Below are 115,343 nucleotides of genomic sequence, written 5' to 3'. Positions count from 1 at the left end.
CTACAATATGTTTTTTGTTCATGAAATTATTTTTAAGCAAAGATCAGCGATGGCATTTAAAATATCACTTGACAAATGAAAAGAAATTACAATTTATGAATATCTCTTCTGATCCGGCTCAGGGAGCTGTCTTTAATTCCAAGGTAAGAAGCAATCACTTTCAAAGGGACATGCTGAAAAATATCAGGGTCTTTCTTCATTAGGTTAAAATATCTTGTGGAAGCCTTCTGGCTCGCCATTTCGATCAACCTGTCATGAATATTATAATAATTAAGGACAAAAAGAAGCCTGCTGAATTCTCTGAACTCAGGAATGTTATGGAAATTATGCTGTACATTTTCCAATCCTGTTTCCCAGAAAACACAATCGGTTACAGTCTGATATATTTCTTTGGTAGGCTGCTGCCTGAAAAAAGACAGAAAATCATTTACAAAGCAGGGAGCTGTATAAATATTCGTTGTGATCTCTTCATTATCTTCATTCAATAAATAAGACCTTACATAGCCTTTTTCCAGAAAATAGGTTTTGGTACTGATCGCATCTTTATCCAACAAAACAGTATTCGCTTTTAAATCAAAATGACTGAATTTTTCAGTAATTTTTTCAACCACCTCAGCTTTGATACTGAATAAGGAATGAAAGTAGGTATTAAGTAATGATTTGTCCATTAAAATGTCCTCATAAATATACTTTGAGCCATCTAAAGTAGCGATAATTCGTGAAAGTCTGGATAATCAGATGCTTTAAAACCACTCCGTCAAAAATTCTTTGAATTTTCGCCACCCCTCCAATGGAGGGGAATTTTTCTCATCATTAGAAATGGTACTTCTAAAAACCGTTGAGACTTATATGACTTATGTTATTTCAACTTTACTGCTTTTGTTGCGATGAAAGTAGGAAGGTACTTATCAATTAAAAAGCGTGGATTAGGCTGCATTTCTTCTGTGAAATCTGAAATCATAAAACCTGCTTTCAATTGTCCTCCGATAAGGTCTGAAAGGGTATGTCCAAAAACCAGAGCTTCATTATTTTCCAGTTTTCTGTTGATCTGATCCTGATTCAAATCTGTTATATCTGCATAAGGAAGTGTATATTTCGGTCTGATAATCCCCTCTTTTATATCCTGAGGATTTCGGTCTGCTACAAATACAACAGGATTAAAAAAACTGGCCAACAGCATTCCTCCTTTTTTCAAAACCCTATAGGCTTCTTTCCAAACAGGATTTACATCTTCCACATAATGATTGGATATCGGATGAAATACAATATCAAACGTTTCATTTTCAAATGAACTTAAATCTCTCATATCACCCTGAACTGTTTTCAGAGACAGTCCATCACGTTCTGCTACCTTTTCATCCTGTCTCAGCTGTTCCCCGGAAATATCAAAAACGACAACAGAAGCTCCTGCTGCTGCCAATACCGGAGCCTGCTGTCCTCCTGCCGATGCCAGACACAGGATATTCTTTCCTTTCACATCTCCCAACCATTCTTTATTCAATGGTTTGGGAGTCAGGTGAACATCCCATTTTCCTTCTTTTGCGTCATTAATCAATTCTGAGCTTACCGCTTTTGACCATTCGTTCTGTGCTAATGCCTGTTTGTTCCAGGCCGACTCATTATGGTGTAAAAAATCTATTTCTTGCTCCTTCATATTTTTTATTTTCTGGTCATTTAATTGTCAATTTACAAAAATATTGTATTCAGAAGCCATTCAACTGGTACAGATTTTCTAAAATGTACTGGTCCAGTTTAGCCCTCAAGGATCATCATGAATTTTATTGGGCTTTGCAGTTTATCACAAATTTTGTAATTTTCTTAATTAAAGCAGCTATACAGGCAACAATTATGGATAATGATTTCACTTACAATTTCATCGAACCTGACAAAGAGATCGCAGATTTTGTTGAAAATCTGGGAACTTTTCAGAACCTTTCGGATGAAGCTAAAGAAGTCGTAATTATTCCTGACGGAAGAATTGATTTATTTTTCTCACAATCGGCTTCAGAACCTTTCCATATTACCCTTCTCGGACTGGAAACCTATCCTGAACAAAGATATATTGCTCCTTATACCACAGCTTTTATTGTCAGTTTCAAACCTCTTGCTGTGGAATATATTTTAAATACTTCCATTGCTGATTTATTGAATATCGGAAAAGAGCTTTCTCCTGATTTCTGGAATTTTAAAGCTGACGATATAAAGGATTTTAATCATTGCTGTACGAAAGCCACTCAAAAAATACAAGCGTTGCTACCTCAAAAAACAGATGAAAGAAAAATCAAACTTTTTGAGTTGGTGTATGCTTCAAAAGGGGAAATGAGCGTACAGGAGCTTTCAGAAAAAACAGGCTGGAGCAGCAGACAGATTAACCGGTACTTTACCAAACAACTTGGTTTGTCATTAAAAGCCTACTCTACTATTTTGCGTTTCAGAGCATCATTGGAACATATTGCTCAGGGAAGACTTTTCCCGGAACTCAATTATACCGATCAGAATCATTTCATCAAAGAAGTAAAGAAATTTTCAGGAGTCGCTCCTAAAGAATTATCCAAAAATAAAAACGACCGATTTGTACTATTATCTGTATTGAAAGGAAAATAAATTTGCATTGTAAAATTTAAATAAACAATGCTGATAGACAATAAATCAATAGCAATCGTTGGTGGTGGTCCGGCAGGACTTACACTGGCAAGACTTTTACAATTGAAAGGTGCAGATGTAAAAGTATATGAAAGAGATTTTAATAAAAATGCCCGTGTACAGGGCTCTCCTCTTGATATGCATGAAGATTCAGGGCTGGCTGCCATACGCAAGGCAGAACTTCTGGAAGAGTTTAAAAAGACTTTCCGTCCGGGTGCAGACAGAACATTGATCATGAATGAAAAGGCCGAAATATTTTTTAACGACTATGAAACAAAGCCTGAAGAAGATTTCGGACATGAACATTTTCGCCCTGAAATAGATCGTGGTCCATTAAGAAATATGCTGCTGGAATCCCTATTTCCTGAAACTGTTGTCTGGGACAGTCATTTTCTCTCTATGGAGCGGCAGAATGGAGGCTGGCTGCTGCATTTCAAAAATGGAAATTCTGTGTACGCTGATCTTGTCATTGCTTCAGATGGTGCCAATTCTAAAATCCGCCCTTATCTTACTGATAATAAACCTGTTTATTCTGGGATCATTATGCTGGAAGGAAATATTTCAAAAGAAAATGCCCCTCAGATTGATGCTTTAATCAAAGGGGGGAAAATAATGGCATTCGGAAATTCTCAAAATATTTTACTGGGACAAAAAGGCAATGGAGATCTCGGATTTTATGCAAGCTTTAAAGCTGATGAAAACTGGCCTGCCATTAGCGGTCTTGATTTTTCTGATAATACACAGATGCTAAAATGGTTCAAAACAGAATACTCGGAATGGTCTCCTATCTGGGAAGAATTGTTTGAAAATGCTGTAACTCCTTTTATTCCACGTTTGATTTACTCTATGCCTTTAGATCAAACATGGGAAAGTCAACCTAATTTGACACTGATAGGTGATGCGGCGCACGTAATGCCACCATTTGCTGGAGAAGGTGCTAATATGGCGATGCTGGACGCCCTTGAACTGAGTGAATATTTAACGGATAATCATTATAATACTTTACAGGAAGCTATTTCCGGTTACGAACAGACAATGCGAACAAGAGCTGCTATTGCCACACAAGAATCCCTTGAGAACGGAGAACGAATGCATTCTGAAACCTCATTAGCCACTATGCTTGATTTTTTTAATAGCCATTTGGATTAATTATCATCAAAAATCAAAAGGCTGCCTTCTGTTGAAGACAGCCTTTTTTCCCTCTTGAAATAATTCTTTTTCTCTCCGCTTTTAGATCCTGATACGGAGATTCATTCGTGCTGTTTATTTTTTGATTAATTTGGTGTTGTAAGTGTTTTTCTCATCTTTTATGGTGATCACATACATTCCTTTTACAAGAGAAGCTACATTAATTTTTCCATCAATCTTACCTTCCTGAACAAGTCTTCCATCCGCACTGTAAATTTTGTAATCACCTTTACCTTTAAGGTTTTTCACTTCTACAAATGTATCTGCAGGGTTAGGATAAATTGAGACGTCTGATGATTTTGTATCTACGGTTTCTCTTACGGCAAGGTTAGCATTTTCAGAAATTTTCACTGAAAAATCTCTGAAAGATCCTACAGAAACAATTCCACCTCCATTTACAGGTACAGTAGGGCTTCCACAAGGTCCGCTGGCTGCGTTAAAGAAAGTACTTGCCACTCTCATTCTCAACAACTTATCACCAGAATAAGCGGTATCAGGTACTGTAAATGTTACACTTCCATCACGAAGATAAGCCTGAGCAGCGGCGACGTAGAAAGGAAGAGCCCCACTGGTAACTACTTTTTCTGAACTTTCGAAAACTCCGTTTCTGTTGTAGTCTATCCAGATTTCAAGCCAGTCATTATAATTTCCTCCAGCAAGGTTTCTAAAGCTGGCAGTATACTGAGTTCCTTTTGTTAAGTTAACCACTTTGGCAGCATCTTCACTAAAGTCAAGATAGGTTTTATAAACATCAAGGCCAGTATATACATAGGCAAGATTAGACAGGGTCAATCTTACAAGGCCACTATTAAAGTTTCCACCATTTCCTCCTGTAGTCATTAAACAATAATCTATGCCTGTTCTCAACCCTTTGGTTTTAAAAGCATAATTAGTTGAGAATGCCCCTGGAACACTATTTACAACAGCTGCTACCTGTACTTCATAATTGGTTTCATCTTCCAGATTCGACAACAACACAGAATTGGCTGTACTTGCTATATTCGACCAGCTTGCTGTACCCACTTTTCTGTAATTGACAGAGTAAGTAGCTCCTGGTACTTTATTCCATGATATTCTTGCCGTTGTTTTTAAAACTTCCGTATCTATAGCAGAAACTCCTGTTGGAGCATTAACAGTAGATGTAGGAGCAGCTCCTACTGTTACAGCCGGAGATACCGCATAGAAAATATTACCTAGTGCTGATATTCTTAATTTAACAGCACCGGTTACATTAGCCGGCATTTGTACAGCATAACTTCCTGTATTTGGAGTAGAAGCTACCAGATCCGTCCATGTAGTTCCGTTATTGGTTGTATAGTCTATTTTTACAGCAGCAACATTATAGGGAGCGTTATTGGTGTTTGCAGCATCCCATGTGATGGTATTGGATGCATCATTGTATAAAACGGATGTTGTTGTAAGACCACTGAATTTGAAAGGTCCGTCAGAACCCACTGTTATTACTGTCTCAGCAGTAGACGTCATTGGTCTCAATGCATTCTGATCTCTTACTGTTACTGCGTAATTCAATGTTCTTGGGATGTAGGAAACGGTTTCCCATACTTGTTTGTCTGTCAAAACACCATTTAATACAGTTTCCAGTTTAGGGAAATATCTTCTGCTGTTAGCTGTTCCAGGTAAAGATCTGGCTATTGCACCTTCTGCATTATAGCCCCAGCCACTGTCTCCTGAAATAGTATTCCTGTCTCCTACACTGTTGTACTGTTCCCATGTATAATTGACAAGATCACCTTCTGCGTCTGCTGCTACAGCATCCAGATAATAGGCTGTCCCTTTAGGAATGGAATAATTAGCAAGCGGTGTAATCACCGGAGCAGTATTGTTGATGATATCAGTAGCAACTCCGCATCCTATTTTAGATTCCAGATTATTTAATACCTGGGAGATCGATTTATAATGGAAATATCCATCCATATTTGCCTGAATATTATCTTGTGTAATACCGGGATACCCCATGATTGTTGTTCCTCCCCAAGGTTCTACATTAGCTCCTGAAGCTTCAGTTCTCATTGAGAACGTGTGGTTTGCACCCAACTGATGCCCCATCTCGTGCGCTGCCATTAAATCAAATACCTCTCCTATGGGATCAGGACTCATTGAGAAAGCAGATCCTTTTGCCAAAGAAGTATTTGTGGCAGGATTGGTACAAACAATTCCTATTCCTCCTGCATTTCCATTTCTGCTTTGTCCTGCATTGCGATGAAATACATGCCCGATATCATAGTTGGCATTTCCTACATCTGCTGTAAGTTTCTGTTGTAATTGTAAATTCAGTGACGGATCGGTTGAAACAGCCTGAGGTGTATAAAAATCAGTAGCAGGATCAGTATAAATAATTCCCGGAAGGTCCAGAACATTAAAATGAGCTCCGAAATCTCTCTCAAAAACTCCATTGATCCTCGTCATGGTATTATTAATAGCAGCTACTGCTCCAGCTACTGTTCCCCCGTGAAATTGTGTATACTCACCGGTGACAGCCATAGCCATTCTGAAAGTTCTATATTTGGTATTCGTGGGTCTGTTGGTAATTCCTACATTGGAAAGCATTTTTTTTCCATTTTCCACCAGCTTACCAATATCTTTAAGATCATGGTCTGTATCACATTCAAACCCATGCATATCTCCTTTTTCCTTGGTTTTATAAAACACTCCATAAGTCTGTTTATCAGCACTTATCGGTTCTATAAACTGGAATATACCATCTTTAATGATCATAGATTGCATATCATTGGGAGATGTACTGAATCTTACATACTTAGATGGATCATCTACGCCCACTCCTACATATGATCCAAGCTGATATCTTTCGGCCAGTGATACATCCATCACAGGATTGCTGTAAACAGCAAATTTTTCAATCTTTCCTTCTACAGTAGGTAAAGAAATAATAACCGGTCTTGTACTTTTCCCGGTCTCTTCAGCATTTCTCAGCATTTCTCGAAGAGATTTCAGATCCACTCTATAAGAATGTTGTACTGCTACTCCTTCTCTTATCTGTGAAGTTTTCTGAGAGACAGACTCCCATCTCTGAGCATTGAAAACCGTAAAACAAGATGCTAATGCACAAACGAATAAAGTTCTTTTTTTCATAGATTTATTTACAATTACTTTGGTTGTATGATTATAGGTTGCTTATTTCTTATCAAAAGATCATTATTGGAGTCTGATTAACATTACTTAAACATTATCATAAATTCAACAAAACAAAATCAATGATGAGAAATTCACAACAAATCACTTCACAAAACTTGCATATTCTAAATAAAAAACAAAAATAAATGATACTACACGTATACAGCAGCAACGACAATTAATTAATTATCAACCACTTACATTTAAAACCCAATTTTGTCTTGAATAGCTCTGTTTTTTATGAGTAAGTAGTATTAAAAATATCAACCTCAAAACGGATGAAAAACAATACTGAAAATCAGATAAAAAAGATGAATTAAAAAGAAGGATAATCAAAAACGTAGTCAAAAAAGGGAGACATCCCAAGAACTCTTGCTCTTTTTCAAAAATAAGTCAAAAAATTGACACAAAACTACAATGACTTAAATATCAGGTATTTAAAAACTCAAACACACCATGTAGTACCCGTGTAGTATAGTCTTTTTTCTTGTTTCCATTAAAAATTTTCATATTTGACCACTCTGAGACCACTAAAAAAACCGAGTGGTGAAAAGAGAATATTTCGAGTACTGTCTGACCTGATAAATCAGACAGTTTTTTTTTGGATTATTATAAGGTATCAAAGAAATGATAAATATCTGTTTCGCCCGGAATATTCAACTTTTTTCTGATCCTGTATTTTTTCTGCTGAATACTCCTATGCTGAACCATCGTATAATTTGCTATTTCTTTAGAAGTAAAATGAAGTTTAAGCATTGCACAAAAAATCAGCTCAGAATTTTCAAGATTTGGATTAATGGTTAAAAGCTGAGCGATGAACTCAGGATAAGTTTCTTTAAAACGATCCAGAAATTCAGGGTCATTCTTTTTACCGAGCTCTATAACTTCTTCCTGCTTATTATCATTCATTCTTATTTTCAGATTCTCAGCTTCTATAGCAAGAACTTTTTTCCGTTTTCCTAAAGCAAGAATAATTCTCCAGGCATATAATCCCAGCAGACAAAGACCAATAAACGACAGAGAAACAATCCAATAGATTTTACTTTTATGATGATTAGCATCCTGCTGGGCAACTGTAATAAACGATTCCATATCCTGATTGATAGTTGCCAGTAAAGAGGTATTGGTCCGGTAAAAAGCATCTGTATAGGCTTCCAAATAAAAATAGGCCTTTTCTTTATCACCAGTCCGTTCATATAACATTCTGAGATCATTATAGATATACTTACCATAATAAGCATAGACACGTTTTGTTTTATCATTGATTTTCAATGCTTTATTCAGCGCCTGTTCTGCCTTATCATATTCTTTATAATATAGAAAATATTCCCCCATGATGGTATTAGCATAAAGAGCTATTCCGTCCTCTTTACCTCTCATATTGGCTTTGTTGTAAGCCGTCGTTATATATTTATAGGCAGAATCCTTGTTTCTCCGTATATAAACATAATCACTGATAGCACAATCTGTAAGACCTGTACCATCCAGTTTTTTTGCTTTATGGAAATATTCAAGGGCCTTTCCATAGTCTTTTTTTTGAACAAGATAAATAGCCTGTCTGAAATAAATACTGAAAAGCAGATCGTTTTTAAGTTCTGACGGATCACTTTTCTTTATAAAGTTCATGGCTTCATTATTGTATTGAAAAGCTTTATCAAGCCTTCGAAGCTCTATATTGAAACGGCCATAGACGTTATAAAACCTGGCTTTGTGTATGTTGTCCTCCGAATCATTCAGAATCTCTTTTGCATTATCAAAGAGAATTTGTGACTTTTGAAAATTTTCAAGCGATATATTAAGTTCTGCCAGATTGATATAGCAGAGCGCCTTCCCATCTGCATAATTCATTTCATCGGCCTTTTTGTAATATCTTTTATTAAGATTAATCAATGAATCATATGCTCCGGCAATTCTGAACTTTTCATTCTGTTTCAGCAAAGCGGTGTCAAATTTCTTTTCAGCCTCTTTCTTTGAATGAGAATGGCACGAAACTAAAACAAAAAGTAAAACAGAAAGAAAAATACGCATCATGTGTTTCTCTAATTAAGCTAAATTCCTATATAAATTTATGATTTAACAATGATCTTCTTAAGATAACGATTTTGTATAATTATAAAATTTTCAATGGTTATTTCGGATGTGATCAACACTAAAATCTCTTCATAAAACAGAATCCTCCTGCTTTTATTGTGATATAATGCTTTATTCTGCTAAGTTTTCAAAAAAATCATAAATATCTGTTTCCCCTGGAATATTCAGTCTTTTTCTGATCCTGTATTTCTTTTGTTGAACAGATTTATGCTGTACAAAAGTATAATCTGCAATCTCTTTGGATGAAAAACGTAATTTCAGCATTGCACAGAAAGCCAGCTCTGAATTTTCAAGATCCGGATTAATCTCCAGAAGCGACTTAATAAATTCAGGGTAGTATTCTTTAAATTTCAACAAGAAAGAAGAATCATTCCTTTTAGCCAATTCAATCACTTCCTGTCGCTGCTTTGTCTGGACATGGTTTTTCAATGTATCGGTTTGTTCTTTTAAAGTATTTTTCTTCTTTTGTAACCTATTAATTATTTTCCGCACATATACCCCTGAAACGGTAAGTACTGTGATAGACAACGCGATAAACAAAGGAAGATCATTTTTATGCCAGTCTGATTCCTGCTTCATTTCTGAAATAAAATCTTCGGTAGCTTTATTCATAACGGCAAATCGTTCTGCATCAAACCTTCCCTCCTCTTCCATATATTTCTTCAGATAAAAATAAGCCTTACCTCCGTCATTTTTTTTCTTGTATAATTCTGCAAGTGCTTTGTAAACTTCTTTTATATGGGATGAATAGGTTCGTCTTGTCTTAATGTTGATCTCCAGGGCTTTTTTAAGGGCTTTTTCAGCCTGTCCACTATTATCAATTTCATTATAGTAATATCCCATTGTATAATAAACCCAAAGAGATTCCACATCCGTTGTTTTCTGGCTGATCATTTTTTCATCTGCTCTGGCAATGTATATACCCGCAGAATCAGGCTTATGGGTAAATAAATAATATTGTGCTACCATACAATTGGTATACGCCGAATTTTCCAGCATATTTGCTTTGGTAAAACATTTCAAAGAAGTTCCAAACCATCCTTTCCAAGCATAGTAAATTCCTTTGTTTACATAAAGTCTAGGCAGAAGTTTTTGGGTGAGTTTCGTTTTTTTTGCCTGTTTTAAATAATAAAATGCTTTGTTATTACATTCTATCGCCTTATCATTGAGTTTAAGGTGAGAATAATATAGGCTGTAATCATCATAGAAGACTGCTTTATGATAAGTATTTTCAGAATTGACCAGGTCTTTTTCGGCTTTATTGAAAAAAAATCGGGCCTTTTCATAATTTCCGGCGGAAACATTTACTCCTGCCATATTCAGATAGCAGAGTCCTTTTCCTCCTGTATATCGCATTTTGGCAGCTTTCTTCAGATATTCTTTATTAAGTTTGACAAAAGCTTCATATTCACCGGACAGCTGAAGTTCTGAACTTTCAGTCAATAGAGATATATCAAAGTTTTCTCTATCTGTATTTTGAGGTTCACTATGACATGAAAATATAACCAAAAATATTCCCATGCAGATTGTAAAGGCTATTATTTTCTTTATACCTTCTGAGTTTGTCTTTATATTTTTAAAGATGATTAAGTCAATTTTTCCCATCACCACTTTTCCCTATATATCTACATATCTACCTATTCACTTATTTACAAATAAGTTGATAATTTTCTACCGTTATTTAAATATTATTCCCCAATGAGTGTTATAAATATACATAATTTATCATGTTCCTTATGAAATAAACGAGTTATTTCGCAAAAATGTAACATTCAAATAAAGTAATGTAATATTCCCCCTTTAAACAAACACTTTTCAAAATTTACAGACTGCACTGATATGCTTTTCTGATCAAAAAAGGTATGTTTTGTTTATAATAAGACTATCTGAAATGAAAATTGTTACAAATAGATGAGATCGTTTTAAAATTTTAATCCATTATTTAAAATGCAGGCTGTATAAAAATGATCTTAATATTGTATATTTAAATGAAAAACCTGATTAGCATGAATATTATTAGCTATCGAAAACTTCTTTCCGAAGAAAGTAAAGCATACCGAGCAATCCGTCTGGAAAGTCTGGAGCAGTTCCCGGAATCATTTGGAGCCAACTATCATGAAGCTCTGAAAATTGAAAAATTTCAAATAGAAAGCGATATTGAAGAACAGAGTTTTGGAAGATTTGTATTGGGTGCCTACGCAGATGATCTGCTTATAGGCATATGTACTTTTGTTAAAAGTGACGAAAACACCGGTACTATTTACCAAATGTATGTAAAAAAGGAATTTCAAGGAAAGAATATAGGTCAGGGATTGATTGAAGCTGTTATTCATGAAGCAGGCAGACGATTTAATGATATTGAAATTTTTTTAGAAGTTGCACCGGGAAATGATAAAGCTTACAATTTATACAGAAAGACCGGATTTTTGGAAGTAGAAAACACTTCTGCCCACGATATCAGCAATTGTATTATGATGAAATATATACCTGAATAAAAATTGAATACCCCTCAACAAAATCCTGATGTAGAAACCTAGTACTGCATAGTTAAATATTATAATGGAATCAGGCTATTTACTAAATTTAACAACGAAAAAAGGATACAGCTATCTACCATACAATGTATCATTAATTTTTTAAGTTAAATTAAAACATGAAAACGGAAAATTTTGAAACAATATGTGATGATGGTGTAAAGCTTAAAGGTGTACTTCTTATTCCGGATCATCCAAAAGCAGTGATTCAGTTTAACTGTGGCACCGGAACAAAAAAAGAATTCTATTTGTCTTTCCTCTCCTATCTTGCTGAAAATGATTTTCTGTGCTGTCTTTGGGATTACAGAGGAAGCGGAGATTCTTTTTCCGGAAATCTGAAAACCTGTGAGTTTACCTTTTCAGATTATGGAGTAAAGGATATGCCTGCCATCAAAGATTTTTTAAATAAAAAGTTTCCCGATCTTCCGTTTATGATTGTAGGGCACAGTGCCGGTGGGCAGCAAATCGGATTTATGAAAAACCTGGACAATGTAAAGGGAATGATCAATTTTGCTGTATCTGCAGGCTATTATATGAACATGCCGTTCTCATACAGAATGAAGGCCTATTTTTATTTTTATATGTTTGCTCCCATAAGTGTTCTGATGACAGGATATGTAAAAGCCAAAACCTTTGGATTAATGGAAAACCTGCCCAAAAATGTAGTATATGAGTGGCGAAACTGGCTTGAAAAGAAAGATTATTTTTTCGATGCTCAATTTTACGGCACCACTGTCCCTATAGGGCATTTCAAGAATTATACATTCCCCATTCATCTATTCTGGACTACTGATGATACCATTTCAAGCCAGAAAAACACCGAAACATATTGGCAGCACATTGACAGTAAAGAAGATATCACTTTCACAAAACTGATTCCTTCGGAATTAGGATTAAAAAAAATTGACCACTTTGGTTTTTTCAAAAAAAATATGAAAGACAGGCTTTGGATACATGTCGTAGAGAAACTCAATCATTTTATTTAAACATGTAATTCTGAATGTATTCATCTCAACTTGTATTGATATCACAAAATTAAAATCTCAGTATAAAGAAAAACGGACAAACCATTATAAAATAGTTTGTCCGTTTATTGTGACCCGGCTGGGATTCGAACCCAGGACCCATACATTAAAAGTGTATTGCTCTACCAGCTGAGCTACCGAGTCGGCCACTTACTTTTTTAAGTAAATCCCTTTGTTTAAGGGACTGCAAAGATAGAAACTTTTTCTTTATTTACAATACTTTCGCAAAATTTCAAGAACTGAATTTCGTTAACTTTTACAAAATCAGAGACAAAAATTTTACTGCTTCTGCCACAGATATAAATTTTAAATTTCAAATCTTCTACAACGGATCAAAAATAGACTATCAATAAAAAAGGATTATTCTATTGAACAATCCTTTTTATCATAAAAACCAGAGACCCTGTTAAAGCTACTTTCTTTCCTAAAATTCTTATAAATTTTCTTTGAAAAAAGGAACAACTTTTTCCAATGCCTGTCTTACCGGCTCAGGCTGGTCGTAAAGATCATAATGGGAAAAGCCTTTTATAACCAATAATTCTTTTTTCTTAGCTGCAGCACGGCGAATAATTTCGTATCCGTCTCTATATGCTCCGAATCCTCCCGGTTTATCTCCTACCACTACCAGAATGGGTTGTGTTAATAAGGTTTCAGCAAGATAAAATGCATCCCAGCCAATTCCTATGCCTAAGCGTGAATATACAGCACTTGTGGCTCCTCCAACAGTCTGCCCTCTTGAAGTTTTATAATAATCCGTAGCCTCCAGTACATCTATATCTTCAATCCCCGCAGCTTTACCCGCTTCTACACTTTCAGGCAGCATATTGATAGTCAACAAATCACCTCCTTTGGCTTCAGAACTTCTTTGTGCAGCTATCTGGTCCAGGACTTCCATAGGGCTTCCGCCTGCAAAACCGTCACGTAAAAGACGTCCGAAGTTTACTCCGGTAATGGAAACTACTGCTTTAATACGGCGTTCAGTCATAGCAATATTCAAAGAATACGCACCTCCTCCACAAACTCCCAATATCCCGATTTTTTCAGCATCTACATAAGGTAGAGTTTCCAGATAGTCAATGGCATAACGAACGTCGTCTGTACGCTGGTATGGATTTTCAATATATCTGGGTGTTCCTCCACTTTCTCCCTGAAAAGAAGCATCAAATACCAGCACAACAAACCCTGCTTCTGCTAATGCTTTACCATAAACATTTCCTGCAGTCTGTTCTTTGCAGCTTCCAATAGGATGCATGGAAATAATGGTTGGATATTTTTTATTCTGATTGAAATCGGTTGGAAAATGCAAAATCCCAGCATTGTCCCAAGCTACATTTTTAAATGTTATTTTTTGTGTATTCATTGTGATTAAATTGGGTAATATTTATAATTTTTCAGAAAAGAAAGTTACCAGCTGATCAACAGCCTCATTTACATTATTTTCTCTGTCGTACAATGACATATGGTTTGCTCCTTCTATGATATATTTTTTCTTATCTGAAGTTGCTGCAATCTTTAAAAGATCATCACTCATCCAAGCACTTCCTGCCACACTTCCTATAATTGCCAGCAGAGGTTGTGTGAAGAATGATTCTGCTTTATTGTAAGCATCATAGGTAATAATCTGGGTAAGGCTTCTTAATGTTGCCCATCCCGGAGCTGTAGGATATTGGCAGCGGTCTGTATGATAATATTCCCATGCTTCCCGCAATTCTTCGTTAGGAGCATCTTCTTCTTTCATAGGCGCTAAAGGCATAGTCTGCAGTCCTTCTTTTGCATCATTGGTTCTTGCACCGGCTCCTGCCATAAGATATGGCATTGCATCTGCATCTTTTATATTATTTTCCCAGCCATTACGAAACATGGAACCAATATTTACAGCGCTTACCATTCCAACAGCTTTAATTCTGTGATCGTTAATGGCTGCATTTGCAGTATATCCAGCACCGGCACAGATACCCATCGCTCCTATTCTTTCTGCATCTACATAAGAAATAGTGGTCAGATAATCTATTACTGCACTTATATCCTCCGTTCTGATATAAGGATTTTCCAGCTGGCGTGGTTCACCTGTACTTTCACCCTGATAAGAAGCATCATAAGCAATAGTGAGCCACCCTTTTTCTGCCAGTTTCTTTGCATATAATCCGGCTGCCTGTTCTTTTACACCACCACCAGGATGGGAAACTACTATTACCGGATACTTTTTATTTTCATCAAATCCTTCAGGGAAATTGACAATTGCTGATAAAGTAATATCCTGTCCGTTTCCATTTTTAATACTGATTTTCTTTTGTAACATGATCTTATTTTTTAAATTAAAACATTTGTTATTTTGATAGAACAAAGTTACCATGAGCACCTGCTCAGATACGTAGACAGATTACTCTAAAACGGAGACTTTTTACAGTTTGTAATTTTTCTCCAATAAAAAAAGCAACCTCAAAGGCTGCTTAATATGTGAATAATTCAGATGTTTTATGGCTACATTCCTCGGAACACTTTTGGAGACATACCGGTTTTTTTACGGAAAAATCTCGCAAAATAATTAGGATAATCAAACCCCAGACTGTAAGAAATTTCACTGATGGAAAGTGACGTGTTTTTAAGCTTGTCTTTTGCCTGTTTTAATACAAAATTATGAATATGCTCTATAGGTGATTCGCCGGTAAAATGCTTGATCAGATCTCCAAAATAATTAGCAGACAGGTTGGCCTTCTGTGCAAAAAATGCAACAGACGGAAGACCTGAAACTTCTTCTTTCTGACTGAAATACTGTTTCAGGTTTTCATAAAAATTTTCAATTACCGAATCATAAATACTGCTTCTTGAATCAAACTGTCTGTCGTAAAACACTTGTGTATAAGACAAGATCAAGGTAATATAAGACAGGATAATATCTCTGGAATAATTTTCTTTTTGGAATTCATTATATGCCTTTTTATAAAGATCCCACAGGATTTCCTCCTCTTCTTTTGTAAGAAACAAAGCCTCATGGTTATTGTAGTGGGGGAAATTATATTCTTTTGCCAGCTTATTGATATATTTGGCGCTTACCAGAATATTATAACCGGACTCAGGAGTATTAATATCCCAATCCAGATTATTCTGCGGACAATCAACATACATAAAGGATTTTGCCTGATCTTCCAAAAAATCGGTTTTCTTAAAGTTCTTTTCCAAAGGAGGTTTTATAGCCAGCAAATAGAAATCTATGGTAACAAGATCAGATTTCAACCTTATATTTTGCTCGTTTTCAAAATTGATGATAAGCAAATCTTCATTTTTAGGTTGAGCAACGTTCAGATATGATGCAAATTCTTTTATATTAAATATTTTATTAGCCATTGCTTCAGAAATAATGTGTATACAAAAGTAGTTTCTTTATCTGCTAACATAAGGATACATTTTAAGGTAAAAAAGAAATATTTTACTGATTTTCAAAGACGAGTGCTTCATAATCTTCATCTTATTTATCGATAGTATAAAATAAGGCTATCAGAATGACGAAAATTAAAAATATTACATGGAAGAGAATAAAAAAAGCTTCAACGTGCGTTGAAGCTTTTTCAAGTGACCCGGCTGGGATTCGAACCCAGGACCCATACATTAAAAGTGTATTGCTCTACCAGCTGAGCTACCGAGTCGGCCACTTACTTTTTTAAGTAAATCCCTTTATTTAAGGGACTGCAAAGATAGAAACTTTTTCTTTATTTACAATACTTTCCGGACATTTTATGCCGGTGATTCTGCTAACTTTTACAAAATCAGACATAAAAATTTTACACACCTTAGGAGGTTCTTAATGTAAATTTCAAAAATGAGCCAAAAAGACTTCCGTTGAAAAATTGAAAACAGCAGTGAATCCCTTTGCTACTCGCAGGCGATCAGTAAATCAATTTTATTTTCTTAAAATTTGAAACAGCCTTAATATCAATAATTTGTTTTTCTCAAAAAAAATCACTATATTGATATATGAAAAAAAATGAACGTCAGGATAATATAACACACGCTGGCAAAATTAACGAACGAACAAAAGCATTGGAAGTCCTTGAAAAAGCGAAAAAAGTACAAGGAAAAATTACATTTCTCCGTCAGGGAGTCGGGAGAAACTTTAAGCCCAAAAATGAGGAGTAAAGAAATAGCTGAATTTCAATTGCAAAAAGTACGAGTAGAATCAACTGGTCCGTTAATTTAAATAATCGGCCATTTTGAAACATTATAGCAAACACTATAAATAAAAAGACCTGCAAAAATAATTTGCAGGTTTTTTAATGCTTTTTGATGCTTTTCAGGATATATACGAAAGCCTTGAAAGAAAAGGAGTTCTAACTTCATGTCTTTTAGGTCTTAAAATCTGCAGCAGCAAAAATCCCTGTCCTATTCATGATTTGGCTGTTGCAGTGAAAGAAAAGGTTAAAATAATTTTCGAGTATAAAATTAAAGATTTAAAAGATCTCGGAAGTGTAATGAAAATGATGGAATATCCCGGTTAAGCTCATTGGTTTAAAAAATCATCTGATAACCAGTTTTTTATGAGCATAATCTTCAAATTCATTTTCGTTATGACTGATCACAAAAAAGGTTGATCCCTGGTTGATAGAGGTTTTCACGATCTCTTCTTTCATTATCTTCCTCATTGAAGGATCAACAGCAGAAAAAGGTTCGTCTAAGAGGGCAATCCTGGCATTCTGAACCAATGTTCTTGCCAGCGCAACTCTTTGCTGCTGGCCACCGGAAAGCCTGGAAGGAACTGCATTTTTCAGATTTTCCAGATTAAATATTTTCAAAACATGATTAATAATCTCTTCATTCTTTTTTTTCTGCGCAAATTCAATATTTTTCTTTACAGTCATGTTGGGAAACAAAGCATAGTTCTGAAACATCAATGCAATATCACGTTTTTGAGGTGACAGAAAGATTTTGCCTTTTGTATCCGTTAAAACCGTATTATTTACTGTAATGAGTCCGGAATCCGGAGTAATTAATCCTGATACAATTTTAAAAAAAGTAGTTTTTCCAATTCCCGAATCTCCGGAAACATGTATAATACTTCCCGCTTCAAGCTGCTCATTAATCTCAAGAAACTGATTTCCTGAGGAGGTAAAAATCTGGTGCTTTATATAAATATCAATCATCGGAATGTTGTTATATTAACTTTACGGTTGATACTATAAATCAGTACCAAAGTAAGAAATGAAAGAATAAAAAGTACAAATGCATATCGGTTTGCCGCTTCAAAATTAAGCGCCTGAACCTGGTCATATATTGCAACGGATGCAATTCTGGTTTCTTTAGGAATGTTTCCGCCCACCATAATTACAATACCAAATTCTCCAATACAGTGTGCAAATGTAAGAGCAATTCCGGTAATCATGGAAGTTTTTATGTTGGGAAGAAGAACTTTAATCAGCGTAACTATTTTGGATTTACCCATCGTATAGGAAGCCTGCCTCAACTCATCCGATAATGAAGAAAAACCGTTCTGTAAAGGCTGAATCATAAATGGTAAGTTGGCGATGAGGCTTGCAAGAACAATTCCGTTGAAAGAAAAGGCAAGCCGGACATCAAAATACTGCTCTAAAAATTGTCCAAAAGTATTGTCAGGACTGAAAGCCACCAGAAGGTAATACCCCATCACCGTTGGTGGCAAAACCATAGGCATACAAATGAGTGCTTCTGCTATAAATTTTAATCTAAACCGTGAATATGTAATCCAGTAAGCAACAGGGATTCCAATGATGATTAAAATAATAGTTGTCACCAATGCCAATTTTCCGGTGAGAAGTAAAGTATATATAAAATCCTGATCTAGCATTAGAATTCAATTACAGGTTTGTAACCATATTTTTTCCAGATTTTTATTGATTTTTCACTTTTAATAAAATCGAAAAAAAGCTGTGCTTCCGTTGTTGTTTTTCCTTTAAGAATAATACCGCTTTGCGGAATTGGTGATGATTCCTGTTCTGAAAGCTCATAAAATTTTCCTTTTCCTTTCATTTCTTTTCCCACTACGTTGGAAAGAGCAACAAAGGCAATATCAGCATTACCGGAAGAGGCAAATTGTGCTGCCTGATTAATATTTTCTGCCCAGACGATTTTATGTTCAATCGCCGCATATAAACCTGATTTTTTCAAAGCTTCAACAGCATTTTTGCCGTATGGAGCAAATTGCGGATTGGCAACGGCTATTTTTTTAACCTTCGGATTTAATACCAGCTTCAGACCTTCGGAAACGTCCAAATTCGAGCTCCACAAAGCAATTCTTCCGTAAGTGTAGACCGAAGAATTACCGAAAGTTTTATTGTTACTTTTAAGCTTTTCAGGAAATGAAGAATCTGCTGAAAGAAACAGATCGAAAGGTGCTCCATTTATAATTTGCTGAACAAGTAATCCTGAAGATGCAAAGCTTATTTCAACTTTTCTACCATAATTTTCTTGTATATAAGCTTCCTTGAATTCTTCTAAAACATCTCTGAGGTTGGCAGCAGCAGCAATAGAAATCCCAGAGGTTTCATTGCTTTTTTGACTTCCTGATTGCTTTTCTTTGCAACTGACAACAACAAGGAAAATTAAAAATATACTTAATACAAATTTTAACTGAGTCAATTTATTCATAACATTTACTGCATAAAAGAAAGATGTAAAATTATTATCTGGAACTTGTTTAAACTTATCAAAAAACATTGGATATTTATTAAAACCATTAAGAATGATTTAAGAAATAAAGTATAGTTAAGATGAATCATTCTGATTTTAAGCTAAAGCGAAGCTTATCTTAATACTCTTAACACCTTAATACTGTCTTAATGGTTCAAAAACAAAAGTTTAAACAAATTGCTGATTAAAAAATAAGGTTTTCTAATCAATCAAAGTATGACAAAACAAGATTACTTTAGCTTTTCCAATGTTTTACATTTTTCTTTATCACCGGTTTTTATGACAGAAATATCAATATATTTCACGACTCCGCCACTTGATGACTCAAATTGTTTTGCCTTTTTATCTGCATATTCATGGGTGTAGCCAATTCCCATAACGACTTTATGTCCGTTACACTCTCCCATGGCTAAAAACAGATATTCTCCTAATGTAGATTGGATATTGATGCTCATTTTTTAAATATTTAGATTGTTTATTGTATTGATTAAGCTCCGTTTTTTAATGCTGAGCTCCTTTCACTATTTTATAGATATGAAGAATTCCCGGAAATATGGCGTCCATTGATTCCTCTGCTCCTTTTGTAGAGCCGGGAAGTGCAATGACAAGGGTATCACCAATCATACCCGCCAGACTTCTGGAAAGCATTGAATAAGGAGTCCGCAGCTGTCCGTAGCTTCTTATAGCTTCTGCAACACCGGGGATTTCCCGCTCCAGGAGAGGACGAACAGCTTCAGGAGTTACATCCCGTTTTGAAAGTCCGGTTCCTCCGGTGATAATGATAAGCCTTGTCCCCTGCTCTACATCTGATTTTATTTTTTCCTGAATTTCCTTGATTTCATCAGGGATAACAACATAATCATTGATATCTACATGATGTTTTTCCAGAGCCGCAATAATCGCTTTTCCTGCTTTATCTTCTTTTTTTTCGGCAAAAATGCTATCTGAACAAACAATTACAGATGCATCAATACCTTCTCCTGAATCTTTACTATCTGATTTTCCTCCTTTTTTCTCGATCAGTTTAATATTTTTGATTTCGATATTTTTATCAATCGGTTTCAGCATATCATACATGGTGAGTGCTACTACAGAAGCAGAGTGCATGGCCTCCACTTCTACTCCGGTCTTGTAAATGGTATGAATTTCCGAGGTGACATGAATATCGAGATCTCTGATTTCAAACTGAATTGAGGTATATTCTACCGGAAGCGGATGGCAGTCCGGAATAACATCGCTTGTTTTTTTGGCAGCAAATAATCCTGCAGTCTTTGACATCTCAAATACATTTCCTTTCGGAACTTTATGATTTACAATCGCATCGATCGTATCCTGTGAGCTTACGCTTACTATAGCTTCTGCAATAGCTTTTCTGAGGGTACTGTTTTTATGAGTGATATTGACCATTTTTTGTATTAATTTATTGTTGAAACCTTATTCTATGTTTATCTGTTTTCTTTCCACGTATAGGATTGGTCTTCCAGAATCTCTTTTCCCCACAAAGGAATTTCTTTCTTAATTCTATCTACCATTTCGTCACAGGCATTGATGGCCTCTTTTCTATGCTCAGCAGAAGTAAAGACAAATAAACAGATCTCTCCAACCTTGATATTTCCTAATGAATGGTAGATATGCGCACATATCAGCTTATATTTTGAGATGATTTCTTCCCGGATATCATGGGCTTTTTCCAATGCCATTTCCTGATAAGCAGTAAATTCCATGGATTGAATTTTTTTATCATGAATCATGTCTTCACGAATCTGACCCAGAAAAATGCTATGTCCGCCAATATTGGTCTTAACAGTATGCCTGGTTATACTTTCTGCAACAAATAAGGGGCTTATAGGGCCTTCAATAAATATATTTTTTATTTTTTTCATGATAATATTGATTTTGCTCCGGCTGGAAAATGTTTGATTTCTTTTTCCGGAAAATAGGTTTTTGTAAGTTCTAATGCTTTTCTGCTTCTTTTTCCTGAAGCACAGATAAAGCAGAGATTCTCGTAGTTTTCTAATGTTTTCAAATTTTGTCCCAGGGAAGCTAACGGAATTTCCAAAGCCTGCAATGCGTTTAATCTCGGCAGCTCATCTGCTTCCCGGACATCAATCATAATACTGTTTTTCTGATTCAGGAATGTCTGTAAATCTGCAGTTGACCGAATGTCATTTTCTTTCCTGATATTACAGAATTCTTCATAGTTGAAATTTTTAAATTGTTCAATTGTTTCGGGTCCTGATTTTTCTTGACAAGGATTAAAATTAACAATCATTGATTGGTAATTTCTGGTATTGAAAGACAACAGTTGATGAATCAGCACATCTTCCGAGCCAATTAACAGCTTGATTACTTCATTGGCCTGAAAAGTACCTATCACAGCCGAATGCGCTGGCAAAACTCCTGCTTCATTACAATCAGGGACTTCATTCTGATTGGGTGGTACCGGAAAAAGATCTCGATAATTGGTTACCTTATTGTCTTTTTCCACATTGAAAACAGAAATCTGACCTTCATGCCTGAAAATAGATGCATAGGCCAATGGTTTCTTCAGCAGCGCGCAGGCATCATTGAGCAAATACCGGGTGGTAAAATTATCCGTACAGTCTACAATGACATCGAAATTATGAATAATGGAAAATACATTATCTGAGGTGAGCATTTCCTGAAATGCAGCCATCTCTGTATCTGTATTCATCTTATTCAAATGTTCAACTGCAGCAATTACTTTTGGTGTTCCCACATCCTGTTCATCATACAGAAACTGCCTGTGGAGATTATCCATCTCTACAATATCAAAATCAACAATTCCTATTGCTCCGATTCCGGAAGAAACCAGAATCTGAAGAACCGGACACCCCAAACCGCCTGCACCAACAACCAAAACTGAAGATTCAGCAAGTTTTTCCTGTGCAGTGATGCCGAAGTCCGGGAGTATCATTTGTCTGTTGTATCTTTTTAAATCCATTCTCAAAGAAGTTTTTATTTTCAACATAAGTTTAGCCAACGGCTGACTCAAAGGTTTTCATTCTTACTGATTATCAAACCATTAAAATCAACCTCCTGAATAAGGCGGCAACAAAGCGATTTCTGCATCACCGGAAATGGATTGCCCGTCTTCAGCCTTTACCCCGTTCACTACAATTAAAAATGTAAGTTCTTTTAAAGCCGGAAATTTTTCATACAACAGTTTTTTTAAATCAGAAATAGTATTGATGTTTTCTGTATCTAAATCATATTGACCTTTCCTGAAGATGTCTGTAAGTTTTCCAAATATTTTAAGTGTCATTATTTCATTTTTAAAAGTGATAATTTAATGCTGTTATGAATGATCTTCCTTCTTTCGGGTAACCATAAGACAGATAATAATTTCTATCTAACAGGTTTCTTACACCGAAGTCAAAGTTTACTCCTTTTACAATATTTACAGAGAGTTTGGCATTCACCAAAGTAAATTCAGGAGCCTGATCTCCTGTACTGGTTATATATCTTTTCCCATAAAATTCTACATTGACATTAAGGACAGAACGAAGCGACGGAGCTTCTAATTTTGTGTAAGCCATCATTTTATGGTTAGGAACATCGGTGAATTTCTCGTCACTTCCATCCGTCATATCTTTCATCTCAATATAACTATAGTTGGCTCCTAACGTGATATTCTTAACCGGAATATAATTCAGGGCCAATTCATATCCCTGAAATATTGCTTTACCGATATTTACATTCTGGATAATGGGATTTCCATTGTCCTGATGTCCCACTGTTCTTGCAAAAATGGCATCCCGTATCGTATTGATAAATCCTGAAACTTCATAGTTGAACTTATTCCCCAATTTTGCGGAATAAGTAAGGTCGTAAGCCCACGTATATTCTGATTTCAAATCCGGATTGGGAACCTGATTTCCAAAACGGCTGGAATATCTTTCTTTCTGAGAAGCAAATCTTGATCTTTTGGAAGCAGATGCAGTAATGGTATGATTTTTAAAAGGCTGTATGATCATTCCTCCTTTGTAATCAAAGGCATGATCAGATCCTTTCGGGAAGTCATACAAAATATTCTTTTCTCCTGTCTCATAATGAGTTCCGTATTCCTGAGCTTTGATGTTGTTTCTTGCATTAAACGATGCCCCAACAACTGCTTTTAAAAAGGAATTTATAGCCACAACATCTTCTAAACCCACATAAAAAGTATTGTCTTTATAGTTTTGTTCCGGTTCTCCGGCCTTGAACTTTTGCCCTGAAGTGCTGTCAGCTGAAATTTCTTCGTTGTATTCTGTATGTGAATCATATTTGTTATTCACTGAAAGCGTAATGACATTGTTTTTAACCGCTTCAGTGGTCAGATTGAGGATCGCACCTAATGAATAGTCATCATACACACTCGAAAAAGAAGAGTTTTTGTTGAGCAAAGTATAGGTATTATCGTCATACTGTTTCATTTTATTGTAATAGGTATCATAATATCCGGTAAAATTCAGGAACGTTTTCGAAGCCACTAAGGTCTTTGTCTTAATGTATATACTTTTCTTATCATATACCGGATAATCCCGCCAATTGCTGTTTCCTTTATTATAAGCATTGGGTGAGATATTCTTTTCAGCATTTTGTGAAAGAATACTCAATGAGTATTCATCTGTTTTGTTAGGTGTATACCCGAATTTAGCACTTAATCTGGCATCAACAGACCCTGAATTTTCTCTTTCCAATGACGGCTGTAGTTCTGTACGGTCAAACTTTCTGGAAATTAAATAATTATCAATTTTCAATATGGAAGCGGAACCCATCAGGTAATATTTATTTTGTCTTGTCCCGATGTTGAGCGCAGTAAAATAAGAGTTTATACCCGTCCCGTCCGCAAAACCTACGCCTGACTGCCCATCAATATCCAAGGCCTTTACAGGTTTTCTGGATATAATGTTCACAGCACCACCCATTGTATTGGGACCATACTGAACGGAAACCAATCCTTTTTCCACAGAAATACTGTTGATATCAAAAGTAGTGAAACGGCTCAAATCAAAATTACCGTCATAAGGGGTATAAATAGGAATTCCGTCATAAAAAACCGGTGTTCTGAGGGAATTAAATCCTCGTACCAGAATGCTTCCTTCATTCCTTGCTCCCATCTGAGTGATGCCTACACCCGGCAGTAGATTGACTGCATCTACCACATTCATTTTGTTGAAATCCTGCATCAGCTTTGCATCAATTCTGGTAATGGGTCCTTCATTTTTTTCTTTTCCATGGATATTGACCTCCTGAATTTCATACAGCTTCTGTAAGGTATCAGTTTTTATCTGCTCCTGTGCAAACATATTCAGCGAGAGCAAAATGGCACCTGCAATCACATAATTCTTTTTCATGATCTTAACTGTTTGATTAAAATTTCAGCATTCTTAAAACATTCCGGTGTATTGATATTCAAAAACTGATTTTCATATTCACCACTAAACTCTATATAACTGGCATTTTGCTGCTGAAGAAAATGCATCATTTTCAGATCTTCTTTTTCTATTGATTTTGTGAAGGCGTCCAGAAAGCGATAAGGGTAAATTCCCACAACCGGATATACTTTTTGTTGATACTGCGCTACGTTTATCCTGTTTCCCTCTTTTCTTTGAAGCATATTCTTTATTAATTCTGATGAAAAGAAAGGCATGTCACAGCTGCAGATAAAAATATCGTCTTTACAGTATTCCAAGGCCGAACGGATTCCGCCCATCGGGCCTTTATGAGCAATAACATCTTTAATAATTCCTTTAGAATCAGGATAATCTGAATGGTTACCAGAAATATAAACCTCATCAAAAACCTGAGACAGATTGTTGATGACATATTCTATTACATTTCTTTCACCCAGCTTCATCAGGGCCTTGTCCTGACCCATTCTGGAGCTTTGCCCTCCTGCTAAAACAACTGCTTTCATATTATTTTAAATGGTTTCTTTTGAGAATTTCAAAAAAGACTCTTCTGCTGTTTTGAATTTTTCAACGATGAGTTTTCCGTAATCAGTGAGCTGGCTTTGCCCTCCGGATTTTCCTCCCGCTTCTTTTGTAACAATTTCACAGGAGGCATTAGAATTAATATCACGCACAATTCCCCAGGCTTTCCGATAGGGTATTTTCAGTGCTTTTGCTGCTTCTGAGATACTTCCCAACTGATGAATATGTTCTAATAGTCTGGCTCTTCCGATGCCGATCTTCAGACCGGATCCGGTTTCTATCCATATCCTGCCTTTGATTTTCAGATTTTCCATATTTTCACTTTTTCACCCAAGTTTATTTCGGTGGCCGCTTCAGAAAATTCTACCAGACAATTGGCCTGAGCTGCCGAATTCATTTTATAGGATTCCTGACCGTTGAGAATACGAACATTTCCTTTGGAATAGAATGCCTTCAGAAACTGAGTCTGCTCATTGCTTTTTTTTCTTACGCAAGATTCTGAAATAGCAAAATCCTCATCTTCTTCAAAGTTCTGACGACCGAAGCATCCAAGCAGGAATGGCTTCACATACTGATGGTAACAGGAAAAAACAGAAGCAGGATTTCCGGGTAATGCAAAAATAAATTTCTCATTTTTCTTTCCGAAGAACAGCGGTTTTCCAGGTTTTTGCCTGATCTTGTAGAATAATTCTTGAACGTCCAGTTTTTCCAGAGCAGGTTTCACATAGTCATAATCCCCCACCGAAATTCCCCCTGTTATGAGCACAATATCATGATGATGTAAAGCTTCTTTGATCGCATGAAATGTAGCGTCTTCCGTATCTTCAGCATGTTTTATAGTCGAAAACTGATGATTGATTTCTGCTAAAGACGCCTGCAGAGTATATCTGTTGGAATTGTAAATTTCACCTTCTGCTAAAGGATTCCCCAGTTCAACCAATTCATTGCCAGTGAAAACAAGTCCTATTTTCAGACGCTGATACACCGTAACTTTTTCAATCCCAAATCCTGCCAAAAATCCGATCAATGCGTGATTGATGTATGTATTTTTTTCAACAATCACAGATCCTGCCTGGGTCTGTGAAGCTTTCAGACGAATATTTTCACCCTTTTGAATTTCGTTAGTATCAAAATGAATAAGATGTTCATTCTGTTTTACCTTTTCCTGCATCACAACGGTATCAACACCATCCGGAATTTTAGCACCTGTAAAAATGCGAACAGCTTCTCCCCTGCCTAAAACAAAATCATTTTTTGCGACTCCTGCGGGAATGATTCGGGTAATCTTCAATTCTGTATAATCTGACAGATCATCAAAACGGAAACCATACCCGTCCATTGCCGAGTTATCGAAAGGGGGAACATCTAAAGTTGCTCCTATTTCTTCTGCAGTATAAAACCCCTGTGCTTCTAAAAGTAAAAGCTCCGTTTTCTCTGTAGTGAAAATTTGATTCTGAATGATTTTTCTGGCTTCGGAAACGGATATAAAATGGTTCATCTTTTTTCGTTTTTTAGTATCTCAATTTCATTATTTTACTCTTACCACCTCTATGCTTTTCAGCCATTTTACGTGACGTGGTCCTGTCTTGGTATCAGAAAGACTTACCATAATCATTTCACCTTTTTCTTTTAGTGGTTCTCCGTTTTGTTCAAATACTATATATATTTTTTCTCCTGCCGGATTGTTGAATAATTCTGCCCAGGAAAATGTAGCCTTGTAATCATCTGAGGCGCGGCCAACAATGTAAAAATTACGGTCTTTGTGGTCCTTTTGGGCAATTTTTGCTTTATCTAAAATATCAGTAAGAAGAACAGCTTTTGTAGATGCTATACTGTCTTTGGTTTGACCGCTCTGACAGACAATTTTGAAGTCATTCAGTTCCTTCACATTCATTTTTTTCAAAGAATCTACGGTTAAAGTAAGCGGATTGACCACATCTCCTTTTACCTGTACTTCCCGGCTTACATATTTCAAGTCATCTTTATCATCGTGCTTATGGTTTTCTTTTTCAGAAGCAGCTTGTGAAGTTTCTGCATGTTTTTCAGCCTGAGCCGTTTCCGATTTTGTACATTGCATCATTGTGAATGTTATCATTACAACAGCAACGCATTTAATTAATTTCTTCATTGTCAATAATTACTGAATTCGGTATCGTTCGTTATGTCTTTTTTATCCTATCGGTTGATAAAAATTTTATCCTCCTATTTTGATCATACTCCGGTTAATCATTGATTGGTTCCTGACACTTTCCATTTCAGAAAATTGTCCGCCTTTTTCTTTATGTTTTCTGATCATACCAATTTGTATGAGTTCTGTTATTTCTTCATTATTTCTGAAAGCTTTAAGCAAGTCAAACTCATCGGCACCGAAAAGGCAGTTTTTCATTTTTCCGTCAGATGTTATTCTGATCCGGTTACACCCTGCGCAAAATGAATTGCTCATGGTAGAGATCAGCCCAAAAACACCTTTACTTTCTTCATTGACTCTATATTTTCTGGAAGTATCATTTTTATGATCTTCTGTTTTTTCATACGTGAAATGCTGAGAAATCATGTTGAGCATTTCTGCAATGGGAATAACTTTTTCCTTTTCCCAGGAATTTCCGCTGAAGGGCATAAATTCTATAAACCTCAGCTCAATCGGATAATGATGGGACAAGGCAATAAATTCAGGAATTTCATCTTCATTGAAACCCCGCATGATAACTACATTAAGCTTAACATTAAATCCTCTTTTGATACTTTCTTTGATATTCGCCCAAACCGTTTGAAACAGATCTCTTTTAGTAATATATTTGAACTTATCGCGATTCAGAGAATCAATGCTGATATTGAGATTTTTAACCCCACATTCCTGAAATAGCTCAAAATATTTGTGAAGCAAAACACCATTAGTCGTTATTCCTATACTTGCCCCTAATGTTGAGATTTGTCGGATGATTGTTTCAAAATCATTTCTTACCAGCGGTTCTCCACCTGTAATCCGGATTTTACTGATATTAAATTCATCAACAAAAATTTTTGCAATTTCAAAAATCTCCTGACTGTTCATCAACTCTATGGATGGTGTACTTTTAAAAGGCTCATCCGGCATGCAGTACAGACATCTGAAATTACAGCTATCGGTAATGGAAAGTCTGAGATAATCATGTTTTCTGCCAAAAGCATCCAACAGATCAGTAGGCATTGTCTTTCTCATCTTCCTGTTTTTTATTTTGACCTGTCGGGATATCGGGTATGTATCGTAAAAAGAAAATGGTACAAAAAAATATGATGACTGAGGCAATGGCGGAATAGGTTGAAAAGTCCAGATGCTCTTTGTCTAAGGCTTTGTTAATCGTTCCAAACAGAAGCCACATCTGCAGACTTACCAGTAAAATATAAACACTGATAATGGCTACAAGCATTTCATTGACTCTGAAGGTTACTTTTTTTATGGGTTTCTTTCGTACTGACATCTTTATTTATTTTGGGGTGAATCTATCCGTGAGATTCTGCGCTTTGTTTTACGAAATCTGTTACGAATATTTTATCTTCTCTGATGACCACTGTAAGCTGCGGAAGTGGTCTTGGTGGAGGTCCTTGTATAACAGAACCATCCTCTGGATTGAAAAAGCCATGGTGGCAAGGACATTCTATCACTTTTTCATTATGATTGTATAAGACCGAACAGGAAAGATGGGTACATTTCTGTTCAAAAACTTTCCATTTATTTTCTGCCAGACGAATCAGCATATAAGGTGTTCTGTGGTCTTCATTGATATAGAAAGTACGCATTCCGCCTACATTGAGATCCGTAGTCAACCCAACGAAATATTCCCCTATTCCCTTTTCTTCTTTAAAAAAATTGAATGCAGGAATGGCAACATTGGCCAAAGCTAAAGTCCCTGAGAAAAAGGTAATCAATTTGATGAATTCTTTTCGGGAAACGTAGGCTGCTTCGCGTTTTTTAATCGGAAAATCGGCTTTCCAGGCGGGTATTTTTTTATTATCTTCTGACATTGTAATTAGTTTTAAAAGACTTTTAATTCTTCACTGCCTTTCGGCATCATTATATTTACTTTTGTGTTCACTATTTCTTTTCCGAAAATAAAGCGGTTTACCGGTGTGCTGTTCGGTCTTTTTTTAGCTACGTTTTCTCTGGTATCAAAGGTTAATGCTCCACTCGGGCAAACCGTGGCACACATAGGTTTCAGCCCTGTACTGGTTCTGTCGTAGCACATATTGCACTTCATCATCAGCATTGCGCTCTGATCCGGAATTTGCGGAACTCCGAACGGGCAGCCGATCACACAGTTGGCACAACCGATACATTTGGAAGTATCTGCAGTGTGTACGATTCCGTATTCATCTTTTGTGATGGCGTCTGCCGGACAAACATTGGCACATATAGGATCTTCACAATGCATACAAACCTGAACGGTAGTCTGAATTGTTTCTGCTCTGTCCACATAATGAATATGAATCATTGAGGTCTCTCCATTGGTTTCACACTCTGCACAAGCCATCTCACACGAGTGACAGCCTATACATCGCTGCATATCAACGAAAAACTCCATATCATTAAATCTTTCAAATTGCTCTGCCATAATTTTTTTACTTAATATTGAATGTCTCTGCTTTGATTGGCAAATTCTTTTGAATGCTCTCCTTTTTTTCTTCCTGTTTTTTCTATTTTGCAGGCACAGACCTTAAACTCGGGAATTTTTGATACGGGATCCAAAGCATCAATGGTTAATTGATTGGCTGAGTTTACCCCACCCCAATGGTAAGGGATAAATACCGTGTCCTGTCTGATTGTTTCCACCACATTGGCAGGGAACAAAGCACTTCCTCTTCGGGTAGAAACTTTGATCAGATCATTTTCCTCAATACCATATTCTGCTGCCAGGTTTGGGTGAATTTCCAGTAAAGGCTCCGGATACAGGTCTACTAATTTTCCAATTCTTCTGGTTTGTGAACCACTTAAATATTGGCTTACCACTCTTCCTGTAGTGAGAACAATCGGAAACTCTTCATCTGGCTCTTCAGTTGGTTTTTTGTAAGGAGTAGGGTTGAAATGTGCTTTTTTATCATTGGTATTAAATTGTCTGTCTTCCCAAAGTCTTGGTGTTCCCGGATGATCTTCAGTGGGACAAGGCCAGAAAATACCTAAATTCTTTTCTACTCTTTCATAGGTAATACCATAATAATCTGCGGCACTGCCTTTTGAAGCTACTCTTAGTTCATTAAAAGTTTCCTCGCTGTTTTTATAATTGAATTTATCTCCTTCGCCTAATCTTCTTGCCAACTCCATCAGGATTTCACTATCTTTTTTAGCTTTCCCAGGCGGATTTACTACCGCACGGATTCTTATTACACGGCCTTCAGCAGAGGTAGTTGTTCCTTCTTCTTCCTCCTGTAATGAGCCTGCAAGAATAATGTTGGCATGGCGCAGGGTTTCGGATAAAAAGAAATCAATTCCGGCATAGAATTCCAGTTTTTCTAATGCTGCACGAACATTGTTGTTATTGGGTAAGGAAACCAACGGGTTAAAACAAATTGATAAAAGCCCTTTGATCTCACCACGGTTGATGGCTTCGATAATCTCGTAGGCACTCAATCCTTTTCGCGGCAGATCTTCTTCTTTGATTCCCCAGATATCGGCTACAAATTTTCGGTGTTCCGGGTTTTCAATATCTCTGTTTCCGGGAAGCTGATCGCATTTGTGACCATGTTCTCTTCCACCCTGTCCGTTTCCCTGTCCGGTAATTGTTCCGTAACCGCAATATGGTTTACCGATTCTGCCTGTTGCCAGAACTAAATTGATACAACTTGAAACATTCTGAACTCCTTTGGAATGGTGTTCTATTCCACGGGCATGCATCAGGAAGCTGGTTTTTGCTTTCCCCCACATTTCTGCAGCTTTAAAAATCAATTCTTTTGGAATTCCGGTAATAGCTTCGCCCCATTCTAATGTACATTCTTTTACTGCCTCGGCGGTTTCTTCAAATCCTGAAGTATAATTGTTAATGAAATCATTATCCAGCCAGTTATTATCAATCAGGACTTTAAGCATCGTATTCGTTAATGCAGAATCGGTTCCCGGTCTAAGGGGCAAATGAATATCTGCAGTTCTTGCAATAGGAATCTGACGTGGATCAATCACAATTAATTTCGCACCATTATCGCGGGCTTCCCAAATCTTGTGTGTGAGAACCGGAAAACATTCACTTACATTGGCTCCGGTAATGATAATCACTTCGGCATGGGCTAAATCTGCCCAGCTGTTGGAAGAGCGGTCCATCCCGAATGCTTTTTTATTTCCTGCCCCTGCACTTACCATACAAAGACGGCCGTTGTAATCAAGATTAGCAGTTTTTAAAGCAACACGGGCGAATTTCCCAACCATATAACTTTTTTCGTTGGACAGTGAAACACCGGAAAGCATTGCAAAAGCGTTTTTACCATATTGATCCTGTATTCTTCTGATTTCTTTGATGACTGCATCATAGGCCTCATCCCATTCTATAGGTACAAACCCTTTTCCTTCTACTCTTTTATAGGGTGAAAGTAAGCGGTCCGGATGATTGTCCTGCATATACCGCTGAACTCCTTTGGGGCATAATCTTCCTTCATTAAAGGGAAAGTCGTTCCAGGGCTCAAAACCTACCACTTTTTTGTCTTTTACTTTTAGCTGAATACCACACTGCAGACCACAAAAGCAGCAATGTGTTTTTATCAGGGCATCAGGATTCTGAGGATTGGATCTTACTGTTCCTTTATTCGGATAGTGCTGATGGGGTCCGAATACACTGATGATTTCGTCGGCCGATACGGGTAATTTTGCCATTGTATTATATTTTAACCAAAATAAGTTCCTGATTCCTGTCTTGCTTTAAGATGTGCTTTTGCAAGCATTGCTCTTTTTCCTTCCGGGCTAAAGTCTAAATAGCTTTTACCGTCTTCACGCTCAAGATCAAATCCCATTTCTTTTGTAATTTCTTTTAAGTCTTCGATGTGCATTTTTGTAGTGTACTCGTCTCCGGTGTGCGGGCAAACCTGCATCCCTCTGCGTTTTCCTTCAATTTTATAAATATTGGCTCCTACCTGCGCAGGTCTTTGGAAAATGTGAAAGAACTTCCCAAAAGGAATCCACATCAGAAACAGCGCTACGGTAATAGCATGTGTAATTGCCATAAACTGGCTCATCTTCCCTTCCAGAAAGGAATAATCAAACCAAATTCCCAACCCTGTAACAGAAACAGCTACTAGCAAAATCAGTGGCAGCCAGTCTCTCTCAAACCACTGGGTGGCAATCTGTCCTTCATCCACAAATCTTCTGTGCATCATGATCAGACATCCGATAATGACCATAATTGCAGTCCAGACCAGAATATGAAATAATATGACGGCCATTATTGTATTGAGTGGGAAAGTCATCACTGTAAAGCCCATCATATGGGTTTCATACATATCAGTAGTTCCTTCCTTTAGCGTGAAATGCATCCACCCGAATGTTAATCCAAATGTTACTGCAAAAGATATAAGACATCCTGTAGCTAAAAGAAAATGCCCAAACCATCTCGCCTTTCCTCTTGGAAGAATAAACCTTTGAAATAAAATATTACGGACCGATAAAAGGATCACTTCTTTCATGTATATGGGATAATCTTTACTGAAAATAAATTCCCATGTGCGCTTCCAATATTTCTGTGTGGCCGGACGCTGTTTCCATACAGAATGGTGATACACCACTCCAAAAGTCATACTGATTGTTCCGAAGAAATAAATAATTAACGCTGCATCAAAGTTTTGAAGATTAACAGACCCTATTACTGTCATAGCGATGACCGTTAAGGTTGCCATAATGGCATTAATGAATGCTTTCCTGTTGATATTTGTAAAAATGCTGAACATCTTTTATTTTTTTAATAGTTACTCATGAATTATTAAAGAGAAACTTTACTATTCTTTAGCAAAGATACAGCAATGAAATTTTAAATAAGACAAAATTGTCTTATTTAAAATTATTCAAAATAATTTTTCCCATTTTAAAATATAAATTATTAATATACAATAAATTACAACAATCATGATTTATATCATCTTACAATTCTCTACTTTAAAGTACGCTCAACAAATAGCTACAGTCTAAATCAGAAACATTGGAATTATCTTTAGTTAAAACATTATCATAGAGATATGCTTTGATTTTGTATAAAATGTTGGGTATTTTTTTGTTTTAAAATTTTTGATTTATTGAATGGCAGACTAAAAAACCTCACAGATTTTGGAAATCTGTGAGGTTTCACATTCATTATATTAACCTGAGTTTGGATTAAAAATTCCTGATTCAGATGGTTTTGAAGCTGGGAGATGGAAGAAGGAAGACATGAAGATCATCAACAATGGCTATTTTCTCTTTTTAAGAGGGAAATTGTTTAAACTTATCGGAAATCTATTAAAACCATGAAGAAGGATTAAGAAATAAAGTATAGTTAAGATAAATCATTCTGATTTTTAAGCGTAAAGCGAAGCTTATCTTAATACTCTTAAACTCTTATTACATCTTAACGGTTCAAAAATAAAAGTTTAATTCATAGTATATAAAGAAAAAACAGTTCACGATTTCTGAACTGTTTTTTTTGAAGTTATTTAAATATAGGATATATGAACCATTAAGAAGGATTGAAGAAATAAAGTATAGTTTAGATGAATCATTCTGACTTTTAAGCTTAAAGCGAAGCTTATCTTAACACTCTTAAACTCTTATTATATCTTAACGGTTCAAAAAGAAAAGTTTAATTCATAGTATATAAAGAAAAACAGTTCAGGATTTCTGAACTGTCTTTTTATTGGAGTTATTTAAATATAGGATATATAAACCATTAAGAAGGATTAAGAAAAAAAGTATAGTTAAGATGAATCATTCTGATTTTTAAGCTTAAAGCGGAGCTTGTCTTAATACTCTTAAACTCTTATTATATCTTAACGGTTCAAAAAAAATTTAAAAAAGTTTAGTATTTACTTGTGAAGAGGCTGTCATTTTATATTAAAAATAATAACCTCCACCCTATTTCTTCCTGCTTACCGCCTTCAATCTATTATTTATATCGGGTAATGGTAAATAATCCAAAAGTATTATTATGCCCTAAACCATCATCAGCAGACACGAGTGACCATGTTCCAATATAAAACCGAACACTTCCATCTGTAGTATCGTGAATAAGAATATTGGCGTTGACATATTCACTACTCCCGTTTGTACTAAAGCCAAATCCATCATTTCCATCAATTCTGTTGCAAACCGCTCCAGGCCGCAACCAACTTCCTGCTCCAGAATAGATATTAGCGTCCTGAGTAGAAAGTGCATTAAGGCTATAAAACACCGGAGATGAAGAGGTATTAACAAATTTAGGTGACGGCCATGCTCCTGTATATCCTCCTGAAGCAATATCCATTCGTAATGCTCCATTAGGTCCAAAATTTACAAAGCCGCTGGTACTTCCTGCTGCTTCAGAGAGAAACAAATAATTTACAGTCTGAAAATTTGTAAGTGCTTTACCGTTCATCCAAGTCTTGTTACTTCCTGCTGAGCCTGCAATAAATGATGGGGTAGGAACACTAATTACCGCTGTTCGGGTTTCTCCCACATTTAAATCTGTAGTAGATGTGGTGGTTCCTCCATCAGCTTTTAAAACCACCCATTGTGCCCCATCCCAATAATATATCCCCTTACTCTTTAGGTTTCCTGCCCCTGTATTGTAAACCACTAATCCTTCAGCGGGTGCACTTATCGTACTTACATCGGTTATGCTGTTGAGCGCAATTCTTGGTGGAAGAAAGCCTTTATTGGCAGCTGTAAGGTCTAGCAAAGCACTTGTGTTTGGTGAGTTCGTTCCTATACCTACACTTCCATCGTCTGTCGCTACAAACTCCGTTCCTGCTGTTCTCGTTGTACCATCAGCCAATGTTCCAAGTTTTACCATTGCATTAGCTGTATCATTCATCCATGCATCATTGGTTGTATCATCGCTACCACTTACTTTCTGCCATGCAGCTCCGTCAAAAAAGTAATACCCCTCTGCGGTAATGTTAGCTGTTTTAGGAGAAACTGAAGTCACGGCAGCCGTAGCATAGATCATCGCTCCGGTTTGGGCAGCAGTATATTGTGCGTCTGCCGCTTTGATCTGGTCTCCGGTAAGACGGGGCGGAATCAATCCCTCAGGGGCAGTTCCGTTGGTTGTTTTGGCCGTAATGTCTAAAGTAGCTTTCGGCGACGTATTGTTGATGCCCACCTGAGCATAGGCAGGAATGCTGAATAAAAGAGCTGCCAGCATAAGCAGCGTAATGTTTGTGTTTTTCATATTATTTTTAAAATTTGGATCAGAGACCAGACGAGATATACTTATCCGGAGGCACTGATCAGGTTGTTATTCAGTGTTTTAAAAGACAGCAACATAGATAACAGCCCTGTCTTATGCAGCAGTATACTGTGATCCGCACTTTTACCAATTGACTGTAGCTGTGGCATATAATCCTCAGCAGTTGTTCCATCAGTCGGTTTATGCAGTATTGTCTAAAGGAGTTTTGAGGATATCATGCTAATTCACATGTGACCATAGATTAGGAATCCTCAATAGAAGGGCTGCCGGTATGAGCAGCAGCATGTTTGTGTTTTTCATTTTGTGTTTTTGTGTTTTTAAATTTCGGTCATGAGACCAAATGGTGTATATTAATTTGGCGGTATTGATCACTATTGATTCAATGCTTTAGCAGGCAGCAGAATACTGTGTGTCTTGCTTTTATCAATCGTCTTCACGCTGTGGCATATAATCCTCAGCAGTTGTTCCATCAGTCGGTTTATGCAGTATTGTCTAAAGGAGTTTTGAGGATATCATGCTAATTCACATGTGACCATAGATTAGGAATCCTCAATAGAAGGGCTGCCAGCATGAGCAGCGTCATGTTGTGTTTTTCATTTTGTGTTTTTGTGTTTTTAAATTTTGATCATGAGACCAAACGAGATACACTTATCCGGAGTCACTGATCATGTTGTTATTCAATGTTTTAACAGACAGCAACGTAAATAATAGCTCTGTCTTATGCAGCAGTATACTGTGATCCGCATTTTTACCAATTGACTGTAGCTGTGGCAATGAATTCTCAGCAGCTGTTCCATCAGTCGGTTTATGCAGTATTGTCTAAAGGAGTTTTTGGAATATCATGCTCATTCACATGTGACCATAGGCAGAGATGCTGAATAGAAAAGCTGTCAGCATGAGCAGCGTAATGTTTGTGTTTTTCATATTATTTTTAAAATTTGGATCAGAAACCAAACGAGATACACTTATCTGGAGTCATTGATCATGTTGTTATTCAGTGTTTTAATAGACAGCAACGTAAATAATAGCTCTGTCTTATGCAGCAGTATACTGTGATCCGCATTTTTACCAATTGACTGTAGCTGTGGCAATGAATCCTCAGCAGTTGTTCCATCAGTCGGTTTATGCAGTATTGTCTAAAGGAGTTTTGAGGATATCATGCTAATTCACATGTGACCATAGATTAGGAATCCTCAATAGAAGGACTGCCGGCATGAGCAGCGTCATGTTTGTGTTTTTCATTTTGTGTTTTTAAATTCGGTCATGAGACCAAATGGTGTATATTAATTTGGCGGTATTGATCACTATTGATTCAATGCTTTAGCAGGCAGCAGAATACTGTGTGTCTTGCTTTTATCAATCGTCTTCACGCTGTGGCATATAATCCTCAGCAGTTGTTCCATCAGTCGGTTTATGCAGTATTGTCTAAAGGAGTTTTGGGGATATCATGCTAATTCACATGTGACCATAGATTAGGAATCCTCAATAGAAGGGCTGCCGGCATGAGCAGCGTCATGTTTGTGTTTTTCATTTTGTGTTTTTGTGTTTTTAAATTTTGATCATGAGACCAAACGATGTATATTCACTTGGCGGTATTGATCACTATTGATTCAATGCTTTAGCAGGCAGCAGAATACTGTGTGTCTTGCTTTTATCAATCGTCTTCATGCTGTGGCATATAATCCTCAGCAGTTGTTCCGTCAGCTGTTTTATGCAGTCCTTTATAAAAGAGTTTCGGAAACGTATTGTAGATTTCCATCGGGGTATGGATCCGATTCCCGCAAAGGGAATGATAAGTTTAAGTCCTCATTATTTTCATGTGCATTTGTATTACTTTTTAAATAATTCATATCGAATTACGAGAACAAAGCTATTCATAGCATACTAATAATCAAAGGTCATCGATGTCATATTATGTATATCATCTTGTAATATGTTTATGACAAATTATTAATATTTTCACTGTAATTTTTACTAAAATAATAACCTCCACCCTCTTTCTTCCTGCTTCCCGCCTGCAATCTTTGTTTACTTAACCCGAAATCAGGTTATTTAATAATAATCGCATGAAAATTTAGAAATTGAAACGCGGAGATCGCCAGGTGACCTACTATCGTACATTATTTTTTTGGTCGCAATGGCACTTCGTTCAGCAAAAAATAGCGACTCTTGCTGAGTGAAATCATTGCGGACATTTTCAATCATCAATTTTATTCTTTGCGGACATCGTGTTAAAAAGATCTCTTTTTACCCTGGAAATATATTTAAATCATTAAGGAGGATTAAGAAATAAAGTATAATTAAGATAAATCATTCTGATTTTTAAGCTTAAAGCGAAGCTTATCTTAATACTCTTAAACTCTTATTATATCTTAACGGTTCAAAAATAAAAGTTTAAAATTGAAACGCGGAGATCGCAGGTGACTTACTATTGTACATTATTTTTTTGTTCGCAACGGCACTTCGTTAAGCAAAGAAGAGCCAACCTTGCTGAGTGAAACGCCATTGCGGACATTTTCAATCATCAATTTTATTCTTTGCGGACATCGTGTTAAAAAGAAGATCCTCATTAGTTATTTTTCGGTACAGCTCTTTTTACCCTGGAAATATATTAAAACCATTAAGAAAGATTGATGAAATAAAGTATAGTTAAGATCAATCATTCTGATTCTTAAGCTTAAAGTGAAGCTTATCTTAATACTCTTAAATTCTTATTACATCTTAACGGTTCAAAAAAAAATTTAAAAATTGAAACGCGGAGATCGCTACGTGACACACTATGATACATTATTTTTTTGTTCGCAACGGCACTTCGTTCAGCAAAGAATAGCGATCCTTGCTGAGTGAAACGCTATTGCGTTTTCCTCCCCCTCTATGTATAGATTCCTACCGGAATGACAAAGTGTACGGATAAGCTAAGCGCTGTGTTTGTCATTCTGAAAGAATCCAGCCTTGCAATTTTTCAGCTATCATGCAGTAATAGAATATTTTATCGGAGATAATCTTGCGTCTTAAAAGCAGTTAGTTTTAATTTATTTTCGTCCCTTGCGGACATTTTCAATCATCAATTTTATTCTTTGCGGACATCGTGTTAAAAAGAAGATCCTCATTAGTTATTTTTCGGTACAGCTCTTTTTACCCTGGAAATATATTAAAACCATTAAGAAAGATTGATGAAATAAAGTATAGTTAAGATCAATCATTCTGATTCTTAAGCTTAAAGTGAAGCTTATCTTAATACTCTTAAATTCTTATTACATCTTAACGGTTCAAAAAAAAATTTAAAAATTGAAACGCGGAGATCGCTACGTGACACACTATGATACATTATTTTTTTGTTCGCAACGGCACTTCGTTCAGCAAAGAATAGCGATCCTTGCTGAGTGAAACGCTATTGCGTTTTCCTCCCCCTCTATGTATAGATTCCTACCGGAATGACAAAGTGTACGGATAAGCTAAGCGCTGTGTTTGTCATTCTGAAAGAATCCAGCCTTGCAATTTTTCAGCTATCATGCAGTAATAGAATATTTTATCGGAGATAATCTTGCGTCTTAAAAGCAGTTAGTTTTAATTTATTTTCGTCCCTTGCGGACATTTTCAATCATCAATTTTATTCTTTGCGGACATCGTGTTAAAAAGAAGATCATTAGTTATTTTTCAATGCAGCTCTTTTTACCCTGGAAATATATTAAAACCATTAAGAAGGATTAAGAAATAAAGTATAGTTAAGATGAATCATCCTGATTCTTAAGCTTAAAGCAAAGCTTATCTTAATACTCTTAAACTCTTATTATATCTTAACGGTTCAAAAAAAAATTTAAAAATTGAAACGCAGAGATCGCCAAGTGACCTACTATCGTACATTATTTTTTTGTTCGCAACGGCACTTCGTTCAGCAAAGAATGGCGATCCTTGCTGAGTGAAACACCATTGCGGACATTTTCAATCATCAATTTTATTGCGGACATCGTGTTAAAAAGAAGATCGTCATTCGTTATTTTTTCAGTGTAGTTCTTTTTACCCTGGAAATAGATTAAAACCATTAAGAAAGATTAAGAAATAAAGTATAGTTAAGATGAATCATTCTGATTCTTAAGCTTAAAGCGTAGCTTATCTTAATACTCTTAAACTCTTATTATATCTTAACGGTTCAAAAAGAAAAGTTTAGTTCAACAAAAAATTGAGGCTGCCCAAACTTTTTGGACAGTCTTTATAAATCACAGAGAAATTCTCAGGTTGAAATTTAAGGTTCATCTCTATAAAAAACAGAAATTTTGAATGTATGAATTGGGTATGAGGAATTTTCACCAGAAACTGCATAACAGGGTTGAATAAATTAAACCTAACAGGTTTTAAAAACCTGTTAGGTTTATAAATCATAACAGATCTAAAAACTCCTGCATGAAAAATAAATCGGGATAAGAAGCCCCACAGACACTTTCTTTCAACAAAAAATTGAGGCTGCCCAAACTTTTTGGACAGCCTCTTTTTTATTGGAGTTATTTAAATATAGGATATATAAACCATTAAGGAGAATTGAAGAAATAAAGTGTAATTAAGATAAATCATTCTAATTTTTAAGCTTAAAGCGAAGCTTATCTTAATACTCTCAACACCCTTACTACAATCTTACTATTTCAAATAAGTTTAGTATTTACTTGTGAAGCGACTGTAATTAATTTTATAACTAAAAATAATAACCTCCACCCTCTTTCTTCCAGCTTCCGCATTCAATCTTAGTTCATTTACCCCGAACTCAGGTTATTTATTTCACTTTTTCTAAAATGTAGGTGGCCTGGTCATATGTAGTGTCAATGAGTAACGTTAACCTATATGTACTTCCTGTGGTATAATCCTGTACAATTGTCACCCTTCTTCCGTTATTCATAGTATTCAACGAAGATTGAGTGATATCAGTCCATGTAGTTCCTGCAGAAAGAGCCGTCTTCCCTTTATAAAACCATCCACCACCCTGTGATTCTTCAGTGCATGCAGTAGAAACGATATGGCTTCCGCTGCTAACACTCATGTAATCTCTGTAAATCGTACCACCGCCTCTCAATGAAGAAATAAACTGGACACCGTCTGCTGGTGATGAAAGAATACCGGTATTGGCATTTCCCGTATTGCTGCCTGTCCATGTGGCTATTACTCCTGTTCCCTGAACCCTGTAATTCTCAATAAAACCTTTCCACTTGCTGCCATCCCAGTAATAATATCCGGGAACTACATCATTGGGAACCGCACCGGCCGTAGCGGTATTATACACCAGAAGACCGGCCGGCTGATTGCTGATGTTATTATCTCCGTCTGCATTCAGATCCATAACGGCGGAAGACAATGCTAATCTGGGAACCATTATCCCCTGATTGGCATCATTCATATCCAGCTTGGCGTAAGCATTGGGAGAAGCCGTCCCGATCCCCACTTTGCCATCTCCTGTAATGCGCATGTATTCTGTGAACGCTGCATTATCAGCTGTTCCCGAAAATACAAAACCGCCAGCACCCAACCCCCTATGGTTCAGAATACCGGAATAGCCCAGCCCTGCGCCACCCAGATTAGCATCATTCCATGCCAGCTGCGTACCCTGCTTGTTGACGGTTCCACCTCCATTGTTTAAAATGGTGCCGGCCACATCCAGCTTTGCTGCCGGTGTGGCGGTGCCTATCCCCACCCTGCTATTAACGGCATCCACATTCAGGGTAGTTCCGTCTATAGTAAAGTGGCTGGTACCCGTAGTAGCTGTACTGGTAAATGCTAAATTATTAGCACCCTGGCTTACCGTTCTGTTTCCGGTAAGGGTACCATCTGTGTTATATATATTTTGCTGTGAACCATTGAAGCTAGTCCATACGGTTCCGTTAAAAACATAATAACCGGGGGTTGTCATATTCACTGTTTTAGGAGAACTCGCAGTAACAGCAGCCGTAGCATAGATTATCGTTCCGGCCTGGGCAGCGGTATATTGTGCGTCTGCCGCTTTGATCTGATCTCCGGTAAGACGAGGCGCAATCAATCCCTCAGGAGCTGTTCCGTTGGTTGTTTTGGCCGTAATATCTAAAGTAGCTTTCGGAGACGTATTGTTGATGCCCACCTGAGCATAGGCAGGGATGCTGAATAGAAGAGCTGTCAGTATTAACAGTGTAATGTTTTTATTTTTCATTTTAGTGTTTATAAAGTTTCTATCAAGCTGCCAAACGAAATATACTCATTGGGCGGTATTGATATTGTTGTTATTCAAAATTTTAGCAGGAAGCAGCCTTTACCAATCGTCTATATCCTGCGGCAATCCTCAGCAGCCGATCTGTCAGCTGTTTTATATCGGATTGTTGTTACCCGCCTGAGATGGACACTGATTCCCAAAAAGGAAATACTACATGCAGGGATAAGCTTTCTTATGTGCATGGGTACTCCTATTAATAATAAGCTGTATGATCTACTTCCTTTTTTTGTATTTTTATGACTTATCGTCAGCACAGTTCCGGATTGTTGGCTTGGGCTGCCCCCTCACCACAGCTTCTCCAGAGACTATTTCCAAAAAAGACGGTCTCAAAAGCCTCTCATTGGCTGCGTAGAATCTGTCATTTCTGATCAAAGAAAAAATCTTACCTATCTCTTTACTTCATTTCTGAATGACATTCAGAATGACACTTTTGAGATTCTGCCTCAACCCGTCAGATCAATTTTTTCTACTTCCGGGATTCTATTTATCCTGAGATTCGGGATAAGAATTCCTGATTCAGATGGTTTTGAAGCTGGGAGATGGAAGAAGGAAGGTATGAAGATCATTAACAATGGCTGTTTTCTCTTTTTTACAAGTGAAATCGTTTAAACTTATCAAAAAATATCGGATATCTATTAAAACCATGAAGAAGGATTAAGAAATAAAGTATAATTAAGATGAATCATTCTGATTTTTAAGCTTAAAGCGAAGCTTATCTTAATACTCTCAACACCTTAATACAATCTTACTATTTCAAATAAGTTTAGTATTTACTTGTGAAGAGACTGTAATTAATTTTATAACTAAAAATAATAATCTCCATCCTATTTCTTCCTGCTTCCCGCCTTCACTCTTAGTTTACTTAACCCGAACTCAGGTTATTTATCTTAATTTTTCTAAAATATAGGTGGCTATGTCATAGGGATGGTCAATGATTAACGTGATCCTGTAGATACTTCCTGTGTAATAATCCTGTACGATTGCTTCCCTTTTTCCGCTTAACATAGTATCCCCCGAAGGTTCACTGATTTGAGTCCATGTAGTATTTAATGGAGTAGCAGTCCACCCTTTCCAATACCATCCATTCTGTCCTACTTCACTGTCTGTAGTAAAAATTCTATGGCCTGCCTGGTTAATATAAATGTAATCGATGTAAGAATGGCCGCCGCCGCCACTACCTCTCAATGAAGAACGAAAGTTGACACTTCCATCTGGTGTTGAAAGAATACCGGTATAGACATTTCCCGAATTGCTGCCTTTCCATGCGCCTATTACTCCTGTTCCTTCAACCACGTAATTGTCAATAAAACCTTTCCACTTGCTGCCATCCCAGTAATAATATCCGGGAACTACACCATTGGGCGCCGCACCGGCTGTAGCGGTATTATACACCAGAAGACTGGTCGGCTGATTGCTGATGTTATTATCTCCGTCTGCATTCAGATCCATAACGGCGGAGGACAATGCCACTCTGGGAATCAGCGTCCCCTGATTGGTATCGTTGATATCCAGCTTGGCATAAGCATTGGGAGAAGCCGTCCCGATCCCCACTTTGCCATCTCCCGTAATACGCATGTATTCTGTGAATGCCGTATTATTGGCTGTTCCCGAAAATACAAACCCGCCAGCACCTAAACCTCTATGGTTCAGAATACCGGAATAGCCCAGCCCTGCGCCACCCAGATTAGCATCATTCCATGCCAGCTGTGTACCCTGTTTGTTGACGGTTCCACCACCATTGTTTAAAATGGTGCCGGCCACATCCAGCTTTGCAGCCGGTGTGGCGGTGCCTATCCCCACCCTGCTATTAACGGCATCCACATTCAGGGTAGTTCCGTCTACAGTAAAGTGGCTGGTACCCGTAGTGGCGGTACTGGTAAATGCTAAATTATTAGCACCCTGGCTTACCGCTCTGTTTCCGGTAAGGGTACCATCTGTATTATATATATTTTGCTGCGAACCATTGAAGCTAGTCCATACGGTTCCGTTAAAAACATAATAACCGGGGGTTGTCAGATTCACTGTTTTAGGAGAACTCGCTGTAACAGCAGCCGTAGCATATATTATCGTTCCGGCCTGGGCAGCGGTATACTGCGCATCTGCCGCTTTGATCTGATCTCCGGTAAGACGGGGCGCAATCAATCCCTCAGGAGCTGTTCCGTCCGTTGTTTTGGCCGCAATGTCTAAAGTAGCTTTCGGAGACGTATTGTTGATGCCCACCTGAGCATAGGCAGGGATGCTGAATAGAAGAGCTGTCAGTATTAACAGCGTACTGTTTTTATTTTTCATTTTAGTGTTTATAAAGTTTCTATCAAGATGCCAAACAATGTATATTCATTGGGCGGTATTGATATTGTTGTTATTCAAAATTTTAGCAGGAAACAGCGTAGATAATTGCCCAACGCTTTTACCAATCGTCTGTATGCTGCGGCAATCCTCAGCAGCTGATCTGTCAGCTGTTTTATGCGGTATTGTTGTTACCCGCCTGAGATGGACACTGATTCCCAAAAAGGAAATACTACATACAGGGATAAACTTTCTCATGTGCATGGGTACTCCTATTAACAATAAGCTGCATGATCTGCTTCCTTTTATAGTATTTTTACTTATCGTTATAAATTTCCGGTTTCCGACTGGGGCTGCTTCTCACAACAGTTTCTCCAGAGCGGTTTCCAAAAAAAGATAAGCTTTTCTACCTCCGGGATTCTATTTAACCTGAGAGTTCGGGATAAGAATTCCTGATTGAGATGGTTTTGAAGCTGGGAGATGGAAGAAGGAAGGTATGAAGATCATCAACAATGGCTGTTTTCCCTTTTTTAAGAGTGAAATCATTTAAACTTATCAAAAAATATCGGATATCTATTAAAACCATGAAGAAGGATTAAGAAATAAAGTATAATTAAGATGAATCATTCTGATTTTTAAGCTTAAAGCGAAGCCTATCTTAATACTCTCAACACCTTAATACAATCTTACTGTTTCAAATAAGTTTAGTATTTACTTGTGAAGCGACTGTCATTTTATAACTAAAAATAATAACCTCCATCCTCTTTCCACCAGCTTCCAGCCTTCAATCTTAGTTCACTTAACCCGAACTCAGGTTATTTATTGTACTTTTTCTAAAATATAGGTGGCCATGTCAAATGGATGGTCAATGAGTAACGTTAGCCTGTATGTCTTTCCTGTGGTAAAATCCTGTACGACCGTCACCCTTTTTCCGCTAGCCATAGTATTTTCCGCAGAAGGTAGAGTGATATCAGTCCATGTAGTTCCAGCAGAAAGAGCGGTCTTCCCTCTCCAACCCCATCCACCGGTTGCTTCTTGAGTGCATGCAGTAGAAACGGTATGGCTTCCGCTGTAAACACTCATATAATCTCTGTAAAACGTACCACCGCCTCTCAATGAAGAAATAAACTGGACACCGTCTGCTGGTGATGAAAGAATACCGGTATTGGCATTTCCTGTATTGCTGCCTGTCCATGTGGCTATTACCCCTGTTCCCTGAACCTCATAATTCTTAACAAAACTTTTCCAATTGCTGCCATCCCAGTAATAATATCCGGGAACTACATTATTGGGCGCCGCACCGGCGGTAGCGGTATTATACACCAGAAGGCTGGTTGGCTGATTGCTGATGTTATTATCTCCGTCTGCATTCAGATCCATAGTGGTGGAAGACAATGCTACTCTGGGAAGCATTATCCCCTGATTAGCAGCGTTGACATCCAGCTTGGCATACGCATTGGGAGAAGCCGTCCCAATTCCCACTTTGCCATCTCCCGTAATACGCATGTATTCTGTGAACGCTACATTATTAGCTGTTCCCGAAAATACAAACCCGCCAGCACCTGTACCTCTATGGTTCAGAATACCGGAATAACCCAGCCCTGCACCACCGAGATTAGCATCGTTCCATACCAGCTGTGTACCCTGCTTGTTGACGGTTACATTACCATTGTTTAAAATGGTACCGGCCACATCCAGCTTTGCAGCCGGTGTTGCAGTGCCTATCCCCACCCTGCTATTAACGGCATCCACATTCAGGGTAGCTCCGTCTACGGTAAAATGGCTGGTTCCGGTAGTGGCTGTACTGGTAAATGCTAAATTATTAGCAGCCTGGCTTACCGTTCTGTTTCCGTTAAGGGTACCATCTGTATTGTATATATTTTGCTGCGAACCATTGAAGGTAGTCCATACGGTTCCGTCAAAAACATAATAACCGGGGGTTGTCAGATTCACTGTTTTAGGAGAACTGGAAGTCACGGCAGCCGTAGCATATATTATCGTTCCGGCCTGGGCAGCGGTATACTGTGCGTCTGCCGCTTTGATCTGGTCTCCGGTAAGACGGGGCGCAATCAATCCCTCAGGCGCTGTTCCGTCCGTTGTTTTGGCCGTAATGTCTAAAGTGGCTTTCGGAGACGTATTGTTGATACCCATCTGAGCACAGGCAGGGATGCTGAATAGAAGAGCTGTCAGCATGAGCAGCGTAATGTTTTTATTTTTCATTTTAGTGTTTATAAAGTTTCTACCAAGCTGCCAAACGATGTACACTCATTGGGCGGTATTGGTATTGTTGTTATTCAAAATTTCAGCAGGCGACAGCGTAGATAATAGCCCAGTCTTGTACAGCAGTATACTGTGACCCGCCACTTTTACCAATCGTCTGTATGCTGTGGCAATGAATCCTCAGCAACTGATCTGTCAGCTGTTTTATGCGGTAATTTTTTTAAGGAGTTTCGGGGACATCATGTAAATCCCCATCTGAGCACAGGCAGAGATCCTGAATAGAATAGCTGTTGGCATCAACAGCGTAATGTTTGTGTTTTTCATTTTGTGTTTTTAAATTTCGATCAATACAGCCAAACAATATATATTTATTAGGCGGCATTGATCATTGACATTGTTGTTATTCAACGTTTTAGCAGACAGCAGTTACTGTATATCTTGCTTTTATCAATCGTCTGCACACTGTAGCAATATAATCCTCAGCATGTGTTTCGTCAGCTGTTTTATGCAGTACTTTTTTAAAAGAGTTTCGGAGACGTATTGTGAATTTCCATCCGGTTATGGATCCGATTTCCGCAAAGAGAATGATAAATTTAAGTCCACATTTTTTTCATATTCATTTGTATTACTATTGAAATAATTCGTATAAAATTACGAAACAAAATTATTCATACCATACTAATAATCAAAGGTTATTGATGTCATATTATGCACAGTATTTTGTAACATTTTTATGACAAATCACTAATATCTTCACTGTAATTTTATACTAAAAATAATAACCTCTACCCTATTTCTTCCCGCCTTCAATATTAGTTTACTTAACCCGAACTCTGGTTAGTTAATAAAAATTGATGAAAATTTAGAGATTGAAACGCGGAGATCGCAAGGTGACATACTATCGTACATTATTTTTTTGTTTGCAAGGGCACTTCGTTCAAAGAATAGCGATTCTTGCTGACTGAAACGCCATTGAGGACATTTTCAATCATCAATTTTATTCTTTGCGGACATCGTGTTAAAAAGAAGATTGTCATTCGTTATTTTCAGTGCAGCTTTTTTTACCCTGGAAATATATTAAAACCATTAAGAATGGATTAAGAAATAAAGTATAGTTAAGATGAATCATCCTGATTTTTAAGCTTAAAGCGAAGCTTATCTTAATACTCTTAAACTCTTATTTCATCTTAATGGTTCAAAAATAAAAGTTTAATATAAAGAAAAACAGTTCAGGATTTCTGAACTGTTTTTTTATTGGAGTTATTTAAATATAGGATATATAAACCATTAAGAAGGATTAAGGAATAAAGAATAATTAAGATGAATCATCCTGATTTTAAGCTTAAAGCGTAGCTTATCTTAATACTCTTAAACTCTTATTTCATCTTAATGGTTCAAAAATAAAAGTTTAAACAGCTTTATTATTATTTTTTTTCAAGATGACATTAAATTCGTTGGAAAAGATTGGAGAAATAAATAGGTATTTCTCCAATACAACATAATAAACATTAATCTGCAAAAACACTATCAACCACAAGTATTTAAATTACAGAAACTTACAACAACCAATCCCCTATTCAATTGATTAGAATTCTAGTCTGGACATGTCTGAACATTTAAACAATCCAAGTCTTTATCGATAACATGATATCATTATATGTTAATTCAAACTAACCCGGCGAAGTTACATTTAAGCACTATTAAAAGTAATCCTTGTGCTGAGTCCACTTCCAGGAATATTATCAGCATTATCAGTACTAGATTGTCCGTTCAGGGTATGATTAAATTTATAAAGAGTTTTTACACCTTCATTCTCTTTCTGTAACCATTACAGCCGCCGAGTATGATTCTGGTACAGGAAATTTCTCTACCATTTGTGACACTATCATACATTCTTTTCGGTTGGAATGGTTTATACTTTTACGTTTAGGTCAAACAGTGATTTTATATTCAGGTGAGGCTCTGCTGCCTTGGGATTATCATTCTAATTGGTATTTGTTTTTCCTATTAAAACTTGTGCAGAGTCAGGAAACTACTGTGCCTGCCAAAAACTCCATTTAGAACCATTAAAGACCGCGAGCCTTTTGGTGGTTGGTGAAAAATTCACATAGACCATCATACCCGGCGAAGGATTTATGATATTGTTGACATCAGTAACAATAGGCAATACCATCGCTTTATCGGGTGATTCCAGTACCAGTACTCCATCTACTGAACTTGCAGCATTTCCAATAATGGCTTTTTTGGCCCCTGCTTCTGCTATTCCTACTGGCTGCACAACTAGTGAAGCGGTAACAGAACCATTCTGACCACTTAAATCAAACCAACCATTAGTCCCGGTAACGGTATTTTGATTGTATACTTTAAAGCGGGCCTGCACAGGATCGCTAGCATCCAATAGTAATGTACCCGGCGTAGGAGAAGAAGGGAGCGTTCTTACATAGGGAACAATAATCCCCTTGTTATTGGTATTGGCAAATTCCAGAAGAACTGAAGCTTTATCTGCCGCTGTACCCACCTGATCACCAATGATTACCTGAGAAAATATTTGTATCGGCGATATCAACAATGGGATAACCCAAAGTGATAGAGTAATTGATAATTTTTTCATAGCTACTATATTTTAATTTTGACAAGTTGGTATATTGAAGCACTTCCACGATACGCCGTCGTAGATCTTAAGGCATTTCTCTGTAGTATCATACACCAGCATCCCTTCTACAGGATTGGTTATGGCTGCCAAAGCTGTAGTAGTCATTCTGGTGATTACAAAGCCTTTGGTATTTGATTCTAAAGCAATATGCGCTGATTTTCTTACCATTGGCCAGTTTCCATTGGCTGATCCTGCCCGTTGAAGAAGTGTTATTCCAAAATTAGTATCTATGCCAGGGCCAGAAGTATTGGGATTATTGTAGCAAATACATGCATAAATGGCTGCACTGGCAGCACCTCCTGTTCCCTGTCCATAGTCTCCTCCAATATCAGCTGTACCTCCGGTATTTACCAGCTGAGGCACCCCGCTTCCATCAATCCCGCCATTGGCTGTAGTATTGATACTTCCATTGGCATTAATTTGAGACAAGTATACCGTTTCATCTCCTTCTATGGCATCAAAACAGCCATCTTCATCACTATCCCAATCCATGAAATTGGGCTGCCCGATTCCGTCAGTATTAAGCATTGTATAGTTTACAATACCTCCATTAGGCGTGGGCTGCACAGAATCCGGCACGCCGTCTGTACCCACTGCTCCATCCAATATACCATCTCCGTTGGCGTCTACACCCGTTGTCTGGCCAGACTCATATATATCTAAAATACCATCATTATCAGAATCGAGATCATTGATATTAAGAATGCCGTCACCATCCAGGTCATAAACATCAGGAACGCCATTTCCGTCTGCATCGGTATACACCGTTGAAGAACCATCTCCTGTACCATTATCTACAACATCCTGGCAATTATAAATTCCATCCCCGTCTTCATCTCCGAAGGCTGCGTACCCCTGGTTTTCTACCGTATTCAGAATCCCGTCATTGTCAATATCCAGATCTGCATCATCATCTGAGCCATCGTTATCTGTATCAATTTCAGCAGGTGTAATACGTTTCATATTGTTGGTATAGTTACATTCCGTAGTTCCTGTAGAAGGAAAATCTGTAGAAAGATTGAAGGGCCTTGGTTTGGAGCCATTATCATTGATTATGGCATAATAATCATATCCGGAAATAAATACTCCCGGAATATTGACAGTAGTAGTAGTTCCCACAGGGATTGTTGCAGTGGTATATACCGTTTGAACAACTACAGAAGTTGAAGAAGTGGTAGGATTGCCCCTGTAAATCGTAAGCGGGGTACCACTTGGCAAATCTGCAGCACCCAAAACAGAAATCCCCGCCTGCATTATATTGGCAGCCCCATTTAATGTAAGGGTATTAAACTGGGCGTCGGTAGCCGCTACAGTCCCTGGTTCTAAGCGTAGATTATTTGGGTTAAACTGAACATTATATTGATTTAAGGTTTTGAATTTGGTGGAAGCAGCAGGCATGAATTTAACACTTGATGATTCTACACCAGGAACGGTAAGATCATCATTAATATTGACTACATGATACCCTCTCTGGTTCCAGACTTTTCTGGCCGGTTGCCATACATTTCCTGCAGTGGGATTAAAGATGTTCAGCCTTCCATTGAGAGCGGTATTGGTATCTCCTGAAAATGCAATCATCTCTGCCTGATTATCACCATCTACATCTGCTACTACAGGATGCTCCATCCAGGTAGCTGTTCCGGAGTTAAAGGTAGACAGATTCACAGGAGGGCTCACATTTCCGTTCATGATTCTGATCTGGGTCTCATCATTATATATCATCTCCATGACACCGTCTCCGTTGAAATCAAATGCGGTAATTCCTGTCTCTCCGGAAGTATCTGTGGTTGTAAAGGACCATACTCTTTTATTCCCGGGAAACTGAAGATTATAGGCAATTACAATGGATGTATTTACTATAATAATTTCCGGTAAATCCGTGGTATATCCTAACCCTTTCGTTGTTTCATCATATACGTAAGCGATGGTAGGTTCACCAGCCCTTCCGGTTGCACCTCCCGCCACATTCAGTAACAGCAAATTATTCTGGGGATCCCATGCATACACTCTTCCTGTTGTTCTGCTGGTATACACAATGTCCAGATCACCATCCCCGTCAAGATCCGCTACCGCAGTAGGACCATCAGAATTATTGGGAACTACCGCAGCTCCTGCAATAGTACTTAGGTTTTTGAGAATCGTAAGCGTATTGGTTGTAAAGTTTACTCCATATACCACAGACCCTGCTACGATCTCTTTACCGGGGTTGGATGAAAGAATATCCACTACTGTAACATCTCCAGATCCCCATCCCGGAACATTGTCAAGACCATAAGGATTCGTATTACTGCCTTGTACGACCCTGTTTAAAGCAGTAAGCCCTGTGGTAAATCTGAATATATCATTCCCTACAATGATTTCAGGGACGCCATCCTGATCAATATCTGAAATTCTTGGCGATCCAAATACGGTGTCAGTTGTCAGATTAGATCTCCATTTAAAGGTTGTTGAGGTACCACCTGTATAGTTGAATACATAAATGAAACCGTCAGCTCCTACACAGACAACTTCCGAAGTACCATTTCTATCAATATCGGCAATTGCTGGCTGCGATACAGTTCCGTTCACGGGTGCATTCATAGAAATATTGTATGTGTAAGATTCCTGAGTGAGTGTGGTGCCGTTTACCTCATACACAATAAATCCCTGTGCACTGTTATTTAATGGGGCTATAATTTCTACTTTTCCATCATTGTCAATATCCCCAAGAGTAGGTGCCATAGACACATCCAATGCGTTGGCCGCACCCTGAATATTTAACTGAATCCCAAACGAGTTGGATGACGCCGTTGAAAAGCATGCGGGAACAGGGCCGCTGAAGCAATCACTGTCATAGCTGTCAATATATCCATCTCCGTCATCATCAATTCCATTTCCACAGATTTCTGTCTGGGCAGACACCAGAATAAGTGAAAATAGAAAAAAGAGTATTGTAAATTTTGTTTTCATATCATTTAACTTTGTATTATTTGTATTAAACTTTTGTTTTTGAACCATTAAGACTGTATTAAGGTGTTAAGAGTATTAAGATAAGCTTTGCTTTAAGCTTAAAATCAGAATGATTCATCTTAACTATACTTTATTTCTTAAATCCTTCTTAATGGTTTTAATATATATCTAATATTTTTTTACAAAATGAGATTCAACTCGCTGAAAAAGATTGGAGAAATAAATAGGTACTTCTCCAATACAACATAATAAAAACAAGTAGTCAAATTACTGAGACTTGCACAATCAATTCCCTATTCAATTGATTAAAATTCTAGTCAGGACATGTCTGAACATTTAAACATTTCCATGCTGATCCATTATATATACTAAGACAATCCAGGTCTTTATCGTACACTAACATTCCTTCTACGGGTACTAATGCATTCTTTTGAGTAGTTGTTAATCTATTCACCACAAAACCTTTGGTTTTTGATTCCAAAGCTACCCAGGCTCCTTTTCTTACCATAGGCCAATTACCATTATTTGTTCCGGCTCTTCCCAATGAAGAAATCCCGAATTGAGTATCTAATGAAGTTCCCGTTGCTCTTGGACGGTAACATGATATCATTGAATACGTTAATTCAAGCTGACCCGATGAAGTGACATTTAAGTCAGTATTAAAAGTAACCTTTGTATTGAGGCCACTTCCGGAAATATTATCAGCATTATCAATACTAGCTCCCCAGGTATTTCCAAAAGCGTTATCTGCTCTCTTAAATAACTTGTAGGCAGAAGCATTCAGATTATTTCCAAAGCTTGCATTATTGTAAAATGATAATGAAGTGAGAGGGGTAAATGTCTGGTTGGCTCCATAATTATTTACTATACTATAAAAACCAAAATTAGGATCCGTATTGGGTACCTGATCGGGATTTATAGTTCCTCTTGATACCCAGACATCTCCATTGGGATAAGTTCCTGTAGCAAATTGCATAGCAATTCCTGCTGTTGTAAAATCCTTCAATCCCGAAGAATTAATATTCATTTTTTCGCTTACTCCTTCAAATACAGGAACATTAGATGTTACTCTTGTATAACCGGTACCCTTATATGTTGCATAAGTGTTTGTATTATTTTTATTGAGTGTAATATCACCTGCAGCTGCAGTTTCGTCGAATTGAAGATAATATACTAATCCTGTTAATATGGATTCTCCCGCAATGCTTTTTGTCAAATGTCTCCATTTTCTGATTTCATCAATTGTTAAAGGTCTATTCCAGATTGCCACCTCATCCATCTCCAAAGTTGTAAATCGATCAGATCTGCCTCTTCCATACTTACCTAAAAATATAGCGTTGAAAACTTCCGATGACAATACAGTGTTACTTGTCCTTTCTACTCCATTTACATATATTTTCACATTAGTCCCGTTACTTACTAATGCCACGTGTGACCATTGCCCGGCAGGAGCCTGCAATCCGGAAGAAAAGCCAAATGTTGGGTGGAAGCCTATCGTATTATTCCCTCCCATAAAATTCATTCCAAATGCATTGGTATTACCTTGTGACATGAAAATTCCGCTAAAATCAGGCTGTATACCGGTAGGCTTGATCCAGCATGAGAATGTAAAAGAATTTCTATTAAGGTTGAGATTATCAATATTCACATAATCACCATTAGTTTGTCCTGTTAAGCTTACTGCATTACCCGGAACTTTATCCGGGTCACTTGTACCGCACTGGTTGTTTATTTCAATAAAATCAGTAAGGGTTTGTGTACTGGTTCCATACTGATCGGTTACGGTTAAGGAAACATCATAAAATCCATTCGCTGCTCCTGCATATGATACAGTAGGATTTTCAGCAGTTGAAGTGGAAGGTGTCCCTCCCGGAAAACTCCATTGCCAGGTGGCACTTGCGTTGCGGACTACTGAATAATCTTTAAACAGCATTTGATTAACCGCAGGACAAGCTATCTTATTGGTATTTACAGAAATCAATGCATTAGGAGGGCTTATTTCATATAAATTATGCTCAAAAGCACCTCTGGAAGTACCAATCTTTAATTTATTTTCATTATAATTGATGAACATAAAACGCACATCACACATGGGAAGACCATTCCCAAGCATCACCCAATTGCTCATGGTATCGTTTCTGTAAAATATCCCAGCCTTATTTCCTACATAAACGCCTCCATCTGAGCCTCTTTGAAAGACGATTTTAGTAATAGGGGACGTCGTTAAAACAGAGGAAGTAAGATTGGTCCATGTAATTCCGCCATCATTAGATTTTAAAACTTTACATACGGATTGTACGCCGCTATAGGTAACCCAGATTTCATTGGGATCTTCATCACCAATAGCAATATCTGAAATATTCTTAGGCCCTGAAGTAACCGTAGTACCAGGAGTAATGTCTGTCCAGGTAACTCCCTCATCAATCGTTTTCCAAAGTTTATTGGTTGTTAATCCTTCTACCACAATCATATTTTTAGGATTCTTCATGGAGATTTTCTCTCTAAACACCTGATTATTGAATGTCTTAACAATTGATATATTATCACCATTATTTTCTGTCTTAATAAGAGAGTTTTTCCATGTTGCCAGATTGGCATTTCCGGTAGGATATTGACCTGCGTGGTGAGTAATTAATGTATAGTATTTATTGGGATGAAATTCCATAGAATTAAAGTATGCGTAAATACCTCCTGCATCCAGAAAATTATCTTCATTAATCAGGGTATGTACACCTGTTCTAAAATAGCGGTAATTATCATATCCCTGGCTATAAATATAACGGTCATCCAAGGGATTTACATCTGTATTTCCCTGGTCTGCTCCTGTACCATTATACCAGTCAAATCCATTTGCATTTTCTTTAATCATAACAGGACCGTGATTATTGCCTGATGCTACTACATTACTTTTAAATGCGCTTCCAAATCCCCATAACTCATGATTGCTGATACTGTTCGTCAGAGTAGTTATGGTAGCTCCTAAATCATTAGACAAGGCCAATTCACCATCACTTCCGATTAATAATTTACCATTTACTAAATCTATACTTCTAATATCTGCATGAGTAATATCAGTGGATTCTAAAAAAGTTGTACCATTATCTGTAGAAACCATCACATTATCCTGTCCATACGTTCCATATACAATCTTGTTTTCATCTACTCTGTCTATCTGTATATCTCCATGATGCAGGCTGTTAATACCTCCTGTTCCCGGGATCATATTAATCTTAGGAAATGACGTTGCTGTAGCTCCATCTGATTTATTAAATTTATACAGCTGAACTGCTCCATGAGCATATGCACTTGAGCCCGTACCTACGGCTACATAAAAAGAGCTTGTATTATTAGTTGGTAAAAATACTTTCGTCCAGCCAACTGTCTGTCCGTTTGCTGTAGCAGGCAGGGTTGTTGAACTAAGTTGGGTAAAGCTTGCTCCTTTATCGGAAGACTTATAAACTCTAAAAATATTATTATTGCTGCTGGTAGAGAAATATACTGCGTTATCATCCTGAGGATCCCATTCCAGACAGTCACTCATTACTGAAGAATCTCCGGCCCATAAATCATAATTGGGTAGTCCTGTAAGAACAGTAGTCCAGGTGGTACCGCCATTGGTAGTACGATAAAGTAAAGTTCCCCAACGGACAACAACAATATTTGGATCAGTTGGGGATACTGCAAACTCGTACGCAGTACCGGTATAAGTAGGTTTACTCATACTTGTTGCCACCCAATTAAGCCCTCCATCTGTGGATTTTATTAGCTGGCTATCACTTAATGCATAAACAACCTGAGGATTAGCCTGGCAAATATCAATATCTAGATATTTAGAATCAGAAAAGCCACTATCAACCAAAGTCCAGTCTGTTCCTCCGTCTATACTACGCCATAATCCGCCTGTCAAAAAAGAAACAAATATTTTCTGAGGATCAGTGGGATCAATTCGAGTTAAATAAACATATCCTCCATGATTATATTTACTTGAATAACCAGTACTTGCACTATTCACAGGGCCTATCATCGTCCAGTCGCCAACTACAGTCTGTGTAGTCAACAAGGGAATATTCTTAATCTTTGGTCTATCTAATAATAATGGTTCAGGAACCACCTTTCCTTTCTCGTCCAGATAAAATAGTTTTGTTTTGATCCAGTTTTCACTAAGATTTCTGGGTTTACTTTTTTCCCAACGATGTCTTCCAAAATATTTGTCATATTTTGATTTAACTTTCAAATAATCTTCTCCATCTTTCATTTTTTTAAACCAGGGAAGAGATTTATGCTTAATCTCATACCGGATATCTTCTTCCTCTTCTTCTGTTTCATATTTCTTTTCTGATACCTTATTGCTCTGTGCATAGTAGAAACTATTTCCAGAAATAAGAATGAGAATGAGAATTTTTGATAAATAATTTTTCATAAAATTGCGCTTTTATATCTTAATTTTGTTTGTTTTAATAAAAATCTCTCTATTATTAAAACTTTACAAAATAAAATTGGTTTTATATGTTTAATAAAATATCATATTGCTTACTACATAGACTTTTTCATTAGTTTACCAGAATAACATAAAAACGCTTTGTTGATTGTATGCTTTCTAAAATGGTAAATGAAAACTTAAAATATTAAGGACAGACCTCTTAGAAAGTGAGATTTGATAAATTGTATTTTTATAAGAATAATGCGCAGTGCTATCCCACTTTTAAGGGTTCTCATTAAATCTATGAAAACCATTAATACTGTTCTTTATTATTTTTTGATCAATTTTTTATTGGATAGTCGTTCAAATAGTAGTTGCAATTTTCAGTATATAATTTTCTTTTTAGGGTCTAAAAATGATAGGTAAGATTAAATCCACCAAAAAAATAGGCTTTACTTGGTCCCGGGCTTACATCTGTTGCCACACCAGCGGGATAATTAGAATCACTATCACTATCATTAACACTGTTTCCTAAGAATAGGAAAGTATAATTAATCTGGCTCGTTAGATTATTTCCCGCAATATATCCATCAAAATCCCATTTTCCAAAACGGTGCTTATACCCTAATTTTGCGTTGTACTGGTGAAACCCTTTTACTTTATTGGTATTTCCAAAATCTGTGTAAACATCGCTTACATAATTTAAAGTATTTATGAAATAGAGCCCCATTTTTATATCTAAATCAACTCCCAGAGAAAACTTTGTCCTTGGAACTCCCACCACCTGATTATGAATATAATTCTTTTCATTATTATTTAATCTTGTAACAAAATCCTGATATCTGAAATCATAATAGGATGCATTAAAGAATGGTTCTATTCTTTTGATCAATCTTTCTACATTTTCAAACTTATATCCTAAACTCGTCTCAATTCCTTTATTTTTCTGATTGCCTGTGTTGGCCCAATAGGTGTAAGCGGCTCCTGTAACAGGGTCTTTTCCGGACACCTGGGTAAGCTTATCTGTAACTCCAATATTAAAAACAGAGATTTGATAATCAAATTTTGTATTAAATAATAACCCTTGTACAGAAAAATCCCACATCCTTGCATTTTCAGGCTTCAGATCATCATTAGGTTTATTGATGCCATTAATAAAAGCTGTTGCAGCGGTAGGCGCATTATATCCTTCACTATAGCTTAGATTTATGATCTGTTTCCCGAATGTTTTTTGCAGGGCAATATGAGGTTTGAAGACTGTTGAAAAATTTTTATCGAAAGACAGGTTCATGTTATTATATCCCGCAACCAATCCCGGATACGCTAAAAGGTCTTCTCTATTATAGGCGAGTTTATTTCCGCTGATCCCTAAGATAAGACTCATTTCCAAAGGCTTATAAGTAAGTCTTTCTACCAAAAAAAATGAAAGCTGATTGTTTTTGTATTTAAAATATGATCCTTTTCCGATAGGCTGGGTCTCAAGCCCTTTACCCGCAAATCTGTAGTTGGAAATCAGAGAGCGGGAAAACGAATATTCAGCTCCAGTTTCAATAGTGTTACTGAAATCTTCAGAGAGTTTATTATTAATCATGAATACACTTCTAAAGCCATAATTAGGATTCTGGCTGTTTTCAGCGGCTCCCGCGGCAACTCTTTTCGCATCGAGATGGGAATAAAAAATTGAGGTAAAATTTGTTATAGTAGGAGTAATACTCCACTTATGACTTACCGTAGCTCTACTTACATCGAAATTATTGGCAGCATTTCTATTGGCATAAGCGAGGTTTCCAGGGTCATTTCCCGCGTAATAATCATCAAAAGAAATCTGTCCTGTAACACCCTCATCAGAGTTGGTGTGATTGGCATATACAGTAAGTTCCTGTTTTGCATTTATTTTAAAGTTTCCTAAAAATGAGTACGTATTTTTCAAACTGTTCCCTCTTGGCCTGTATCCATCACTTTGAATATGCCCATAATTAAACATCAATGAACTATTATCCGTAACAGCATCTACTCTGGTAGCTGTCTGCATCAGATTGAATGATCCTCCTATAAATTTTTGTGATAATGTAACCCCTTTTTCTGTAGAAGGTTTCATATAAAAACGCACAACTCCACCAACTCCTCCTCCATACATTGTAGCTGCCGGACCTTTGATAACTTCTACCTGATTGATCAAAGAAAAGTCTATATCCTCTAAGATAGTAACTCCATCTGCATTTGTAATCGGCACAGAATTAAGATAACTTTTGATTCCCCAATTATTAAATTTCTGATCATTTCCATATCCTCGTATAACAATCCTCTGCCCTCCCAATTGTGTTCTTTTATCTACCTGAACACCGGCTAAAGTACCTAAACTCTGTTCAATAAAACTGGAATTGTTCCTATTAAGCTCAGACTCGCTTAAAGTCTCCGTACTTTGAGCATGTCTTTGAAACTCCGTCCTTTCTATTTCTATTTTACTTCTTCTGAAAATATTTACAGAGTCTATCTTTGATTCTTTTTCTTGCGAATAAAAGGTTTGAGGTATTATCAAAGCTCCTAAGATTAATACACATTTTTTCATAATTATTAATTTATTTTTTAGATTATTTTATCCATCAAAAAAAATTATCATAAGAGTAATTTTAAAAAAATCAGTCAAAAAGAATCATAATAAAATTCAAAAAAGAAGCGATATTAAATGCTAATAATCAACAATGTTGCTTCACTAATATCAAAAAATGGAGAATAACGAAATCATTATATCTCCATTCGCTTAAAAATCTATGAAAAAAATATATTTCTTTTTTTATTGAAATCTTAGATTCAATATTTATATGACTATTTTTTATTTTCTCAAATATCAAAGGTTTGGTTTTTCAAATTAGTTCTAATTTTTTATAGAGAATTGTGTATATCTTACATCTAATTTATCACTGAAAAATTTACATTTACATTAAATAAGATTTATAAAAGACTCCTAAAAATATAATGAAGAAAGGACTCGGATCTTATAACATAATAAGCCCAAGTCAAAGAGAAAACTTACATCTTCCTGTTTTCAATGTCTTGCATTTATTTTATCATTTGCTTTTAGAAGTAAGTATCAATTCTAAGACATACAACTGATCAAGCACTGTTTCTTTTATATTGATAAACAAATTATTGCCAAAAACTCCACATATTCCCATTGAACACTGCAAGCATTTTTGCCGTAGTATCATATACTATCATTCCAGGGGATGGATTAATAATATTTAAATGAGGACTTGCGGTTTTAGGAAGAATCATTGATTTGTCACTATCTTCCAGAACCAGAATTCCCGGAACAGAGGTTGGAATTCCGACACTTACCTTCGCGGAAGTATTTTCAACTGCAGCGTTTTGAATAATCATCCCGTCAATTCCGGTTACAGAATCTACTGTTGTACCAGTAGTATCTACACTAAGGTCGTTCCAGCCAGAAGTATACTTTATTTTCACCTTGTGATCAGAAATATCATAAACCATAGTTCCATCAACCGCTCCTGTTACTGAAGTAGTATTTGTCACCCACGGAAGAACAAGTCCTCTATTATCAGATCCAAATTCCAATGAAACGGAACTGTTTGTAACAGACGTTTTGCCAATCAAAACCTGAGCAAAAACAGGAAAATTAATGGCAAATAACATTAATGATATTATTTTTTTCATATACATAAATTTTATGTGTTTTTATAACTAAATTCTCCTTTTTAGAAATCATTTACTCTAAATAATTAACCGTATACAGATATTTCAGTTCCCAATTATTAATGACATATCATAAGATCATCTTCCATTTTTTTTTCAGACGACTTAAATATTAAACCTTAATGACAATCGACACATATTTTCATTTTTTGAATACATGGACCTTTTTATTTAGCATTTTAATCCTATTCTATCTTTATTTTTAATAACATACTAGATCTATTACAAATTTAAAATAGAGCTCACACATGTCCTATGTTCAAAAAACATAATGTTAATATTTTCAAAAAAAATTAAAAAAAATAAATCCACCAAACTGAAAACCAGTTGGTTAAAATTCAACCTTAAGAGAAATCCCCACAAAACTAAACAAAGTGATGAAAAATAGTATGAAAGATGATTTTTCTTTTTCTTACAGCTTCGTAAAACGCAAGATTTTTGATGCATGTTTTTGTATTTCAGATATTTACAACATGATCTTAATAAGATTACACTATTCTTATTGGCTATTCATTAAATATGCTAAGCATATCCCCTTGAAAACATGTGTAACAAATAAAGCTTTTATTAAAAATCCTGATTTTTTTACAAATCCCAGATAATAAATAGAATTCCTAAAAAGATAAAACTGCAAAAGGAAAGCAAGCTCACAAAAAAAATTGTAAATGACCATTCAGAAGCTATTATCATTCATTTTGTCTGTGTATTTTCATTTTCTAAAAAACATACACATATGCTGTTTTCATATAAAGCAGACAGTAAGCAATACATTATGGCGTTAATTTTATTTTATCAACAAATATTTTATGTTCTCAAAGCATATGTTTAAAAATTACGAATATTTCATGCAAAATTGACCGCTTTTTTGTGTAGAAAGCTTAGTTTTTGAATAATTAACCTGTGTTCGGGATAAGAATACCTGATTGAGATGGTTTTGAAACTGGGAGATGGAAGGTATGAAGAGCATCAACAATGGCTGTTTTCTCTTTTTTGAGAGTCAATTTGTTTCAACTTTTGTTTTGAAACAGTAAGACTGTATTGAGGTGTTAAGAGTATTAAGATAAGCTTCGCTTTAAGCTTAAAATCAGAATGATTCATCTTAACTTACTTTATTTCTTAAATCTTTCTTCATGGTTTTAATAGATATCCAATTTTTTTTGATAAGTTGAAACAACTTCAGTATTTACTTGTGAAGCGACTGCAATTATTTTATAACTAAAAATAATAAACTCCATCCTATTTCTTCGAGCTTCCCGCCTTCAATATTACTTTACTTAACCCGAACTCTCAGGTTATTTATTATGAGCAGACGTATAGAGAAAAGCCTGATTGTAATTAGTAGTTTTAAGTATATTTTAGAATCAAATCTACTTGGCCTGTATAGGATTAATAGATATTTTTGATTCATACAATGCAATATTAAAATAAAAGGATAAATTCAGACTAATTAAACCCAGACTTTGGTTATTCATTTTGAATATAATAAATTTTTGATTTTTTCATTACACATTACTATTAATTACCATAAGAGGATCAAATTATTATATAGTTAACACGGTTTTTATTTCAATCCTCAACTTTATCCTTTTTCCAGTAACCAAAGTCTGAATTTATTAAGAAAACTAACCTTCATAAAAAAGTTTACTGATGAAAATAGAACAGATCTATACAAAATGTCTGGCACATGCCGCTTATTATATTACCTCAAATGGCGAAGCTGCCATTATTGATCCTTTAAGAGAAATACAACCTTATTTAGACAAACTGGCAGCTGATGATGTAAAGCTGAAATATATTTTCGAAACTCATTTTCATGCAGATTTTGTAAGCGGACATCTGGATTTGAGCGGGAAGACAAATGCATCTATTATATATGGACCTACAGCTGAACCCGAATTTAAAGCTATAATCGGAGAAGACGGGCAGGTTTTTAACTTGGGGGATGTAAAAATTAAGCTAATTCATACTCCGGGTCATACCATGGAGAGTACCTGTTTTTTATTAATTGATAAAGACGGAAAAGAAACGGCTATATTTAGTGGAGATACGCTCTTTTTAGGTGATGTCGGGAGACCAGACCTTGCACAGGAAGCCACTCACAAAAATATGGAAGAGCTAGCAGGAATACTTTATGAAAGTCTGTACAAGAAAATAATACCTTTATCTGATGATATTGTTGTCTATCCGGGACATGGTAAAGGATCGGCCTGCGGGAAAAAAATGATGAGCGAAACAGTAGATACATTAGGAAATCAAAAAAGAATCAATTATGCTTTGAATCAGCCTCATAAGGAATCTTTTGTAAAAGCTGTCACTGATGGATTATTGCCTCCTCCCGGTTATTTTGGTGCGAATGCTGCAATGAACAGACAGGGTTATGAACATTTTGAAAATGTTTTCAACCGCGAATTAAAGGCTCTGTCCATAGAAGATTTCAAAGCAAAAGCAATACCTAATAATGTTTTGATATTGGATTCCAGAAATAATATAGAGTTTGCAAAAGGATATATACCTGGTTCTGTAAATATTGGTTTAGATGGTAATTTTGCACAGTGGGTTGGGGAAATAATTATTGATGTTCGCACACCTGTTTTATTAATCACTGAAGTTGGCAAAGAAGAAGAAACTATAATTCGGTTGGGCCGTATTGGTTTTGATAATGTATTGGGTTATCTGGACGGAGGATTTTATACTTGGAAAAATACAGAAAACGAAATAAATATTGTAAATACAATAGCTTCAAAAGATTTTGTCTCAATGCTGGTTGCTGCTGATAATGATTACGAAATTATAGATGTTCGCCAGGAGAGTGAGTATGGAAACGGACATATTAAGGGAGCAATCAATATGCCTTTAAATCAAATTCATAATTGGATAAATGAAATTGATTCTGAAAAGCATTTTTATATGTATTGCCAGGCAGGATATCGAAGCATTATAGCTTCAAGTTTCATGATATTGAATGGGTACTGCAATTTTACAGAAGTTCAGGGTGGCATCAATGAAATTAATAGTATTATAACCTGAGTTCAAATAAGAATTCCAGATTGAGATGGTTTTGAAGCTGGGAGATGGAAGAAGGAAGGTATGAAGATCATCAACAATGGCTGTTTTCTCTTTTTTAAGAGTATTTACTTGTGAAACGAGTGTAATTTTATAACTAAAAATAATAACCTCCACCCTCTTTCTTCCAGCTTCCCGCCTTCAATCTTAGTTTACTTAAGCCGAACTCAGGTTAGTTAGTTAGTTAAGTTATTGATAATGTGTGATTTTGTTTTACAGTGTTTTAATTTGTGAAATATATTGTAACGACATGTCGGTTATTGCTAAAATGGTAAGAGATCTTCTTTTGGTAGATCTCCAAAATTCTCTTCACCAATGCCAAACCAATCCCAATAGAGTTTTGATTGGGGTTGCCACGCTTGAATCTCTGGAATAATTCTTCAGTGGGCAGAGCAGGAGGATAGCCGGTGTTGGAGATCTCAAAAAAATGTTCAGTAAGTTTTAAGCGAATATCACCATTATCCATATTGTGTTTTCTGGCATTACTGATAAGGTTATTGATGATGATAGCTGCCAGGTTTTTATCAAGGCTTAAAAAAATATTATCCTGAATATCAATAATCACAGAGAGATTTTGAAGAATAAATAGTTCTTCAAAGTACTGCAGTCTTTCTCGTAAGATTTTGGAAAAATTGATGGGATTGGCTGTTTTTTTCTCAAAATGTTCCAGTTTTGCCAGAAGAATAAGGGATTGATTGATAGAAGAGAGTCTGTCCAATTCATTATTCATCATATCTAAGGTGGTGAGCTGGTACTCAGAAAGCTGACTGTCCATCAGCAGTTCTATCTTCCCTTTCATAGAAGCCAGAGGAGTCTGGAGTTCATGAGATGTGTTTTCAGAAAGTTCTTCCAGCAGATTATAATCTTTTTTTGAATTATCAGACATTTTCAGCAGAAACTGATTAAGCAGTTTGAATTCTTTGATGTTGGTCTCCATAAGATTCATCTGACAATGATCTTTTAAATTGAATTTTTTAATCTCGTCCAGAGAACAATAGAACGGCTCCAGAATGCTTTTTGACACAACTGTACTGACAATGATTGTTAGAATGATCAGAAATATTGTTATCCATGCAATCACCATCAGAATACTTGTTAGAAACTGGTGCTCAATGATCGTAATATAGCGGACACTCTGTACAGAATATTTTTTTTTGTGAATGACCAGATAATCCGTTACTTCTATCTTATTGATATACGACTGTGTTTTATGGTCCCAAATATACTTTTCTTTAATTTTTTTCGCCTTAGATATGGTATGAGAATCAGGAAGGATATTCACTGCAGGATTCTGTCTGAAAAGAGTGTAATCATAAAATGGATCTCGTTCCAGCCGATGGGCCGCCTGCATATTCTGGGCTTGTAGTTTCAGAATTGCAGAACGGACAGTTGTTCTTTCAAGAGCAAAATACATAATGATAAAACCCATCATGAGAACAAAAAATACCAAACAGGCAAAAGCCCATGCAAATCGTAAACTTAAACTCATTTGTCAATCCACTTATAGCCCAATCCATAGACAGTCTGCAGATAATCTTTACCTCCTGATTCTATGAGTTTTTTTCTTAGATTTTTCAGATGTTGATATACAAAATCAATATTGTCAATGCTATAGGTGTAATCTCCCCATAAATGACTGGCGATGGCCTGCTTGGTCAGCATTCTGTTTTGGTTGTTGATAAAATAGATCAAAAGATTTAATTCCTTTTTGGTTAAACTGATCAGCTGGTTAGAAATACAGCAGGCTTTAGATTCCAGATCTATTGATATTTCATTGAAGATAAGATGTCGGTGGGTTTCCGGGGTTTTCCTCCTGAAAACAGCTTTTATCCTGGAATGAAGTTCAGGAAGTGGGAAAGGTTTCGTAATATAATCATCGGCACCTTCATCCAGTCCTGCTAATTTGATGTCTAATGAATCTCTTGCTGATACAATGATTACACCTGTTCCCGCAGAGCAGGTTTTAATATGTTTTAAAATATCCAGGCCATTTCCGTCGGGAAGCATCAGATCAAGAAGAATACAATCATACTCAAAAAGCTCAATCTTTTCGAATGCTGTTTGGGCATCTGATGCCGTTTCACAGATATAATCTTCATTTTTCAGATAATCAGTGATATTGGTGATCAGATCTTTATGGTCTTCTATAATTAAGATTTTCATAGGAAATATTATCTGAGTTAAGTTTCACAATAAAAACACCGGGTTGAAGATAAAGACAATGTTTTTTAATTATTTTTTATATATCGTATACAGAGAAAACCAAAATTTTCAGATTAGGCTGTATTTTTTAATTCAGCAATCATGCTTAGATATTTACTTTCCGGCATATTGATATTCAGGATGGGCAGATCAAATTCTTCAGCATATAATTTGTTCGTAAGTTCCGTATAGGATTCTGCACAGGAAATCTGTACATCTTTGTAGTGGGATTCTAAAATCAAGGTAGTGCCTAATCTTACTACAAAATGATCATCTGCAATAATAATTTTTCTAGTCATATTTTTGTTTTTTTATTTTAATGGATACAATGGTTCCATTGGGGATATTATTTTTAAATTCAATTTTACCATTGATCATCATGAGCAGCTGAAGGATGAGATGTAAGCCTAAACTGTATTTTTGTAAAACCAGTTTTTCATTTTCCATATTGTCCTGAAGCTTTTCATAATAAGTCATCTGTTCCTTGCTCATTCCTTTACCGGTATCTCTTACTTCTAGGAAAAAGTTTCTGCCATCTTCATTAGTAGAAAGTTCTATAATTCCATTAGTGGTATTTTTAGTTGCATTATCTATAAGGTTATGGATAATAACTGCTACCACATTCTGATTGATCTTTGAATAGGTAGGATCTTTAATATTGTTAACAATAAGAGTATTCTGTTCTTTAGCTGCGACTTCAAAAAGTGCTTTTTTGGCTTCTACAACTTTATAAACATTATACGTTTCATTCTTTTCAGAAATATTATAAATCTCCGCATACTCTTTTAAGGTCTTCACGAAATTGTAAAGCTCTACTGAAGATTTGCAGAAACTTTCGAAATATTCTTTTTGAATATAGTGGCCATGTTCATCAGTCTCATACAATTTTTTGGCAATTATAGATAAGAATTTGATGGGCGTAATAATATCATGGCTTATGGTTTCCAATAGTTTTTTCTGTTGCAAGCTTTCCTTTCGGAGCTGCTCTTTGGTATATTCTAGTTTTGAAACTGTCTTTGAAAGTTTCCGGGTTCTTATTGCAATGATTTCTTCAAGTTCCTTTTTTTTTAATATTTGTCTTCTGATTCTAAGCTTTATCATTTTTAATATAAAAATGGATATAAAAAATATGATAAAAACCTTAAAGATGAGTATCTGATAAAAAAGGTGCTTTACATTAATATTAATTGATCTATAAATATATTCACCTTTTGGGGAATTTAATACTCTCACAATAAGCTGATAGTGGCCCGGCTCCAGATTTGAAATACTGTATTCACCATCACTGTTTACCCTTTCCCACTTTTCATTCTTTGAACCTTTTAGTTTTGCTTCAATAACCAGATTGGCCCTGTTGGCATAATAGGGAACATCTACTAATATTATTGCTTTATAAAAATTATTTTCCAGAGTAATACTTTGTCCTTTTATATAGCTTTTGGGATCATAAAAAATAACCCGTTCCAGAAAGAAGTTTTTAGGATAATAACTTCTTATTTTCTGGGGATCGAAAAATACAAGACCTTTAATGGAAGGGAATACAAAATTTCCATTCTGAAGAACCGAAGCACTTGGAGAACATCCTCCATTGAACTCATTGGTATTAAAGCCGTCTTCCTTGCTATATCGGTAATAGTTGGGTAATGTTTTTCTGTCTTTAGAATATTGCAGAATACTGCTTTTCAGTATCTTGAATAATCCATTATTGGTGTTGATCCAGAGGAATCCATTTTTGTCTTCCAGAATAGTATGCGAAAATAAAAGATATTTATTTTTATCTACTGGCATTTTAATGAGTTGCTTGTTTTTATATAAAAAGAAGCCATTTCCCTGGGTCATAATCCAAAAATTTCCATCCTTTGTTTTTGTAATTTCTCTAATATGTAACGGGGTGGCAGATATTTTTTTAGGAATAAAAGTGGGCGCTTCTATTGAATATAAAGCATCTCTGGTTCCTACCAGCCATTTATCATGCTCATATTCCTGAACAGTGGTTACAATATTAGGGATGGAAAATTGTAAGAATGGGGTTTTAAAATCAGAGTCTCTGTAAAAGGTAAGGAGAGATTTCAGAGTAGGTTGGTGAAACGTTACAATGAAATAATTTCTCATCTTCCATGCATAAGAAGGTTCATTTTGGAAACTGAGGTTTTCTTTTTTAGAATAATTAGACTTTTTTAGAAAGCGCAGCAAGCCAGATTCCCCCTGAACGAGAATGTTCTGTTGATTATCATACAGGGAAAAAAAATTACTTGTCGTATTAAAATGATACTGCTTTACCAAACCGCTTTCATTGTATACATCTCCTAAAGAAGTGATTACCTTATCATTTTCAAAAGGCAGGAGAGCGTGAAAGATATTTTCATAGGACCGGTGTGATTTGTTGACAACGTGAAAATTATTAAACTTGATAACATTCAGTCCGTCAGATAATGTTCCCAGGTAGAGTTTATTGTTTACTTCATCATGATAGATAGCGGATAAAGAATTCTTATTAAGGTCATAATCTGCTAATTTTTTTAGACTAAAGCTATTGCACTCATAATGTATTCTATACAACTTATGATTCTGGATAATAAAAGATTGATTGTTGATCTGGCTCCAGTACACTTTTATATCATTTTTAAAAAAAATCTCAGGGGCATCCAGATAAGTGATTTGGGTAGGAGAAATTTTAATGACCTTTTTTAAAGATTTGGAAATGATAAAAATAGTCTGGTCAAAACAAAATAGATCTGATATATAGTTTTTACGCAGGTTTTTCAGGGTTGTAATGGTATGATCCCGGTATTGTATGGTTCCATCATGCAATAGATGATAGAAGTTGTTCCTGTCAAAATAAATAAAGAAATCTGTACTTTCAAGCTGCTCTGCCATTGCACTCCTTGTATAAATAAAGTGTGATTTGCTTGCGCGTAAAACCCTTTGTATACAGCCGGACTTTTGAGTCAGAATGCTGACATTTCTTTTGGATATTAATGCCGTATTTTCATCATAAGCTGTGGTGTTGTAAATAGTATCTTTCTTTGTATTTCCAAAAAAAAAGGTAAATCTGTTGTTTTTAAAGTTGAGATGATTATAGGTGACAAAATTATTTCCGTCATAACGTACCAAACCGTTTTCTGTACTGATCCAGATGAATCCGTATTTATCTTTAATAATATCCTTTACACTGTTCTGAGGAAGGCCATTGTCTGTATCATACCATACCGAAGCTGGCTGCTGACCGTAATACAATTGTATAGTTATGAAAAATAGAAATATAAGTTGTTTATAAAACATTTTTAATACAAACTTGTTTAAACTTTAATTTTCCTGCGCAATAAGATAGAGAAAGCCAAATAATGTAGATTTCTCCAAGTTATATTCAAAGTCTCAAAACTTACTAATAAAGCCTTGAAGCTATCAAGCCATTTTTGTATATTTAATAAAATTATTGCCTAAAGCAAATGCGTTTTTTCTATATAAGCAACACTCTAACAATAGATTACCATAATTCCAAAATCCGTTTTTCTTTATGTTAGGTTTCATCAATATTGGAGCTGAAATTCTCCCAATAGAGATAAAGTTGTTAACAAATTATTCTATTTTTTGATTAGTAGAGTGTCAATATCACTTAAATTCTGTTTTTATCTTTAGGCATAAAATCATAGAAAGTGTGTAGTGAGACACATTGTATTAATCATAAAGTGGTGAGTATATTTAATAATACCGCAAGTTCTTTTTCTGAAACTCAATATTTTGTTTCATTTTCTTATCCAGCAAATGCTGATAATTTGATTTCTTAATTTATATTCATGCTATGAAGTTGTTTAAAATTTTCAAAAAAATGTCGGATATATATTAAAACCATTAAGGAGCATTTAAGAAATAAAGTATCGTTAAGATGAATCATTCTGATTTTTAAGCTTAAAACGAAGCTTATCTTAATACTCTCAATGCCATAATCTAATCTTAACATTTAAACAATTTAATCACCTGATAGTCTAGTCTTTAGCCTGAGAAATCCTCGTGATACTATCTATTACAGCATCCATAGGTGTATCAGATTGTATTTTCAAACTATATCCACTGCCAATGGATAAGTTATCAGCGATAGAAACCAAATAAAATACCAGATTACCTGAGGTAACTCCATTGGGAGCAATAGCTGTTTGGTCTATTGAAAAAGTAGAGGGTGGTACAGGATTGGAGAGATTGACTGTGACATTACCAACTGAACCATTATTTTTATTTGAATATTTTACAATTATTCTCCATGTATGAACTTGTCCTCCTATAGGATTTTCTAAAAATCTATTGGTGCTAGAATTGTAGAAATCTCCTACAGTTGGTGATAGAATATTTTCTGGCCAACTGGTAGTAGGTGAAGAAGAAAAATCAGTTGATAAATTTATCGGGGATTGATATATTATATTTTGATATGTCTGCAAAGGTATTCCTCCTGAATTTCTAAATAGAAATGTTGGTTTATTACCATTCCCACTATTCAATTTAACAACTCCTTCATTTGCTGTTGTCAAAGTTTGAGAAGAGATTATAGTACTCCATTGTATTCCATTATAATATCGTAAAGTTTTATTAGTAGAATCATAAATAATCATTCCTGCAATAGGAGCCCCCACATTGGCTGATGGATTTGCGTTTCTGGGTAGTATGATAGTAGAACTAGATGAAGAAATATCCATGATCCCTTCCGGATTGTTAGTTCCTACCCCAACCTTTCCATCAGGTTGTACTCTTAGATTTTCGACATTATTGGTTTTTAACACTAAAGGAAATGCATTAGTTGTTCCTATAAAATCATTTACGGATATAGAATTTCCACTCGTTTTCCATCCTATTGTATCTAAAGTTTCTGTATCTATAATTTTACTCCAAACAGTACCATTACTAACATAGATTCCTGGAGTAACATCATTTACAGTAGATGTATTATATACAAACATTCCCGCTGCAAAAACGCCAATGTTTGTTGCTGTAAGAGATACTCTATTGAGAAGCAATCCTTTATTAGGTGAACCTAATGTAAGGTCTGAATTGGCATTTGGAGTGGTTGTGTTTATTCCGACCTGAGAGAATACTAAAGAAATACTTAAAAAAGTAATTCCAATTGATAATTTAATTTTTTCCATGATATTATTTTTTATTAATTGTGCAACAAAAACACATACTTAACTGTTGTGCATTTAACAAAACATAAAGAACTGATTGTTCATTTGGTAAAATAAATCCAAATAATTAATTGATTACTCATCACATGGGACAGGCTTAGGCACTGAAACCATCTGCATTGGCAGCTCCGAGTTTACTAGCCATCAAAAGTAGATTGTGTAGTAGTATTGATCCCAATACTTTTTGTCTGGCTATTTACACCAGATGAAAGAAGAAATACAAACCAATACTTAATAATGTTTTCATTTGAGTTATGTTTAAGTTAAATGGTTATTAGTATGCGAAATAGGGTCTTGTCCTTTGGTGATGGCTGATTTTATGATTAAAAAAAGACTGTAAGTGAGGATTAAAATGTAGCTTCTAATATTTTAATTTTTTTTGTTTTTATCACCAATCCTTATCAGATCTGCGATGGTTTTTATATTTAATTTTTTGAAAATCCTAATTTTGTAAGTGTTTATAGTAGATTTATGAAGATTCAGAATATTGGAAACTTCCAGATTTCCATAGCCTTCTAAAAAAAGATCAAAGATCTCTTTTTCTCTTTCAGATAATACATCAATAGGGCTACTTAAGACCGTTTTTTTTTGCATGGAAGCAACCAGCAGATCTACGATATCTATAGAATAGTATTTTCCTACCTCAAATATAGATTCCACAGCTTCTATAATCTTATCTTCTTCTGATGACTTATTAAGATAACCTTCTGCACCTTCTATGATGTATTGCAAACCTATATCATTACCATAAATAGAAAAAATTAAAATTTTTAGTTCAGGCTGGATTTCTTTCAGTTCTTTAATCATTTTTAACGATGGGCTTCCCGGCATATTCATATCCAGAATTAGCAAATCAAATTTTTCTTTTAACAATCTGTTTGTTAATTCAGAATAAGAAGGAGTATTGCAAATTATATGATCCTGATGCATTTTTTTATAATAAGATTTCAGGATCAGTGTTGCTCCTATTCTTACCACAAAGTGGTTATCCGCAATAATAATCTTTTTATTCATGATATTTTTTTTCAAAATAGTTTCCACAATAGCTCTTTTCAAGGTATGGTGGGAATTGTACATAAAGTGTAGAGCACCCTAAGGGAGATGTAATCAGGAATTCTTTTGAGACTCAAACACTCTGAGGCATACTTTTTACAAAACTCATCCTGATACAGCTACATAGATCCGAGTGGGAAAACTGACAATAATTATTAATTTAGATTCGGTAAGAAGTTAGCTTAAGCTAGAATAAAATAATTTCTTCCATTTGGTTACCGTATTGCGGCTAAAATTTAAATATCTTGAAAGTTGTTTATTATTAAGATTTTGATATTCTAAAATCTCAAAAATTGTTTTCTTATCATAGTATTGTTGTTTTTGGCTGATTATCAACTGTTCCTGGTATGAACAGTTAATTTTTTTGTTAAGTTTTATAATATCTAAAATTGATATTTCCTTTTTATGAATATTTGCCGTTTTTAATGATGGTAATGTTACTACGGACAAGTCATAAACAATAGCCCCAGTTTGGTTAGCAGTATATTGGGTATCACCTGATGCAATCTGATCACCAGTAAGTCTTGTAGCGATAATACCTTCAGGCTTACTTCCGTTTGTAGCATTGCCCACCACTTCTAAATTAGAACGAGGGGACGTTGACTTGATACCTGCCTGTAAGAACATGCATATAGAAATAAACAATGCAAACAATGGAGGGTATATAGTTGTTTTCATCTAATCAATTATTTTTCAGGTTATTTTAACATTAACTATCAATCAATTTACATTTCTATCATATTTATCAAAAGTATGCTGACTGAACTTCCTACAAAAAAGTAGACAAATTTTCTTAACCCTATGCTGCGATTTTAAATTTGTTAATAATAAATTGATTGAATTCTTGTAAAGTGTTGTTTTTACAGGCTGTGTCGTCGTCGTCTTTTATTGTAAAATCCTTCAATATATTCAAATATGGAGACTTCAGCCTGTTTTCTGGTTTAGTATTTATTCTGATAAATAAGTTTCATTTTCAGTGTTTTAAAAAACATTTCAGCTACAGCATTATACCAGCAATTACCTTTCCTTCTTATACTTCGGGGTTCTGTGCACTCAAAGATAGGAACTCCAATATTCATGACTTTTAAATTGAAAGAACTAAAGTTCAATATTATAATGATAGGAATATTAATCTTATATATTTTATTAGCTAATAAAATGATACATTCTAGTATGTTAAAACCTATTTTTCACCAGTAAGCCACTGGGTCTGTAGTTTCAGTTCTTCCGGAGTTGGATTCGCCTTGAATGAAGGGGTTTCCATGGTCATTTTATCCAGAATAGCCTTTCCTTTCAATGTCATTTTCTCTTTCTTCCCGGCATTATCTCTTAAAATAGTTACCGTAACTTCCTGTCCTTCTTTAATGGTTCTGGTATAACCAATAAAATCCTGTACTTTTTTGATGTCTACTGTTCTTCCGTCTAAAGCAAGTACCTGGTCAGTGATTTTAAATCCGATGCTTTTTGCAAATGGAGATAGTGCTGAATGATCGTCAAAAGCAAAAGCATTAGTTTTCTCATCAAAACCAGTCTGGTTCGGGTCTTTGATAAACCAGAAAAGAGGGTGGCTTTCCTGCTTTTTAATATCCACCCCTACCATGCTCAGATATTGTGCATAAGGTGTTGGCTGGTTTCCTGCAATATATTTGTTATAGAAATCTTTTACCTGAGGATATCCGGTTACCGTTACCAGTTCGTCAATCAGTTTATCATCTTTGAAAGGTTTGTTTTCACCAAATCTCTGAGACAGTTTTCTGATCATATCACGATATCCCATTTCTCCGTTGGACAATTTTCTAAGCTCGATATCTAGACACATTGCTAAAAGCGCTCCTTTCTCATATACGTTTCTGTACTGATCTTTGTAAGGCTCTACCAATACATTTTTACTCATTACCGTAAATGGCATTGTATCATCATAGCTCTTGGAGTTGGCAATTTTTTCACCGATTCTTTCAAGGAACTGATCTTTATTGATCAAACCTTCCTGAATCTGGAATAAGTTGGCAAAATATTCTGTCCCGCCTTCATACATCCATAAATGCTGAGACATTTTCGGATCTGCATAATCGAAATAGTGAATTTCTTCAGAGTGGGTCTTCAGAGGGTTTACAGTATGGAAAAATTCGTGGGAAACTACATCTGTAATGGTATTGTCAATAGCATCTTTCGGCATTCCTTCCGGAAGCACTACACTTGTAGATTCATGGTGTTCCAATGCTCCGAAACCTTTTATTTTAGGCCCGTCACCACCGGAAAGATAGAGCATGATAGCATACTTCTTATTGGTGTTCATATCACCCAGGAACTTCTTTTGGGCAACAACCATTTTCTCAAGATTGTCTTTGAAATCTGCTGCTTTATATTTTCCTGTCGGAGAATATACACCCAATACAAGATCCATTCCTCCTGCATTGAAGGTAATATAATCCGGTTTTGTATACATTAATGGAGAATCTGTCACCTTAGCATAATTGGCAAGAGTATAGGTATCTGTAGATTCAGATTTATCCTGATCTACCAATGCTGTGGTTCCATAGAAATCAGTTGGTTTCTGAACGACAAGCTGATAAGGAACATCCTGCATATTCTCAATGTATCCTATGAATCCATGGGTATTGATCATGTATACTTTTCCTTCTTCAATATCCGTTCCTGAAGGAGAAAATACAGCTTTATGCTTTGATGTATCTAATTCATCATCAAAACTGTCATTCACTAGATATGAAATTTTGGAAAGTGCCTGAGCATTTTTCAATGAATAGGTATTGTCATTTACTTTAGTATAAGTAAGTTCTTTTCCTTTATTATCGTAAAATTTGATTCCTTCGATGAATCTTCCATAGTCGTCTACAGAATAAGTACCTGGAACCGTTTTTGGGAAATGAAATTTAATATCCCCGGATTTCATTTTCGGAAATTCCATGGTAACGGCTACTTTATCATCTTTTACATTGACAAGGTCAATGGTGGTTTTTATAGACTGAGCATTTGCTGAAAAAAAAGCAAAAATACCAAGGCTAAGTGCTGCTTTTCTCATGTAGGTTTATGTTAATAATTATATTAGTTTTTTTCATGAACTTCCACTAATTTTATTACAAAATAATAATACAAAGAACCAGTATCAAACCAACATATCCAATGCTAAAAACACATCATTCATGTCGCTCAAGCATAACATTATGCTTTTATTGCTAATTAACCTGGGTTCGAGATAAGAATTCCTGATTTAGATGGTTTTGAAGCTGGGAGATGGAAGAAGGAAGGTATGAAGATCATCAACAATGGCTGTTTTCACTTTTTTTAAGAGTATTTTACTTGTGAAGCGACTGTAATTTTATAAATAAAAACAATAAACACCATCCTCTTTCTTCCAGCTTCCCACCTTCAATATTAGTTTACTTAACGCGAACTCAGGTTAACTTTAATATCCTATAATTTATATTATTCTTTATCCACTCCTAACAACATATCAAGAAAAAACCGGCATAAAGCCGGTTACCTTTGAGAGTTAACTTAATGCAACTAAATTCTCTCTGATCATATGTGTTATGTCTTAAAATATACAGATTCAATGTCCTTAAACAAACCCATTCATAAATGATTTTGTTCATTTTTTAAACTGTATAAATTTTTATTTTTCTATTAAATAAAATAGAGAAAGCTAAATAATGTAGATATACCCATGTCATCTTTAACATTCAAAGTATTACTGATAATATTTAACTTTATTTTCTTAGAATAATGTACTATCTCTTCTTTAAATTCGATTGAGATCGTGTTTTAATTTTTTAATAAAAAACTCTGCCAAAAAGTGATAAAAATATTTGAGGGATTATTAAGGATTACCTTTTTATCATACCTGTTCATTTATTACACAAAGTAAGCTACTAATCATCACATATCAAATGTGTTAAGCATATTTCTAATGTTCCAAAAACATTTTATTTAATCAATCTACTTCATATAAAATCAGAAATATGTACCATTAAAAATAGGAGAAATAGTATTCTATCATTTCTCTTCATAAACAAAAAGTAAAAAGATAAATTTTCCATCATACTTTCATCAGCTTTTTTCATTTATGAAAATATGCTAACAATAATTCTAATAAAACTAATCTTTCAAATTCTTTGTCAAACTTATTTACAGCTAAAAACTATTAACCCCATCATAACCAACCTCTTTATCAATATAATTTATAAGAATTTGTAATATGCCGTTTCACTACTATATCATTTGTTTTCTTTCCAAAAAAATAGTTTTAAGAACGTAATATCATACATCTAAAAAATGGCAGTTGTGCTCATCTCCTAATTCTTTCCGAATTTCAATTTTTCTCTTGCCTAAAAATTGTTGACAATTCAATTTTATCATTTGTGTTTATATTTTTTTTCTTCTATAAGCAATACCTTAATTATTGATTATTAAATGAATGATAGAATTGATAATAAAAAAGATTTAGTCATTTTTTTCAAAAAATGGGCAGGAAATAAAACTCAGAGCCCCAAAACTTATGAAAAAAAACTATGGATGCGTGAAGAAAAAACTTCTGAAACTTTTACACAACTTTCTCAGAATATTAACTGCATTTAACAGCCTACTCTCTTCAAGCCATATCCATATTTTCTAAGTCTTCTCAATTTTCATAATCAATTGAGAAAAAACGTTCTCTATTTCTTTTAGAAGATCCCGGAATCTATAATACTTATGCTATTATGAGAATCAATAACACCTACACATCCAGACGATAAGATAATCTCTTACTTATATATCAAAACAAACGGGATATGAAAAAATTATTATGCTTAAAATAGAAAGATATTACCACCTTAGTACCAATCATATTCATAATAAATAATTCAGATTTATTTAAATGATGGTGAATTTATCTTTATAAAAGTTTAAACAAGTTCATAAAATGTATGTATAATATTCATTTCAAGTATAATATTTTAAAAATATTTTCTTCCATTTTGTTACTGTATTTCTACTGAGATTAAAATATCTAGCTAATTGCGTGTTATTAAGTTTGTTTTCTTTTTGGTAATTCAAAATCTTAAGTATAGTTGCCTCATTATAGGATTTGTACTTCTGATTCGTTGTAAAATATTCTTTATTGTTTTTCCCAAATATAAGCTTATTGAGAAGTATAACATCTAACATGGACAATTCATTCTTATTTAATATGGATTGGCAGCTATCTCTTCTATCAGGATATTTTTTTTCAATAATATCATTAAAAATTTTTTTATAATCAGGAGATATTTTTTTTTTCATATTTAATATTCTTGGTGTGTTATTATTAAAAGAGTAAATTTTCGCCTTGCTCTTTATTATGATATTTACTAATCCATTTATACAAAGTTGTTTTAGGAATTCTATATTCTGTAATAATTTCTAATCTTGTTTTTTCTCCTTTTTCTATAAGCTCAATTATAAAGTCTATCATTTCTTGTGTATAAACATTTTTTCTGAATTGAGGAAGCTTACTACATATCTTTTCGCTGTCAGGAAGAGGAGAAGACGGAGGAGAATAAAGAATCAAATGCATAGAGTAAATTCTAAAAAAATCATACTCAAGCAATTTAGACCATTTTAACAACAACCCGTCGTCCAGATTTTCAGCCTGATACATTTCCAGAATCTTTTTTTCTTCGCATTTAAAAAAATTACAAATGCGTTCTATTTCAATTTTACATTCGGAAACGCGTTCATTAACCAGACTTCCTATATGAATGTCTTTAAAATTTCTTTTTTTCATATTTTACCAAAGTTTTAAGGCTTATGTTTAACAAATCCCTCGATACATTCTCTAAGCAGTGAAATGATGAGCTGTTTTTCTTCAATTATTTTTTCATATTTCTCAATAAGTCTATATGAAAATTCATTTTGCTCGCGTAAATTTTTCTCCCCAGCAGCACCAATAAGCTGTTCATCATCATACAATTCGGAGACTTTAACTTCTAAGATACAGGCTATCTTTTCTATTTCAATGGCACTAAAGGGAATATCACCCTTTTCACGCCTACTATATTGGGACTGATTAAGCTTGAGTTCAAAAGCTATATATTCTTGAGAAATTTTCTTATTTTCTCTAATTCTTTTAACTACTTTATGTATTTCCACTGTCTAAAAAATTAAAAAGTTGTTATTAACATATTTCTATTGTAAGTGATTTAATTTACTTTACAACAAAATCTTAAACATATTACTTCCTATATGTTCATTATAAAAGGCTCTATTAAGCTTTTGGTATTTAAAAGAAGAGTAAAATGGAGTACAATAGACACTGTCTAAACATTCATTTAGTAGCAATCATCATGGCAGTATGAAACAATATACCTTACATTTTAATAATCATTGAATATCACAAATAAAACTATCTATATACTAACCCTGAATATGGTTATTCTCAAAATTAAAAAATAAAATTTTCTCATCATTTATTATCATTTGCATAACAAAATAAATCATTTGCCATAACATATCAAATACCATTAGCACATTATTCATGTGGTATCGACATTTTGTAATACTTTCAAAATAAATCAGAAATTGATAATTCCACACCTGCTCAAAGAAACCACCTTTCTTTCTGTATTTAAAACACTTATCAAATAGTGCAGGATAACAATATCTGTACATATCCAACGTTGGTACCTGCAATTCTAATTCTGAATTGATCTTTAAGTAAGTCCAATATAAATTTTTCATATAAACACACATTATCTTTTTTTCCCGTAAAGCAAATTAAAAAAATGAATTACTAAAAAAATTTAGATATTAACCATTGTTAGCAAAAATCACTTTTGATACCACATAAATGTTATCAATTCAGTATTTAATTATTTTAAAGCCAATAAATTAAAGCTCCAAAATCATTAACTCATATATATACATTTAACATTTATTAAATATTACATAAATAGCCAATGAGTTATGACAAACACATCAATACAATATTATTACTGTATTTATTTAAAATACTTTTCTTAATATTGCCGTTTGTTGAAACTATTAATTTCATGGATTGTTTATGAATTATTTATTAATTTTTTGTGTTCTATTCTTAAATCTAAATTTTTTAACTCCCATTTTTTTTTCCCAAAACATTTCAAAAGATTATTCCTTCAAAAAAAAAATGGATGGGAATAAAAAATTATTCATAGCAAATAAGCTTAATGATATATTGGAAATTCCCTCCGCCTTAACCAGAAATTCAGAAATTCAAACAGGGAACAGAATAATCACAGATAAATCTCTTTTAAATAACAGCACAAGCAATCCTATCGATATCATGAAAAGTGATATTGATACCTATTTTCAGTCTATTAAAGAAAGAAACAGGAATAAAAAATATTTGCCCAAGTTGAGATTAGAGTTTTTATTAATTGTTATTTTAATTATAGTGATTCTGAAAAATGAAAAAAAAAGAAAAAAAGAAAATGTTATATTAGAAAATGAAAAAAAAATACTTGAATATGATATTCTTTTTCAAAAAGAAAAAATAAAAGAACTCATTGAGAAAGAAAAAGTTATATCAGAAAACGAAAAAAAAATACTTGAACATGATATTCTTTTTCAAAAAGAAAAAATAAAAGAACTACAACAAAAACTAAATTTGAAAATAGAAACTGAAAAAGTATTTTTGGAAGATTTAAAGAAGATTAAAAGATCTCACTGTACAAAGTTTCAACAAGAAAAATTAATAACCCTCTTTGTAAAAGCCAATAATTTAATGAACAGTGATAAAAAGAGTCACAACCTTAATTTTGAATACAATATCGAAAACCAACAATTTTTAAAAAATCTTAAAATACTTAATCCATCACTGACTAATAAAGAATTAAAGTTATGTATTTATTTCAGAATGGGTTTATCTTCTAAAGAAATTTCAATTTTAGACGATACAACAACAGGAACAGTAAGAGTATATAAAACAAGAATAAAGAACAAACTTGCCCTTGATAAGGAAACCAGACTCTGCAATTACTTATTAAAAGTAGAATAACAAAGAGATGGAGTTACTCGCTCTCTGGCTGAACTGTAAAACCAAAGATTAAATTACTAACATTATTTGGCTTTTTCTAACTGCAAGTTCCCGTGATCCTATTGTTTAATTATTTATCATTTATTTTATAACATCTAATTCCTGACCAGCTTGGATTTTAGGAGGTATATAAACTTTATAAGTACACTTTTTACCAGCGACAGGGCTGAAATATATTTCAGTTCCATGATCAGAGTAGGATCCAGAGATGGATGTCCGGGTTAAAGTAAAGGATATTTTTTGGAGACCATCCCTACTTATTCCTTTGAATGTACTAATGTTTTGAATAGGTTGTTCAGAAATGTTGCTTTCCATCACGTTAAAGATAATTTCCTTTCCGTTAGGATCGAATATCCTTAGCTGCACAGGCTGTTTATTTCCTTTTATAAATTCTTTTCTGAACTTCCTGACATCAAATTTGAACTGATATTCTATGTTTTGAGAATACAGCCCTGTAAAAGCAAATAGGAGAATCAGCAATATTTTTTTCTTCATGATTCAGGCTTTTATATTTAAACAATTATTTACTTAAAAAAAGAGATGGCTGCTAAACCATCTCCATTATATTTTCGATTAATATTATTTTTTAATAACAGTTTCCTGATGGATTAGACCTTGTTTACCAAATAATCTTAAAATGTAGGAACCCGTTACATATTCCCGGAAACTAATGCTTCCTGAATACTTATGTCTGCCTGTCAGGTTTCTTCCCGACATGTCATAGATTTCGTATTGAATGATATCCTGATCAGCTATTACAGAAAGTACATCTTTTACAGGATTAGGAACAATTTTTATGCCACCGCGGATTTGGGAATCTGCCACATTCAAACTTGCAGTTAAGGTAAGAGTTCTTGAATTTTTACTTTCATTTAAACAGATATTCAAAGCAATAAGTTCACTGATGCTTTTACCCACAAAGCTTGAAACATTAGCTGTGCTGATATACGAGATACCTTCTACGGTATATGTGCCAGCTGGCAGAGACGTAAAATCTGCAGTAGGACTTACAGCCTGAATTTTACCTGTCGCAGTATTAATAGCTGCAAATGTATAGCTGTAACCTGTAGGTGCCGTAGACGTTTCATATAAACTTCCAGGGCCGGCAGCAGTTATCGTATAGCTAGTGGCATTAGCTGGATTCGAGAAATTAGAAAGAACAAAATAATAATCAACTCCTTCATTTAATACTACTGCTTTTGTGGATCCGGTAGCAGTGTAACTTGAACCATTGAAATATGAATTTGAAGTTAAAAAGTTAGCCATCGAAGCAGGGCTTCCTGAATGTACAGAAGTAATCAGGAATCCGGATGATTTGGAGAAAACATACGAACCGCTTTCCGTCACTCTGAATTTGAACGTATTGGTTACCGAGCTATTGCTTACAGTATAAGGAGCTGTCATTGCAGAGTTGCTGTATACAATAATACCATTTGTACTGGTTCCAACATTATATACAATGGTCTTCGAAGTATAAGGAGCACCTGCTGCTGCAGGAGTGGACATATTTAGATTGCTTGACGGGCTTCCGGCAATCGCAGTAACAGCTGTTGTTGGTGTAATGTACGATGCATAAGCATTACAGCTTGATGTTATGGTAAAATTATTGTCTGAAACATCAAAGAATTCTGCATATGGATTAATCACACCTACCACCTTGATTCTGGCTTTGTCTGTAGAAGGAATATAAGGAATGGTAACACTGGAACTGCCATTATTTAAAACATTGGAAGCTAATGTATAAGGAAATGTAATCCCTCCGTCCGCAGACATCAGAATATCAACATTACTTTTAACGGTGTTTGTATTATTCACATCCCATGTAATCGTGGCATTGGTATTTGCTGCCACTGAAATACCGGTTGCATTTGGGTAAGTAACAGCCAATGGTCCTGTATTATTAACGGTTACAATAATTTCATCCGAATCCAAACCTCCGTTTGTAATATTATTATCCCTTACTGTAAAACGGAATTTCATGGTTCTGGCTACTAAAGGCAGGGCTTCAGCATCATTGGTAGGGGGATTGTTTTGATTGTTAAGAACATACTGCATCTTAGGGAAATACCTTTCTGTAGTTGAAGTACTTTGTTCAGACCTGAATAATGGTGCAGTTGTACTGTTCACTGCAGTATAGCCCCCTGCCCCGGTAATGGTGGGACCAAATGCTCCCTTATCATTCGCAGAAGCTACGTCAGCCTGCTCCCAGGTATAAGAAATATTACTATCATTAGGGTCGGTGCCGATTCCTTTTAACCTGAATGGTGTGTTTTTCGGAATAGTTATATCTACTCCCGCATCAGCGGAAGGAGAAAGATTGGCAGTGGATACCAAAGTATAACAGTTAGCTGATGACTGCAGATTGGCCAGAATCTGATCCAAGCTTTTTGCATTAAAGTAATTTAAATTATTGTTACCTGTATTCGTCTGATTGTTGGGTGTTGTACAATTGCTGGAATAGCTCATAATTGTTGATCCTGCCCCTGGTTCAACAGCCGCTCCCGAATTCCATCCGCTTGTACAGAATGTAGGACTACTAACGCTACCTCCAACAGCATTATAGGTATGACCTGCAGAAAATTGATGTCCTATTTCATGAGCAATCACTCCCGCTACGAGCCCTTTTGGCATAGTCAAAGTCCACTCACTCCATGCTCTTGCTTTAGAAGTATTGTTACAAGGCTGCGGACCAGCCTGCCCCTGTGCCCCACCACTGCTTAAGATATTAAAGGTATGCCCTATATCATATTTATTATAAACCAGTGTGGCATTGGTATTAAGTGTATTAAAACCAGTCTGTGAATTCGCTGCGCTGGCAAAAGAAGGATCAACGGTGAACGGATCTGTAGCAGCATTTGTAAATATCAGGGACTTATTAGTAGTTTCTGCAATAAGGCTGAACGTTACTGATAATTCAGATTCATAAATCTTATTGATCAGATTCACCATATTGACAAGTTCTGCCAGAGCGTCATCCGTATTTCCGCTAAAAGCCTGGGTAAATTCTCCGGTAGCAGCTACCGCCATTCTGAATTTCCGGATCTGGCTTCCAAACGGAAAATTGGGAACTGATTTAAAAGCTAAAGACTGTTTAACCTTTACTAATTCTTTAATAACATCATTTTCTTCTACACCGCAGACAAATCTATCCTCAAATTTTGAAAATGCGCTGTAGATCCTATACTCGCCAGGGGCTGTTTTGTAAGGTTCTACAAAAAAATACCCTGCATTATTTTTAATAATAGCATTAAAATGATCTTTGAAAACAGATAGTTTTAAAGAAGATGTTTTATCATCACTTACCCCATCAAAGGTCAGGATGCTACCCAGTCTTTTATCCGTAAGACTGTTTTCATTCAAAATAAATCTTGTACTTCTTCCGTTTTCGGTAGGAAGGCTAATAGACACTTGTGAGATTTTCCCCTTTTTTAATCGATTTTCATTGAATTGATTTTCAAATTTCTGAAAGTTGAAGCGGAAAACGCTGCCCGACAGGGATTCATTTCCTGAGGGATTCTGTGCCCCAAAATAGTTAAAAACTATTAGCAGGGCTAAAATAAATTTGCATTTCATAACTGGATGTTTTTGTGTTATGTAAAATTAATAAAAAGATAAAAATGGCACTCCAATTCATGCTATTTTCATCGTGGAATTTACCTTTTAATAGGATTTATTTCTTTCTTTTCAATCTTATCTTGACGTAAGTGATTTTTCTATATGGCATAAAACACACGCTTTTCTATACTCTCAAATAAACTATTTTCCAAAAAATTTTCGTTCCTTCTTGATTAAGCATAACTCTCTGTAGTATATATACATATAATTTACCCTTTCTCTTATTTGTAAAATTCCATAAGGGATGACTTAATATCATCATCATTCTTTGTGGATTTTTTTAACAATACTATTTAACCTGAGTTCGGGATAAGAATTCCTGATTTAGATGGTTTTGAAGCTGGGAGATGGAAGGTATGAAGATCATCAACAATGGCTGTTTTCTCTTTTTTAAGAGTCAATTTGTTTAAACTTTTGTTTTTGAAATAGTAAGACTGTATTAAGGTGTTAAGAGTATTAAGAGAAGCTTCGCTTTAAGCTTAAAATCAGAATGATTCATCTTAACTATACTTTACTTCTTAAATCCTTCTTAATAGTTTTAAAATATATCCAATACTTTTTGATAAGTTTAAACAACTTCAATATTTACTTGTGAAGCGACTACAATTATTTTATAACTAAAAATAATAACCTCCACCCTCTTTCCTCCAGCTTCCCGCCTTTAATCTTAGTTTACTTAACCCGAACTCAGGTTATTTATTTGAAGTGAGATGAAACTCTAAGAGCCTGTTTACATTTCATTCAAATATTTTTATATGCATGATTTTCAACAACTTTCAATTATATCAGAATTCAATAAATCGGATATGGAATTGTCTTTTTTTACCAATAAATGTCCATCACTGATCTTCAGGATCACCTACTGTTATCGTATTAAAAATGACTACTGCTGTTATCTGACCACACTGGAGATCTTCTCCCGTAATCAGCTATCGTCAGAAAAATGACAGAAACTCTCCGTATATGAAGCAGACCCGTTTTGGAGGTCTAAAAATGGAAAGAATCCGTCTCACTTTTTGGTTGTAAGACGGATTCACTTAAGCTAATCCTATTCTTTCAATGAAGATCAGGTCTGCAGAGAGTAACGGCTCTTAATTAAGCTTTTTAATATAAAATGTTCTAAGTTTTGACAGTCTACCTTCAAAAGAACTTTGATAAAATAAAGTTAATACATCTCCAGCATTTAATTGTTTTGTAGTACAGCCAAATACATTATATGTCCCAGTAGACATACTGGTAGGAGAAGTAAAAACAAAAGTAGGATCAATATCATTTACTTTAAATAGAATCCTTAAATAATTATCACCAGGCGAATTAGTGTAAGTCCCTCTTTGTTCACCACCAGAACATATCATATACATTCCCGTCGTATTAACTACGATTCTATCCGAGAATACAGTATAAGCAGCAGGATTGAAATTAGCTAATTGTGATAAACCAGTTATTGGATAAACAGTATTAAGAGGCGAACTTGTTGTAAAAGTTATATCATTCAGGTATACTTCAGATGGAAGGGAAGTAGACTGAAGAACACTCCACACAGGAAGTGCAGGGGTACCTGTATTATAATTTATAGCATTACTTGATGTATTATAAATCATAGTAGAAATAGGCGGAGTAACTATTGCATCCCTCTCTATATTTGTAACTCTAGGAATAGCCACCCCTCCTGTTGTAGAGATTACATCTAATTTAGTACCAGGACTAGTGGTTCCAATTCCAACATTTCCATTACTAGTTACAGTAAAGTCATTAAGTTGTTGAGCCGCAGTGGGGGTTCCAGCAGCAGCATTATCCTTAGCTCCATCAACGTGAAGCACCCCTTGAGGGTTTTGCGTATTTACTCCCACCTGGGCCTTAATGGTAAGAGTGAGCATCATAGACACCCCCAATAAAAGTAAAGTTTGTTTTTTCATTTTTTAAAAATTTATGTTTTATAAATGTCCTCACAGAATTATGAAAATAAAATTACTCATTCTATACTAGTAGTCAAAGCCTATTGATGTCGCATTATACACGTGATTTTGTAATATTTATACGACATACCGTCGATACACTTCACGATTCCTGGTCGGAATTGATCATCACTGATCATCACCATCCCTTCAATATGAAACTTTAGAATCCAATCAATTAGCGATGTTTTATCAATTGAATTCAGGTTTTAAAGTATCCCCGATCTTATAAAAATCATGATACTGATCACTTAAAGATCCTCCCAAAGGAAGCTTTGTCCTTCATAATCAAAAAGGAAAATACAGCGATTAGCTTTGGAGGATTTCCTTCTCTGATATACAGTGTAGTTTCTATACCCAAAAGTGACCTCAGCCTCTTCCAGCCTGCCATCTTCAGTCTCAGCTTTCTTTGCCTGAACTGAGGTTATTTATTTGAAGAGAGATAAAACTCTAAGAGCATCCTTTAATAAAGGCTTCGACAGGCTCAGCCTGACAACACTTAAAATTTCAGTTGGTATTCGGACTGCCACCCTGAGCATGTCGAAGGGTTATCAATAAGAAAACCTTTGTTATTAATTCCGGGGATTAATTAAAGGGATAAGCAAGAATTTTATTTAAAAGCGTTCAGGATATCTGAGGTCACTGAAAAAGTTCTGCTAAAAAAAACAAAATTTAGATAAAAACAGTTAGTTTTTCAGTGCCTTCAAATAAATTTTCCGGATTTTTATTGACCTAATTCTTTAATAATGGCTTCGACAGGCTCAGCCTGACAACGCTTAAAATTTCAGTTGGTATTTGGGCTGTCACCCTGAGCCCGTCGAAGGGTTATCAATAAGAAAACCTTTGTTATTAATTCCGGGGATTAATTAAGGGGATAAACAAGAATTTTATTTAAAAGCGTTCAGGATATCTGAGGTCACTGAAAAAGTTCTGCTAAAAAAAAAACAAAATTTAGATAAAAACAGTTAGTTTTTCAGTGCCTTCAAGTAAATTTCCGGATTTCTATTGACCTAATCCTTTAATAATGGCTTCGAAAGGCTCAGCCTGACAACGCTTAAAATTTCAATTGGTATTCGGGCTGTCACCCTGAGCCTGTCGAAGGCTTATCAATAAGAAAACTTTTGTTATTAATTCCGGGGATTAATTAAGGGGATAAACAAGAATTTTATTTAAAAGCGTTCAGGATATCTGAGGTCACTGAAAAAGTTCTGCTAAAAAAAAACAAAATTTAGATAAAAACAGTCGATTTAAGGCTTTGAGAATCGGTTAAATGAATTTTTTAAAATTTAAAAATATCTCAAACGGAAAGGCTTAAACTGGTTTTATGTTTAAACCTTTCAATTTATAGTTAGTTTTTCAGTGCCTTCAAGTAAATTTTCCGGATTTTTATTGACCTGAGCCTGTCGAAGGATTATCCAAAATATCTCAAACAGAAAGGCTTAAACTGGTTTTATGTTTAAGCCTTTCAATTTATAGTTAGTTTTTAAGTGCCTTCAAGTAAATTTCCGGATTTCTATTGACCTAATCCTTTAATAATGGCTTCGAAAGGCTCAGCCTGACAACACTTAAAATTTCAGTTGGTATTAGGGCTGCCACCCTGAGCCTGTCGAAGGGTTATCAATAAGAAAACCTTTGTTTTTAATTCCGGGTATTAATTAAGGGGATAAACAAGAATTTTATTTAAAAACGTTCAGGGTATCTGAGGTCACTGAAAAAGTTCTGCTTAAAAAAACCAAAATTTAGATAAAAACAGTTAGTTTTTCAGTGCCTTCAAATAAATTTTCCGGATTTTTATTGACCTAATCCTTTAATAATGGCTTCGACAGGCTCAGCCTGACAACGTTTAAAATTTCAGTTGGTATCCGGGCTGTCACCCTGAGCCTGTCGAAGGGTTATTAATAAGAAAACCTTTGTTATTAATTCCGGGTATAAAGTTCTGCTTAAAAAAAACAACCAAAACCTAGATAAAAAAAGTCGATTTAAGGCTTTGGTAATCGGTTAAATGAATTTTTTAAAATTTAAAAATATCTCAAACAGAAAGGCTTAAACTGGTTTTATGTTTAAACCTTTCAATTTATAGTTAGTTTTTCAGTGCCTTCAAGTAAATTTTCCGGATTTTTATTGACTTAATCCTTTAATAATGGCTTCGACAGGCTCAGCCTGACAACGCTTAAAATTTCAGCTGGTATCCGGGCTGTCACCCTGAGCCTGTCGAAGGGTTATCAATAAGAAAACCTTTGTTATTAATTCCGGATATTAATTAAAGGGATAAGCAAGAATTTTATTTAAAGGCGTTCAGGATATCTGAGGTCACTGAAAAAGTTCTGCTTAAAAAAACAACCAAAATTTAGATAAAAACAGTCGATTTAAGGCTTTGAAAATCGGTTAAATGAATTTTCTAAAATTTAAAAATATCTCAAACAGAAAGGCTTAGACTGGTTTTATGTTTAAACCTTTCAATTTATAGTTAGTTTTTCAGTGCCTTCAAGTAAATTTTCCGGATTTTTATTGACCTAATCCTTTAATAACGGCTTCGACAGGCTCAGCCTGACAACGCTTAAAATTTCAGTTGGTATTCGGGCTGTCACCCTGAGCCTGTCGAAGGGTTATCAATAAGAAAACCTTTGTTATTAATTCCGGGTATTAATTAAGGGGATAAACAAGAATTTTATTTAAAAACGTTCAGGGTATCTGAGGTCACTGAAAAAGTTCTGCTTAAAAAAAACAAAATTTAGATAAAAACAGTTAGTTTTTCAGTGCCTTCAAATAAATTTTCCGGATTTTTATTGACCTAATCCTTTAATAATGGCTTCGACAGGCTCAGCCTGACAACGTTTAAAATTTCAGTTGGTATCCGGGCTGTCACCCTGAGCCTGTCGAAGGGCTATTAATAAGAAAACCTTTGTTATTAATTCCCGGTATTAATTAAAGGGATAAGCAAGAATTTTATTTAAAAGCGTTCAGGATATCTGAGGTCACTGAAAAAGTTCTGCTTAAAAAAAACAACCAAAATTTAGATAAAAACAGTTAGTTTTTCAGTGCCTTCAAGTAAATTTTCCGGATTTTTATTGACCTGATCCTTTAATAATGGCTTCGACAGGCTCAGCCTGACAACGCTTAAAATTTCAGTTGGTATCCGGGCTGTCACCCTGAGCCCGTCGAAGGGTTATCCAAAATATCTCAAACAGAAAGGCTTAAACTGGTTTTATGTTTAAACCTTTCAATTTATAGTTAGTTTTTCAGTGCCTTCAAGTAAATTTTCCGGATTTTTATTGACCTGATCCTTTAATAATGGCTTCGACAGGCTCAGCCTGACAACGCTTAAAATTTCAGTTGGTATCCGGGCTGCCACCCTGAGCCTGTCGAAGGGTTATCCAAAATATCTCAAACGGAAAGGCTTAAACTGGTTTTATGTTTAAACCTTTCAATTTATAGGTAGTTTTTCAGTGCCTTCAAATAAATTTTCCGGATTTTTATTGACCTAATCCTTTAATAATGGCTTCGACAGGCTCAGCCTGACAACGCTTAAAATTTCAGTTGGTATCCGGGCTGCCACCCTGAGCCTGTCGAAGAGTTATCAATAAGAAAACCTTTGTTTTTAATTCCGGGTATTAATTAAAGGGTGCAAAATGATAATTACATATATTATTTTGAAGACGCAAGAAAATCAAAGATTTTCAGCAATTGAAACAGGAATGAATAATGGTTTAAAAATAAAAGGAATTACTCCAAATCAGTTTTAAGGTAGATTTTCAACTTGTGAAAGTATTCTGCATACAATTTTATCGGAGATAAAATCTTTGCGCCTTAAAGCATAAAGTTTATAAATTTCTTTTGCGTTTTTGCGTTTTTCTAATAAAACACCAGAAAAAATCTGTTGGAAAACGCAAAGATTTCTAAAAAGATGGTACCCTGTTTTAAGAAAGCAAAGGCAAAATTAATTTCATTGATTCTTTCTAAGCGACCGGATAACCCTATTATTTTATCAAAGGATTACCACTTTTTTTTACTTAGCCTCCAACTTTTGCGCCTGATCCTGTATTTCTCAGTAATTTGGTTTATAGACAAAATAGATCAAAAAAAAGAGGCCGTCTCACAACTCGTGAAACGGCCTTTTTTATGAAATTTTCCTATATCTTTATCCGGGAAGGGTTTTCGTTTAAGCGATTCTCAACCCACATCATCTGGTTGTGATACACCTTCATATAGAATAAGCACGTTTCAAAAATGAAAATTATATTAACACAAGTGATTTTTTTTTCAACGCTGCTTATGACTATGAACTTCATTCGAAGTTTTCCTGATCGTCTGCATTACTATTTTTTCCAATGCATCAGAAAAAATCTGATATCCCATTAAAAACCCTTGCCACATTCACGAGTTAATTAATCGCTTTAATGAATATTTGGGTAGTCATAGCACTACTACATCCCCGGTTATTCTTAGTTTAAATAGGAAGCATTAAATGAAACAGATATTGGGCGACAGGGCATATTAGCCCCTGCTGTAGTCCCATTATTAGCACTTCTTATCATGCGTGCATCTATGGTATGGGCACCAGCGGTTAAGAATTTTACCGTAGAAAAATTAAACTGGGCCTGTCCACCAACCGAACCTTCCTGAGTAGTCTGATACACATTAGTAGCTACTCCATCTATAAATAACGTAGCTTGATAATAAGCAAAATTACTACCTGCAGCAGGAGGATTTGAATAATCAATTCCCATCATAAAATTAATAAACAGGGCTTTTCCCCCTGCCGGAATAGTAATGTTCTGGGGAGTCCCGGTGACAATGGTATAGCCTAAATCATTGACATTAAAAATTGCACCTGTTGTAGACGCATATTCAGTAGTAGTGACAGTAGTTGCAGAAGCATTGGCCATCGTAATAACATTCCCACTTGCATCAACACCTATTGTCTGTCCCGTTCCTATGGGAGTAGAGCTGTTAAAGTTTGAAAATTTCAATCCTGATACATTGGCTGTTCCTGAAGAGACTTCAAGCTTAGCCGCCGGACTGGTTGTCCCAATCCCCACATTGCCATTGCCCAGAATACGCATGTATTCTGCGAACGTCGTATTATCAGCTGTTCCCGAAAATACAAAGCCACCAATACCTGTACCCCTATGGTTCAGAATACCGGAATAGCCCAGCCCTGAGCCACCCAGATTAGCATCGTTCCATACCAGCTGCGTACCCTGACGGTCAACTGTTGCACCACCCCGGTTTAAAATGGCACCGGCCACATCCAACCTTACTAATGGTACGTTCGTGCCTATCCCCACTCTGCTATTAACGGCATCCACATTCAGGGTATTTCCGTCCACCGTAAAGTGGCTGGTACCGGTAGTGGCTGTACTGGTAAAGGCTAAATCATTAGCCGCCTGGCTTACTGTTCTGTTTCCTGTAAGAGTACCATCTGCAGTATAGATATTCTGCACCGAAGTACCTACTTTATTCCATACAGTGCCGTCAAAAACATAATAACCAGGAGCAGTCATATTGACTGTTTTGGCAGAAGCCGTAGTCACGGCAGCAGTCGCATAGATCATCATCCCGGTGTGAACAGCAGTATATTGTGCATCTGCCGCTTTGATCTGGTCTCCGGTAAGGCGCGGTCCGATGAATCCCTCAGGGGCTGTTCCGTCCGTTGTTTTGGCTGTAATATCCAAAGTAGCTTTCGGTGATGTATTGTTGACTCCCACCTGAGCCTTTACGGTAAGAGTGAGCATCATAGAGACCCCCAGTAAAAATAAAGTTTGTTTTTTCATTGTTTTTAAATTTATGTTTTATAAATGTCCTCACAGAATTATTAAAATAAAATTATTGATTCTGTTGTAGTAAAAAAAGACCATTGATGTCGCATTACGCATGTGTTTTTGTCATATTTTTATGACACACTGTCAACACGCTTCACGATTGCAGTTGGAATTAATCATCACTGATCATCGCCATCACTTCAGTATGAAACCGGGGAATCCAATCAATTAGCGATGTTTTATCAATTGAATTCAGGTTTTAAAGTCTCCCCGATCTTATAAAAATCATGATACTGATCACTTAAAGATCCTCCCAAGGAAGCTTTGTCCCCAATAATCAAAAAGGAAAATACAGCGGCTAGCTTTGGAGGATTTTCTTCTCTGATATACAGTGTAGTTTTTATACCCAAAAGTGACCTCAGCCTCTTCCAGCCTGCCATCTCAGTCTCAGCTTTCTTTGCCTGAACTGAGGTTATTTATTTGAAGAGAGATGAAACTCTAAGAGCAGCCTTTAATGATGGCTTCGACAGGCTCAGCCTGACAACGCTTAAAATTTCAGCTGGTATCCGGGCTGTCACCCTGAGCCTGTCGAAGGGTTATCAATAAGAAAACCTTTGTTATTAATTCCGGATATTAATTAAAGGGATAAGCAAGAATTTTATTTAAAGGCGTTCAGGATATCTGAGGTCACTGAAAAAGTTCTGCTTAAAAAAACAACCAAAATTTAGATAAAAACAGTCGATTTAAGGCTTTGAAAATCGGTTAAATGAATTTTCTAAAATTTAAAAATATCTCAAACAGAAAGGCTTAGACTGGTTTTATGTTTAAACCTTTCAATTTATAGTTAGTTTTTCAGTGCCTTCAAGTAAATTTTCCGGATTTTTATTGACCTAATCCTTTAATAACGGCTTCGACAGGCTCAGCCTGACAACGCTTAAAATTTCAGTTGGTATTCGGGCTGTCACCCTGAGCCTGTCGAAGGGTTATCAATAAGAAAACCTTTGTTATTAATTCCGGGTATTAATTACGGGGAACTTCGTTCAGCAAAGAATAGCGACCCTTGCTGAGTGAAACGCCCTTGCGGACATTTTCAATCATAAATTTTATTCTTTGCGGACATCGTGTTAAAAAGAAGATCGTCATTAGTTATTTTTCAGGGCAGCTCTTTTTACCCTGTATTTAACCTGAGTCCGGGATAAAAATTTCTGATTTAGATGGTTTGGAAGCTGGAAGGTATGAAGAGCATCAGCAATGGCTGTTTCTCTTTTTTAAGAATCAATTTGTTTAAACTTTTGTTTTTGAAATAGTAAGACTGTAAGGTGTTGAGAGTATTAAGATAAGCTTCGCTTTAAGCTTAAAATCAGCTTATTCGGAATAATTCTGACGCAAAGTTTTAAAAAGCTGATATCCTATTTTTAATGAGGCAAAGGCAGAATCAATTTCATTGATTCTTTCTAAGCGACCGGATAACCCTATTACTTTATCAAAGGATTACCACTTTTTTCTTAGCCTCCAACTTTTGAGACTGATCCTGTATTTCTCAGTAATTTGGTCTATAGACAAAATAGATCAAAAAAAGAGACCGTCTCACAACTCGTGAAAACGGCCTTTTTTATGAAATTTTCCTATATCTCTATCCGGGAAGGGTTTTAGTTTAAGCGATTCACAACCCACATCATCTGGTTGTGATACACCTTCATATAAAATAAGCACGTTTCAAAAATGAAAATTATATTAACACAAGTGATTTTTTTTTCAACGCTGCTTATGATTGTATGAACTTCATTCAAAGTTTTCCTGATCGTCTGCATTACTATTTTTTCAATGCATCAGAAAAAATCTGATATCCCATTAAAAACCCTTGCCACATTCACGAGTTACTTTATTATTTAATCGGGTAATGGTAAATAATCCAAAAGTATTATTATGCCCTAAACCAGCAGCAGATATAAGTGACCATGTTCCAATATAAAAACGAACGCTTCCGTCTATAGTATTTTTTCGTCTCAATTTAACTGATTGATCACGGTTGAATATACAAAAGAACAATCTTAAAAAAAAACAAAAACAACTAAAAATCAATGCATTAAACTCTTAACTTAATGACATTGCGCCCGCGCCCGCCTGGAAAAATTTATTTCGTTAATCTATAGATTGAATACTTAAGTTTGATGAAAGGTTTGCAGAAGCAATACCCAGAATTGAGGATCCTCCTAATGCTGTAACTCTTAAACTAATAGATGTAGGACTTCCTGCAGGTGTTGTTATAAAGTAAGTAAGGTTTCCATTGCTATTTATTGCTAATGTATCACTAAAGATATCTGCTTGCGCCTGATGTGAGATAGCAGCGTTAGTTGTATTATTATAAAAAGCATATCTAACCCAATTGGTTCGCACATAGGCCGGATTAAAATCAAGACGATAGGTGCGGCCAGCTGGTAATGAAATATCTCCTGTTGATGTATTATAGGTAATAGCTGCACCAGCTGAGGTAATTGTAGATTGGAAAAGAATCTTTGTGCCTGCCGCACTTATTGTTTGGTCTACAGTATTTTTAATTTGTATATAGCTTGGAGCATTTCCTGCTACTAAAGCCACCCATGTTGTACCATTACTGTATTCTAACTGTCCCAGTGTAGTGTTATATCTAATAGCCCCCGTTCCAGCGGCTGTGGCGGATTGTGTTGTTCCCCCTACAGCAATTGCATTATCTGTTCCGGCTCCTCTTGCATCCAGCCTAACGGTTGGCGTTGCTGTCCCGATCCCCACTCTGCCATCTCCCAGAATACGCATGTATTCTGTGAACGTCGTATTATCAGCTGTTCCCGAAAATACAAAGCCACCACTACCTATACCCCTATGGTTCAGAATACCGGAATAGCCCAGCCCTGCACCACCGAGATTAGCATCATTCCACACTATCTGCGTACCCTGACGGTCAACTGTTGCACCACCCCGGCTTAAAATAGCACCGGCCACATCCAACTTTACTAATGGTACATTCGTGCCTATCCCCACCCTGTTATTAACGGCATCGACATTCAGGGTATTTCCGTCTACGGTAAAGTGGCTGGTACCCGTAGTGGCTGTATTGGTAAATGCTAAATCATTAGCCGCCTGGCTTACTGTTCTGTTTCCTGTAAGGGTACCATCTGCAGTATAGATATTCTGCACCGAAGTACCTACTTTATTCCATACAGTACCGTCAAAAACATAATAACCAGGAGCAGTCATATTGACTGTTTTGGCAGAAGCCGTAGTCACGGCAGCAGTCGCATAGATCATCATCCCGGTGTGAACAGCAGTATATTGTGCATCTGCCGCTTTGATCTGGTCTCCGGTAAGGCGCGGTCCGATGAATCCCTCAGGGGCTGTTCCGTCCGTTGTTTTGGCTGTAATATCCAAAGTAGCTTTCGGTGATGTATTGTTGACTCCCACCTGAGCCTTTACGGTAAGAGTGAGCATCATAGACACCCCCAGCAAAAGTAATGTTTGTTTTTTCATTGTTTAAAATTTATGTTTTATAAAATTCCTCACAGAATTATAAAAATAAAATTATTGATTCTGTTGTAGTAAAAAAAGGCTATTGATGTCGCATTATGCATGTGATTTTGTCATATTTTTATGACACATTGTCGATACACTTCATGATTCCTGGTTGGAATTGGTCATCACTGATCATCGCCATCCCTTCAATATGAAACCGGAGAATCCAATCAATTAGCGATGTTTTATCAATTGAATTCAGGCTTTAAAGTCTCCCCGATCTTATAAAAATCATGATACTGATCACTTAAAGATCCTCTTAAAGGAAGCTTTATCCCTAATAATCAAAAGGAAAATACAGCGGCTAGCTTTGGAGGATTTTCTTCTTTGATATACAGTGTAGTTTTTATACCCAAAAGTGACCTCAGCCTCTTCCAGCCTGCTATCTTCAGCCTCAGCTTTCTTTGCCTGAACTGAGGTTATTTATTTGAAGAGCGATGAAACTCTAAGAGCATCCTTTAATAAAGGCTTCGACAGGCTCAGCCTGACAACACTTAAAATTTCAGTTGGTATTAGGGCTGCCACCCTGAGCCTGTCGAAGGCTTATCAATAAGAAAACCTTTGTTATTAATTCCGGATATTAATTAAACTGAGTTCAGAATAAGAATTCCTGATTTAAATTCCTGATAGTGCAATATTGCCGGAATGTATAAATGTGATTATAAAAGATCATCATACGGTTAGATTGTATCTGAAAAACGGCGGAAAATTATTCATCTCTATTTTTTAAACTTTCAGATCATAGCTTCTTAATTCAGCAATCTTTGCCAGGTTTTCAATCCAGACCTATATATTCGCTTTCTCATCAATAAAAAATCTTTTTCTCAACTTATTCTTTCTGTTTTGAATAGTCTTTATAGAAAGTTAGAACATTTGTGAAAATTTCATAAAAATCAGCATCTCACATACTATTTCACAGGCATTTCTTCATTAACTTTGAGATAAGAAAAGCCAATATATTATTGTTTTTTCATGAAAATTTCTCAAAATAATTAAAACAAAATGTTATGAAACAAAGAGTCCCTATTTCTCAGATTATGACCAAAGAACTGGTAACCATTAATCGATCAGCTATGCTGATGTAGAAGATCTGTATGATACTGAAGATGTTCCAGTATCTGCAGTAGTATATGATGTATTCTGTATTCCTAGGTGATGACCAAAGCTCTCGTTATTGTAGATCCGGAGACTACTATTAAAGAGGTAGTGGAGATCTTGTCTGAGCACAGTTTTCATTCTGTTCCTGTAGTGGAAAATGGTGATCTGAAAGGTATTGTAACCACTACGGATATTTAAAAATATTTGTTGCAGCAATATTAAGGGTATTGCCCCTCTTTTAAAAAAAATTCTCTTTACATATATACCTTCAGTTTTAGCAATACGTTTCCATAAAACTGAAGCTTTTTTGTTAAAACTATTTAATGTATTTACTTATTTCTATGGATAAAAAAGGCGGAACAACTGAAGTTGTTCCACCTACGTAAATAATGTCTAAGAAAATCCTTTAAGGATTTCATTGAAAAATATAGGAGAAATGAGTAATCATTCCTACCTCACAAAAAATGAAAAAAAAATTACCAAATTTATCTATAAATCTACTTTCATTATTGAAGATTCAGCTTTTAAATCCTGTAGAAAACTATTCCGCTGCTACTATGATTATCCAGTTGAATTTTACTTTGCTATTAAATCGTCCAAAAGTATTTTTAAATTCTGATATATTATTGTGTAATCATCTTACTTATTACCCGTATAAATTCTTATTTCTTTATTAGCATAATCAATGGTTGCAATATATTTTTCCAGGAAAGGATACCCTAGCAATATATCCATATTAGCTTTATATGCATTATTAAAACTTACTAAAGTATCATCTTCAAAAGCAAATCTCATTTTAGAATAATCAATGCCTCCAAAATTCACCAGAGGGATTATTCCCTGCATATCTTTTGCTACCCCTCCGACGCCATTAATATCTGCTTCTTTATATTTTTTAATTGTTTTCTTTCCTATATCTTCTACGATTTTTTTTGCTGCAAGGTTTGAATTTGCACCGGTATCTAAGCCCGCCATATACTTTTTCCCATTGATTTCAACAGGGAAAATCGGGATATGATTTTTCATTTCAAATGGAACTTTAGCCAGCATTTTTCCAAATTCTTCAGAGTTTTTTATCTCCTTTGAAGGCTCAATGATGATCTTCTTTTTGTAATAATCAATAGTAACCTGCAATTTTTTAAGACATTATAGCCAATCACACCAACAGTTCCTCTACTGTTTCTTATTTTACTCAATTTCATGGTCATTAAGTCCGTATCATTTATTTCAATCCCATACCAATTAAAAGATTCAACATGAGTCATCCCTGTTGTTGCCGCTCCTCCTACTCCTGATACCAATTTCACTTCTTCTTTTGAAATTCATTTATATCTCTTTTCAATATCCCAATTTACTACTCTGTCATTAGCAAAATAGACACGTAAAATTGTTTTCTTTCCAAAAAAAGATGTTTTAAGAATATAATACCACGTATCTGAAGAGTAATAGTTGAGTTCGTCTCCTAATTCTTCTAAAATTTCTTTTTTAATTTTACCAAGCAAATGCTTATAATTCATTTCATTCATTTGTGTTGTTATCATTCTTCCTGTTTCATATTGTTTTTAAAATTTGATTCATATACATAAAAATTCGTTTGTTGCTATTTCATCAACTACATTTTCTTTTAAAGAATTATATGTACATTCCTATTGATGTATGGTTTTAAAAGTGAGAGTGATAGAATAATTTATTATGGGAGAGATTAAAAAATTGTTTGTTATTAATAAATTACCTATCAGCAGCTCACCTTTTCAGAGTCTGAAAACAAACCAAGAAAGATCAGACTCCTATTATTTTTTCAGTATGCTGCCATTGGCTGCCACTGTTGATTGATTTTCTGCCGGATTAGAATATACACATCTACTGTATCCTTAACATCACTACTATTCTGTGCAGCTAATGTGACGGCAGGAAATATTTTCGCCACATAATCCTCTAATTGGCCATAAGTAGATGAATAGCACAGTGTAATAGCTGAAGATCACCAATTACTTTCATTCTTATATAAGTATTGAAGACAGCTGTAACAGGCGGAGCTACAATAGATGACAATGTAGTATTTGGTGCTATACTATTGGAACTCTCTCTATACTTACCTCTCTTACTTCAAAGAGATTTATTGAAAAAAAGAATCACTTTTCTTACTTTTTGAAACCACATAGTAAGAGAAAGTGATTCACTATATATAGACATTGTGTTTCAAATAATTTTAATTTTGTTTTATTACTTACTTATAGCTTAAATAGAATTTGTTTTTAATGAGCAATTTTAAAAAGACTCTTTAAAAGTGAGATTGATAGAAATTTTAAAGAGATTATGAAAAGTGATTGATTGACCTTTATTGATAAAAATCTATATCCCACCTTTATAAGAGTCTAAACAAACCTAAAAATTTAATAAAATGTATTATACTACTCTTATTTACTTTCCGTTTCCAGATGCAATAAATATTTCTTTAGTCTTTATAAAGCCCCTCAAATATCATGAGACATAATGGGGGCTTCAAACAACAATAAACACCAAAATGAAATACTAAACTATGAGAACTTATTATCCAATTTTATTATCATTCTATAAAAACTTCTATTTAAGGTTTCCAGAAAGACCAGACCGTCCCATTGAATACAGCCAATAATTTTGAGACGGTATCATACACCATCATTCCGGGAGCCGGATTTATGATGGTAAGATGCGGATTGGCAACTCTGGGTAATATCATGGCTTTATCAGTATCTTCCAATACTAAAATACCTGGAACACTTGAAGGGATTCCAATACTTACTTTAGCAGAGATGTTTTCATTAGCAGAATTCTGAATGACAACACCATCTATACCCGTAACAGGATCTGTTGTAGTTCCGGTAGTTTCCCTTGAAAGGTCATTCCATCCTGAAGCGTATTTTACTTTCACTCTATGATCTGAAAGGTCATATACCATAGTTCCGTTAACAGCACCTGACATGGAGGCTGCACTATTAACCCATGGCAATATCAACCCTTTGTCTCCTGCCCCAAATTCCAGTGAGACTGAAGAATTGCTAACATCTGTTTTTCCTATTGAAATCTGCGCAGATGTAAAGGAATACATTAGTATTGTAAATATTAAAACTATATTTCTCATAAGGCATTTTTTTAGTTATATTTATCTGGCAATCATCAATTAGGAGGACAACCCTGAGTAGTAAAGCAACTCCACGCAGAGCCATCATAGATGCTTAAACAATCTAAATTCACGTCATATACCAACATCCCCTCTACCGGAACCAGTGCATTTTTTTGAACGGTTGTCAATCTGTTTAGAACAAATCCGTTGGTCTTGGATTCCAGGGCCATCCATGCTCCTTTTCTCACCATGGGCCAATTCCCGTTATCTGTACCTGCTCTTCCTAAAGAGGAGATTCCGTATTTTGTTTCCAGTGCTGTTCCTGAGGTAATGGCAGGATAATGATAGCAGAAAGGAAGATCCAGAATAGTATAAGTCATTTGAGCCGTACTGTTACCGGAGCATCCCTGCCCGTTATCTATAACCATACCATTGGGATTCTGTAAATTCATGATAATAGTTTCCGGGCCTTCAGCCAATGCATCCGTATAAACATGGATATAAGGTGCTAAACTAATTCCCGTAGCAGCAGTACCATCATACGTACCCTGAGGAATAGTTACAATAATAGGTCCTGTGGCTGGAGTGGTAGTATAATCAATGCCTCTTGTGGCAGTTCCGCTCAGGCTAAGTTGCAAGGTTGCACCTCCTGCCGGGATAGTACCATTAACCAATAGTTTCGGTAAATTCGCATTAGGTACATCCTCACCTCCTGAATAGGTAGTACCAGATGCAAAAGAACCCAGCGCAGATAAAGAAGTAACACTGAGATCATCTATGAAATTACCGGCACCCGTACTACCTCCGGCAGAGGAAACTGCTCTGAAAGCGAATGTAGCGACCAAAGATGTTCCTGTGGTGTTGGTCCAGGTACCGCTATATTGATACCATCCGTTCCCTTCATTTACCTGGGAGGTAATAGTGGTAGTAGAGGGAGTCAAAACTGTACCGGTATGAGTTCCGGTGGCTGCATTGTTATCCGTAAATTCAGCAATATCTACATCATTAATCCTAAGACGCATCACATCTACTCCTAACCTTCCTCTGTGAGCAAAAGACCAATTGAACACCTCACCTGAAAGTACACAGACCGGCTGCTCCAATTGCCCGTTGGAATAGGCGTTGAGCTCAGCAAAATAAAGTCCCTGATTAGCCGGAACGCCATTAGTTCCACTTCGCCATATCTCAAATATTCCTCCGTTATCGGGATTAGTAATACTTCCTACCATTGCCACCAGTTCAGTAGTGCTCCACCCGGGGAAACCTGCTTCCTGTACAAATCCAATGCCTCCGCCTGCATATCCTGCTTCCAGATTACCATTCACCAACCCTCTTTGTGCTGGTGTAGCGGTTTTGTATACTTCTACTTCTGCGAGGTCCAGATAATCATCCTGAAGCGTAAGTATTCTTATATAGCGGGCTTTATGAATTCCCACATTCATTGTTCTTGTCACATAATCCGGTCCCAGATTACTTCCACTCACTCCCGGAAGAGTTCCTCCTAATAATAAATTCCCTGCACCTCCTACAGCAGCGGCATTGGTATAAGCAATACGGTTATAAGAAGAGGAACTGGCTGCTGTAATATAATTATCGGGAATATCTCCAAGACCGTTCGGACCTAAAGCATCCGGAAAAGTAATAATCATAAAGCGTCTTCCACGGTTATGCTGTCCGGGGCGGGAAGAAATTTTCACATGTTCTATCCATTGATCTGACCCCAAATCAATCTGAAGCCATTCTGCACTGCCTGGCACTGTTGTATTATCCGTTCCTGCCCATGTTGTAAGATCACCATCCGTAAGAGCTGATAAGGAAGGGTTGGTAATAACGGTAGTAGATGCAGTAACGGGTTTATTGAGGGCAATATTAGGTCCTGCCTGTGCATAAGCATTTTGCCATATCATCAATAATACCAAAACTATTGCTGATATATACTGTTTTCTTCTTTGTACATTCATATCATTTACGTTTTTGGAAAAAATTTAAAATCCACAACTATTTTAAAAATGAATTCTGGTTCACAATTATCAAAAATTTAAGGTTTCCAGAAAGACCAAACTGTTCCATTGAATACAGCCAGCATATGAAGCGTCGTATCATACACCATCATTCCGGGAGCAGGGTTTATAATATTCAAATGGGGGCTTGCTACCTTAGGAAGGATCATTGCTTTATCAGTATCTGTAAGCACAAGAATTCCCGGTGTAGAGTCTGTTGCACCATTCGCTCCTATGACAACCTTTGCTGTGGAAGTTTCTGTTTTTGAATCCTGAAGTGAGGTATCTGCTGCACCTACGGTTGCAGGATTAAATTCTGTTTCACCATTCAGATCAAACCAGGAACCTGATTTCAGATATTTTACTTTATGATCTGATGTATCATACACAAGGGTTCCGTTCACAGCTCCTGATATTGAGCCCGTATTGGCAGCCCAGGGCAGGATGATTCCTTTATTATCATTCCCAAATTCGAGGGAAACCGAGGTATTGCTAACAGATGTCTTTCCAATAGCCACCTGAGAAAAATATATACCTGAAAAGGATAAAGCTATTATTATACTTAGGTTTCGCATTTTTTAAGTTTTAATGGATCAGTAATTTTTAATTATGGACAAGTTTGGGTATTCATACAGTTCCATCCATAGGTGGTACCATTATCAATAGTGGTATAGACTTTAAGACAGTTAAGTGTGGTGTCATATACCATCATGCCTTCTACCAGATTGGCTGCCGGGATCAGATTGATTTCTGCTGTTGTCAATCTGTTAACCACAAACCCCTTGGTTTTGGATTCCAGAGCTGTCCATGCTCCTTGTCTTACCATAGGCCAGTTATCTCCATTGCTTCCGGCTCTTCCTAAAGAAGTAATTCCCTGTTTTGTATCAAGCCCTATCCCTGTAGTAGCCGCTGGCTTGCTGCAAACATTGCATCCGGATGGCCTTACAGTATTATTTTGAGAGCTTCCCAAGCCTTGCCCCTGGTCACTTCCAATATCAGCAGCACCGCCGCTGTTTACCAGAACAGGAACTCCCTGGGCATCAACACATGATGAATTGGCACATAGATTTTTATTAGGAGCCCCTGAACCTGTTCCTACTCCTACTGTTCCTCCGGATACAGTCAGCTGCCCTATGGTAGCGTTTTCATCTCCTTCAATGGCATCAAGGCAGCCATCATTATCAGAATCGAGATCCAGATAATTGTCTATTCCGTCGTTATCAAAATCGCAGTTTTGGAATTGTTCTGCCCCAAAAGTAAAGTTGGCATAGCTTTCAGCAACAGTATAATCAAACGAAATAGCAGTATGTACCCCCGGAATTCTTACAATAACATAAGCTTCCCTTCCGGTAAACTGGGTTGGAGAGTTTAGAGTAAAACTCCCTCCCGAAGTAGAACCAGACCAAACAATCTCTATCGGGCGGTCAAAAACAACGGGGACTGCCAAACTCGGGTTTCCAACAGAAGCAAATACAAAAACAGGATTCTGCATAGGTTGGGCAAACGTAAGCACGTTATGGGATATCTGAGTATTTTGTATGGTAGGATTATTATTGGGAACCCCATATGATGCCGGAAATGTACTATGACTAACTACCCCAGCAGTTGCCCCTATTAGCTTGTCTGACACATAGGTATAAGGCACTCCATTGACAACTCCGCTGGCAGTAGTGCCTGAGATGGTAACAGGTCCGGTCCAATAAAACTGTTTAGGACATTCTATGGCATCGGGAATTCCATCATTATCCGCATCTAAATCGCTAATAATATCTGTAACCCCGTCACCATCACTATCCGTATTGTTTGTCATTAAAGCCAGGTATCCACTGCTCAGCTGGCTTCCGGTAAATATTCCTTCCGAACTGGCACTGGCACTAAGAAGCCCCAAATCTACCGCACCGGAAGTGAAATCCCCGTCTGCATCCCAAACCAGATTCCAGGCAGAGGGATAAATGTCTATTGACGAAAACTTCAATCCTACATTTTGGGTAAAGTTGGTATTCTGAATCCTCCATTCTCGGGAAATTCTTGTATTGAAACCAGGCGCTACGTCTGTTGTTTGTCGGGTATTTGCAGACGCATTATTATTACCAATCATCAGAAAACTAAGATTTCCACTTATAGCCACCCTGCCTGCATCATCATTGGGTAAGCTGAAATCCGAATTGGTTGACAGCGTTAATGTGGCATCCGTATTTTGAGATTTAGACACTTTCTGTTCCAATGCAGATGCATCATCCCTGCCGATTCCTGCAACATTATTATTATACCCTGTTGCAGCTGTCCAGAAAACTCCTCCCGCAGAGTTGGTGTAATCTCCTGATTTGTTATATCCGTATTTAAGTGCCAGATAAGATTCTACTTTATCTTTATTAGCATTGCTTAACGCTGTATTATAAGTGATATATTCTGGAACTACTACATTAGAATTTTCTCCGAAACCACCTCCGATAGTTCCTCTGAAAGCAATAGCTCCAGAGGTGGCTCCTGACAGAATATTAGTCCCATTACCAGAGAATGAAAACGGGCCTCCACTTCTTATGTAAGTATATTGCATCAAATCTCTGTTAGAAGCTACCACATTATTAACTCCTGTGGTAAGGCTATTAGGAGCAGCATCATAATACACTGTATTCATCCTGTTGCTCCAATATCCTAATAAAACATTAGATGAAGCAGAGGCAGAACCAAATACCCTCCCGTTTACTCCAAAGGTTTTTAGTGTAGCTACTCCAAATACTGAGTAGTTTCCACTTAGATCTAAAGCTGCGGGCAGGGTGAATATCCCGGAGGTATTAAAGGTATAGGATCTGTTAAAATTAACCAGATCTGTGGTGGAATTGTAGACAATAGTTCCCGTTCCCGTTGCGTCATTGGCTCCCACATTATTTTTCCAGACAGTACCGGTGTTACCTGTGTTCTGCTTGTTCCAGGAAACCAGCCCGGCGCTTACTCCTCCCGGTGCCTGTGCAATCGCTCTTTCACTATGGGAAGCCAACAGTAAAATGGTCATACCTTTGAGGAAAAGTACATTTTTAGTCATTATTTTTTTCATATTAATTTGTTTTCAAAAGATGATATTTTAAAATATTATGTTACCTCTGAAGAACATTACTTGTTTTTATTTTCTGGTTTCAACAGAGTTTCCCTATCTGACCTTTTTATATTAAAATCCTGCTATCATCGTTACATACACATCAGCTCCCATTACCAGCAGCTTGTACATCGTATGGGTTCCCGATGTGGTAAGGGAATTATTGGAATACCTTATGGTAAAGCCTGTGGCGGAAAAAGTAGATAAACCACTTACGGCCCCTTGAACCGTTAGTGCATATGCTCCTCCGTCTTTAATATTGGTTAAAGTAAATGCCCCGGGATCTGCAGTGGTAAATGCCAAATTGCTTTTTGAAAAATCTATCAAAGAACTGTTTCCTGCATCAAATGCAGATGTATTGGTGATAGAACCATTGACTGACAGCATTTCGTTTCCTCCCTGTAAAGTACTATTGATCCTTACCACTCCGGTATTTTTTATATGAATTGCAGGAGTATATGTTGCAGAATTTCTTACCGCAAACTGCATTCCTAACAAGGTACCGCTTCTCTCAATGCCATAAATAACCGCTCCAGGATTCACTCCTAAAGGTGAACTGCTTGCTGAAAAATTAATATAAGGATAGATAGAAGCAAAAAAATTAGAATTATATAAATTTATATGTGAAGGAGTTTGCCCTCCACAAGGAGTTCCACAATTATTGATTCCTATTGTAAATGTATTTGCAGCATTGTTATCTGAATTATCTACCTGTAATCTGGCTAAAGGATTATTTGTTCCCATTCCTGTATTTCCCAGTATTGTATTAATATTAAAGGTAGTCCCTGCCACCTGAAAATGAGTGGTTCCTGAGCTAGGTACAGAAGTAAAAGACAAGACTTTGTCTTCCATATTAACAATCCGGTTCTCCGTCAGTGATCCGTCTGTTGAATATATATTGCTACCCGGTCCATCATTGAGCTTCTGCCAGATATCTCCATCGAAAAAATAATATCCTGCTTTATCTATATTCGCTGTTTTCAAAGAAGGAGAAGACGCGGCAAATAATGCATATACAATATTTCCAGTGTGAGAAGCAGTATATTGGTCATCTGCCAATTGTATCTGATCACCTGTAAGCCTTGGTGGCAGAATCCCTTCCGGCTGTGTACCATCAGTAGTCTTAGATACAATATCTAACGTACTATCAGCACCAGGTTTATTAATACCCATCTGCGAGAAAACAATAGCAGGAATACATATTGCCAGTAATGAAAAGTATACATTTGTTTTCATTTTTAATTTCTTTTAAGCATTATAAAAATCCAACTGTTGTATACACATATATTATTGTTCCTGCTACAATAAAGTTATACAGCGTATGGGTATTTGAAACGGCAGAAAGGTTATTAGCATATTTTACCGTAAATCCGGAGGCAGCAAAAGTGGATATCCCTGCGGCCGTTCCTCTTACACAAAGAGTATAATTTCCTCCATCCTTTATATTAGCCAGCTGAAAGGCTCCTGCATTAGCCGTGGTATAAGCAAGATTACTCTTAGAAAAATCTATATTTCTGGTCGCACTGGTATCGAATGCTGATGTATTGGTAATAGAACCATTTACATCCAGCATTGAAGCAGGTGTTGTGGTATTAATCCCTACAAGGCCTGATGACCTTATCGTCAACCTGGGACTAAGGCCGCTTGCAAGATTCCTTGTTAAAAACTGGAGCCCAGCGTAGTCATTCACAGGATCCCGGTCTATACCCTGTATAATTGCTCCTGACGGCGCGGTAGGACTTCCTACAGTAAAGTTTATACTCGCGAACTGAGGGTTTTGCGTATCGGCATTATACAGCACAATATTCCGGCCTTTATCATCCTGAGCATTAGCCCCCACAGAAACAACCGCAGTTGTGGAGTTTGAAGGCCCAAGTACGTGTAATGTGGATGCGGGTGCTGAAGTTCCCATTCCCACCCTTTTGTTGAGGGCATCTATATTAAATGTTGCTCCATTTACATTAAAGTGGCTGGTTCCTGTGGTAGGAGCAGTAGAAAATGATAAGGTTTTATCTGCCATTGTTACTGTACGGTTGGCCGTTAAAGTTCCATTGCCAGTATACAGATTGGCCGTTAAATTTCCATCATTGAGTTTTTGCCAGACACTTCCATCAAAGAAATAATATCCGGCAGCGGTAATGTTCCCGGTTTTGGAAGAAGCAGTTCCTACAGCACTGGTAGCATAGATAATATTACCTGTTTGGTTGGCGGTGTACCGTGCATCCCCAGCCTTAATCTGGTCCCCTGTAAGTCTGGGTGCAATGATTCCTTCGGGTTTACTTCCGTCAGTTGTTTTTGCTACAACGTCTAATGTAGCATTTGGAGTTAATGTATTGATACCTACCTGGCAATTGGCTGCCTGCATAATCAATATACCTGATAATAATACGGTTTTTTTCATTTTTTTATATTTATAATAATGATCAAAGTATTTACCCAAATACTATCCTTTGTTTATAGACAACGAATTCATCCCTTTGTAAAAGATTTTCTTATAAATTCTGATTTCCTATTTTGTTCTTCGTATTCAAAACATCAATGAGCTTTTTCTTTTAGAAGGCTGTTGTCATTTGTAATCTTAAATAGAAAAGAATCCTCAGGATTTTCAATACATCTATCAGCAAGCAGAAACCAACGCTAAACAAACTGATAATCAATACTTATACATTTTTTTTCAACCTTTCATTTATAGGATTTCACTACGTCCCATTTTATAACCTTGTCATCTGCAAAGTAGAGAACAAGAATTGTTTTCTTTCCAAAAAAAGAGGTTTTAAGAGTATAATTCCATACATTAGAAGAATAGTAGTTGAACTCGTCTCCTAATTCTTTCAAAACGTCTTTTTTTATTTTACCAAGCAAATGCTTATAATTCATTTCATTCATTTGTGTTGTTATCATTGTTCCTGCTTCATATTTGTTTTTTAAATTTGATTCATATACATAAAAATTCCCTTAATGCTATTTTATCAACTCCATTTTTTATTAAATTATATGTACATTCCTGCTGAAGTATGGTTTTAAAAGTGAGATTGATAGAATAATTTATTATGGGAGAGATTAAAAAAATTGATTGTTATTAATAAATTATCTATCAGCATCTCACCATTTCAGAGTCTGAAAACAAACCAAGAAAAGATCAGACTCTTATTATTTTTTCATAAACTTTTTATTAAATATTTCTTTATCGGTAAAAATTTTCAGCACATCATTCTCAGCAGTAAGAAACGGGTATCAATGACCTCTTCCTGCAATGTTCTTGTTATACCCTGTTGCGGCTGTCCGGAAGACTCCTCCCATAGAACTTGTAAGTTTCTCTCCTATATAAGAAAAGAGTATTTGAAATGTATTTTATGGCTTATTTTTTATAATTAATAGAAAGAAAAAAAAGTTTACTATGAGACCGTTCGTTACAATCATATTATTGCCATCCTCCTACCTTAGCCTTAGCTGTTACTCCTTCAAAAACATCCAGATCAATAATTTTACCTTCTTTATTAAACAGAAAACTTCTGTTTACCGTTTTGTTTCTAAGGGTTTTGTTTTCAGGAGCGTCACTGAACTTATACAATGTTTTTATCCTTTCATTTTCTCCTTCTGTAACCATTTCTGTTACCGAGTATGATTCCGGTACAGGCAACTTTTTCACGACCTGCGAAACTATCATATCATTCTTCCCTGTGGGGAAGGTTCCTATTTTTACGTTAGGATCCAACAGTGGCTTTAATAAACTGTAATCATTGGTTTTAAAAGCTTTGAATATGGTTTCCATAGAGGCTTTGTACTTCTCAGGCATTTTTTTTGCCTGTGCACTAACATTAACTGTAATTGCTGTTAATAAGATAAAAAACAGCGTAATTATTTTTTCTGTTGTCATAATGTATTTTAATTTATAGTTATTTTTTTGTTTAAAATTTTCGTTTTAAAAAAAACAGGAGAGAGGTTCTCTCTCCTACATACACATTTTAATTATGAAAAAAACAAAAGAAATTTGTTTAACTGTTATATAATTGTATCTCAATCTGACTGTTTAATCACATAGACAGATCATCAAATGAGATTATTATTTTTATATTTGATAATGAGCAAAAGCTCCAAAGGCATGAGAGGATCATCAGATTATATTTCCTTTGCATTTTGTATAACAAAGAATAGTAAATACCCTGTTGCACATTTTGATAATTACAACTTTGAAATCATTATTTGAAACTTATTTTAATTTTGCTAAATCTATCTTTATGAGCTCTTTCAATATTATTTTCTCAATAAATGTTAAACAAACAGACCTTTAATCATTTGTACAAAGCTAATTTAGAACAGTGTTCAAACATATCCTATTCTCATTTCACATAATTTCTTTTTTTAAGATTTTACATTATCAGCTCTATATACTTTTAAAATCCCCCATTTTGCAGTACTATAGGATGGGCACCATCTTTATTTTCCAGTTTCGTCCAAAACTTACGTAATGATAACGGATGTATCTTCTTTTTCCTAACAGCTGATGGTACTATACTGCCCGATATAACTATATCTGGGTAGGATTTATCACATTTTTTGATATTATTTTTCTTGCTGTTAAATAGGTCAAAATATCTTCCATACTATGAGGCTGTTTCAAAAGTGAGACAGCCTTTTTTATGCAAAAAAGTGTTTCGTCCTAACATAGTGTTACACATAAAAAAGTTATGTTATGGAACAAATTAATAATCATTATGTAAAGCGTGGTCAAAAAGATTACAGTTTATCCTTTAAACTAGCCGTAGTACATGAAGTGGAAAGTGGTTCGATTGGTAATCGGGCAGCAATGCGCAAATATGGTATCCAGGTTCATGGTACTATTACCGAATGGTGCAGAAGATATGGTAACTTTGGTATCGATAAGCGTTCACAAAGTAAAGTTATGCAAACACCAGAACAAAAAATCAGAGAACTTGAAGAAAAGTTAAAACATCTGAAGCAGCACAATCAGTTTTTAGAGATCCGCTTAATAAAATCTGAAGATAAAGTTTCGATCCTGGATAAGCTGATTGATTTGGACAAAGAAGAATACCTGATTCAGGTAAGAAAAAACTTCTCTCCCTATCAATCCAATATATCACAGCAAAGAAAATAAAAAAGCGGTAAGCTATCTTTGTGGATTGGTCGGGATTAGCTGGCAGCGTTATTATCGAAGCTTCTTGATTACAGAAAGTAAGAGAGCCAAAGCTGATCAGGTGATTAAACCTGTCAATAGCTTACGAGTCATGATGCCTCGTCTGGGCACAAGAAAGCTCTATCATATCTTAGAACTCTCGTTACAGCCATTGCATGTGGATAGAGATCAGCTTTTCAGTATACTGAAAGCTAATAATATGCTTATAAAGCCTAAAAGAAACTACCGAATAACCACTAATTCTCATCATCGATTCAGAAAATATAAAAATTTGATAGAAGACGTGAGGCTGGAGCAGCCCGAACAAGTATGGGTTTCGGATATCACTTATCTTGGAGGCAGGGATCGTAATTGCTATCTGGTTTTGGTCACTGATACTTATTCTAAAAAGATAATAGGATATGATGTTTTTAATAGCAAGGCAACTGAGAGATCCCTTAAGGCGTTGAATATGGACATAAAGCAAAGAACATATAAGGAAAGCTTAATTCATCATTCTGATAAGGGGTTGCAGTATGGATTATCAGAAAATATTGAAAAAGAAAAAAATTAGACCTTCAATGACCGAGAATGATCCGTATGCCAATGCAATTGCAGAGAGGGTAAATGGTATAATACTTAAACAGGAGTTTCTATTAGAGGACTATCATGTTAATATACAAACAATGAAGTTATTGGTAAAAGATGCATTCACAATTTATAATACCAAAAGACCACATTGGTCGTGTTATATGAAAACCCCTGAACAAATGCACAGACAGAATAGTGTAAAAATAAGAACCTATAAAAACAAATATAGTTGTAGGGATAGTCCTACAACTATATCATAAATATTAGTATGACACTATCCCGTAAAGTGTGTAAGTTAAAAAGTCAGGGCTTAGATTTTATAATCTGAGCCTTTTCTCAAAAATAAGCATAAATTGGTTGAGGACAATACCCCAATTCTGTATAGGCATTGTCCATTTTTTAGTAGCTTCTTTTAATGCCAAATAAACTGATTTCATTACAGCATCATCAGTAGGAAAAGACATTTTATTTTTGGTGTATTTTCTGATTTTGCCGTTGAGATTTTCAATTAAATTTGTGGTGTAAATGATTTTTCGTATCTCGAGAGGAAATTCAAAAAATACAGTGAGTTCATCCCAATTGTTTCGCCAGGATTGTATAGCATAAGAATATTTGCTTTCCCATTTATCTGCAAAATCATTGAGAGCTGCTTGAGCCGCTTGTTTTGTTGGAGCGGTGTAAATATGCTTCATATCGGCAGAAAATTCTTTTCTGTCCCTCCAGACCACATATTTGCAGGCATTTCTTATTTGATGGACAACGCAAATTTGGGTTTGAGATTCAGGAAAGACGGAACGGATTGTTTGGGTAAATCCGTTTAAGTTATCGGTAGCAGTGATGAGAATATCCTCCACACCACGGGCTTTTAAATCCGTGAGAACACTCATCCAGAAGGCTGAACTTTCATTTTTTCCAAGCCACATTCCCAAGACCTCCTTTCTCCCGTCACGGTTTAATCCAACAGCCAGATAAACGGTTTTATTAATGACTTTGGAATTTTCCCTTACCTTGAAAACAATCCCATCCATCCAGACAATGAGATACAAATCTTCAAGCGGGCGGTTCTGCCAGCTAACAACTTCACTGGCAACCGCATTGGTGATTCGTGAGATGGTAGAGGTAGAAACATCAAAATCATACATTTCTTTAATTTGTTCTTCAATATCACTTACACTCATTCCCTTAGCATAAAATGATATGATAATATTCTCCAAACCATCGATAATATTATGTCTCTTTGGAACCAATGCTGGTTCAAAACTACCTCCTCTATCTCTGGGAACTTTAATTTCAGATTCGCCAAATGAGGATTTTATCTTTTTAGTCCCGTGACCGTTACGGTAATTTCCAGTGGCAGATTTCTGATGTTTATCATTATCCAAATGAGAGTCCAATTCTGCATCAAGCATATGCTCTATAGCTCGCTTGTGCATTTCTTTGAAGAAAGAAGTTAAGTCTTCTCCATTTTTAAAGGACTTGTAAAAATCCTTGTTGTTTAATAATTCTTCTTTGTCCATCATAACTATGTAATGGTTAAAAATAATAAAAAGTTATTTCCGTAAAATTTTTTGAGCTATAAGGGCTCAAAATTTTCCAGAATAACTTTTTAACTTACACAGTTAGTGAGATACTACCATTAGTATTTTTATCTTATTAATCTGTAACGATTATTTAGGACTAGTCAGTATCTTCTATGGCTAAGAAAACCCTCTCTTAATTTGTAGCGAATCTATTGTTATAGCACACTTAAATGCACCACTGATTTATTTAAATCAATATAATAAATGATTTTATTTTACAAACTCTAATGTTCCATTTACCAAATTATAATATGCACCTACAATTTTAATTTCCTTTCTATTTTCCATTTCTCTTAATATTGAACTGTTCTTTCTTATTTGGTTCAATGTGTAAGATACATTGTTTTTCGAAACATACTTTACAAATTCTTCATTTTTCGAAGATTTTTTTCCTGTAAAATTTTGGCTCATCTGCACTGCCGGTTTTATTTTGGAAAGCATTGCTGTTATATTACCAAATTCTACATTATGTATGGCTCCTTTGATAGCGCCACAATGTTGATGTCCTATTACTAGTATAAGTTTAGAACCTGCTATGTGGCATGCAAATTCCATGCTTCCCAGAAGGTCTTCATTTACAAAATTACCAGCCACCCTACCTACAAAAACGTCTCCTAATCCTTGGTCAAAGATGACCTCTACAGGCACTCGACTATCCAAACAGCTTAATATTACTGCTTTTGGATACTGTTTTATTGCACATTTACGGGCTTGTTCATTAAAGTTTCTTAACGATATATTACCCCTTTGAAACCTTTTATTGCCTTCAACAAGTTCTTTCAAAATTTCATCAGGAGTTAGTTTTTCCTGAGTTTCTTTTGTCATTACATTTGATACGGTCTGTACTTTTGGCATTGCAGTGCTTTCATTCTTATCTATTTGTTTACATGAAGAAAATAAAAGAAGTACAATGATTAATAATGGAAGTTTTTTTTTCATCATTTTGTTTAAAATTTTATTTTTTCAAAATATTTGATAATAATTTGAGTAATTAATTGTGTTTTTCTAACTTAAAGGCATTGACGTTGTTTAAACTTTTAATTTTTGTATTAGTCTTGATAAAAACGCCAAAAAGTGGAGGTTCTTCCAAGTGATATCCAGCGTCTCAAATCTTATCAGATTTTCCGCTTTGATACCCTGCTGATTCTCCGCTCATTCTGCAACGGGTTTGGCTTCCGTCGAGTTGAACACTCCACATATCCGACAACCTTTTTTTACAATTCAAAAGATGAACCCCAATATTCCTAAAGCTGCCACCTTTGCACCATTTATTTAAAAACTTGCCAGCTTATTTTTTCTTCCCAGAGATTGTCTTTTACAGAAATTTCCCGCCACTGCCAAAAGCCTTCCTGTCGTTTAATAAAGGTTTGAATCATTTTTACCAGATCAAACTTCGTAGAAAATCCTCTTTTTCTTTAGCTTGTACGATATTAGGTAACAAAAATTATTCTTCCAGCTATCAAAATCAAAAAGTTTTGCAAGGGCTGTTTCAATTAGTTAATTTACCCTAAAAGAGCTTTAGAATAGAATCAATCTCAGCACGCTAATTTTTATTTTAATTTAAAATTAGGTGTGATTTTAATGCCTAGCCAAGTCCAGGTTTGTAAGTTTTTGGGATCCGGAACATTTTTAATAAACTTCATGCTTTCCCCTGCGAACATAAATGAATGACCAAGATTTGCAGTGATCACTTTTCCAAATGTATGGGTAAAAACCATATCTAATTCGCTTCCTAAATAAGATGAATATTTTTTTCCTACGTTATTAAAACCCAATTTTCCGTTTGAAGTAAAGACATGGAAATTGGTTTGCAACTGAGAATTGGAACTGATTTTAAAATTTGATTTTAAATAATAATCATTCAGTCCAAAGCTGTTGAAATGACTGTTTCCCAGATAGAAATAATCCATAAACCCATTATACAAATGGTTGGTCCCGTACAAAGGGCTGAAAGATTTATTCTTACCGGCTTCAGTATCATAATTTTTCCCGGAAAGCCATTCTGTTCCTGCAACGATATTAAACTTTGGGTGAATTATAAAATCAGAATTGACAGAAAACTGGTAAGCAGATTTACTTTGGGACTGCGTATTTTTCCCGGTCTGGTAATATGCGGAACCGAAAAATCCTATATTTTCGAAATATTTTTTTGCATTTACTCCCAACGTCAGCATATCATAAGGTGTACCGGAAGGGTTCTGAAGCACATTATTCATTGCAATGGCTGAAAATTGAAATTTATCTTTTCCTGTATATTGATAATGGATGATTTGAAGAGATTTTGTGATTTCGCCACTCTCAGCAATGCTGTAGATTTCTTTTTCAGGGATATCATTAGCATCATTATCGTCATTATTATAAGTTACAACAGCCTCTATCTTTGAGTTTGGGTTGATCCTGTAAATTCCTTTCAACGCATCGAAACTTCTTCCCTGCATTGCCCAATCAAGCGCTCCCACTAAACGTTCGTTATCATAAGAAAGAATCTGTCTTCCGAGTTTCATTGCAAACCTGTCTGAAAACTGATATTTTGCCCAGGCCTCATTGAGAATGAAATTTTGGTTTTTACCTGCAGTACTAGTTGTTTCGCCCCATGTTCTTACATCCTGTGCGCTGATATAGACTTCCAGTTTTTTGTAATAATAATCAATTCCGAAACGGGCTCGTGAGAGAACCGTAGTTTCAGCAGATTTTCCTTTTGGGATTAATGTTTTTACACCATTATCCAATTCTCCTCTACTTCTCAGATCAAAATTTAATTTTAAACTATCGATTTGTGCATTCGCATGGCTGAAAGCCAGAACTAAAACTCCAGCCACTATTATTTTTTTTAACATCTTTAAACAATTTAAATTGCGTTTTTTTATTTATCTACAGGTCTAGCAAGGCCTTTCACAGCCTTTTCTTGTATAGAAATACCAATTCACAAAAGTGGCCATGACACAGCCTACAATGAGAAACCAGAAAAACAGGCGTGCATCACCGGAAATAGCTCGGGATTGGCTGATCAGTACGTTAAAAACAAACGGACCAAAGGCAGCCACAGCGGCTGTCCATCCGATCACACCTGCCGCTTTTCTGGGAGAATTTGAGAAAATCACAGGATATTGCTTAAATGTAGCGGCATTCCCAATTCCTGTAAAAAAGAATATACAAAGAATAATTGCTAAAAATGCCTTAAAATCATTTTTGCTGGTAGGGGTCAGATATCCGCCAAAAATCAAAGTCAGAAAAAGGAGAATTAAGCATAATCCTGTAAGTTGTGTAAGAAATGCACCGCCTATTTTATCGGCCACTTTTCCAAAAATAATTCTGGTAGCAGACCCGATAAGTGGTCCGTAAAATGCATATTGTAATGGATCTAAGTCTTTATCTAAAGGGACATACAGGTTTTTAATCATTAATGGAAAAGAGGCAGATAAACCTGCAAAGATTCCAAAAGTCATAATGTAGGTCATTGTACAATACAGGGTATGTTTATCCTTGAAAATATCCAGCTGTTCTCTGAAAGTAGCCATCACCGGAATACTTTTTAAAGAAAACCAAGCCCAGATACCTGTAATAAATAAAGGAACAACATAAATAAATGCAATATTCTCAAGATAAATTTTCTTTCCTGTAGCAATAATCGTTTCACCTCCTCCAAGGAACGAGAATATTGTCAAACTCATAATGAGAGGAGAAAGCAACTGCACAAGACTCACTCCGAAATTTCCAATTCCAGCCTGAATTCCCAATGCAGTTCCTGCTTCTTTTTTGGGGAAGAATAACGAAGTTGAAGGCATATAAGATGAAAAATCTCCACCACCAATTCCCATTAAAAAACCAATAACCATGAAATACTGGAAAGAGGTATTTGGGTCCATTACTGCAAACCCAAGCATGAGCAGAGGTATGATTTTAATAAAAGTAGTTATGGAAATTACTTTTTTGGTACCATAAATAGGAATGAGAAAGGTATTTACAATCCTTAATATACCACCAGCAAGGCCAGGCATTGCTGCAAGCCAGAAAAGCTGGTCATCTGAAAATTGGTAACCGATCTGTGGCAGTTTGATGACAATGACACTGTATAAAAACCATGTAGCAAAAGAAAAAAGTAAGGCAGTAGTAGTAATTGTAAGAGTTTTCCAGGCAATTTTTTTTCCTGTAGAGTTCCAGAACCCTTCGTCTGAAGGATCATAGTTGGATAACCATTCTGAGTTATTCATTTGTATTATTATTAAGTTAGAAATTTTTGTTTTATGATTAG

The 115,343-nt window shown here is 35.7% G+C and carries 82 protein-coding genes, 2 tRNA genes and 1 pseudogene (2 of these 85 running past the window's edge); 12 read left to right on the top strand and 73 right to left on the bottom strand.

Annotated features, from left to right (window positions below; genetic code table 11):
- The 3 genes from ACKTTZ_RS18210 to ACKTTZ_RS18200 all read right to left on the bottom strand — a co-directional run.
- On the bottom strand, nucleotides 1-22 hold the 5' end (the start) of the coding sequence (locus tag ACKTTZ_RS18210) for a ketopantoate reductase family protein (RefSeq protein WP_407846278.1). 914 nt of this gene lie to the left of the window's left edge; only the first 22 of its 936 coding nucleotides appear in the window; its start codon is at nucleotides 20-22; its stop codon lies beyond the left edge, outside the window.
- Nucleotides 23-86: 64 nt separating this feature from the next.
- Nucleotides 87-668 (bottom strand): Crp/Fnr family transcriptional regulator, encoded by a 582-nt coding sequence (locus ACKTTZ_RS18205; protein ID WP_034698705.1) that lies wholly within the window; start codon nucleotides 666-668, stop codon nucleotides 87-89.
- Between the two features lie 191 nt (nucleotides 669-859).
- Nucleotides 860-1,654 carry a class I SAM-dependent methyltransferase gene (locus ACKTTZ_RS18200; RefSeq protein WP_253316515.1) on the bottom strand — a complete coding sequence of 265 codons (795 nt, stop codon included), beginning with the start codon at nucleotides 1,652-1,654 and terminating at the stop codon, nucleotides 860-862.
- 194 nt (nucleotides 1,655-1,848) lie between these two features.
- Between ACKTTZ_RS18200 and ACKTTZ_RS18195 the strand changes: the two genes are divergently transcribed.
- On the top strand, nucleotides 1,849-2,604 hold the full coding sequence (locus ACKTTZ_RS18195; protein WP_407846277.1) for a helix-turn-helix domain-containing protein: 756 nt from the start codon (nucleotides 1,849-1,851) through the stop codon (nucleotides 2,602-2,604).
- 27 nt (nucleotides 2,605-2,631) lie between these two features.
- Complete coding sequence (locus ACKTTZ_RS18190; protein WP_407846276.1) at nucleotides 2,632-3,792, top strand: FAD-dependent oxidoreductase; 1,161 nt, start codon at nucleotides 2,632-2,634, stop codon at nucleotides 3,790-3,792.
- Nucleotides 3,793-3,906: 114 nt separating this feature from the next.
- Here ACKTTZ_RS18190 and ACKTTZ_RS18185 read toward each other — a convergent pair whose 3' ends face one another.
- From ACKTTZ_RS18185 to ACKTTZ_RS18175, 3 genes are all read right to left on the bottom strand, one after another.
- A complete protein-coding gene (locus ACKTTZ_RS18185) occupies nucleotides 3,907-6,942 on the bottom strand; it encodes a reprolysin-like metallopeptidase (RefSeq protein WP_407846275.1) in 3,036 nt (1,011 codons plus the stop codon).
- A gap of 651 nt (nucleotides 6,943-7,593) precedes the next feature.
- Nucleotides 7,594-9,015, bottom strand: coding sequence for a hypothetical protein (locus ACKTTZ_RS18180; RefSeq protein ID WP_156106549.1), 1,422 nt, complete (start codon nucleotides 9,013-9,015; stop codon nucleotides 7,594-7,596).
- A 171-nt stretch (nucleotides 9,016-9,186) separates the two neighbouring features.
- Nucleotides 9,187-10,680, bottom strand: coding sequence for a hypothetical protein (locus tag ACKTTZ_RS18175; RefSeq protein WP_407846274.1), 1,494 nt, complete (start codon nucleotides 10,678-10,680; stop codon nucleotides 9,187-9,189).
- A 401-nt stretch (nucleotides 10,681-11,081) separates the two neighbouring features.
- Here ACKTTZ_RS18175 and ACKTTZ_RS18170 point away from each other — a divergent pair, with 401 nt between their 5' ends.
- Nucleotides 11,082-11,570 (top strand): GNAT family N-acetyltransferase, encoded by a 489-nt coding sequence (locus ACKTTZ_RS18170; RefSeq protein WP_051934571.1) that lies wholly within the window; start codon nucleotides 11,082-11,084, stop codon nucleotides 11,568-11,570.
- A gap of 158 nt (nucleotides 11,571-11,728) precedes the next feature.
- Nucleotides 11,729-12,595 carry an alpha/beta fold hydrolase gene (locus ACKTTZ_RS18165; protein WP_034698715.1) on the top strand — a complete coding sequence of 289 codons (867 nt, stop codon included), beginning with the start codon at nucleotides 11,729-11,731 and terminating at the stop codon, nucleotides 12,593-12,595.
- A 110-nt stretch (nucleotides 12,596-12,705) separates the two neighbouring features.
- Here ACKTTZ_RS18165 and ACKTTZ_RS18160 read toward each other — a convergent pair.
- The 5 genes from ACKTTZ_RS18160 to ACKTTZ_RS18140 form a co-directional block, all read right to left on the bottom strand.
- Nucleotides 12,706-12,778 (bottom strand) — tRNA-Lys (locus ACKTTZ_RS18160).
- A 289-nt stretch (nucleotides 12,779-13,067) separates the two neighbouring features.
- Entirely contained in the window at nucleotides 13,068-13,994 is a 927-nt protein-coding gene (locus tag ACKTTZ_RS18155; RefSeq protein ID WP_407846273.1) for an alpha/beta hydrolase, read from the bottom strand.
- A 21-nt stretch (nucleotides 13,995-14,015) separates the two neighbouring features.
- Nucleotides 14,016-14,933 carry an alpha/beta hydrolase gene (locus tag ACKTTZ_RS18150; RefSeq protein ID WP_407846272.1) on the bottom strand — a complete coding sequence of 306 codons (918 nt, stop codon included), beginning with the start codon at nucleotides 14,931-14,933 and terminating at the stop codon, nucleotides 14,016-14,018.
- A gap of 182 nt (nucleotides 14,934-15,115) precedes the next feature.
- Nucleotides 15,116-15,979: an AraC family transcriptional regulator gene (locus ACKTTZ_RS18145; protein ID WP_034698725.1), complete on the bottom strand. Its 864-nt coding sequence runs from the start codon at nucleotides 15,977-15,979 to the stop codon at nucleotides 15,116-15,118.
- Nucleotides 15,980-16,205: 226 nt separating this feature from the next.
- A tRNA-Lys gene (locus tag ACKTTZ_RS18140) sits at nucleotides 16,206-16,278 on the bottom strand.
- A 328-nt stretch (nucleotides 16,279-16,606) separates the two neighbouring features.
- Here ACKTTZ_RS18140 and ACKTTZ_RS18135 point away from each other — a divergent pair.
- The gene (locus tag ACKTTZ_RS18135) at nucleotides 16,607-16,768 is read left to right on the top strand and encodes a hypothetical protein (protein ID WP_156106559.1); all 162 of its coding nucleotides are present in this window, start codon (nucleotides 16,607-16,609) and stop codon (nucleotides 16,766-16,768) included.
- Between the two features lie 137 nt (nucleotides 16,769-16,905).
- A complete protein-coding gene (locus ACKTTZ_RS18130) occupies nucleotides 16,906-17,127 on the top strand; it encodes a hypothetical protein (protein WP_034698751.1) in 222 nt (73 codons plus the stop codon).
- 18 nt (nucleotides 17,128-17,145) lie between these two features.
- Here the strand turns inward: ACKTTZ_RS18130 and ACKTTZ_RS18125 are convergent, their stop codons facing one another.
- From ACKTTZ_RS18125 to ACKTTZ_RS17985, 29 genes are all read right to left on the bottom strand, one after another.
- Nucleotides 17,146-17,769, bottom strand: coding sequence for an ATP-binding cassette domain-containing protein (locus tag ACKTTZ_RS18125; RefSeq protein WP_407846271.1), 624 nt, complete (start codon nucleotides 17,767-17,769; stop codon nucleotides 17,146-17,148).
- Nucleotides 17,766-18,449: a molybdate ABC transporter permease subunit gene (gene modB / locus ACKTTZ_RS18120; protein ID WP_407846270.1), complete on the bottom strand. Its 684-nt coding sequence runs from the start codon at nucleotides 18,447-18,449 to the stop codon at nucleotides 17,766-17,768. Before modB ends, ACKTTZ_RS18125 begins: the two co-directional genes overlap by 4 nt.
- On the bottom strand, nucleotides 18,449-19,249 hold the full coding sequence (gene modA, locus ACKTTZ_RS18115; RefSeq protein ID WP_407846269.1) for a molybdate ABC transporter substrate-binding protein: 801 nt from the start codon (nucleotides 19,247-19,249) through the stop codon (nucleotides 18,449-18,451). The genes modB and modA overlap by 1 nt, the downstream gene beginning before the upstream one ends.
- 272 nt (nucleotides 19,250-19,521) lie before the next feature.
- Nucleotides 19,522-19,746 carry a hypothetical protein gene (locus ACKTTZ_RS18110; protein ID WP_407846268.1) on the bottom strand — a complete coding sequence of 75 codons (225 nt, stop codon included), beginning with the start codon at nucleotides 19,744-19,746 and terminating at the stop codon, nucleotides 19,522-19,524.
- A gap of 46 nt (nucleotides 19,747-19,792) precedes the next feature.
- Nucleotides 19,793-20,698: a bifunctional molybdenum cofactor biosynthesis protein MoaC/MoaB gene (gene moaCB / locus ACKTTZ_RS18105; RefSeq protein WP_407846267.1), complete on the bottom strand. Its 906-nt coding sequence runs from the start codon at nucleotides 20,696-20,698 to the stop codon at nucleotides 19,793-19,795.
- Between the two features lie 38 nt (nucleotides 20,699-20,736).
- Nucleotides 20,737-21,174, bottom strand: coding sequence for a molybdenum cofactor biosynthesis protein MoaE (locus ACKTTZ_RS18100; protein WP_407846266.1), 438 nt, complete (start codon nucleotides 21,172-21,174; stop codon nucleotides 20,737-20,739).
- Nucleotides 21,171-22,256, bottom strand: a complete 1,086-nt coding sequence (locus ACKTTZ_RS18095) for a ThiF family adenylyltransferase (RefSeq protein ID WP_407846265.1) — start codon at nucleotides 22,254-22,256, stop codon at nucleotides 21,171-21,173. Before ACKTTZ_RS18095 ends, ACKTTZ_RS18100 begins: the two co-directional genes overlap by 4 nt.
- Before the next feature lie 87 nt (nucleotides 22,257-22,343).
- Complete coding sequence (locus ACKTTZ_RS18090; protein WP_253316528.1) at nucleotides 22,344-22,577, bottom strand: MoaD/ThiS family protein; 234 nt, start codon at nucleotides 22,575-22,577, stop codon at nucleotides 22,344-22,346.
- 10 nt (nucleotides 22,578-22,587) lie between these two features.
- Complete coding sequence (locus ACKTTZ_RS18085) at nucleotides 22,588-24,651, bottom strand: TonB-dependent receptor plug domain-containing protein (RefSeq protein WP_407846264.1); 2,064 nt, start codon at nucleotides 24,649-24,651, stop codon at nucleotides 22,588-22,590.
- Nucleotides 24,648-25,214 (bottom strand): molybdenum cofactor guanylyltransferase, encoded by a 567-nt coding sequence (locus tag ACKTTZ_RS18080; RefSeq protein ID WP_407846263.1) that lies wholly within the window; start codon nucleotides 25,212-25,214, stop codon nucleotides 24,648-24,650. Before ACKTTZ_RS18080 ends, ACKTTZ_RS18085 begins: the two co-directional genes overlap by 4 nt.
- 6 nt (nucleotides 25,215-25,220) lie before the next feature.
- Nucleotides 25,221-25,544 carry a winged helix-turn-helix domain-containing protein gene (locus tag ACKTTZ_RS18075; RefSeq protein WP_407846262.1) on the bottom strand — a complete coding sequence of 108 codons (324 nt, stop codon included), beginning with the start codon at nucleotides 25,542-25,544 and terminating at the stop codon, nucleotides 25,221-25,223.
- Nucleotides 25,532-26,728, bottom strand: coding sequence for a molybdopterin molybdotransferase MoeA (locus ACKTTZ_RS18070; protein ID WP_407846261.1), 1,197 nt, complete (start codon nucleotides 26,726-26,728; stop codon nucleotides 25,532-25,534). The genes ACKTTZ_RS18075 and ACKTTZ_RS18070 overlap by 13 nt, the downstream gene beginning before the upstream one ends.
- Before the next feature lie 30 nt (nucleotides 26,729-26,758).
- Entirely contained in the window at nucleotides 26,759-27,325 is a 567-nt protein-coding gene (locus ACKTTZ_RS18065; RefSeq protein WP_407846260.1) for a molybdopterin-dependent oxidoreductase, read from the bottom strand.
- A gap of 99 nt (nucleotides 27,326-27,424) precedes the next feature.
- Entirely contained in the window at nucleotides 27,425-28,429 is a 1,005-nt protein-coding gene (moaA, locus tag ACKTTZ_RS18060; protein WP_407846259.1) for a GTP 3',8-cyclase MoaA, read from the bottom strand.
- Nucleotides 28,407-28,688 carry a DUF6755 family protein gene (locus ACKTTZ_RS18055; protein ID WP_407846258.1) on the bottom strand — a complete coding sequence of 94 codons (282 nt, stop codon included), beginning with the start codon at nucleotides 28,686-28,688 and terminating at the stop codon, nucleotides 28,407-28,409. The genes moaA and ACKTTZ_RS18055 overlap by 23 nt, the downstream gene beginning before the upstream one ends.
- Before the next feature lie 22 nt (nucleotides 28,689-28,710).
- Nucleotides 28,711-29,232: a ubiquinol-cytochrome c reductase iron-sulfur subunit gene (locus ACKTTZ_RS18050; protein ID WP_407846257.1), complete on the bottom strand. Its 522-nt coding sequence runs from the start codon at nucleotides 29,230-29,232 to the stop codon at nucleotides 28,711-28,713.
- An 11-nt stretch (nucleotides 29,233-29,243) separates the two neighbouring features.
- Nucleotides 29,244-29,819: a 4Fe-4S dicluster domain-containing protein gene (locus ACKTTZ_RS18045; protein WP_149832750.1), complete on the bottom strand. Its 576-nt coding sequence runs from the start codon at nucleotides 29,817-29,819 to the stop codon at nucleotides 29,244-29,246.
- A gap of 11 nt (nucleotides 29,820-29,830) precedes the next feature.
- The gene (locus ACKTTZ_RS18040; protein ID WP_407846256.1) at nucleotides 29,831-32,062 is read right to left on the bottom strand and encodes a molybdopterin oxidoreductase family protein; all 2,232 of its coding nucleotides are present in this window, start codon (nucleotides 32,060-32,062) and stop codon (nucleotides 29,831-29,833) included.
- 11 nt (nucleotides 32,063-32,073) lie between these two features.
- On the bottom strand, nucleotides 32,074-33,129 hold the full coding sequence (locus ACKTTZ_RS18035; protein ID WP_407846255.1) for an MFS transporter: 1,056 nt from the start codon (nucleotides 33,127-33,129) through the stop codon (nucleotides 32,074-32,076).
- A gap of 1,187 nt (nucleotides 33,130-34,316) precedes the next feature.
- Entirely contained in the window at nucleotides 34,317-35,579 is a 1,263-nt protein-coding gene (locus tag ACKTTZ_RS18030) for a hypothetical protein (protein WP_407846254.1), read from the bottom strand.
- Nucleotides 35,580-40,362: 4,783 nt separating this feature from the next.
- Complete coding sequence (locus ACKTTZ_RS18025; protein WP_407846253.1) at nucleotides 40,363-41,763, bottom strand: hypothetical protein; 1,401 nt, start codon at nucleotides 41,761-41,763, stop codon at nucleotides 40,363-40,365.
- Between the two features lie 942 nt (nucleotides 41,764-42,705).
- The gene (locus ACKTTZ_RS18020; protein ID WP_407846252.1) at nucleotides 42,706-44,112 is read right to left on the bottom strand and encodes a hypothetical protein; all 1,407 of its coding nucleotides are present in this window, start codon (nucleotides 44,110-44,112) and stop codon (nucleotides 42,706-42,708) included.
- 421 nt (nucleotides 44,113-44,533) lie between these two features.
- Nucleotides 44,534-44,695: a hypothetical protein gene (locus ACKTTZ_RS18015; protein ID WP_407846251.1), complete on the bottom strand. Its 162-nt coding sequence runs from the start codon at nucleotides 44,693-44,695 to the stop codon at nucleotides 44,534-44,536.
- A 233-nt stretch (nucleotides 44,696-44,928) separates the two neighbouring features.
- Complete coding sequence (locus ACKTTZ_RS18010; protein WP_407846250.1) at nucleotides 44,929-46,329, bottom strand: hypothetical protein; 1,401 nt, start codon at nucleotides 46,327-46,329, stop codon at nucleotides 44,929-44,931.
- Between the two features lie 2,032 nt (nucleotides 46,330-48,361).
- Nucleotides 48,362-48,940, bottom strand: a complete 579-nt coding sequence (locus ACKTTZ_RS18005; RefSeq protein WP_407846249.1) for a hypothetical protein — start codon at nucleotides 48,938-48,940, stop codon at nucleotides 48,362-48,364.
- Between the two features lie 12 nt (nucleotides 48,941-48,952).
- Nucleotides 48,953-51,931 (bottom strand): FG-GAP repeat domain-containing protein, encoded by a 2,979-nt coding sequence (locus tag ACKTTZ_RS18000; protein ID WP_407846248.1) that lies wholly within the window; start codon nucleotides 51,929-51,931, stop codon nucleotides 48,953-48,955.
- A 313-nt stretch (nucleotides 51,932-52,244) separates the two neighbouring features.
- Nucleotides 52,245-56,351 (bottom strand): LamG-like jellyroll fold domain-containing protein, encoded by a 4,107-nt coding sequence (locus ACKTTZ_RS17995; RefSeq protein ID WP_407846247.1) that lies wholly within the window; start codon nucleotides 56,349-56,351, stop codon nucleotides 52,245-52,247.
- A gap of 409 nt (nucleotides 56,352-56,760) precedes the next feature.
- Nucleotides 56,761-58,920 carry a TonB-dependent receptor gene (locus ACKTTZ_RS17990; protein ID WP_407846246.1) on the bottom strand — a complete coding sequence of 720 codons (2,160 nt, stop codon included), beginning with the start codon at nucleotides 58,918-58,920 and terminating at the stop codon, nucleotides 56,761-56,763.
- 578 nt (nucleotides 58,921-59,498) lie between these two features.
- The gene (locus ACKTTZ_RS17985) at nucleotides 59,499-60,029 is read right to left on the bottom strand and encodes a hypothetical protein (RefSeq protein ID WP_407846245.1); all 531 of its coding nucleotides are present in this window, start codon (nucleotides 60,027-60,029) and stop codon (nucleotides 59,499-59,501) included.
- Nucleotides 60,030-61,715: 1,686 nt separating this feature from the next.
- Between ACKTTZ_RS17985 and ACKTTZ_RS17980 the strand changes: the two genes are divergently transcribed.
- A complete protein-coding gene (locus ACKTTZ_RS17980) occupies nucleotides 61,716-63,095 on the top strand; it encodes an MBL fold metallo-hydrolase (protein WP_407846244.1) in 1,380 nt (459 codons plus the stop codon).
- A 259-nt stretch (nucleotides 63,096-63,354) separates the two neighbouring features.
- Here ACKTTZ_RS17980 and ACKTTZ_RS17975 read toward each other — a convergent pair whose 3' ends face one another.
- From ACKTTZ_RS17975 to ACKTTZ_RS17920, 12 genes and pseudogenes are all read right to left on the bottom strand, one after another.
- Nucleotides 63,355-64,620 carry a sensor histidine kinase gene (locus ACKTTZ_RS17975; RefSeq protein ID WP_407846243.1) on the bottom strand — a complete coding sequence of 422 codons (1,266 nt, stop codon included), beginning with the start codon at nucleotides 64,618-64,620 and terminating at the stop codon, nucleotides 63,355-63,357.
- The gene (locus ACKTTZ_RS17970) at nucleotides 64,617-65,294 is read right to left on the bottom strand and encodes a response regulator transcription factor (RefSeq protein ID WP_407846242.1); all 678 of its coding nucleotides are present in this window, start codon (nucleotides 65,292-65,294) and stop codon (nucleotides 64,617-64,619) included. The genes ACKTTZ_RS17975 and ACKTTZ_RS17970 overlap by 4 nt, the downstream gene beginning before the upstream one ends.
- Before the next feature lie 113 nt (nucleotides 65,295-65,407).
- Nucleotides 65,408-65,632: a response regulator gene (locus ACKTTZ_RS17965; RefSeq protein ID WP_407846241.1), complete on the bottom strand. Its 225-nt coding sequence runs from the start codon at nucleotides 65,630-65,632 to the stop codon at nucleotides 65,408-65,410.
- Nucleotides 65,625-68,615, bottom strand: a complete 2,991-nt coding sequence (locus ACKTTZ_RS17960) for a two-component regulator propeller domain-containing protein (protein ID WP_407846240.1) — start codon at nucleotides 68,613-68,615, stop codon at nucleotides 65,625-65,627. The genes ACKTTZ_RS17965 and ACKTTZ_RS17960 overlap by 8 nt, the downstream gene beginning before the upstream one ends.
- A gap of 704 nt (nucleotides 68,616-69,319) precedes the next feature.
- Nucleotides 69,320-70,468 (bottom strand): hypothetical protein, encoded by a 1,149-nt coding sequence (locus ACKTTZ_RS17955; RefSeq protein ID WP_407846239.1) that lies wholly within the window; start codon nucleotides 70,466-70,468, stop codon nucleotides 69,320-69,322.
- A gap of 408 nt (nucleotides 70,469-70,876) precedes the next feature.
- Nucleotides 70,877-71,521: a response regulator gene (locus ACKTTZ_RS17950; protein ID WP_407846238.1), complete on the bottom strand. Its 645-nt coding sequence runs from the start codon at nucleotides 71,519-71,521 to the stop codon at nucleotides 70,877-70,879.
- A 216-nt stretch (nucleotides 71,522-71,737) separates the two neighbouring features.
- On the bottom strand, nucleotides 71,738-72,238 hold the full coding sequence (locus ACKTTZ_RS17945) for a hypothetical protein (protein WP_407846237.1): 501 nt from the start codon (nucleotides 72,236-72,238) through the stop codon (nucleotides 71,738-71,740).
- Nucleotides 72,239-72,420: 182 nt separating this feature from the next.
- A pseudogene (locus ACKTTZ_RS17940) lies at nucleotides 72,421-72,600 on the bottom strand (IS3 family transposase); the annotation flags it as partial.
- 143 nt (nucleotides 72,601-72,743) lie between these two features.
- Nucleotides 72,744-74,600 carry a PDZ domain-containing protein gene (locus ACKTTZ_RS17935; RefSeq protein ID WP_407846236.1) on the bottom strand — a complete coding sequence of 619 codons (1,857 nt, stop codon included), beginning with the start codon at nucleotides 74,598-74,600 and terminating at the stop codon, nucleotides 72,744-72,746.
- 1,901 nt (nucleotides 74,601-76,501) lie between these two features.
- Nucleotides 76,502-76,840 carry a helix-turn-helix domain-containing protein gene (locus ACKTTZ_RS17930; protein ID WP_407846235.1) on the bottom strand — a complete coding sequence of 113 codons (339 nt, stop codon included), beginning with the start codon at nucleotides 76,838-76,840 and terminating at the stop codon, nucleotides 76,502-76,504.
- A 25-nt stretch (nucleotides 76,841-76,865) separates the two neighbouring features.
- Nucleotides 76,866-77,324, bottom strand: a complete 459-nt coding sequence (locus ACKTTZ_RS17925) for a transposase (protein WP_407846234.1) — start codon at nucleotides 77,322-77,324, stop codon at nucleotides 76,866-76,868.
- 14 nt (nucleotides 77,325-77,338) lie between these two features.
- The gene (locus ACKTTZ_RS17920) at nucleotides 77,339-77,689 is read right to left on the bottom strand and encodes a helix-turn-helix domain-containing protein (RefSeq protein WP_407846233.1); all 351 of its coding nucleotides are present in this window, start codon (nucleotides 77,687-77,689) and stop codon (nucleotides 77,339-77,341) included.
- Between the two features lie 1,015 nt (nucleotides 77,690-78,704).
- On the opposite strand from ACKTTZ_RS17920, the gene ACKTTZ_RS17915 reads away from it, so the two are divergent.
- Complete coding sequence (locus ACKTTZ_RS17915) at nucleotides 78,705-79,574, top strand: helix-turn-helix transcriptional regulator (RefSeq protein ID WP_407846232.1); 870 nt, start codon at nucleotides 78,705-78,707, stop codon at nucleotides 79,572-79,574.
- Between the two features lie 120 nt (nucleotides 79,575-79,694).
- Here the strand turns inward: ACKTTZ_RS17915 and ACKTTZ_RS17910 are convergent, their stop codons facing one another.
- From ACKTTZ_RS17910 to ACKTTZ_RS17890, 5 genes are all read right to left on the bottom strand, one after another.
- Nucleotides 79,695-80,108: a hypothetical protein gene (locus tag ACKTTZ_RS17910; RefSeq protein ID WP_407846231.1), complete on the bottom strand. Its 414-nt coding sequence runs from the start codon at nucleotides 80,106-80,108 to the stop codon at nucleotides 79,695-79,697.
- A gap of 84 nt (nucleotides 80,109-80,192) precedes the next feature.
- Nucleotides 80,193-83,021 carry a reprolysin-like metallopeptidase gene (locus ACKTTZ_RS17905; RefSeq protein WP_407846230.1) on the bottom strand — a complete coding sequence of 943 codons (2,829 nt, stop codon included), beginning with the start codon at nucleotides 83,019-83,021 and terminating at the stop codon, nucleotides 80,193-80,195.
- A gap of 1,298 nt (nucleotides 83,022-84,319) precedes the next feature.
- Nucleotides 84,320-85,144: a hypothetical protein gene (locus ACKTTZ_RS17900; RefSeq protein WP_407846229.1), complete on the bottom strand. Its 825-nt coding sequence runs from the start codon at nucleotides 85,142-85,144 to the stop codon at nucleotides 84,320-84,322.
- A gap of 4,481 nt (nucleotides 85,145-89,625) precedes the next feature.
- Nucleotides 89,626-90,957, bottom strand: coding sequence for a hypothetical protein (locus tag ACKTTZ_RS17895; RefSeq protein WP_407846228.1), 1,332 nt, complete (start codon nucleotides 90,955-90,957; stop codon nucleotides 89,626-89,628).
- A 2,130-nt stretch (nucleotides 90,958-93,087) separates the two neighbouring features.
- The gene (locus tag ACKTTZ_RS17890) at nucleotides 93,088-94,449 is read right to left on the bottom strand and encodes a hypothetical protein (RefSeq protein WP_407846227.1); all 1,362 of its coding nucleotides are present in this window, start codon (nucleotides 94,447-94,449) and stop codon (nucleotides 93,088-93,090) included.
- A gap of 1,197 nt (nucleotides 94,450-95,646) precedes the next feature.
- Between ACKTTZ_RS17890 and ACKTTZ_RS17885 the strand changes: the two genes are divergently transcribed.
- Nucleotides 95,647-95,787: a CBS domain-containing protein gene (locus ACKTTZ_RS17885; RefSeq protein WP_253318205.1), complete on the top strand. Its 141-nt coding sequence runs from the start codon at nucleotides 95,647-95,649 to the stop codon at nucleotides 95,785-95,787.
- A gap of 441 nt (nucleotides 95,788-96,228) precedes the next feature.
- Here ACKTTZ_RS17885 and ACKTTZ_RS17880 read toward each other — a convergent pair whose 3' ends face one another.
- The 11 genes from ACKTTZ_RS17880 to ACKTTZ_RS17830 all read right to left on the bottom strand — a co-directional run bounded on the left by ACKTTZ_RS17880 (nucleotide 96,229) and on the right by ACKTTZ_RS17830 (nucleotide 107,663).
- Nucleotides 96,229-96,723, bottom strand: a complete 495-nt coding sequence (locus tag ACKTTZ_RS17880) for a retropepsin-like aspartic protease (protein ID WP_407846226.1) — start codon at nucleotides 96,721-96,723, stop codon at nucleotides 96,229-96,231.
- A gap of 188 nt (nucleotides 96,724-96,911) precedes the next feature.
- A complete protein-coding gene (locus ACKTTZ_RS17875; RefSeq protein WP_253318203.1) occupies nucleotides 96,912-97,130 on the bottom strand; it encodes a hypothetical protein in 219 nt (72 codons plus the stop codon).
- 257 nt (nucleotides 97,131-97,387) lie between these two features.
- The gene (locus ACKTTZ_RS17870; protein ID WP_301288037.1) at nucleotides 97,388-97,516 is read right to left on the bottom strand and encodes a hypothetical protein; all 129 of its coding nucleotides are present in this window, start codon (nucleotides 97,514-97,516) and stop codon (nucleotides 97,388-97,390) included.
- A gap of 660 nt (nucleotides 97,517-98,176) precedes the next feature.
- Nucleotides 98,177-98,710: a hypothetical protein gene (locus ACKTTZ_RS17865; protein WP_407846225.1), complete on the bottom strand. Its 534-nt coding sequence runs from the start codon at nucleotides 98,708-98,710 to the stop codon at nucleotides 98,177-98,179.
- Nucleotides 98,711-98,745: 35 nt separating this feature from the next.
- Nucleotides 98,746-100,653, bottom strand: coding sequence for a hypothetical protein (locus tag ACKTTZ_RS17860; RefSeq protein ID WP_407846224.1), 1,908 nt, complete (start codon nucleotides 100,651-100,653; stop codon nucleotides 98,746-98,748).
- A 77-nt stretch (nucleotides 100,654-100,730) separates the two neighbouring features.
- Nucleotides 100,731-101,267, bottom strand: coding sequence for a hypothetical protein (locus ACKTTZ_RS17855; protein ID WP_407846223.1), 537 nt, complete (start codon nucleotides 101,265-101,267; stop codon nucleotides 100,731-100,733).
- A 32-nt stretch (nucleotides 101,268-101,299) separates the two neighbouring features.
- A complete protein-coding gene (locus ACKTTZ_RS17850; RefSeq protein WP_407846222.1) occupies nucleotides 101,300-103,747 on the bottom strand; it encodes a thrombospondin type 3 repeat-containing protein in 2,448 nt (815 codons plus the stop codon).
- A gap of 111 nt (nucleotides 103,748-103,858) precedes the next feature.
- A complete protein-coding gene (locus ACKTTZ_RS17845; protein ID WP_407846221.1) occupies nucleotides 103,859-105,022 on the bottom strand; it encodes a hypothetical protein in 1,164 nt (387 codons plus the stop codon).
- Nucleotides 105,023-105,041: 19 nt separating this feature from the next.
- A complete protein-coding gene (locus ACKTTZ_RS17840; RefSeq protein ID WP_407846220.1) occupies nucleotides 105,042-106,187 on the bottom strand; it encodes a hypothetical protein in 1,146 nt (381 codons plus the stop codon).
- 281 nt (nucleotides 106,188-106,468) lie between these two features.
- The gene (locus ACKTTZ_RS17835; protein ID WP_407846219.1) at nucleotides 106,469-106,687 is read right to left on the bottom strand and encodes a hypothetical protein; all 219 of its coding nucleotides are present in this window, start codon (nucleotides 106,685-106,687) and stop codon (nucleotides 106,469-106,471) included.
- A 520-nt stretch (nucleotides 106,688-107,207) separates the two neighbouring features.
- Nucleotides 107,208-107,663: a hypothetical protein gene (locus ACKTTZ_RS17830; protein WP_407846218.1), complete on the bottom strand. Its 456-nt coding sequence runs from the start codon at nucleotides 107,661-107,663 to the stop codon at nucleotides 107,208-107,210.
- An 816-nt stretch (nucleotides 107,664-108,479) separates the two neighbouring features.
- Here ACKTTZ_RS17830 and ACKTTZ_RS17825 point away from each other — a divergent pair.
- The 3 genes from ACKTTZ_RS17825 to ACKTTZ_RS17815 all read left to right on the top strand — a co-directional run bounded on the left by ACKTTZ_RS17825 (nucleotide 108,480) and on the right by ACKTTZ_RS17815 (nucleotide 109,771).
- Nucleotides 108,480-108,902, top strand: a complete 423-nt coding sequence (locus ACKTTZ_RS17825) for a transposase (RefSeq protein ID WP_407846217.1) — start codon at nucleotides 108,480-108,482, stop codon at nucleotides 108,900-108,902.
- Nucleotides 108,903-108,966: 64 nt separating this feature from the next.
- Nucleotides 108,967-109,494 carry a transposase gene (locus ACKTTZ_RS17820; protein WP_407846216.1) on the top strand — a complete coding sequence of 176 codons (528 nt, stop codon included), beginning with the start codon at nucleotides 108,967-108,969 and terminating at the stop codon, nucleotides 109,492-109,494.
- Nucleotides 109,457-109,771, top strand: coding sequence for an integrase core domain-containing protein (locus ACKTTZ_RS17815; RefSeq protein WP_367399323.1), 315 nt, complete (start codon nucleotides 109,457-109,459; stop codon nucleotides 109,769-109,771). Before ACKTTZ_RS17820 ends, ACKTTZ_RS17815 begins: the two co-directional genes overlap by 38 nt.
- Before the next feature lie 57 nt (nucleotides 109,772-109,828).
- Here ACKTTZ_RS17815 and ACKTTZ_RS17810 read toward each other — a convergent pair whose 3' ends face one another.
- The 5 genes from ACKTTZ_RS17810 to ACKTTZ_RS17790 all read right to left on the bottom strand — a co-directional run.
- On the bottom strand, nucleotides 109,829-111,031 hold the full coding sequence (locus ACKTTZ_RS17810; RefSeq protein ID WP_407846215.1) for an IS256 family transposase: 1,203 nt from the start codon (nucleotides 111,029-111,031) through the stop codon (nucleotides 109,829-109,831).
- 270 nt (nucleotides 111,032-111,301) lie between these two features.
- On the bottom strand, nucleotides 111,302-112,033 hold the full coding sequence (locus ACKTTZ_RS17805) for a carbonic anhydrase family protein (protein WP_407846214.1): 732 nt from the start codon (nucleotides 112,031-112,033) through the stop codon (nucleotides 111,302-111,304).
- 608 nt (nucleotides 112,034-112,641) lie between these two features.
- Nucleotides 112,642-113,928, bottom strand: a complete 1,287-nt coding sequence (locus tag ACKTTZ_RS17800; RefSeq protein ID WP_253317740.1) for an alginate export family protein — start codon at nucleotides 113,926-113,928, stop codon at nucleotides 112,642-112,644.
- 42 nt (nucleotides 113,929-113,970) lie between these two features.
- Complete coding sequence (locus ACKTTZ_RS17795) at nucleotides 113,971-115,302, bottom strand: MFS transporter (protein ID WP_253317739.1); 1,332 nt, start codon at nucleotides 115,300-115,302, stop codon at nucleotides 113,971-113,973.
- Between the two features lie 37 nt (nucleotides 115,303-115,339).
- Nucleotides 115,340-115,343: the 3' end of a nitrate/nitrite transporter gene (locus tag ACKTTZ_RS17790; protein WP_253317738.1), read on the bottom strand. Its footprint extends 1,472 nt past the window's final position; 4 of the gene's 1,476 nt are visible here — the last part of the coding sequence; its start codon lies off the right edge, out of view; it ends in the stop codon at nucleotides 115,340-115,342.

This window comes from Chryseobacterium sp. KCF3-3 (assembly GCF_045865955.1).
Lineage (GTDB): Bacteria > Bacteroidota > Bacteroidia > Flavobacteriales > Weeksellaceae > Chryseobacterium.
The sequence above is the reverse complement of the archived record's forward strand: the minus strand, read 5'-3'. Positions and strand labels throughout refer to the sequence as shown.

Coding starts and splice junctions, on each gene's coding strand:
- ACKTTZ_RS18205 (WP_034698705.1), bottom strand. CDS start 668: ATGGACAAATCATTACTTAATACCTACTTTCATTCCTTATTCAGTATC.
- ACKTTZ_RS18200 (WP_253316515.1), bottom strand. CDS start 1,654: ATGAAGGAGCAAGAAATAGATTTTTTACACCATAATGAGTCGGCCTGG.
- ACKTTZ_RS18195 (WP_407846277.1), top strand. CDS start 1,849: ATGGATAATGATTTCACTTACAATTTCATCGAACCTGACAAAGAGATC.
- ACKTTZ_RS18190 (WP_407846276.1), top strand. CDS start 2,632: ATGCTGATAGACAATAAATCAATAGCAATCGTTGGTGGTGGTCCGGCA.
- ACKTTZ_RS18185 (WP_407846275.1), bottom strand. CDS start 6,942: ATGAAAAAAAGAACTTTATTCGTTTGTGCATTAGCATCTTGTTTTACG.
- ACKTTZ_RS18180 (WP_156106549.1), bottom strand. CDS start 9,015: ATGATGCGTATTTTTCTTTCTGTTTTACTTTTTGTTTTAGTTTCGTGC.
- ACKTTZ_RS18175 (WP_407846274.1), bottom strand. CDS start 10,680: ATGGGAAAAATTGACTTAATCATCTTTAAAAATATAAAGACAAACTCA.
- ACKTTZ_RS18170 (WP_051934571.1), top strand. CDS start 11,082: ATGAATATTATTAGCTATCGAAAACTTCTTTCCGAAGAAAGTAAAGCA.
- ACKTTZ_RS18165 (WP_034698715.1), top strand. CDS start 11,729: ATGAAAACGGAAAATTTTGAAACAATATGTGATGATGGTGTAAAGCTT.
- ACKTTZ_RS18155 (WP_407846273.1), bottom strand. CDS start 13,994: ATGAATACACAAAAAATAACATTTAAAAATGTAGCTTGGGACAATGCT.
- ACKTTZ_RS18150 (WP_407846272.1), bottom strand. CDS start 14,933: ATGTTACAAAAGAAAATCAGTATTAAAAATGGAAACGGACAGGATATT.
- ACKTTZ_RS18145 (WP_034698725.1), bottom strand. CDS start 15,979: ATGGCTAATAAAATATTTAATATAAAAGAATTTGCATCATATCTGAAC.
- ACKTTZ_RS18135 (WP_156106559.1), top strand. CDS start 16,607: ATGAAAAAAAATGAACGTCAGGATAATATAACACACGCTGGCAAAATT.
- ACKTTZ_RS18130 (WP_034698751.1), top strand. CDS start 16,906: ATGCTTTTTGATGCTTTTCAGGATATATACGAAAGCCTTGAAAGAAAA.
- ACKTTZ_RS18125 (WP_407846271.1), bottom strand. CDS start 17,769: ATGATTGATATTTATATAAAGCACCAGATTTTTACCTCCTCAGGAAAT.
- modB (WP_407846270.1), bottom strand. CDS start 18,449: ATGCTAGATCAGGATTTTATATATACTTTACTTCTCACCGGAAAATTG.
- modA (WP_407846269.1), bottom strand. CDS start 19,249: ATGAATAAATTGACTCAGTTAAAATTTGTATTAAGTATATTTTTAATT.
- ACKTTZ_RS18110 (WP_407846268.1), bottom strand. CDS start 19,746: ATGAGCATCAATATCCAATCTACATTAGGAGAATATCTGTTTTTAGCC.
- moaCB (WP_407846267.1), bottom strand. CDS start 20,698: ATGGTCAATATCACTCATAAAAACAGTACCCTCAGAAAAGCTATTGCA.
- ACKTTZ_RS18100 (WP_407846266.1), bottom strand. CDS start 21,174: ATGAAAAAAATAAAAAATATATTTATTGAAGGCCCTATAAGCCCCTTA.
- ACKTTZ_RS18095 (WP_407846265.1), bottom strand. CDS start 22,256: ATGGATTTAAAAAGATACAACAGACAAATGATACTCCCGGACTTCGGC.
- ACKTTZ_RS18090 (WP_253316528.1), bottom strand. CDS start 22,577: ATGACACTTAAAATATTTGGAAAACTTACAGACATCTTCAGGAAAGGT.
- ACKTTZ_RS18085 (WP_407846264.1), bottom strand. CDS start 24,651: ATGAAAAAGAATTATGTGATTGCAGGTGCCATTTTGCTCTCGCTGAAT.
- ACKTTZ_RS18080 (WP_407846263.1), bottom strand. CDS start 25,214: ATGAAAGCAGTTGTTTTAGCAGGAGGGCAAAGCTCCAGAATGGGTCAG.
- ACKTTZ_RS18075 (WP_407846262.1), bottom strand. CDS start 25,544: ATGGAAAATCTGAAAATCAAAGGCAGGATATGGATAGAAACCGGATCC.
- ACKTTZ_RS18070 (WP_407846261.1), bottom strand. CDS start 26,728: ATGAACCATTTTATATCCGTTTCCGAAGCCAGAAAAATCATTCAGAAT.
- ACKTTZ_RS18065 (WP_407846260.1), bottom strand. CDS start 27,325: ATGATAACATTCACAATGATGCAATGTACAAAATCGGAAACGGCTCAG.
- moaA (WP_407846259.1), bottom strand. CDS start 28,429: ATGAGAAAGACAATGCCTACTGATCTGTTGGATGCTTTTGGCAGAAAA.
- ACKTTZ_RS18055 (WP_407846258.1), bottom strand. CDS start 28,688: ATGTCAGTACGAAAGAAACCCATAAAAAAAGTAACCTTCAGAGTCAAT.
- ACKTTZ_RS18050 (WP_407846257.1), bottom strand. CDS start 29,232: ATGTCAGAAGATAATAAAAAAATACCCGCCTGGAAAGCCGATTTTCCG.
- ACKTTZ_RS18045 (WP_149832750.1), bottom strand. CDS start 29,819: ATGGCAGAGCAATTTGAAAGATTTAATGATATGGAGTTTTTCGTTGAT.
- ACKTTZ_RS18040 (WP_407846256.1), bottom strand. CDS start 32,062: ATGGCAAAATTACCCGTATCGGCCGACGAAATCATCAGTGTATTCGGA.
- ACKTTZ_RS18035 (WP_407846255.1), bottom strand. CDS start 33,129: ATGTTCAGCATTTTTACAAATATCAACAGGAAAGCATTCATTAATGCC.
- ACKTTZ_RS18030 (WP_407846254.1), bottom strand. CDS start 35,579: ATGAAAAACACAAACATTACGCTGCTTATGCTGGCAGCTCTTTTATTC.
- ACKTTZ_RS18025 (WP_407846253.1), bottom strand. CDS start 41,763: ATGAAAAATAAAAACATTACACTGTTAATACTGACAGCTCTTCTATTC.
- ACKTTZ_RS18020 (WP_407846252.1), bottom strand. CDS start 44,112: ATGAAAAATAAAAACAGTACGCTGTTAATACTGACAGCTCTTCTATTC.
- ACKTTZ_RS18015 (WP_407846251.1), bottom strand. CDS start 44,695: ATGGTTTTAATAGATATCCGATATTTTTTGATAAGTTTAAATGATTTC.
- ACKTTZ_RS18010 (WP_407846250.1), bottom strand. CDS start 46,329: ATGAAAAATAAAAACATTACGCTGCTCATGCTGACAGCTCTTCTATTC.
- ACKTTZ_RS18005 (WP_407846249.1), bottom strand. CDS start 48,940: ATGAAAAAATTATCAATTACTCTATCACTTTGGGTTATCCCATTGTTG.
- ACKTTZ_RS18000 (WP_407846248.1), bottom strand. CDS start 51,931: ATGAAAACAAAATTTACAATACTCTTTTTTCTATTTTCACTTATTCTG.
- ACKTTZ_RS17995 (WP_407846247.1), bottom strand. CDS start 56,351: ATGAAAAATTATTTATCAAAAATTCTCATTCTCATTCTTATTTCTGGA.
- ACKTTZ_RS17990 (WP_407846246.1), bottom strand. CDS start 58,920: ATGAAAAAATGTGTATTAATCTTAGGAGCTTTGATAATACCTCAAACC.
- ACKTTZ_RS17985 (WP_407846245.1), bottom strand. CDS start 60,029: ATGAAAAAAATAATATCATTAATGTTATTTGCCATTAATTTTCCTGTT.
- ACKTTZ_RS17980 (WP_407846244.1), top strand. CDS start 61,716: ATGAAAATAGAACAGATCTATACAAAATGTCTGGCACATGCCGCTTAT.
- ACKTTZ_RS17975 (WP_407846243.1), bottom strand. CDS start 64,620: ATGAGTTTAAGTTTACGATTTGCATGGGCTTTTGCCTGTTTGGTATTT.
- ACKTTZ_RS17970 (WP_407846242.1), bottom strand. CDS start 65,294: ATGAAAATCTTAATTATAGAAGACCATAAAGATCTGATCACCAATATC.
- ACKTTZ_RS17965 (WP_407846241.1), bottom strand. CDS start 65,632: ATGACTAGAAAAATTATTATTGCAGATGATCATTTTGTAGTAAGATTA.
- ACKTTZ_RS17960 (WP_407846240.1), bottom strand. CDS start 68,615: ATGTTTTATAAACAACTTATATTTCTATTTTTCATAACTATACAATTG.
- ACKTTZ_RS17955 (WP_407846239.1), bottom strand. CDS start 70,468: ATGGAAAAAATTAAATTATCAATTGGAATTACTTTTTTAAGTATTTCT.
- ACKTTZ_RS17950 (WP_407846238.1), bottom strand. CDS start 71,521: ATGAATAAAAAGATTATTATTGCGGATAACCACTTTGTGGTAAGAATA.
- ACKTTZ_RS17945 (WP_407846237.1), bottom strand. CDS start 72,238: ATGAAAACAACTATATACCCTCCATTGTTTGCATTGTTTATTTCTATA.
- ACKTTZ_RS17935 (WP_407846236.1), bottom strand. CDS start 74,600: ATGAGAAAAGCAGCACTTAGCCTTGGTATTTTTGCTTTTTTTTCAGCA.
- ACKTTZ_RS17930 (WP_407846235.1), bottom strand. CDS start 76,840: ATGAAAAAAAAAATATCTCCTGATTATAAAAAAATTTTTAATGATATT.
- ACKTTZ_RS17925 (WP_407846234.1), bottom strand. CDS start 77,324: ATGAAAAAAAGAAATTTTAAAGACATTCATATAGGAAGTCTGGTTAAT.
- ACKTTZ_RS17915 (WP_407846232.1), top strand. CDS start 78,705: ATGGATGGGAATAAAAAATTATTCATAGCAAATAAGCTTAATGATATA.
- ACKTTZ_RS17910 (WP_407846231.1), bottom strand. CDS start 80,108: ATGAAGAAAAAAATATTGCTGATTCTCCTATTTGCTTTTACAGGGCTG.
- ACKTTZ_RS17900 (WP_407846229.1), bottom strand. CDS start 85,144: ATGAAAAAACAAACTTTACTTTTATTGGGGGTGTCTATGATGCTCACT.
- ACKTTZ_RS17895 (WP_407846228.1), bottom strand. CDS start 90,957: ATGAAAAAACAAACTTTATTTTTACTGGGGGTCTCTATGATGCTCACT.
- ACKTTZ_RS17890 (WP_407846227.1), bottom strand. CDS start 94,449: ATGAAAAAACAAACATTACTTTTGCTGGGGGTGTCTATGATGCTCACT.
- ACKTTZ_RS17885 (WP_253318205.1), top strand. CDS start 95,647: ATGACCAAAGCTCTCGTTATTGTAGATCCGGAGACTACTATTAAAGAG.
- ACKTTZ_RS17875 (WP_253318203.1), bottom strand. CDS start 97,130: ATGATAACAACACAAATGAATGAAATGAATTATAAGCATTTGCTTGGT.
- ACKTTZ_RS17865 (WP_407846225.1), bottom strand. CDS start 98,710: ATGAGAAATATAGTTTTAATATTTACAATACTAATGTATTCCTTTACA.
- ACKTTZ_RS17860 (WP_407846224.1), bottom strand. CDS start 100,653: ATGAATGTACAAAGAAGAAAACAGTATATATCAGCAATAGTTTTGGTA.
- ACKTTZ_RS17855 (WP_407846223.1), bottom strand. CDS start 101,267: ATGCGAAACCTAAGTATAATAATAGCTTTATCCTTTTCAGGTATATAT.
- ACKTTZ_RS17850 (WP_407846222.1), bottom strand. CDS start 103,747: ATGAAAAAAATAATGACTAAAAATGTACTTTTCCTCAAAGGTATGACC.
- ACKTTZ_RS17845 (WP_407846221.1), bottom strand. CDS start 105,022: ATGAAAACAAATGTATACTTTTCATTACTGGCAATATGTATTCCTGCT.
- ACKTTZ_RS17840 (WP_407846220.1), bottom strand. CDS start 106,187: ATGAAAAAAACCGTATTATTATCAGGTATATTGATTATGCAGGCAGCC.
- ACKTTZ_RS17835 (WP_407846219.1), bottom strand. CDS start 106,687: ATGATAACAACACAAATGAATGAAATGAATTATAAGCATTTGCTTGGT.
- ACKTTZ_RS17830 (WP_407846218.1), bottom strand. CDS start 107,663: ATGACAACAGAAAAAATAATTACGCTGTTTTTTATCTTATTAACAGCA.
- ACKTTZ_RS17825 (WP_407846217.1), top strand. CDS start 108,480: ATGGAACAAATTAATAATCATTATGTAAAGCGTGGTCAAAAAGATTAC.
- ACKTTZ_RS17815 (WP_367399323.1), top strand. CDS start 109,457: ATGGATTATCAGAAAATATTGAAAAAGAAAAAAATTAGACCTTCAATG.
- ACKTTZ_RS17810 (WP_407846215.1), bottom strand. CDS start 111,031: ATGATGGACAAAGAAGAATTATTAAACAACAAGGATTTTTACAAGTCC.
- ACKTTZ_RS17805 (WP_407846214.1), bottom strand. CDS start 112,033: ATGATGAAAAAAAAACTTCCATTATTAATCATTGTACTTCTTTTATTT.
- ACKTTZ_RS17800 (WP_253317740.1), bottom strand. CDS start 113,928: ATGTTAAAAAAAATAATAGTGGCTGGAGTTTTAGTTCTGGCTTTCAGC.
- ACKTTZ_RS17795 (WP_253317739.1), bottom strand. CDS start 115,302: ATGAATAACTCAGAATGGTTATCCAACTATGATCCTTCAGACGAAGGG.